The 113,662-nt window shown below is 73.4% G+C and carries 99 protein-coding genes and 1 pseudogene (1 of these 100 cut by a window edge); 74 read left to right on the top strand and 26 right to left on the bottom strand.

Features of this window, described 5'->3' with window-relative positions; genetic code table 11:
• The 20 genes from rplN to truA form a co-directional block, all read left to right on the top strand.
• Position 1, top strand: a 1-nt sliver of a protein-coding gene (rplN, locus tag ABZ861_RS12695; protein ID WP_003998823.1) for a 50S ribosomal protein L14. Its footprint begins 368 nt before the window's first position; a 1-nt sliver of its 369-nt coding sequence is all that appears in the window; its start codon lies beyond the left edge, outside the window; its stop codon straddles the left edge of the window (only 1 of its three bases is visible, at position 1).
• Positions 2-3: 2 nt separating this feature from the next.
• Positions 4-327, top strand: a complete 324-nt coding sequence (gene rplX / locus ABZ861_RS12690; protein ID WP_361628150.1) for a 50S ribosomal protein L24 — start codon at positions 4-6, stop codon at positions 325-327.
• On the top strand, positions 327-884 hold the full coding sequence (rplE, locus tag ABZ861_RS12685) for a 50S ribosomal protein L5 (protein WP_361628147.1): 558 nt from the start codon (positions 327-329) through the stop codon (positions 882-884). The genes rplX and rplE overlap by 1 nt, the downstream gene beginning before the upstream one ends.
• Before the next feature lie 5 nt (positions 885-889).
• Positions 890-1,075, top strand: a complete 186-nt coding sequence (locus ABZ861_RS12680; RefSeq protein ID WP_003948630.1) for a type Z 30S ribosomal protein S14 — start codon at positions 890-892, stop codon at positions 1,073-1,075.
• A gap of 238 nt (positions 1,076-1,313) precedes the next feature.
• Positions 1,314-1,712, top strand: a complete 399-nt coding sequence (rpsH, locus tag ABZ861_RS12675; protein ID WP_361628144.1) for a 30S ribosomal protein S8 — start codon at positions 1,314-1,316, stop codon at positions 1,710-1,712.
• A 24-nt stretch (positions 1,713-1,736) separates the two neighbouring features.
• The gene (gene rplF, locus ABZ861_RS12670) at positions 1,737-2,276 is read left to right on the top strand and encodes a 50S ribosomal protein L6 (RefSeq protein ID WP_361628141.1); all 540 of its coding nucleotides are present in this window, start codon (positions 1,737-1,739) and stop codon (positions 2,274-2,276) included.
• Positions 2,277-2,279: 3 nt separating this feature from the next.
• Positions 2,280-2,663 carry a 50S ribosomal protein L18 gene (rplR, locus tag ABZ861_RS12665; protein WP_071373345.1) on the top strand — a complete coding sequence of 128 codons (384 nt, stop codon included), beginning with the start codon at positions 2,280-2,282 and terminating at the stop codon, positions 2,661-2,663.
• Positions 2,664-2,703: 40 nt separating this feature from the next.
• Positions 2,704-3,309 (top strand): 30S ribosomal protein S5, encoded by a 606-nt coding sequence (gene rpsE, locus ABZ861_RS12660; protein ID WP_361628137.1) that lies wholly within the window; start codon positions 2,704-2,706, stop codon positions 3,307-3,309.
• 2 nt (positions 3,310-3,311) lie between these two features.
• Positions 3,312-3,494: a 50S ribosomal protein L30 gene (gene rpmD / locus ABZ861_RS12655; RefSeq protein WP_361628134.1), complete on the top strand. Its 183-nt coding sequence runs from the start codon at positions 3,312-3,314 to the stop codon at positions 3,492-3,494.
• 2 nt (positions 3,495-3,496) lie between these two features.
• Positions 3,497-3,952 carry a 50S ribosomal protein L15 gene (rplO, locus tag ABZ861_RS12650; RefSeq protein ID WP_361628131.1) on the top strand — a complete coding sequence of 152 codons (456 nt, stop codon included), beginning with the start codon at positions 3,497-3,499 and terminating at the stop codon, positions 3,950-3,952.
• Between the two features lie 186 nt (positions 3,953-4,138).
• On the top strand, positions 4,139-5,452 hold the full coding sequence (secY, locus tag ABZ861_RS12645) for a preprotein translocase subunit SecY (RefSeq protein ID WP_361628128.1): 1,314 nt from the start codon (positions 4,139-4,141) through the stop codon (positions 5,450-5,452).
• Positions 5,452-6,114, top strand: coding sequence for an adenylate kinase (locus ABZ861_RS12640; protein ID WP_361628125.1), 663 nt, complete (start codon positions 5,452-5,454; stop codon positions 6,112-6,114). Before secY ends, ABZ861_RS12640 begins: the two co-directional genes overlap by 1 nt.
• A gap of 147 nt (positions 6,115-6,261) precedes the next feature.
• Positions 6,262-7,098: a type I methionyl aminopeptidase gene (gene map / locus ABZ861_RS12635; RefSeq protein WP_361628122.1), complete on the top strand. Its 837-nt coding sequence runs from the start codon at positions 6,262-6,264 to the stop codon at positions 7,096-7,098.
• Positions 7,099-7,269: 171 nt separating this feature from the next.
• On the top strand, positions 7,270-7,491 hold the full coding sequence (gene infA / locus ABZ861_RS12630; RefSeq protein WP_004927214.1) for a translation initiation factor IF-1: 222 nt from the start codon (positions 7,270-7,272) through the stop codon (positions 7,489-7,491).
• 70 nt (positions 7,492-7,561) lie between these two features.
• Positions 7,562-7,675, top strand: coding sequence for a 50S ribosomal protein L36 (gene rpmJ / locus ABZ861_RS12625; RefSeq protein WP_003998809.1), 114 nt, complete (start codon positions 7,562-7,564; stop codon positions 7,673-7,675).
• A 197-nt stretch (positions 7,676-7,872) separates the two neighbouring features.
• The gene (gene rpsM, locus ABZ861_RS12620; protein ID WP_361628119.1) at positions 7,873-8,253 is read left to right on the top strand and encodes a 30S ribosomal protein S13; all 381 of its coding nucleotides are present in this window, start codon (positions 7,873-7,875) and stop codon (positions 8,251-8,253) included.
• A gap of 69 nt (positions 8,254-8,322) precedes the next feature.
• Positions 8,323-8,727 carry a 30S ribosomal protein S11 gene (gene rpsK / locus ABZ861_RS12615; RefSeq protein ID WP_003956432.1) on the top strand — a complete coding sequence of 135 codons (405 nt, stop codon included), beginning with the start codon at positions 8,323-8,325 and terminating at the stop codon, positions 8,725-8,727.
• A 149-nt stretch (positions 8,728-8,876) separates the two neighbouring features.
• A complete protein-coding gene (locus ABZ861_RS12610) occupies positions 8,877-9,899 on the top strand; it encodes a DNA-directed RNA polymerase subunit alpha (RefSeq protein WP_053661878.1) in 1,023 nt (340 codons plus the stop codon).
• Positions 9,900-10,092: 193 nt separating this feature from the next.
• Positions 10,093-10,611 carry a 50S ribosomal protein L17 gene (gene rplQ / locus ABZ861_RS12605; protein ID WP_361628116.1) on the top strand — a complete coding sequence of 173 codons (519 nt, stop codon included), beginning with the start codon at positions 10,093-10,095 and terminating at the stop codon, positions 10,609-10,611.
• Positions 10,612-10,685: 74 nt separating this feature from the next.
• Positions 10,686-11,540, top strand: a complete 855-nt coding sequence (gene truA, locus ABZ861_RS12600) for a tRNA pseudouridine(38-40) synthase TruA (protein ID WP_361628113.1) — start codon at positions 10,686-10,688, stop codon at positions 11,538-11,540.
• A 327-nt stretch (positions 11,541-11,867) separates the two neighbouring features.
• Here the strand turns inward: truA and ABZ861_RS12595 are convergent, their stop codons facing one another.
• Positions 11,868-12,743 carry a hypothetical protein gene (locus tag ABZ861_RS12595; RefSeq protein ID WP_361628110.1) on the bottom strand — a complete coding sequence of 292 codons (876 nt, stop codon included), beginning with the start codon at positions 12,741-12,743 and terminating at the stop codon, positions 11,868-11,870.
• A 358-nt stretch (positions 12,744-13,101) separates the two neighbouring features.
• Between ABZ861_RS12595 and rplM the strand changes: the two genes are divergently transcribed.
• The 3 genes from rplM to glmM all read left to right on the top strand — a co-directional run bounded on the left by rplM (position 13,102) and on the right by glmM (position 15,630).
• Positions 13,102-13,545 carry a 50S ribosomal protein L13 gene (gene rplM / locus ABZ861_RS12590; RefSeq protein WP_361628107.1) on the top strand — a complete coding sequence of 148 codons (444 nt, stop codon included), beginning with the start codon at positions 13,102-13,104 and terminating at the stop codon, positions 13,543-13,545.
• Positions 13,546-13,587: 42 nt separating this feature from the next.
• The gene (rpsI, locus tag ABZ861_RS12585; RefSeq protein WP_250071000.1) at positions 13,588-14,100 is read left to right on the top strand and encodes a 30S ribosomal protein S9; all 513 of its coding nucleotides are present in this window, start codon (positions 13,588-13,590) and stop codon (positions 14,098-14,100) included.
• A gap of 171 nt (positions 14,101-14,271) precedes the next feature.
• On the top strand, positions 14,272-15,630 hold the full coding sequence (glmM, locus tag ABZ861_RS12580; RefSeq protein ID WP_361628104.1) for a phosphoglucosamine mutase: 1,359 nt from the start codon (positions 14,272-14,274) through the stop codon (positions 15,628-15,630).
• Positions 15,631-15,724: 94 nt separating this feature from the next.
• Here glmM and coaA read toward each other — a convergent pair whose 3' ends face one another.
• Positions 15,725-16,714 (bottom strand): type I pantothenate kinase, encoded by a 990-nt coding sequence (gene coaA / locus ABZ861_RS12575; RefSeq protein ID WP_361628101.1) that lies wholly within the window; start codon positions 16,712-16,714, stop codon positions 15,725-15,727.
• A gap of 192 nt (positions 16,715-16,906) precedes the next feature.
• On the opposite strand from coaA, the gene glmS reads away from it, so the two are divergent.
• The 7 genes from glmS to ABZ861_RS12540 all read left to right on the top strand — a co-directional run bounded on the left by glmS (position 16,907) and on the right by ABZ861_RS12540 (position 24,899).
• Positions 16,907-18,754, top strand: coding sequence for a glutamine--fructose-6-phosphate transaminase (isomerizing) (glmS, locus tag ABZ861_RS12570; protein WP_361628098.1), 1,848 nt, complete (start codon positions 16,907-16,909; stop codon positions 18,752-18,754).
• A gap of 103 nt (positions 18,755-18,857) precedes the next feature.
• A complete protein-coding gene (locus ABZ861_RS12565) occupies positions 18,858-19,229 on the top strand; it encodes a holo-ACP synthase (RefSeq protein WP_361628095.1) in 372 nt (123 codons plus the stop codon).
• A gap of 430 nt (positions 19,230-19,659) precedes the next feature.
• Positions 19,660-21,096: an NAD(P)H-hydrate dehydratase gene (locus ABZ861_RS12560; RefSeq protein WP_361628092.1), complete on the top strand. Its 1,437-nt coding sequence runs from the start codon at positions 19,660-19,662 to the stop codon at positions 21,094-21,096.
• A 223-nt stretch (positions 21,097-21,319) separates the two neighbouring features.
• Complete coding sequence (gene alr, locus ABZ861_RS12555) at positions 21,320-22,489, top strand: alanine racemase (RefSeq protein WP_361628089.1); 1,170 nt, start codon at positions 21,320-21,322, stop codon at positions 22,487-22,489.
• A 176-nt stretch (positions 22,490-22,665) separates the two neighbouring features.
• Positions 22,666-23,895, top strand: coding sequence for an alpha/beta hydrolase (locus ABZ861_RS12550; protein ID WP_361628086.1), 1,230 nt, complete (start codon positions 22,666-22,668; stop codon positions 23,893-23,895).
• Entirely contained in the window at positions 23,861-24,391 is a 531-nt protein-coding gene (gene tsaE, locus ABZ861_RS12545; RefSeq protein WP_361628083.1) for a tRNA (adenosine(37)-N6)-threonylcarbamoyltransferase complex ATPase subunit type 1 TsaE, read from the top strand. The genes ABZ861_RS12550 and tsaE overlap by 35 nt, the downstream gene beginning before the upstream one ends.
• A 289-nt stretch (positions 24,392-24,680) precedes the next feature.
• Positions 24,681-24,899, top strand: a complete 219-nt coding sequence (locus ABZ861_RS12540) for a hypothetical protein (RefSeq protein ID WP_361628080.1) — start codon at positions 24,681-24,683, stop codon at positions 24,897-24,899.
• Positions 24,900-24,957: 58 nt separating this feature from the next.
• Here ABZ861_RS12540 and ABZ861_RS12535 read toward each other — a convergent pair whose 3' ends face one another.
• On the bottom strand, positions 24,958-25,515 hold the full coding sequence (locus tag ABZ861_RS12535; RefSeq protein WP_361628077.1) for a hypothetical protein: 558 nt from the start codon (positions 25,513-25,515) through the stop codon (positions 24,958-24,960).
• A 114-nt stretch (positions 25,516-25,629) separates the two neighbouring features.
• Between ABZ861_RS12535 and tsaB the strand changes: the two genes are divergently transcribed.
• From tsaB to ABZ861_RS12515, 4 genes are read left to right on the top strand one after another with little or no spacing between them, the layout of a single operon-like run.
• The gene (tsaB, locus tag ABZ861_RS12530) at positions 25,630-26,283 is read left to right on the top strand and encodes a tRNA (adenosine(37)-N6)-threonylcarbamoyltransferase complex dimerization subunit type 1 TsaB (protein ID WP_361628074.1); all 654 of its coding nucleotides are present in this window, start codon (positions 25,630-25,632) and stop codon (positions 26,281-26,283) included.
• A 50-nt stretch (positions 26,284-26,333) separates the two neighbouring features.
• Positions 26,334-26,927, top strand: a complete 594-nt coding sequence (gene rimI, locus ABZ861_RS12525; RefSeq protein ID WP_361628645.1) for a ribosomal protein S18-alanine N-acetyltransferase — start codon at positions 26,334-26,336, stop codon at positions 26,925-26,927.
• Positions 26,920-28,035, top strand: a complete 1,116-nt coding sequence (tsaD, locus tag ABZ861_RS12520; protein ID WP_361628071.1) for a tRNA (adenosine(37)-N6)-threonylcarbamoyltransferase complex transferase subunit TsaD — start codon at positions 26,920-26,922, stop codon at positions 28,033-28,035. The genes rimI and tsaD overlap by 8 nt, the downstream gene beginning before the upstream one ends.
• Complete coding sequence (locus ABZ861_RS12515; RefSeq protein ID WP_361628068.1) at positions 28,032-28,316, top strand: hypothetical protein; 285 nt, start codon at positions 28,032-28,034, stop codon at positions 28,314-28,316. The genes tsaD and ABZ861_RS12515 overlap by 4 nt, the downstream gene beginning before the upstream one ends.
• Before the next feature lie 317 nt (positions 28,317-28,633).
• On the opposite strand, the gene ABZ861_RS12510 is transcribed toward ABZ861_RS12515, so the two are convergent.
• Positions 28,634-29,839 (bottom strand): class I SAM-dependent methyltransferase, encoded by a 1,206-nt coding sequence (locus ABZ861_RS12510; RefSeq protein ID WP_361628065.1) that lies wholly within the window; start codon positions 29,837-29,839, stop codon positions 28,634-28,636.
• Positions 29,840-30,218: 379 nt separating this feature from the next.
• On the opposite strand from ABZ861_RS12510, the gene groES reads away from it, so the two are divergent.
• Together groES and groL are read left to right on the top strand one after the other, a co-directional pair.
• Positions 30,219-30,527, top strand: coding sequence for a co-chaperone GroES (gene groES, locus ABZ861_RS12505; RefSeq protein ID WP_361628062.1), 309 nt, complete (start codon positions 30,219-30,221; stop codon positions 30,525-30,527).
• A gap of 116 nt (positions 30,528-30,643) precedes the next feature.
• Complete coding sequence (gene groL / locus ABZ861_RS12500; protein ID WP_361628059.1) at positions 30,644-32,269, top strand: chaperonin GroEL; 1,626 nt, start codon at positions 30,644-30,646, stop codon at positions 32,267-32,269.
• A gap of 100 nt (positions 32,270-32,369) precedes the next feature.
• Here the strand turns inward: groL and ABZ861_RS12495 are convergent, their stop codons facing one another.
• Both ABZ861_RS12495 and ABZ861_RS12490 read right to left on the bottom strand, forming a co-directional pair.
• Positions 32,370-33,143: an SDR family oxidoreductase gene (locus tag ABZ861_RS12495; RefSeq protein WP_361628056.1), complete on the bottom strand. Its 774-nt coding sequence runs from the start codon at positions 33,141-33,143 to the stop codon at positions 32,370-32,372.
• Positions 33,144-33,370: 227 nt separating this feature from the next.
• Positions 33,371-34,102: an MOSC domain-containing protein gene (locus ABZ861_RS12490; RefSeq protein WP_361628053.1), complete on the bottom strand. Its 732-nt coding sequence runs from the start codon at positions 34,100-34,102 to the stop codon at positions 33,371-33,373.
• 80 nt (positions 34,103-34,182) lie between these two features.
• On the opposite strand from ABZ861_RS12490, the gene ABZ861_RS12485 reads away from it, so the two are divergent.
• Positions 34,183-35,094 (top strand): LysR family transcriptional regulator, encoded by a 912-nt coding sequence (locus tag ABZ861_RS12485; protein ID WP_361628050.1) that lies wholly within the window; start codon positions 34,183-34,185, stop codon positions 35,092-35,094.
• Between the two features lie 277 nt (positions 35,095-35,371).
• Here ABZ861_RS12485 and ABZ861_RS12480 read toward each other — a convergent pair whose 3' ends face one another.
• Positions 35,372-35,701: a WhiB family transcriptional regulator gene (locus tag ABZ861_RS12480; RefSeq protein WP_361628047.1), complete on the bottom strand. Its 330-nt coding sequence runs from the start codon at positions 35,699-35,701 to the stop codon at positions 35,372-35,374.
• Between the two features lie 381 nt (positions 35,702-36,082).
• Here ABZ861_RS12480 and ABZ861_RS12475 point away from each other — a divergent pair, with 381 nt between their 5' ends.
• The 4 genes from ABZ861_RS12475 (at position 36,083) to ABZ861_RS12460 (ending at position 40,778) form a co-directional block, all read left to right on the top strand.
• Complete coding sequence (locus ABZ861_RS12475) at positions 36,083-36,694, top strand: response regulator transcription factor (RefSeq protein WP_361628044.1); 612 nt, start codon at positions 36,083-36,085, stop codon at positions 36,692-36,694.
• 559 nt (positions 36,695-37,253) lie between these two features.
• The gene (locus tag ABZ861_RS12470; RefSeq protein WP_361628041.1) at positions 37,254-37,841 is read left to right on the top strand and encodes a sigma-70 family RNA polymerase sigma factor; all 588 of its coding nucleotides are present in this window, start codon (positions 37,254-37,256) and stop codon (positions 37,839-37,841) included.
• 188 nt (positions 37,842-38,029) lie between these two features.
• A complete protein-coding gene (guaB, locus tag ABZ861_RS12465) occupies positions 38,030-39,538 on the top strand; it encodes an IMP dehydrogenase (RefSeq protein WP_361628039.1) in 1,509 nt (502 codons plus the stop codon).
• Positions 39,539-39,653: 115 nt separating this feature from the next.
• A complete protein-coding gene (locus tag ABZ861_RS12460; protein ID WP_361628037.1) occupies positions 39,654-40,778 on the top strand; it encodes a GuaB3 family IMP dehydrogenase-related protein in 1,125 nt (374 codons plus the stop codon).
• Positions 40,779-41,070: 292 nt separating this feature from the next.
• On the opposite strand, the gene ABZ861_RS12455 is transcribed toward ABZ861_RS12460, so the two are convergent.
• Positions 41,071-42,279, bottom strand: a complete 1,209-nt coding sequence (locus ABZ861_RS12455) for a nucleotide sugar dehydrogenase (RefSeq protein WP_361628034.1) — start codon at positions 42,277-42,279, stop codon at positions 41,071-41,073.
• A gap of 466 nt (positions 42,280-42,745) precedes the next feature.
• Between ABZ861_RS12455 and ABZ861_RS12450 the strand changes: the two genes are divergently transcribed.
• The 7 genes from ABZ861_RS12450 (at position 42,746) to ABZ861_RS12420 (ending at position 60,465) form a co-directional block, all read left to right on the top strand.
• The gene (locus tag ABZ861_RS12450; RefSeq protein WP_361628031.1) at positions 42,746-44,452 is read left to right on the top strand and encodes a glycerol-3-phosphate dehydrogenase/oxidase; all 1,707 of its coding nucleotides are present in this window, start codon (positions 42,746-42,748) and stop codon (positions 44,450-44,452) included.
• A gap of 604 nt (positions 44,453-45,056) precedes the next feature.
• On the top strand, positions 45,057-47,741 hold the full coding sequence (locus ABZ861_RS12445; protein ID WP_361628028.1) for a serine/threonine-protein kinase: 2,685 nt from the start codon (positions 45,057-45,059) through the stop codon (positions 47,739-47,741).
• 125 nt (positions 47,742-47,866) lie between these two features.
• Complete coding sequence (locus ABZ861_RS12440; RefSeq protein WP_361628025.1) at positions 47,867-52,105, top strand: protein kinase; 4,239 nt, start codon at positions 47,867-47,869, stop codon at positions 52,103-52,105.
• A 167-nt stretch (positions 52,106-52,272) separates the two neighbouring features.
• Positions 52,273-54,099 carry a serine/threonine-protein kinase gene (locus tag ABZ861_RS12435; RefSeq protein ID WP_361628637.1) on the top strand — a complete coding sequence of 609 codons (1,827 nt, stop codon included), beginning with the start codon at positions 52,273-52,275 and terminating at the stop codon, positions 54,097-54,099.
• Positions 54,100-54,433: 334 nt separating this feature from the next.
• Positions 54,434-56,176, top strand: coding sequence for a serine/threonine-protein kinase (locus tag ABZ861_RS12430; protein ID WP_361628022.1), 1,743 nt, complete (start codon positions 54,434-54,436; stop codon positions 56,174-56,176).
• Between the two features lie 573 nt (positions 56,177-56,749).
• Positions 56,750-58,363, top strand: coding sequence for a succinic semialdehyde dehydrogenase (locus tag ABZ861_RS12425; protein WP_361628019.1), 1,614 nt, complete (start codon positions 56,750-56,752; stop codon positions 58,361-58,363).
• A 353-nt stretch (positions 58,364-58,716) separates the two neighbouring features.
• Entirely contained in the window at positions 58,717-60,465 is a 1,749-nt protein-coding gene (locus ABZ861_RS12420) for a GMC family oxidoreductase (RefSeq protein ID WP_361628634.1), read from the top strand.
• A gap of 417 nt (positions 60,466-60,882) precedes the next feature.
• Here the strand turns inward: ABZ861_RS12420 and ABZ861_RS12415 are convergent, their stop codons facing one another.
• Entirely contained in the window at positions 60,883-61,533 is a 651-nt protein-coding gene (locus tag ABZ861_RS12415) for a hypothetical protein (protein WP_361628016.1), read from the bottom strand.
• Between ABZ861_RS12415 and ABZ861_RS12410 the strand changes: the two genes are divergently transcribed.
• A complete protein-coding gene (locus ABZ861_RS12410) occupies positions 61,532-61,951 on the top strand; it encodes a hypothetical protein (protein WP_361628013.1) in 420 nt (139 codons plus the stop codon). The two genes, ABZ861_RS12415 and ABZ861_RS12410, sit on opposite strands and share 2 nt — an antisense overlap.
• Before the next feature lie 184 nt (positions 61,952-62,135).
• Here ABZ861_RS12410 and ABZ861_RS12405 read toward each other — a convergent pair whose 3' ends face one another.
• Positions 62,136-62,420, bottom strand: coding sequence for a chorismate mutase (locus tag ABZ861_RS12405; RefSeq protein WP_361628010.1), 285 nt, complete (start codon positions 62,418-62,420; stop codon positions 62,136-62,138).
• A 389-nt stretch (positions 62,421-62,809) separates the two neighbouring features.
• Here ABZ861_RS12405 and guaA point away from each other — a divergent pair, with 389 nt between their 5' ends.
• The gene (gene guaA, locus ABZ861_RS12400; protein ID WP_361628007.1) at positions 62,810-64,390 is read left to right on the top strand and encodes a glutamine-hydrolyzing GMP synthase; all 1,581 of its coding nucleotides are present in this window, start codon (positions 62,810-62,812) and stop codon (positions 64,388-64,390) included.
• A gap of 56 nt (positions 64,391-64,446) precedes the next feature.
• On the opposite strand, the gene ABZ861_RS12395 is transcribed toward guaA, so the two are convergent.
• Positions 64,447-64,920, bottom strand: coding sequence for a pyridoxamine 5'-phosphate oxidase family protein (locus tag ABZ861_RS12395; RefSeq protein ID WP_361628004.1), 474 nt, complete (start codon positions 64,918-64,920; stop codon positions 64,447-64,449).
• Between the two features lie 175 nt (positions 64,921-65,095).
• Between ABZ861_RS12395 and ABZ861_RS12390 the strand changes: the two genes are divergently transcribed.
• Together ABZ861_RS12390 and ABZ861_RS12385 are read left to right on the top strand one after the other, a co-directional pair.
• On the top strand, positions 65,096-65,890 hold the full coding sequence (locus tag ABZ861_RS12390; protein ID WP_361628001.1) for a class II aldolase/adducin family protein: 795 nt from the start codon (positions 65,096-65,098) through the stop codon (positions 65,888-65,890).
• Between the two features lie 153 nt (positions 65,891-66,043).
• Complete coding sequence (locus tag ABZ861_RS12385; RefSeq protein ID WP_361627998.1) at positions 66,044-66,592, top strand: DoxX family protein; 549 nt, start codon at positions 66,044-66,046, stop codon at positions 66,590-66,592.
• A gap of 329 nt (positions 66,593-66,921) precedes the next feature.
• On the opposite strand, the gene ABZ861_RS12380 is transcribed toward ABZ861_RS12385, so the two are convergent.
• Both ABZ861_RS12380 and ABZ861_RS12375 read right to left on the bottom strand, forming a co-directional pair.
• Positions 66,922-67,188, bottom strand: coding sequence for a hypothetical protein (locus tag ABZ861_RS12380; RefSeq protein WP_361627995.1), 267 nt, complete (start codon positions 67,186-67,188; stop codon positions 66,922-66,924).
• The gene (locus ABZ861_RS12375) at positions 67,175-68,776 is read right to left on the bottom strand and encodes a PspC domain-containing protein (protein WP_361627992.1); all 1,602 of its coding nucleotides are present in this window, start codon (positions 68,774-68,776) and stop codon (positions 67,175-67,177) included. Before ABZ861_RS12375 ends, ABZ861_RS12380 begins: the two co-directional genes overlap by 14 nt.
• A 375-nt stretch (positions 68,777-69,151) precedes the next feature.
• On the opposite strand from ABZ861_RS12375, the gene ABZ861_RS12370 reads away from it, so the two are divergent.
• The gene (locus ABZ861_RS12370; protein ID WP_361627989.1) at positions 69,152-69,580 is read left to right on the top strand and encodes an ankyrin repeat domain-containing protein; all 429 of its coding nucleotides are present in this window, start codon (positions 69,152-69,154) and stop codon (positions 69,578-69,580) included.
• A 24-nt stretch (positions 69,581-69,604) separates the two neighbouring features.
• Here the strand turns inward: ABZ861_RS12370 and ABZ861_RS12365 are convergent, their stop codons facing one another.
• Positions 69,605-70,804, bottom strand: coding sequence for an IS110 family transposase (locus ABZ861_RS12365; RefSeq protein ID WP_361628631.1), 1,200 nt, complete (start codon positions 70,802-70,804; stop codon positions 69,605-69,607).
• A gap of 430 nt (positions 70,805-71,234) precedes the next feature.
• Here ABZ861_RS12365 and ABZ861_RS12360 point away from each other — a divergent pair, with 430 nt between their 5' ends.
• Positions 71,235-72,524 carry a PspC domain-containing protein gene (locus ABZ861_RS12360; RefSeq protein WP_361627986.1) on the top strand — a complete coding sequence of 430 codons (1,290 nt, stop codon included), beginning with the start codon at positions 71,235-71,237 and terminating at the stop codon, positions 72,522-72,524.
• Positions 72,524-73,264, top strand: coding sequence for a response regulator transcription factor (locus tag ABZ861_RS12355; protein WP_361627983.1), 741 nt, complete (start codon positions 72,524-72,526; stop codon positions 73,262-73,264). Before ABZ861_RS12360 ends, ABZ861_RS12355 begins: the two co-directional genes overlap by 1 nt.
• A 22-nt stretch (positions 73,265-73,286) precedes the next feature.
• Here the strand turns inward: ABZ861_RS12355 and ABZ861_RS12350 are convergent, their stop codons facing one another.
• Positions 73,287-74,351 carry an NlpC/P60 family protein gene (locus ABZ861_RS12350; protein ID WP_361628628.1) on the bottom strand — a complete coding sequence of 355 codons (1,065 nt, stop codon included), beginning with the start codon at positions 74,349-74,351 and terminating at the stop codon, positions 73,287-73,289.
• A 591-nt stretch (positions 74,352-74,942) separates the two neighbouring features.
• On the opposite strand from ABZ861_RS12350, the gene ABZ861_RS12345 reads away from it, so the two are divergent.
• Positions 74,943-75,296, top strand: a complete 354-nt coding sequence (locus ABZ861_RS12345; protein ID WP_361627980.1) for a hypothetical protein — start codon at positions 74,943-74,945, stop codon at positions 75,294-75,296.
• On the opposite strand, the gene ABZ861_RS12340 is transcribed toward ABZ861_RS12345, so the two are convergent.
• Positions 75,274-76,251, bottom strand: coding sequence for a hypothetical protein (locus ABZ861_RS12340; protein ID WP_361627977.1), 978 nt, complete (start codon positions 76,249-76,251; stop codon positions 75,274-75,276). The genes ABZ861_RS12345 and ABZ861_RS12340 overlap by 23 nt on opposite strands.
• 78 nt (positions 76,252-76,329) lie before the next feature.
• Entirely contained in the window at positions 76,330-78,090 is a 1,761-nt protein-coding gene (locus ABZ861_RS12335; RefSeq protein WP_361627974.1) for a C40 family peptidase, read from the bottom strand.
• Between the two features lie 329 nt (positions 78,091-78,419).
• Between ABZ861_RS12335 and pcrA the strand changes: the two genes are divergently transcribed.
• Positions 78,420-80,924: a DNA helicase PcrA gene (gene pcrA / locus ABZ861_RS12330; RefSeq protein WP_361627971.1), complete on the top strand. Its 2,505-nt coding sequence runs from the start codon at positions 78,420-78,422 to the stop codon at positions 80,922-80,924.
• 129 nt (positions 80,925-81,053) lie between these two features.
• Here the strand turns inward: pcrA and ABZ861_RS12325 are convergent, their stop codons facing one another.
• Both ABZ861_RS12325 and ABZ861_RS12320 read right to left on the bottom strand, forming a co-directional pair.
• A complete protein-coding gene (locus ABZ861_RS12325; protein ID WP_361627968.1) occupies positions 81,054-82,616 on the bottom strand; it encodes a M23 family metallopeptidase in 1,563 nt (520 codons plus the stop codon).
• A gap of 190 nt (positions 82,617-82,806) precedes the next feature.
• Positions 82,807-83,673 carry an alpha/beta fold hydrolase gene (locus ABZ861_RS12320; protein ID WP_361627965.1) on the bottom strand — a complete coding sequence of 289 codons (867 nt, stop codon included), beginning with the start codon at positions 83,671-83,673 and terminating at the stop codon, positions 82,807-82,809.
• Between the two features lie 557 nt (positions 83,674-84,230).
• Here ABZ861_RS12320 and ABZ861_RS12315 point away from each other — a divergent pair.
• The gene (locus tag ABZ861_RS12315; protein ID WP_361627962.1) at positions 84,231-84,647 is read left to right on the top strand and encodes a cobalamin B12-binding domain-containing protein; all 417 of its coding nucleotides are present in this window, start codon (positions 84,231-84,233) and stop codon (positions 84,645-84,647) included.
• A gap of 17 nt (positions 84,648-84,664) precedes the next feature.
• Here the strand turns inward: ABZ861_RS12315 and ABZ861_RS12310 are convergent, their stop codons facing one another.
• Together ABZ861_RS12310 and ABZ861_RS12305 are read right to left on the bottom strand one after the other, a co-directional pair.
• Positions 84,665-86,293: a DUF5691 domain-containing protein gene (locus ABZ861_RS12310; RefSeq protein WP_361627959.1), complete on the bottom strand. Its 1,629-nt coding sequence runs from the start codon at positions 86,291-86,293 to the stop codon at positions 84,665-84,667.
• Positions 86,294-86,549: 256 nt separating this feature from the next.
• On the bottom strand, positions 86,550-87,911 hold the full coding sequence (locus ABZ861_RS12305; RefSeq protein ID WP_361627956.1) for an SWIM zinc finger family protein: 1,362 nt from the start codon (positions 87,909-87,911) through the stop codon (positions 86,550-86,552).
• A 354-nt stretch (positions 87,912-88,265) separates the two neighbouring features.
• Here ABZ861_RS12305 and ABZ861_RS12300 point away from each other — a divergent pair, with 354 nt between their 5' ends.
• The 6 genes from ABZ861_RS12300 to sucD all read left to right on the top strand — a co-directional run bounded on the left by ABZ861_RS12300 (position 88,266) and on the right by sucD (position 98,331).
• The gene (locus ABZ861_RS12300; RefSeq protein ID WP_361628625.1) at positions 88,266-89,336 is read left to right on the top strand and encodes an AAA family ATPase; all 1,071 of its coding nucleotides are present in this window, start codon (positions 88,266-88,268) and stop codon (positions 89,334-89,336) included.
• Between the two features lie 472 nt (positions 89,337-89,808).
• The gene (locus tag ABZ861_RS12295; protein WP_361627953.1) at positions 89,809-92,622 is read left to right on the top strand and encodes a DUF5682 family protein; all 2,814 of its coding nucleotides are present in this window, start codon (positions 89,809-89,811) and stop codon (positions 92,620-92,622) included.
• Between the two features lie 227 nt (positions 92,623-92,849).
• Positions 92,850-94,007, top strand: a complete 1,158-nt coding sequence (locus tag ABZ861_RS12290; protein ID WP_361628622.1) for a VWA domain-containing protein — start codon at positions 92,850-92,852, stop codon at positions 94,005-94,007.
• Positions 94,008-95,180: 1,173 nt separating this feature from the next.
• Positions 95,181-95,348 carry a hypothetical protein gene (locus ABZ861_RS12285; protein WP_361627950.1) on the top strand — a complete coding sequence of 56 codons (168 nt, stop codon included), beginning with the start codon at positions 95,181-95,183 and terminating at the stop codon, positions 95,346-95,348.
• A gap of 889 nt (positions 95,349-96,237) precedes the next feature.
• Positions 96,238-97,419 carry an ADP-forming succinate--CoA ligase subunit beta gene (gene sucC, locus ABZ861_RS12280; protein WP_361627947.1) on the top strand — a complete coding sequence of 394 codons (1,182 nt, stop codon included), beginning with the start codon at positions 96,238-96,240 and terminating at the stop codon, positions 97,417-97,419.
• Positions 97,420-97,446: 27 nt separating this feature from the next.
• Positions 97,447-98,331, top strand: a complete 885-nt coding sequence (sucD, locus tag ABZ861_RS12275) for a succinate--CoA ligase subunit alpha (protein ID WP_361627944.1) — start codon at positions 97,447-97,449, stop codon at positions 98,329-98,331.
• Positions 98,332-98,733: 402 nt separating this feature from the next.
• Here sucD and ABZ861_RS12270 read toward each other — a convergent pair whose 3' ends face one another.
• Complete coding sequence (locus ABZ861_RS12270) at positions 98,734-99,807, bottom strand: hypothetical protein (RefSeq protein WP_361628619.1); 1,074 nt, start codon at positions 99,805-99,807, stop codon at positions 98,734-98,736.
• A 57-nt stretch (positions 99,808-99,864) separates the two neighbouring features.
• Here ABZ861_RS12270 and ABZ861_RS12265 point away from each other — a divergent pair, with 57 nt between their 5' ends.
• Positions 99,865-101,814 (top strand): DUF6350 family protein, encoded by a 1,950-nt coding sequence (locus tag ABZ861_RS12265; protein WP_361627941.1) that lies wholly within the window; start codon positions 99,865-99,867, stop codon positions 101,812-101,814.
• A gap of 707 nt (positions 101,815-102,521) precedes the next feature.
• On the opposite strand, the gene ABZ861_RS12260 is transcribed toward ABZ861_RS12265, so the two are convergent.
• Positions 102,522-103,349, bottom strand: coding sequence for a hypothetical protein (locus ABZ861_RS12260; RefSeq protein WP_361628616.1), 828 nt, complete (start codon positions 103,347-103,349; stop codon positions 102,522-102,524).
• A gap of 947 nt (positions 103,350-104,296) precedes the next feature.
• Here ABZ861_RS12260 and purN point away from each other — a divergent pair.
• Both purN and purH read left to right on the top strand, forming a co-directional pair.
• A complete protein-coding gene (purN, locus tag ABZ861_RS12255) occupies positions 104,297-104,926 on the top strand; it encodes a phosphoribosylglycinamide formyltransferase (protein WP_361627938.1) in 630 nt (209 codons plus the stop codon).
• The gene (gene purH, locus ABZ861_RS12250) at positions 104,923-106,488 is read left to right on the top strand and encodes a bifunctional phosphoribosylaminoimidazolecarboxamide formyltransferase/IMP cyclohydrolase (RefSeq protein WP_361627935.1); all 1,566 of its coding nucleotides are present in this window, start codon (positions 104,923-104,925) and stop codon (positions 106,486-106,488) included. The genes purN and purH overlap by 4 nt, the downstream gene beginning before the upstream one ends.
• Positions 106,489-106,523: 35 nt before the next feature.
• Here the strand turns inward: purH and ABZ861_RS12245 are convergent, their stop codons facing one another.
• Both ABZ861_RS12245 and ABZ861_RS12240 read right to left on the bottom strand, forming a co-directional pair.
• The gene (locus ABZ861_RS12245; protein WP_361627932.1) at positions 106,524-106,925 is read right to left on the bottom strand and encodes an ATP-binding protein; all 402 of its coding nucleotides are present in this window, start codon (positions 106,923-106,925) and stop codon (positions 106,524-106,526) included.
• Positions 106,922-107,131 (bottom strand): hypothetical protein, encoded by a 210-nt coding sequence (locus ABZ861_RS12240; protein WP_361627929.1) that lies wholly within the window; start codon positions 107,129-107,131, stop codon positions 106,922-106,924. The genes ABZ861_RS12245 and ABZ861_RS12240 overlap by 4 nt, the downstream gene beginning before the upstream one ends.
• 118 nt (positions 107,132-107,249) lie before the next feature.
• Between ABZ861_RS12240 and ABZ861_RS12235 the strand changes: the two genes are divergently transcribed.
• From ABZ861_RS12235 to ABZ861_RS12225, 3 genes are read left to right on the top strand one after another with little or no spacing between them, the layout of a single operon-like run.
• A complete protein-coding gene (locus ABZ861_RS12235) occupies positions 107,250-108,134 on the top strand; it encodes a helix-turn-helix transcriptional regulator (protein ID WP_361627926.1) in 885 nt (294 codons plus the stop codon).
• Positions 108,082-108,285, top strand: a complete 204-nt coding sequence (locus ABZ861_RS12230) for a DUF397 domain-containing protein (RefSeq protein WP_361627923.1) — start codon at positions 108,082-108,084, stop codon at positions 108,283-108,285. The genes ABZ861_RS12235 and ABZ861_RS12230 overlap by 53 nt, the downstream gene beginning before the upstream one ends.
• Before the next feature lie 4 nt (positions 108,286-108,289).
• A complete protein-coding gene (locus tag ABZ861_RS12225) occupies positions 108,290-108,496 on the top strand; it encodes a DUF397 domain-containing protein (RefSeq protein WP_361627920.1) in 207 nt (68 codons plus the stop codon).
• A gap of 67 nt (positions 108,497-108,563) precedes the next feature.
• On the opposite strand, the gene ABZ861_RS12220 is transcribed toward ABZ861_RS12225, so the two are convergent.
• Entirely contained in the window at positions 108,564-109,169 is a 606-nt protein-coding gene (locus ABZ861_RS12220; RefSeq protein WP_361627917.1) for a hypothetical protein, read from the bottom strand.
• A gap of 261 nt (positions 109,170-109,430) precedes the next feature.
• Here ABZ861_RS12220 and ABZ861_RS12215 point away from each other — a divergent pair, with 261 nt between their 5' ends.
• The 4 genes and pseudogenes from ABZ861_RS12215 to ABZ861_RS12200 all read left to right on the top strand — a co-directional run.
• On the top strand, positions 109,431-110,285 hold the full coding sequence (locus ABZ861_RS12215; RefSeq protein WP_361627914.1) for a bifunctional methylenetetrahydrofolate dehydrogenase/methenyltetrahydrofolate cyclohydrolase: 855 nt from the start codon (positions 109,431-109,433) through the stop codon (positions 110,283-110,285).
• Positions 110,286-110,868: 583 nt separating this feature from the next.
• Positions 110,869-111,393 carry a DUF3017 domain-containing protein gene (locus ABZ861_RS12210; protein ID WP_361627912.1) on the top strand — a complete coding sequence of 175 codons (525 nt, stop codon included), beginning with the start codon at positions 110,869-110,871 and terminating at the stop codon, positions 111,391-111,393.
• Between the two features lie 546 nt (positions 111,394-111,939).
• Entirely contained in the window at positions 111,940-113,130 is a 1,191-nt protein-coding gene (locus ABZ861_RS12205; RefSeq protein WP_361627909.1) for a DUF2690 domain-containing protein, read from the top strand.
• Between the two features lie 50 nt (positions 113,131-113,180).
• Positions 113,181-113,662 (top strand): annotated as a pseudogene (locus tag ABZ861_RS12200) (hypothetical protein); the annotation flags it as partial.

Below are 113,662 nucleotides of genomic sequence, written 5' to 3'. Positions count from 1 at the left end.
AGCATGAAGATCAAGAAGGGCGACCTGGTCCAGGTCATCACCGGCAAGGACAAGGGCAAGCAGGGCAAGGTCATCGCCGCTTACCCGCGCGAGGACCGCGTCCTGGTCGAGGGTGTCAACCGGGTCAAGAAGCACACCAAGGCAGGCCCGACCGCCAGCGGTTCCCAGGCCGGCGGCATCGTGACCACCGAGGCTCCCGTCCACGTCTCCAACGTCCAGTTGGTCGTGGAGACGGACGGGCAGAAGGTCGTCACGCGTGTCGGCTACCGCTTCGACGACGAAGGCAACAAGATCCGCGTTGCCAAGCGGACGGGTGAGGACATCTGATGGCTACCACCACTGCCCCGCGTCTGAAGCAGAAGTACCGCGAGGAGATCGCCGGCAAGCTGCGTGACGAGTTCAAGTACGCGAACGTCATGCAGGTCCCGGGCCTCGTGAAGATCGTGGTCAACATGGGTGTGGGCGACGCCGCCCGCGACTCCAAGCTGATCGAGGGCGCCGTGCGCGACCTCACCACGATCACCGGCCAGAAGCCGGCCGTCACCAAGGCCCGTAAGTCCATCGCGCAGTTCAAGCTGCGCGAGGGCCAGCCGATCGGCGCCCACGTCACGCTCCGTGGCGACCGCATGTGGGAGTTCCTGGACCGCACCCTGTCGCTCGCGCTGCCGCGCATCCGCGACTTCCGCGGCCTGTCCCCCAAGCAGTTCGACGGCCGTGGCAACTACACCTTCGGTCTCACGGAGCAGGTCATGTTCCACGAGATCGACCAGGACAAGATCGACCGCGTCCGGGGTATGGACATCACCGTGGTCACCACGGCGACCAACGACGCTGAGGGCCGCGCGCTCCTTCGTCACCTCGGCTTCCCGTTCAAGGAGGCGTGAGCGAGATGGCGAAGAAGGCTCTCATCGCGAAGGCTGCTCGCAAGCCCAAGTTCGGTGTGCGTGGCTACACCCGCTGCCAGCGCTGCGGCCGCCCGCACTCCGTGTACCGCAAGTTCGGCCTGTGCCGCGTGTGCCTTCGTGAGATGGCTCACCGCGGCGAGCTGCCGGGCGTGACCAAGAGCTCCTGGTAACGACCCAGTTGGGTTGAAGCCGGACTCTCGGTAAGCAAACGGGGGCGGCCGGCGTCCTGCTTTCCATGCCGTAGGCTTGGGGGGTTGGGCGTCCGCCGCGCCCCGACGCTCGCGGGCTCTGCCCGCTCATGACTGCTTACTACGCCGTAGGTCCACCGCGCCGCACCCGCCCCGTCTCGGATCGGGGAGAGGGATGGCGCACCAGGAAACCCCGGCGAGAGAGGCCGAAGGCCAATTCATGACCATGACTGATCCGATCGCAGACATGCTCACGCGTCTGCGGAACGCGAACTCGGCGTACCACGACTCCGTGGCGATGCCGCACTCGAAGATCAAGTCTCACATCGCGGAGATCCTCCAGCAGGAGGGCTTCATCACGGGCTGGAAGGTCGAGGACGCCGAGGTCGGCAAGAGCCTCGTCCTGGAGCTGAAGTTCGGCCCCAACCGTGAGCGCTCCATCGCGGGCATCAAGCGGATCTCCAAGCCCGGTCTCCGGGTGTACGCGAAGTCCACCAACCTGCCCAAGGTGCTGGGCGGCCTCGGCGTGGCGATCATCTCCACGTCGTACGGGCTCCTCACCGACAAGCAGGCCGGCAAGAAGGGCGTAGGCGGAGAAGTCCTCGCCTACGTCTGGTAACGGAAGGGAACGGAGGAAACAGCTATGTCGCGTATTGGCAAGCTCCCCATCACGGTTCCCGCCGGCGTGGACGTCACCATCGACGGCCGTACGGTCGCGGTCAAGGGCCCCAAGGGCGAGCTGACCCACACCGTCGTGGCGCCGATCGAGATCGTCAAGGGTGAGGACGGCGTCCTGAACGTCACCCGCCCCAACGACGAGCGTCAGAACAAGGCTCTCCACGGCCTGTCCCGCACGCTGGTGGCGAACATGATCACCGGCGTGACCACGGGTTACGTGAAGAAGCTCGAGATCAGCGGTGTCGGTTACCGCGTGACCGCCAAGGGCTCGGACCTCGAGTTCGCGCTCGGTTACAGCCACCCGATCCTGATCGAGGCGCCCGAGGGCATCACCTTCAAGGTGGAGACCCCGACCCGCTTCCAGGTCGAGGGCATCGACAAGCAGAAGGTCGGCGAGGTCGCGGCCAACATCCGCAAGCTGCGCAAGCCCGACCCGTACAAGGCCAAGGGCGTCAAGTACGAGGGCGAAGTCATCCGCCGCAAGGTCGGAAAGGCGGGTAAGTAAGCCATGGCATACGGACAGAAGATCCTCAAGGGCGACGCCTACAAGCGCGCCGCGATCAAGCGCCGCCACATCCGGATTCGCAAGAACCTCTCCGGCACGGCGGAGCGTCCGCGTCTGGTCGTGACCCGCTCCAACCGCCACATCGTGGCGCAGGTGATCGACGACCTCAAGGGCCACACCCTGGCGTCGGCGTCCACCCTGGACACCTCGATCCGCGGTGGCGAGGGCGACAAGTCCGCGCAGGCCAAGCAGGTCGGCGCCCTGGTCGCCGAGCGTGCCAAGGCGGCCGGTGTCGAGGCTGTCGTGTTCGACCGTGGTGGCAACCAGTACGCCGGGCGCATCGCCGCCCTGGCGGACGCCGCCCGCGAAGCCGGCCTGAAGTTCTGAGCCGGTTCCGAGCTAGCGGAAACAGAGAGAGGTAATTCCAATGGCTGGACCCCAGCGCCGCGGTGGCGGTGCCGGTGGCGGCGAGCGGCGGGACCGGAAGGGCCGTGACGGCGGAGCAGCGTCCGCCGAGAAGACCGCGTACGTTGAGCGCGTCGTCGCGATCAACCGCGTCGCCAAGGTTGTGAAGGGTGGTCGTCGCTTCAGCTTCACCGCGCTGGTCGTGGTGGGCGACGGTGACGGCACCGTGGGTGTCGGATACGGCAAGGCCAAGGAGGTGCCGGCCGCCATCGCCAAGGGTGTGGAGGAGGCCAAGAAGCACTTCTTCAAGGTCCCCCGCATCCAGGGCACCATCCCGCACCCGATCCAGGGTGAGAAGGCGGCCGGCGTGGTGCTGCTCAAGCCCGCGTCGCCCGGTACCGGTGTGATCGCCGGCGGCCCGGTGCGCGCCGTGCTCGAGTGCGCCGGCATCCACGACGTGCTGTCGAAGTCGCTCGGCTCCGACAACGCGATCAACATCGTGCACGCGACCGTGGCGGCCCTCAAGGGCCTGCAGCGTCCCGAGGAGATCGCGGCCCGCCGCGGTCTGCCGCTCGAGGACGTCGCCCCCGCGGCCCTGCTGCGTGCGCGTGCCGGGGCGGGTGCGTGATCATGGCACAGCTCAAGATCAAGCAGGTCAAGTCCTACATCGGCAGCAAGCAGAACCACCGCGACACGCTGCGTTCCCTGGGCCTCAAGCGCCTGGGTGACGTGGTCGTCAAGGAGGACCGCCCCGAGTTCCGCGGCATGGTGCACACCGTCCGCCACCTCGTGACGGTCGAGGAGGTCGACTGATCATGGCGGAGCAGAACCCGCTGAAGATCCACAACCTCCGTCCCGCCCCGGGCGCCAAGACCGCCAAGACCCGTGTGGGTCGTGGTGAGGCGTCGAAGGGTAAGACGGCCGGTCGTGGTACCAAGGGCACGAAGGCCCGCTACCAGGTTCCGGAGCGCTTCGAGGGCGGGCAGATGCCCCTCCACATGCGCCTCCCGAAGCTGAAGGGCTTCAAGAACCCGTTCAAGACCGAGTTCCAGGTCGTGAACCTCGACAAGCTGGCCGCGCTCTACCCCGAGGGCGGCGAAGTCACCGTCGAGGACCTGGTCGCCAAGGGCGCCGTGCGCAAGAACAGCCTCGTCAAGGTCCTGGGCCAGGGCGAGCTCTCCGTGGCGCTGCAGGTGACGGTGGACGCCGTCTCCGGCTCCGCCAAGGAGAAGATCACCGCCGCCGGCGGCGCCGTCACCGAGCTGGTCTGAGTCACGTTCTCTCAGGCGCTCCGATGACGTGAACATCCCTGCCGGGGATACCTCACAATGAGGTATCCCCGGTTGGTCGTTCCAAGGGAGGCAGTGTCGCCGGTAAGGTGGCCTGCACCATTTCTTTTCGTCGAACCTCACGACCGTCACCCTTGACGCGCTGGCGCGGGGGTCGCAGGAGGCACCGTGCTCACCGGCTTCGCCCGGGCGTTCAGGACGCCCGACCTGCGCAAGAAGCTGCTCTTCACGCTCGGCATCATCGTGGCGTACCGCGTCGGTACCCACATCCCGATCCCGGGCGTCAACTACAAGGCCGTCCAGCAGTGCGTCACCGAGGCGTCCGGCAATCAGGGCCTGTTCGGCCTGGTCAACATGTTCTCCGGCGGCGCGCTGCTCCAGATCACGGTCTTCGCCCTCGGGATCATGCCGTACATCACGGCGAGCATCATTCTGCAACTGCTGACGGTGGTGATCCCGCGCCTGGAAGCCCTGAAGAAGGAGGGCCAGGCCGGCACCACCAAGATCACCCAATACACCCGGTACCTGACGGTGGCGCTGGCCATCCTCCAGGGCACCGGCCTGGTGGCCACCGCCCGCAGCGGCGCCCTGTTCTCGGGGTGCACGGTCGCCGGCGACATCGTGCCCAACCGGGCGATCTTCAGCACCATCACCATGGTCATCTGCATGACCGCGGGCACCTGCGTCGTCATGTGGCTCGGTGAGCTGATCACCGACCGCGGCATCGGCAACGGCATGTCGATCCTGATGTTCATCTCGATCGCCGCCACGTTCCCGTCCGCGCTGTGGGCCATCAAGAAGCAGGGCACCCTGGCCGGCGGCTGGATCGAGTTCGGCACGGTCATCCTGGTCGGCCTGGTCATGGTCGGCCTGGTCGTCTTCGTCGAGCAGGCCCAGCGCCGCATCCCGGTGCAGTACGCCAAGCGCATGATCGGGCGCCGTTCCTACGGCGGCACGTCCACGTACATCCCGCTCAAGGTGAACCAGGCCGGTGTGATCCCGGTCATCTTCGCGTCGTCGCTGCTCTACATCCCGGCGCTGGTGGCGCAGTTCGCCGGCGGCAACTCGGGGTGGAAGAGCTGGGTCCAGCAGAATCTGACCAAGGGAGACCACCCGCTTTACATCACTCTGTACTTCTTGCTCATCGTGTTCTTCGCGTTCTTCTACGTGGCGATCTCCTTCAACCCCGAGGAAGTCGCGGACAACATGAAGAAGTATGGTGGCTTCATCCCGGGCATCCGGGCTGGCCGGCCGACCGCTGAGTACCTGTCGTACGTGCTCAACAGGATCACCTGGCCGGGTTCGCTGTATCTGGGTCTGATCGCTCTCGTGCCGACGGTGGCGTTGGTCGGGTTCGGCGCAAGCCAGAACTTCCCCTTCGGCGGGACCAGCATCCTGATCATCGTGGGTGTCGGCCTGGAGACGGTGAAGCAGATCGAGAGCCAGCTCCAGCAGCGCAATTACGAAGGGTTCCTCCGCTGATGCGAATCGTCCTCGTCGGGCCGCCGGGCGCCGGTAAGGGAACGCAGGCCGTGCGCCTCGCCGGGAAGCTGTCGGTGCCGCACATCTCCACGGGCGACCTGTTCCGCGCGAACATCAGCCGGCAGACGGAGCTGGGGAAGCTGGCCAAGTCCTACATGGACGCCGGCAACCTCGTGCCCGACGAGGTCACCATCGCCATGGCGAAGGACCGCATGGAGCAGCCCGACGCGGTGAACGGCTTCCTGCTGGACGGCTTCCCGCGCAACGTGTCCCAGGCCGAGGCCCTGGACCGGCTGCTGCGGGACGAGGACATCACGCTGGACGCGGTGCTCGACCTGGAGGTCCCCGAGGACGAGGTCGTCAAGCGCATCGCCGGGCGGCGGATCTGCCGCAAGGACTCCAGCCACGTCTTCCACGTGACGTACAGCGCGCCGAAGACCGAGGGCGTCTGCGACGTCTGCGGCGGCGAGCTGTACCAGCGGGACGACGACCACGAGGAGACCGTCCGCAAGCGGCTGGAGGTCTACCACACGCAGACCGAGCCGATCATCGACTACTACCGGGAGCAGGGCCTGGTCGTGACGATCTCCGCGCTCGGACCGGTGGAGGAGATCACCGAGCGCGCGATGGAGGCGCTCAAGCGCGAGGACGCCACGAAGTAGCCGGTGCGGTCGTGCGCACCGCCGGCAGCCGCGGTTCCTGGGACAGGAGCCGCGGCTGCGCTGTGGGGGGCGCGCGCCGCCCCCGTATCGTTGGAATCGTCGAAGAAGCAGTCGGCCCCCTCCCGGTCCAGAAAGGCCCCCGCCCCCATGGTGCAGATCAAGACCCCCGAGCAGATCGCCGTCATGCGTGCGGCGGGGCTGGTCGTCGCCGCGATCCACGCGGCCACCCGGGAGGCGGCCGTGCCCGGCGCGAGCACCAAGGACCTGGACGAGACGGCCCGCAAGGTGCTCGCCGAGCACGGCGCCAAGCCGAACTTCCTCGGCTACGGCGGCTTCCCGGCGACGATCTGCACCTCGGTCAACGAGGTCGTCGTGCACGGCATCCCGTCGCAGGACGTGGTGCTCAAGGACGGGGACGTCATCTCCATCGACTGCGGGGCGATCGTCGACGGCTGGCACGGCGACGCCGCCTTCACCGCGTTCGTCGGCTCAGGCCACGCCCCGGAGCTGATCGAGCTGTCCCGGGTGACCGAGGAGTCGATGTGGGCGGGCATCGCGGCGATGAAGCAGGGCAACCGGCTGGTCGACGTCTCCCGCGCGATCGAGACCTACATCCGCCGCCAGCCCCGGCCCGGCGGCGGCCGCTACGGCATCGTCGAGGACTACGGCGGCCACGGCATCGGCACCGAGATGCACATGGACCCGCACCTGCTGAACTACGTCGACCGCCGCCGCGGCAAGGGCCTCAAGCTGGTGCCCGGTCTGTGCCTGGCGATCGAGCCGATGGTGTCCCTGGGCACCCCGCGCACCCGCGTCCTGGAGGACGACTGGACCGTCGTCACCACCGACGGCACCTGGTCCTCCCACTGGGAGCACTCGGTGGCGCTGACCGAGCAGGGCCCGCTGGTGTTGACGGCGCCGGACGGCGGCCGGGCGAAGCTCGCGGAGTTCGGGATCACGGCCGCGCCCGATCCGCTGGCGTAAAAATCTTCGGCGTGGGGCAGACTCTCTCGATTCGTCTTTCCGGGTGCGCTGTCGTAGACTGACTCGTCGGCTCGCGTGCACCCGCATGCCTGCATGCGCCCGTCAGGGCGACACAGGGCAGCGCGGGCTGCGCACTGAGTCGATCAAGGTAGTCGATTCGAAGGGCGAAGCGTGGCCAAGAAGCAAGGTGCCATCGAGATCGAGGGCACTGTCGTCGAGTCTCTTCCGAACGCCATGTTCAGGGTCGAGCTCCAGAACGGCCACCAGGTCCTGGCACACATCAGCGGCAAGATGCGCATGCACTACATCCGCATCCTCCCTGACGACCGGGTCGTGGTGGAGCTTTCTCCGTACGACCTGACGCGTGGCCGGATCGTCTACCGGTACAAGTAGATCTTGCCCACGTCCCGCTGCTCTCGTGCGGCGGGGCCGCCGGCAACTGACCCGGAGAACCTGACATCCCATGAAGGTCAAGCCGAGCGTCAAGAAGATCTGCGACAAGTGCAGGGTGATCCGCCGTCACGGCCGGGTCATGGTCATCTGCGAAAACCCGCGCCACAAGCAGCGCCAGGGCTGACGCAGGACCGATCCCTCTGCATTTCCCTCGCAGAGATTCGCGCGACGCGAACTGATTTCGTTCATACGCAGGGCCCGAGCGGCGTGCACGCCCGCTCGACACCCCCGGTTCGGAGGCCGGGGACCCAGTTCGTACCTGGTACGGCGGCTGGGAACCGGTCCTGCGGAAGACCTCCGAAGATCAACTGGAGCCATTGAATGGCACGCGTTTCCGGTGTTGACATCCCGCGCGAAAAGCGTGTGGAGGTCGCTCTCACCTATGTGTTCGGCATCGGCCGGACCCTGTCCCAGCAGACGCTGGCCGCCACCGGCATCGACCCGAACACCCGCGTTCGCGACCTCTCCGAGGAGCAGCTCGTCGCGATCCGCGAGTTCGTCGACGCCAACATCAAGACCGAGGGCGACCTCCGTCGCGAGATCCAGGCCGACATCCGCCGCAAGGTCGAGATCGGCTGCTACCAGGGTCTGCGGCACCGCCGCGGCCTGCCCGTCCGCGGTCAGCGCACCAGCACCAACGCGCGTACCCGCAAGGGCCCGCGTCGCGCCATCGCCGGCAAGAAGAAGCCGGGCAAGAAGTAGTCCACAGCGACACTCGCCGTCCAGCGGTCTTCGCTGTAGGACCGACCACCTCCCGTAGGAGTTTTCGACATGCCCCCCAAGGGACGTCAGGGCGCTGCCAAGAAGGTGCGCCGCAAGGAAAAGAAGAACGTCGCTCACGGCCACGCGCACATCAAGAGCACGTTCAACAACACCATCGTTTCGATCACCGACCCGTCGGGCAACGTGATCTCCTGGGCCTCCGCCGGCCACGTCGGCTTCAAGGGCTCCCGGAAGTCCACGCCGTTCGCCGCGCAGATGGCCGCCGAGTCGGCCGCCCGCCGCGCCCAGGAGCACGGCATGCGCAAGGTCGACGTGTTCGTGAAGGGTCCGGGTTCCGGTCGTGAGACCGCGATCCGCTCGCTCCAGGCCACCGGTCTCGAGGTCGGCTCCATCCAGGACGTCACCCCGACCCCGCACAACGGCTGCCGCCCGCCGAAGCGCCGCCGCGTCTGACGCGCGCCGCTTCCCGCGCCGCGGGTACGGGCGGCACGGCTCTCGCGGGCCGTGCCGCCCGTACCCTTGCAGTACCCGCATCCCGTCGGGTGCGGTCTTTGTCGGACGTCAAATAGCGGGCGTCCACGAATGAAGGATCTGATCCACAGATGCTGATCGCTCAGCGCCCCTCGTTGACCGAAGAGGTCGTCGACGAGTTCCGCTCCCGGTTCGTCATCGAGCCGCTGGAGCCGGGCTTCGGCTACACCCTCGGCAACTCCCTGCGCCGTACGCTCCTCTCCTCGATCCCGGGTGCGGCGGTCACGTCCATCCGCGTCGACGGCGTCCTGCACGAGTTCACCACCGTGCCGGGCGTCAAGGAGGACGTCACCGACCTGATCCTCAACATCAAGCAGCTCGTCGTCTCCTCGGAGCACGACGAGCCGGTCGTGATGTACCTGCGCAAGCAGGGCCCGGGTCTGGTCACCGCCGCCGACATCGCGCCCCCGGCCGGTGTCGAGGTGCACAACCCCGACCTCGTCCTCGCCACGCTCAACGGCAAGGGCAAGCTGGAGATGGAGCTGACCGTCGAGCGCGGTCGCGGCTACGTCTCCGCCGTGCAGAACAAGCAGGTGGGCCAGGAGATCGGCCGGATCCCGGTCGACTCGATCTACTCGCCGGTGCTCAAGGTCACGTACAAGGTCGAGGCCACCCGAGTCGAGCAGCGCACCGACTTCGACAAGCTGATCGTCGACGTCGAGACCAAGCAGGCCATGCGTCCGCGCGACGCCATGGCGTCGGCCGGCAAGACCCTGGTGGAGCTGTTCGGACTCGCCCGCGAGCTGAACATCGACGCCGAGGGCATCGACATGGGCCCGTCCCCCACGGACGCCGCCCTGGCCGCCGATCTCGCGCTGCCGATCGAGGAGCTGGAGCTGACCGTCCGGTCCTACAACTGCCTCAAGCGCGAGGGCATCCACTCGGTGGGCGAGCTGGTCGCGCGCTCCGAGGCCGACCTGCTCGACATCCGCAACTTCGGCGCGAAGTCGATCGACGAGGTCAAGGCGAAGCTGGCCGGCATGGGCCTGGCCCTCAAGGACAGCCCGCCCGGATTCGACCCGACCGCCGCGGCGGACGCGTTCGGCGCGGACGACGACGCGGACGCGGGCTTCGTCGAGACCGAGCAGTACTGAGCGCTCCGCCAGGAGGCCGGTTCCGCGGCTGCGGGCCGGTCGTGGCTGGTCGCGCAGTTCCCCGCGCCCCTTCCGGGGCGCTGGACCTCCGGGTCTCTCGCGAGAGAGGCCCGGATCTCCGACAGGCGACCGCCTGCTCGGATACTGACCTCGGTACCTGACACGGCCGGGGCAGACACCTAGGAGAGACACCATGCCGAAGCCCACCAAGGGCGCCCGTCTGGGCGGCAGCGCCGCGCACGAGAAGCTGCTCCTCGCGAACCTCGCGAAGTCGCTCTTCGAGCACGGCCGCATCACCACCACCGAGGCGAAGGCCCGCCGCCTGCGCCCGTACGCCGAGCGTCTGGTCACCAAGGCGAAGAAGGGCGACCTTCACAACCGCCGTCAGGTGCTCCAGGTCATCACGGACAAGAGCATCGTCCACACGCTCTTCACCGAGATCGGCCCGCGGTACGAGAACCGTCCCGGTGGCTACACCCGCATCACCAAGATCGGTAACCGCCGGGGCGACAACGCGCCCATGGCCGTCATCGAGCTGGTCGAGGCGCTGACGGTCGCCCAGCAGGCCACCGGCGAGGCCGAGGCCGCCACCAAGCGCGCGGTCAAGGAGTCGGACGAGGCCAAGGCCGAGGAGACCAAGGTCGAGGAGACCAAGGCGGAGGAGTCCAAGGACGCCGCCGAGGCCCCGGCCGAGGAGTCCAAGGACGCCTGAGCGCCCTGCTGACGCCGGACGCGGGTCCGCCCTTCGGGGCGGGCCCGCTTTCGCGTACCTGAGAGGATTCCCGTGTGAGCGACGAAGTACAGCCCGGCCGTGTCCGCGTCCGCCTCGACCTGTCCTACGACGGGACCGGCTTCCACGGCTGGGCCAAGCAGGCCGGCGGCAAGCGGACCGTGCAGGGGGAGATCGAGGACGCGCTGCGCACGGTCACGCGGTCGCAGGAGACGTACGAGCTGACCGTGGCCGGACGCACCGACGCGGGCGTGCACGCCCGCGGGCAGGCCGCCCACGTGGACCTGCCCGAGGCGGTGTGGCGCGAGCACCACGAGAAGCTTCTCAAGCGGCTCTCCGGGCGGCTGTCCCGGGACGTGCGCGTGTGGGCCCTGCGGCCCGCCCCCGACGGCTTCAACGCTCGTTTCTCGGCCGTCTGGCGCCGCTACGCCTACCGGGTCACCGACAACCCGGGCGGAGTCGACCCGTTGCTGCGCGGGCACGTGCTGTGGCACGACTGGCCGCTCGACGTGGACGCCATGAACGAGGCGGCGCGGGCGCTGCTGGGCGAGCACGACTTCGCCGCCTACTGCAAGCGGCGGGAGGGGGCGACCACGATCCGCACGCTTCAGGAGCTGAGCCTGGAGCGCGGCGCCGACGGGATCGTCACGGCGACCGTGCGCGCCGACGCCTTCTGCCACAACATGGTGCGCTCGCTCATCGGGGCGCTGCTGTTCGTGGGCGACGGGCACCGCCCGCCGGACTGGCCGGGGAAGGTGCTGGCGGCGGGCGTGCGGGACTCCGCGGTGCACGTCGTGCGGCCGCACGGGCTGACCCTGGAGGAGGTCGGCTACCCGGCCGACGAGCTGCTGGCCGCGCGCAGCCGCGAGGCGCGCAACAAGCGGTCGCTGCCCGCGGCCGGCTGCTGCTGATCAGCGCCGGGTCGGGGGGCGTTCGCCCGGGGCGGCGCAGCCCGCGCGCGGCCTGCGGCGGCGGTCGCCGCAGCCGGTCTCACAAGAGGCCCGCGGCCGGTCACGCGGCAGACCCGCGCCCGGGTGCTGCTGATCAGCGCCGGGTCGGGGGACGTTCGCCGCGGCCGGTCTCACAAGAGGCCCGCGGCCGGTCACGTGGCAGGCCCGCGGCCGGTCCCACCACGGACCCGCGGCCGGTCCCACCACAGACCCGCGGCCGGTTTCGCGGCAGGCCCGCCGCCGGTCACGCGGCAGGCCCGCCGCCGGTCGCGGGCTGGCGCCGCGGCTTCAGCGGCGGGCCGCCGCCGACGCCTGGGCCTCGCCGCGTGCGCGGATCTGCTGGAACGCGAACTCCGCGAGGTCGTCGCCGGTGCGGAACACCTCGGTGTCCTTGGTCGTCACGTCCTGGTCGCCGGGGAAGCCGCTGAGCGTGAAGTAGGCGTAGCGGCCGTAGGAGTTGGTGGTCGAGCGGCAGACGGCGCCCGCGCAGAACTCCTTGACGGCGCCGCCGGGGAGCGGCTTGACGATGCTCTTGCCGTCGGCCTGGCTCTTGGCCTTGGTCGCCTGCGCCTCGGTGGGGAAGACGGCGATCCCCACGGTGGCCGAGATGCCGGACCGGGTGTAGGTGGCGCGGATCAGGCGGGTGCAGCCGTCGGCGGTGAGGACCTTGCCGAGGGAGCCCTGCGCGGCCGTGGCGCACGAGCCGGTGTCGGCGGTCGGGCCCTTCTTGTACACGTTCCCGGTGAGGGTCACCTGCGCGCCGGGGAAGAGGGTGTCCGCGCTGAGGGGGGCGGTGTCCTTCTGCGCGCTGGATATGAACTCCCTGGGGTCCAGCGGCGGCGGCGCGCTGGTCGGCTCGAAGGAGGGGCCCCCGGCCGATCCGCTGGGCAGCGCGGCGGGCAGCCGGGAGGCAGGGGCCGAGGCGGCGCCGTCGTCGCCGCCCGCGGACATCACGGCGACGGCGACGGCGGCGCCGACGGCGACCGTGGCCAGCACGCCGCCGCCGACGAACAGCAGCCTGCGGCGCCTGGTGCGCGTCTCGGACGCCTCGGCGAGCGCGGCCCAGTCAGGCGTCCGGCCGTCGCCGCCGCCGTCCCACGGCTGCTGAGAATGCGGTTTCCAGGGATCCCACTGGGACTGGGAGCCCCCCTGCCCATAGCTCATGGGGCGCATCTTAGACGCGCTCCGGAGGCGCCCGGTCCGCCCGCGGGGGACGTATCGGCGTGGGCCCGTACAAACTCGCCGGGCCGTTCGGCGGGCGGCCGTCGTAGACTGGGCGCCGGACACGCGGGACCGGCGCGGGACCCCCGGTTTTGACCCGGGCGCAGCGCCGCGGGTATCCTGCCTGTTCGTTGTGTATTGGCTTGGCTCTTCTCACGGACCTGGCCCTTACACCGGTCCACCGGGCCGATGACCAGCGACCAGCACGCGGTTTGCGTCACCGCAGTGCGGTCAGGGCTGTCGTGATCGTCTTCGGTGACCTTGTCAGGACCATTCACTGAAGAAGCGAAGGCTACGAACCGTGCGTACGTACAGCCCCAAGCCCGGCGACATCACACGCCAGTGGCATGTCATCGACGCTCAGGACGTCGTCCTGGGTCGTCTGGCGTCCACCGCCGCCTCCCTCCTGCGGGGCAAGCACAAGCCGATCTACGCGCCGCACGTCGACACCGGTGACTTCGTCATCGTCGTCAACGCCGACAAGGTGCACCTGTCGGGCAACAAGCGGACCCAGAAGATGGCGTACCGCCACTCCGGCTACCCGGGTGGTCTGCGCTCCGTCCGCTACGACGAGCTGCTCGACAAGAACCCCGAGAAGGCCATCGAGAAGGCCGTCAAGGGCATGCTCCCCAAGAACACCCTGGGCCGTCAGATGCTCTCGAAGCTGAAGGTCTACAGGGGTGACCAGCACCCGCACGGCGCCCAGCAGCCGGCGCCGTTCGAGATCACCCAGGTCGCGCAGTAAGTCCGGCCACCCCCTAAGACTGAAGAGAATCTGAGGAGCATCGTGGCCGAGACCACTGCCGAGCAGCCGCTCGAAGAGCTTGACATCGACAGCTACACCACCGAGTCCGAGGTCCCCGTCGAGGGCGAGTACACCTCGGAGTCCATGGCCTCCCGCTTCGGCGAGCCGCAGCCGGCCGCCGGCCTGGGACGCCGCAAGAACGCCATCGCCCGCGTCCGGATCGTCCCGGGCACCGGCAAGTGGAAGATCAACGGTCGCACCCTCGAGGACTACTTCCCGAACAAGGTGCACCAGCAGGAAGTCAACGAGCCCTTCAAGGTGCTGGAGCTCGAGGGCCGTTACGACGTCATCGCCCGCATCGCCGGCGGCGGCGTCTCGGGTCAGGCCGGCGCCCTGCGTCTCGGCGTCGCCCGCGCGCTGAACGAGGCCGACGTCGACAACAACCGCGGCGCCCTGAAGAAGGCCGGCTTCCTCAAGCGCGACGACCGTGCGGTCGAGCGCAAGAAGGCCGGTCTGAAGAAGGCCCGCAAGGCCCCGCAGTACAGCAAGCGCTAACCAGCGGCTGGCTGCGGACAGACCTACCCCGAACGCCCCGGCGGCACGCCTCAGTGCCGCCGGGGCGTTCGTTTATCACAGGACTTGGGCGTATAACGGCACAAGGTGCTCAGAGGCTGGTGTGATCGGATGCCCGTCCTGTCACGAACTGACGCTTTCTCAGGAGGACAAGTGGGACGACTCTTCGGCACGGACGGCGTGCGCGGCGTCGCCAACGCGGACCTGACCGCCGAGATGGCGCTCGGCCTCTCCGTCGCCGCGGCGCACGTGCTGGCCGAGGCGGGCACCTTCGAAGGGCACCGCCCCAAGGCGGTGGTCGGGCGGGATCCGCGCGCGTCCGGGGAGTTCCTGGAGGCCGCCGTGGTCGCCGGCCTGGCGAGCGCCGGCGTGGACGTGCTGCGGGTCGGCGTACTGCCGACGCCCGCCGTCGCCCACCTGACCGGCGCGCTCGGCGCGGACCTCGGCGTGATGCTGTCGGCCAGCCACAACGCGATGCCCGACAACGGGGTCAAGTTCTTCGCCCGCGGCGGCCACAAGCTCGCCGACGAGCTGGAGGACAGCATCGAGAGGGTCTACGAGGAGCACCGCACCGGCGCTCCCTGGGCCCGTCCCACCGGCGCCGGCGTGGGCCGCGTGCGCGACTACGACGAGGGCCTGGACCAGTATGTGGCCCATCTCATCGGCGTCCTCCCGAACCGGCTCGACGGCCTGAAGATCGTCCTGGACGAGGCGCACGGCGCCGCCTCCCGGGTCTCGCCGGAGGCGTTCGTCCGCGCGGGCGCCGAGGTGGTCACCCTCGGCGCGGAACCGGACGGCCTGAACATCAACGACGGCTGCGGCTCCACGCACCTGGACGGGCTGAAGGCCGCCGTCCTCGCGCACGGCGCCCACCTGGGCATCGCGCACGACGGCGACGCCGACCGCTGCCTGGCCGTGGACCACACCGGCGCGGAGGTCGACGGCGACCAGATCCTGTCCGTGCTCGCGCTGGCGATGCGGGAGCGTTCCGCACTGCGCTCCGACACCGTCGTCGCGACCGTGATGTCGAACCTGGGCTTCAAGCTGGCCATGGAGCGCGAGGGCATCCACTTCGTGCAGACCGCCGTGGGCGACCGCTACGTCCTGGAGGAGATGAAGGACAAGGGCTACGCCCTGGGCGGAGAGCAGTCCGGCCACGTCATCGTCCTGGACCACGCCACCACCGGGGACGGCACGCTCACCGGCCTGATGCTGGCAGCCCGGGTCGCCGAGACCGGCCGCACGCTACGCGACCTGGCGTCCGTCATGGAGCGCCTGCCGCAGGTCCTGATCAACGTGCCGGACGTGGACAGGGGCCGGGTCGGCACCTCCGCGGACCTGGCCGTCGCGGTCGCCGAGGCGGAGCGCCAGCTCGGCGAGACCGGCCGGGTGCTGCTGCGCCCGTCGGGCACCGAGCCGCTGGTGCGGGTGATGGTCGAGGCCGCCGACATCGAGCAGGCCCGCTCGGTGGCGGAGCGGCTCGCCGACGCGGTGAAGTCGGCCCTGGGCTGACCGGCCCGCGGTCTTCACGTCGAACTCCCGTCCGCTCAGGCGACGGGAGTTCGACGTGTACGGGGTTCGACGGCCCCTCGTGTCAGCGCTTGCGTCAGAGCTTGCGCAGGCTGAGGCGCTGCACCTTGTGGTCGGGTCCCTTGCGCACCACGAGCGTCGCCCGGCCCCGGGTGGGCGCGATGTTCTCCTCCAGGTTCGGCTTGTTGACGGTCCGCCACATCGTGCGGGCGTAGTCCAGCGCCTCGCCCTCCGACACCTGGGTGTACTTGCGGAAGTAGGAGGACGGGTCCTGGAAGGCGGTCGCGCGCAGCTTGCGGAACCGGTTCAGGTACCACTGCTCGATGTCCTCCGAGCGCGCGTCCACGTAGACGCTGAAGTCGAAGTAGTCGGCGAGCCCGACCCGGGTGCGGCCGTCCGTGCCGGGCAGCGCGGGCTGGAGCACGTTCAGGCCCTCGACGATGAGGATGTCCGGGCGGCGCACGGTGAGCTTCTGGCCCGGCACGATGTCGTAGATCAGGTGCGAGTACACGGGGGCGGAGACCTCGCCCTTGCCGGCCTTGACGTCGGCGACGAACCGGGTCAGCGCCCGGCGGTCGTAGGACTCGGGGAAGCCCTTGCGCGACATCAGCCCCCGCGCCTGGAGCTCCCCGGTGGGCAGCAGGAAGCCGTCGGTCGTCACCAGCTCCACCCGCGGGTGCTCGGGCCAGCGCGACAACAGGGCCTGGAGCAGCCGGGCGACGGTGGACTTGCCGACGGCGACCGAGCCCGCCACGCCGATCACGAAGGGCGTGCCGGACTGGGAGCCCTGCTCGCCGAGGAAGGTGTTGAGCGCGCCGCGCAGCCCGTCGGTGGCGCCGACGTAGAGGTTGAGCAGCCGGGACAGCGGCAGGTAGATGTCCCGCACCTCGTCGAGGTCGATGACGTCGCCGAGGCCGCGCAGCCGCTCGACCTCCTCGGCGGTCAGCGGAAGCGGCGTCTTGTCGCGCAGCGCGCTCCACTCGGGACGGGTGAGGTCGACGTAGGGAGTCGCCTCCGGCCGGGACCGGTGGGCGCTCCGGGGCGTCGAGGGGACCGGAGAGATCACAGTCCATTGTGAACGGAGTTCGAACGGCGCGGAGCGTGGGGTGTGTCACGCCCCTTCGCCGGGCCTCTCCGCCCCGGCGAAAAGGGGTCTTCCCGCGCCGGTGGGAAGGGGCCTTCCCACGCCGGTGGGAATTTCCGATTCCGGGCACGTGGCCGCCGGGCCGGGCGACCCGCGGCCCGTAGGCTGCGGCCCATGTGCGGAATCGTGGGATACGTGGGGGCGCAGTCGGCGCTCGAGGTCGTGATGGCCGGGCTGAAGCGGCTGGAGTACCGGGGGTACGACTCGGCCGGCGTCGCCGTGCTCGCCGACGGCGGCCTCGCGGCGGCGAAGAAGGCCGGCAAGCTGGTCAACCTGGAGAAGGAACTGGTCGAGCATCCGCTGCCGACCGGATCGACGGGCATCGGCCACACCCGCTGGGCCACGCACGGCGGCCCGACCGACGCCAACGCGCACCCGCACCTGGACAACGCGGGCCGGGTCGCCGTCGTCCACAACGGCATCATCGAGAACTTCGCCGCGCTGCGGGCGGAGTTGACCGAGCGGGACCACGCACTCGCGTCGGAGACCGACACCGAGGTCGTCGCGCACCTGCTCGCCGAGGAGTTCTCCTCCTGCGCCGACCTCGCCGAGGCCATGCGGCTGGTCTGCCGCCGCCTGGAGGGCGCCTTCACGCTGGTCGCGGTGCACGCCGACGCCCCCGACACCGTCGTGGGCGCCCGCCGCAACTCCCCCCTGGTGGTGGGGGTGGGGGAGGGCGAGGCGTTCCTCGCCTCCGACGTCGCCGCCTTCATCGCACACACCCGCTCCGCGATCGAGCTGGGCCAGGACCAGGTGGTGGAGCTGCGCCGCGACGGCGTCACCGTCACCGGCTTCGACGGGCGCCCCGCCGAGGTCCGCTCCTACACCGTCGACTGGGACGCGGCGGCGGCGGAGAAGGGCGGCTACGACTACTTCATGCTCAAGGAGATCGCCGAGCAGCCCAAGGCGGTCGCCGACACCCTGCTGGGCCGCATCGACCGCAGCGGCAGCCTCACGCTGGACGAGGTCCGCATCTCCGCCCCGGAACTGCGCGAGATGGACAAGGTCGTCATCGTCGCCTGCGGCACCGCCTTCCACGCGGGCATGATCGCCAAGTACGCCATCGAGCACTGGACGCGCATCCCCTGCGAGGTCGAACTCGCCAGCGAGTTCCGCTACCGGGACCCGATCCTGGACGCGCAGACGCTGGTCATCGCCATCTCCCAGTCGGGCGAGACGATGGACACCCTGATGGCGCTGCGCCACGCCCGCGAGCAGGGCGCCAAGGTGCTGGCCATCTGCAACACCAACGGCTCCACGATCCCGCGCGAGTCGGACGCGGTGCTCTACACGCACGCCGGGCCGGAGGTGGCGGTCGCCTCCACCAAGGCGTTCCTGACCCAGCTCGTGGCGTGCTACCTGGTGGCGCTGTACCTCGGCCAGGCGCGGGGCACCAAGTGGGGCGACGAGGTACGGGCGGTGATCCGCGACCTGTCCCAGATCGCCGGCTCGGTGGACCGCGTCCTGGAGACCATGGAGCCGGTGCGGGAGCTGGCGCGCTCGCTGGCCGACAAGGACACGGTGCTCTTCCTCGGGCGGCACGTCGGCTACCCGGTGGCGCTGGAGGGCGCGCTCAAGCTCAAGGAGCTGGCCTACATGCACGCCGAGGGCTTCGCGGCCGGCGAGCTGAAGCACGGCCCGATCGCGCTGATCGACCAGGATCTGCCGGTGGTCGTGGTGGCGCCGTCCCCGCGCGGCCGGTCCCTCCTGCACGACAAGATCGTGTCCAACATCCAGGAGATCCGCGCCCGGGGCGCCCGCACGATCGTGATCGCCGAGGAGGGCGACGAGGCGGTGGTCCCGTACGCCGACCACCTGATCCGCATCCCGGCGACCCCGACCCTGCTCCAGCCGCTGGTCGCCACGGTCCCGTTGCAGGTCTTCGCCTGCGAACTGGCGACCGCCCGCGGCAACGAGGTGGACCAGCCGCGCAACCTGGCGAAGTCCGTGACGGTGGAGTAGCCGTCCCGGCGCGTCCCTCACGGTTCCCCCGCGCCGTCGCCGCGGACCCGCGGGCGCGGTGACCGGCGGTGAGAGGCGATCGACGGCCCGTAGGGTGCTCGGCATGAGCATCATCGGGGTCGGAATCGACGTGGCCGAGATCGACCGGTTCGCGGCGTCGCTGGAGCGGACGCCCGGACTGGCCCGGCGGCTGTTCGTGGCGGACGAGTTGCTGCTGCCCGGCGGAGCCCGCCGGGGCATGGCCTCGCTGGCCGCCCGGTTCGCCGCGAAAGAGGCGCTGGCCAAGGCCCTCGGCGCCCCGTCCGGGCTGCTGTGGACCGACGCCGAGGTGTACGTCGAGGACAGCGGCCGCCCCCGGCTGCGGGTGAAGGGCTCGGTCGCCGCCCGCGCGGCGGAACTCGGCGTGCGCGCCTGGCACCTGTCGCTGAGCCATGACGCGGGGGTGGCGTCGGCGGTGGTGATCGCGGAGGGGTGACGGCGGGTCGGGCGCGGGTCCGCTGCCGCTGGGGCGGGTGACGACTCGTCGCCGCGGGCGGTGACGGGCTGTCTTCGTGTGCGGTGACGGCTCGTCCCGCGGGTGGTGACGGGCTGTCTTCGTGTGCGGTGACGGCTCGTCCCGCGGGTGGTGACGGGCTGTCTTCATGTGCGGTGACGGCTCGTCCCGCGTGGGGTGACGGGCCGTCTTCGTGTGCGGTGACGGCTCGTCCCCGTGTGGGGTGACGGGCCGTTCGCCGTCTGCTCCGGTGAGGTCGCGTCAGGCCGACACGTCGTCCCCCGGCCGTGTCCGCAGCCGCCGGGCGACCGCCCGCGGTGGGGACGGCTCGGCGGCGCCGCCCGTGCGCCGGGTCCGCCGCGTGCCGGGTTCCCCGTGCGGGGGCGGCCGGATGCGGGGCAGACTCGACGTCATGCGTACCGCGTACAGCGTCGAGACCGTCAGGACAGCCGAGCGCGCGCTCATGGCGCGGCTCCCCGAGGGCGCCCTCATGCAGCGCGCCGCCGCCGGACTAGCCGCCGCCTGTGCGGAACTGCTCGGCGGGGTCTACGGCCGCCGGGCGGTCCTCCTCGTGGGCAGCGGCGACAACGGCGGCGACGCCCTCTACGCCGGGGCCCGCCTGGCCCGCCGCGGGGCCGGGGTCACCGCGGTCCTGCTGGCCGAGGACCGCACGCACCCGGGCGGCCTCGCCGCGCTGCGCCGCGCGGGCGGCGCCATCGTCCGCCCGGACGCCGCCGGGGCCGCGATCGACCGCGCCGACCTGGTGCTCGACGGAATCGTCGGCATCGGCGGCAAGGGCGGACTGCGCCCCGACGCGGCGCCGCTGGCCGAGCGCGCGGCGCGTTCGGGCGCCGCCGTCGTCGCCGTGGACCTGCCCAGCGGGGTCGACGCGGAGAGCGGCGAGGCGCCGGGGGCGGCCGTCCGCGCCGACCTGACCGTCACGTTCGGCGCGTACAAGCCGGGACTGCTGATCGACCCGGGCCGCGCGTGCGCGGGCGTGGTCCGTCTCGTCGACATCGGCCTGGGCCCGGAGCTGCCTCCCGAACCGGCGGTGGAAGCGCTCCAGAACGCCGACACGGCCGCGCTGCTGCCCCGTCCGGCCGCGGAGAGCGACAAGTACGGCCGCGGGGTCGTCGGCGTCGCCGCGGGCTCGGCGCGCTATCCCGGCGCGGCCGTCCTCGCGGTGTCGGGCGCGCTGCGCGGCGGGGCGGGCGCCGTGCGGTACGTCGGGCCGTCCGGCCAGGCGGTGATCGCCCGCTTCCCGGAGACCCTCGTGTCCGACCGGGGACCGCACAAGGCGGGCCGGGTGCAGGCGTGGGTGGTGGGCCCCGGGGCCGGGGACGACGCGGCGACGGTGGCGGAGGTGCTGGGGGAGGACGTGCCCGTGCTGCTCGACGCCGACGGCCTGCGCCTGGCCGACCGCGACGCGGTACGCGCCCGCCGCGCGCCCACGCTGATGACCCCGCACGCGGGCGAGGCCGCCGCCCTGCTGGGCGTGGCGCGGGAGCAGGTCGAGGCGGCCCGCCTGGCCTCGGTGCGCGAACTGGCCGCCCGTTACGGGGCGACCGTCCTCCTCAAAGGCTCGACCACCCTGGTCGCCGACCCGGGCGGCGGCCCCGTACGGGTCAATCCCACCGGCACGCCCTGGCTGGCCACGGCCGGCAGCGGCGACGTCCTGTCCGGCCTCGCGGGCTCCCTGCTCGCCTCCGGCCTGTCCGCCCGCGACGCCGGCAGCGTCGGCGCCTACCTGCACGGCCTGGCCGGCCGCTTCGCCGCCGGGGGCGCGCCCATCGCCGCCGACGACATCGCGGAGGAACTGCCGCGGGCCTGGCGGGCGGTCCAGGACTGACACCTGCGGTCCCACGGCCGGCGCCGGGGCCTCTCAGGGCCTCGGCGTCAGTGCTTCTCAGGGTCTCGGCGCCGGCCCGCGAGGTCAGGACCCGACCCCGGCTCGTGGCCGAGGTCAGGGTCCTGGCGGCGGCTCGTGGCCGAGGTCGGGACCGCCCTCCGCGCCCGTCCCGTGAGCCCGTTGCCGCAGGCGCGCCGATCTCCTCTGCGACACTGGGGGCGCGATGAACGAGACCTCACACCTGCGGACGGCGCCGCTGCGCGCCCGCGCCGAGATCGATCTGGCCGCTCTGCGGGCCAATGTGCGGGCCCTGCGGGACCGGGCGCCGGGCGCTGCCCTGATGGCCGTGGTCAAGTCCGACGCGTACGGCCACGGCGCCGTCCCGTGCGCGCGCGCCGCCGTCGCCGCCGGGGCGACCTGGCTGGGCACGGCCACGCCCGAAGAGGCCCTGGCGCTGCGCGCGGCCGGGCTGGGCCCCGACCGGGCACGGGTCATGTGCTGGCTGTGGACGCCCGGCGGCCCCTGGCGGGAGGCCGTCGAGGCCGACGTGGACGTGTCGGTGAGCGGACTGTGGGCCATGGCGGAGGTCCGCGAGGCGGCGCGGGCCGCCGGACGGCCCGCGCGGGTGCAGCTCAAGGCCGACACCGGCCTCGGGCGGGGCGGCTGCCAGCCCGCCGACTGGCCCGCACTCGTCGCCGAGGCGCTGCGCGCCGAGGCCGAGGGACTGGTCCAGGTCACCGGACTGTGGTCCCACTTCGCCTGCGCCGACGAGCCGGGGCATCCCTCCATCGCCGCCCAACTGGACCGCTTCCGCGAGATGACGGCCTACGCCGAGCGGCAGGGCGTCCGCCCCGAGGTGCGGCACATCGCCAACTCGCCCGCCATGCTGACCCTTCCCGAGAGCCACTTCGACCTCGTGCGCACCGGGATCGCGCTCTACGGCATCTCGCCCAGCCCCGAGGTGGGCGTCCCGGCCGACTTCGGGCTGCGCCCGGTGATGACCCTGTCCGCCTCGCTGGCCCTGGTGAAGCACGTGCCCGGCGGTCACGGCGTCAGCTACGGGCACCACTACACCACCCCGGGCGAGACCACCCTCGGCCTGGTGCCGGTCGGCTACGCGGACGGCATCCCGCGGCACGCCTCCGGCGCCGGGCCGGTGCTGGTGGGAGGCAAGTGGCGTACGGTCGCGGGCCGGGTGGCGATGGACCAGTTCGTGGTCGACCTGGGCGGCGACGAGCCCGAGGCGGGTTCCCGGGCGGTTCTCTTCGGTCCCGGCGACGAGGGCGAGCCCACCGCCGAGGACTGGGCGCAGGCCGCGGGCACCATCGCCTACGAGATCGTCACCCGGATCGGAACGCGCGTCCCGCGCGTCCATGTGAACGAGGAACCGTAGACCGCACACCGACGAGGACCGCACGGGAACCGGGGCCACCGTCCGTGCCGTGCGCGGCCGAACATCAGTGCCGCGCACACTGTCCCGAACGCCGGCGCGGCGCACAGCGGCCCGGCGGAGCACGACGAGCACGACGAGCACGGAGTTAACCGGTACGGCACACAGAGGAGCGGTACGTGAGTGAGAGCAGTCCGCCGGCCGTCGCCTCCGCGGTGGAGGCGCTGGGCGGCTGGCGCAAGGCGACCGGCGTCGCGGGCGCGGCGATAGGCGTGGTGGCCGCGGGCGCCGCCGCCACCCTCGCCGTCGAGCGCATGACCGTCGGCCGCGGCATGCGCAGGAAGGCCAGGCTCGCCCTGGACTCGGCCGGACCCTACGGAACCCTGCGCGGCACGCCCGGGAGGGCCTATGCCGACGACGGCACCGAGCTGTACTACGAGGTCGAGGACGTCGCGCCGGACCGCGGGGGCCAGCTCGGCCCGCGCCGTCGCCGCCTCTTCGGCCGCAAGGCCCTCGCGCCCGTCACCGTCGTCTTCAGTCACGGCTACTGCCTCAGCCAGGACTCCTGGCACTTCCAGCGCGCGGCGCTGCGCGGCGTGGTCCGCACGGTGCACTGGGACCAGCGCAGCCACGGGCGCTCCGCGCGGGGCGCCGAACAGCTCGACGGCGGGACGCTGACCATCGACCAGTTGGGCCGCGACCTGAAGGCCGTCATCGACGCCGCCGCGCCCGAGGGGCCGATCGTGCTGGTCGGTCACTCCATGGGCGGCATGACGGTGATGGCACTGGCCGCCCAGTTCCCCGAGCTGATCCGCGAGCGCGTCGTCGCCACCGCCTTCGTGGGCACCTCCTCGGGACGGCTCGGCGAGGTCGACTTCGGGCTGCCGGTGGCAGGCGTCAACGCGGTGCGCCGGGTGCTCCCCGGGGTGCTGAAGGCGCTCGGACAGCGCGCCGAGCTGGTGGAGCGGGGCCGACGGGTCACCGCCGACCTGTTCACCGGCGTCATCAAGCGCTACTCCTTCGCCGGGCGGGACATCGATCCGGCTGTCGCCCGGTTCGCCGAGCGCATGATCGAGAGCACGCCGATCGACGTGGTCGCCGAGTTCTACCCGGCCTTCTCCGACCACGACAAGACCGCGGCGCTCCCCCTCTTCGCCGGCATGCCGGTGCTGGTGCTGGCCGGCCTCCAGGACCTGGTCACGCCGAGCGCGCACAGCGAGGCCATCGCCGACCTGCTGCCCGACGCGGAGCTGGTGCTGGTCCCGGACGCCGGGCACCTGGTGATGCTGGAGCACCCGGAGGTCGTCACCGACCGGCTCGCCGACCTGCTCACCCGCGCGGGCGCGGTCCCCGCAGGCACTACCGTGGGCGGCTATGGAAGCACCAGCAGCACCGCACAGCCCGGCTGACCCCGCGTCCGTGGGGATCACCGTCGACTCTCCCGAGGAGATGCGCGCGCTGGGCCGCCGCCTGGCCGCACTGCTGCGCGCGGGCGACCTCGTGATGCTCAGCGGGGAGCTGGGCGCGGGCAAGACCACGCTGACCCGCGGGCTGGGCGAGGGCCTGGACGTGCGCGGCGCCGTCACCTCCCCGACCTTCGTCATCGCCCGCGTGCACCCCTCCCTCGGCGACGGCCCGCCGCTCGTCCACGTCGACGCGTACCGCCTGTCCGGCGGCCTGGACGAGATGGAGGATCTGGACCTCGACGTCTCGCTGCCGGACTCGGTGGTCGTGGTCGAGTGGGGCGAGGGCAAGGTCGAGGAGCTGACCGACGACCGGCTCCAGGTGCTGATCCACCGCTCCCTGGGAGACGCCGCCGACACCGCCGACGAGGTGCGGCAGGTCACGGTGACCGGGATCGGGCGCCGGTGGGCGGACGTGGACCTGGGCGTGCTGACGGCGTGAGGGCGTGACGTCCCGTAAGGGCGAGACGGCGTGGCGGTCTGACCGCTGACGGCGTGACGTCGTTGCGATCTGACGGCTGACGGCTGACGGCTGACGGCTGACGGCTGACGGCTGACGGCGGGACGGCCTCGACGGCCGGGCTCAGGCGGGCAGACGGCAGGGCGGGGAACGCCGACGGCCCTCACCGCACCGGCATCTCCTTGCGCGGCGAGCGCCGAGCGTGGTCACATGGGGTCCAGGCCGAGGTTAGGTCTGCCTAACTTCGTTCGTTCGCCCCCAGGAGGTGTCTGTGGTCGCCGCGTCCGCCCCGTCCGCCGCCCAGAACCGACCCCGGCCGTCCGCGGCCGCCGAGGTGTGCATGAGCGATCTGCTGGCCGCCTGCGCCGCGGCGGAGGCGGTCTCCCGGCCGCCGCGCGCCCCGGCGCTCGCGGATCCCCGCCCGGCGCCGGGCCCGGCGCCCCGTGGCGCGAACGAGCGGCGCCGCGCCGCCCTGCCGGAACAGCCCTAGAGCAAGAGCAACAGCCCTAGAGCAACAGCCCTACAGCACTAGCCCTACAGCAAGAGACCTATCGGATGACGACGACCGTCTGCCCGATCGTCGCGAACATCCACATCGTCTCGCCGTCCGCCCGCGTCTCGCGGATGCCGCCGGTCTTCACGCCGCCGCCGGTCTCCGGCTCGGCGGAGGCCGCCGCCGCGCTGAAGCCGACGACGACGCCGTCCACGCTGGTGAAGCGCACCACGTGCTCGACGGGCACGCCGTCGGTCCCGGTGACCGCCTTCGAGCGCGAGGCGACCGCGTACGCGCCCGGGGCGGGGTCGACGTTGCCGGGGTTCACCGTGAAAGTGCTTTCGACCCGGTCGCCCGCGCCGACCAGCCACACCCGGTCGTCGTCCAGCGAGTACACGACCCGTTCGCCCGTCCCCGAGCCGCCGGGCAGCGCGGACGGGCGCCGCCGGTCCCGGGGCGCCTTGGCGGCGCCCGGCGCGGGCGTCGCCGACGCGCCGGGCCGGCCGGCCAGTCCTCGCGGCACGGTCGCCTGGGCCCGGTAGCCGAGGAAGCCGACCGCGGCGACGGCGGCCGCGGTGAGCCCGGCCACCGTGCCTGAGCTGTTCCATGCCACGGGCGTCCGCCTCCGGATCGGTCGCTGCCAGCCCCCGGTTCGCGACGGTAGCAGCCGGAGGCCGTCCTGCCTGGGCGGCAGTGCCCGGGGCCCCCGTGGCCGTAGGCTGTTCGCGTGCTCTTGCTCGCTCTGGATACCGCCACCCCCGCCGTCACCGTCGCCCTGCACGACGGCACGGCCGTCATCGCCTCGTCCAGCCAGGTGGACGCGCGCCGGCACGGGGAGCTGCTGCTGCCGGCCGTCGACCGGGTCCTCGCCGAGGCGGGGCGGGGGCTGGACGCCGTCACGGGCATCGTCGTCGGCGTCGGCCCCGGCCCGTACACCGGACTGCGCGTCGGTCTGATGACCGCCGACGCCTTCGGCCTCGCGCTCGGCGTCCCCGTGCACGGCGTGTGCACGCTCGACGGGCTCGCCTACGCCGCGGACGTCCCCGGCCCGTTCGTCGTGGCCACCGACGCCCGCCGCAAGGAGGTCTACTGGGCGCGCTACGCCGACTCCCGCACCCGCCTGACCGAGCCGGCCGTCGACCGGCCCGACGCCGTCGCCGGGCAGGTCGCGGGCCTGCCCGCGGTCGGCGCGGGCGCGCTGCTCTATCCCGGCGCCTTCCCCCAGGCGCACGAGCCCGAGCACGTGTCGGCCGCCGCCCTCGCCTGCCTGGCCGTCGAGAGGCTGGCCGCGGGCGAGGAACTGCCCGCGCCGCGGCCGCTGTACCTGCGCCGGCCGGACGCCCAGGTGCCCAAGAACTACAAGGTGGTCACGCCCCAGTGACCGGCACGACGACGACCGGCCCCACGGCCCCCGGCGCGGAGGGCCCCGCCATGCGCGAGATGCGCTGGTGGGACATCGACGCGGTGCTGGCCCTGGAGAAGGCCCTGTTCCCCGAGGACGCCTGGTCGCGGGGCATGTTCTGGTCCGAGCTGGCGCACTCCCGCGGCCCCGAGGCCACCCGGCGCTACGTGGTCGCGGAAGCCCCCGGCGAGGGCGGCGCCCGGATCGTCGGGTACGCCGGACTGGTCGCCTCCGGCGAGCAGGGGGACGTGCAGACCATCGCGGTGGCGCGCGAGCGCTGGGGCACCGGCCTCGGCGCCCGGCTGCTGACCGAGCTGCTGCGGGCCGCGACCGCCTTCGAGTGCTCCGAGGTGATGCTCGAATGCCGCGTGGACAACGTGCGCGCGCAGAAGCTCTACGAGCGCTTCGGCTTCGAGCCCATCGGCTTCCGGCGCGGCTACTACCAGCCGGGCAACGTGGACGCGCTGGTGATGCGGCTGGCCGACCCGGCCGCCCCGGTCAGCATGGCCGGCACGGCCCCCGAGCCTAGTCCGGCGGACCCGCCGGACTCCTCGCTCCCACCGGACCCCTCGCACCGAGCAGACCCCGCCAACGGCGTACAAGGACCTGAGACCCATGGCTGACACCCGGGACGAACCGCTCGTCCTCGGCATCGAGACCTCCTGCGACGAGACCGGCGTCGGAATCGTCCGCGGCGCCACCCTGCTGGCCGACGCGGTCGCCTCCAGCGTCGACGAGCACGCCCGCTTCGGCGGCGTCGTGCCGGAGGTGGCGTCCAGAGCCCACCTGGAGGCGATGGTCCCCACCATCGACCGCGCCCTGCGCGAGGCCGGGGTGAGCGCGAAGGACCTGGACGGCGTCGCGGTCACCGCGGGCCCCGGCCTGGCCGGGGCGCTGCTGGTCGGCGTCTCGGCGGCGAAGGCGTACGCCTACGCCCTCGGCAAGCCGCTGTACGGCGTCAACCACCTCGCCTCGCACATCTGCGTGGACCAGTTGGAGCACGGCCCGCTGCCGGAGCCGACGATGGCGCTGCTGGTCAGCGGCGGCCACTCCTCGCTGCTGCTGTCCACGGACATCACCTCGGACGTGCGACCGCTGGGCGCGACCATCGACGACGCGGCCGGCGAGGCGTTCGACAAGATCGCCCGCGTCCTCGACCTGGGCTTCCCCGGCGGGCCGGTCATCGACCGCTACGCCCGCGAGGGCGACCCGGCTGCCATCGCCTTCCCGCGCGGCCTGACCGGCCCGCGCGACCCGGCGTACGACTTCTCCTTCTCCGGACTGAAGACGGCCGTGGCCCGCTGGATCGAGGCCAAGCGCGCGGCCGGCGAGGACGTCCCGGTGCGGGACGTGGCGGCCTCCTTCCAGGAGGCGGTGGTGGACGTGCTGACCCGCAAGGCCGTGCGCGCCTGCAAGGACGAGGGCGTGGACCACCTGATGATCGGCGGCGGCGTGGCGGCCAACTCCCGGCTGCGCGCGCTGGCCAAGGAGCGCTGCGAGAAGGCCGGCGTCCGGCTGCGCGTCCCGCGCCCCAAGCTGTGCACGGACAACGGCGCGATGGTCGCCGCCCTGGGCGCCGAGATGGTCGCCCGTAACCGCGCGGCCTCCGACTGGGACCTGTCCGCCGACTCCTCCCTGCCGGTCACCGACCCGCACGTGCCCGGCGAGAGCGGGCGCGCGCACACCCACGACCACGTGCACGAGACCGGCACGGGGAACCTGTACTCGTGACGGTGGCCCTCATGTGGGAGGCGCGGGCGGTCGCGGGCCGGGGCGCGGAACTCCTGGCCTGGGCCCGGCGCCAGGAGCTGCCCGGCGAGCCGCTGCGCCGCGAGACCCTGCGCGCCCCGCAGGACCGGGTCCTGGTCATCACCTGGTGGGACGCGCCCTACGACGCCGAACTGCCCGAACTGCCCGAGCCCGGGGCCGGGATGGTCACCCGGGCGGTGCACCGCTGGCGTTTCGAGTCGGTGGACGGGGGACCGGACGGCCGATTGGCGTCCGGTCCCTGAGATCCGCTATGATCATCACACGCAAGCGGCCGAAACACCGTCCGCGAGCAGTGCGTTGGTGGTCCAAGGAAAGACGTCCCGCTTCCTGCGGGGAGATGCAGGTGCAAGGCCTGCCCGGCGCTCCATCACCCCGCCCCGGTTCGTCCGGGGCGGGGTTTTTCGTGCGCCCTCCTCCGCGTCTCGGCGGACTTCGCCGGGGCGCGGGGTGCGGGGCGCGGGCGCGGGGCGTGCGGCGCGGGGGCGGGCTGCGGAGACCGCCGGGCTGGGGGGCGTGCGCGGCCCGGCGGGCGCTCATCCCCTCGGTGCCGGGCGGGCGGTCATCCGGTCGGGGCCGGGTGGCCGAGCAGCATCGTGGGGGCCCCGGCGACCCGGGTGAGGAACACCGTGACCGCGTTCCGGCCGTGCGGCTTCGGCAGCACCTTGCGGCGCAGCTCCTCCGGTTCGACCGCCGAGCCGCGCTTCTTCACGGTCAGGACGCCGACCTCGCGCTCGCGCAGCAGGGCCTTGAGCCGCTTGACGTGGAACGGGAGCCGGTCGGTGATCTCGTAGGCGGTGGCGTACGGGGTGGGGCGCAGCGTGTCGGCGGTGACGTAGGCGATCGTCTCGTCCAGCAGGCCGCCGTCGAGTTCCTCGGCCGCCTCGGCGACCAGGTGCGCGCGGATCACGGCGCCGTCGGGCTCGTACAGGTACCGTCCGAGCGGCCGGACCGGCGGGTCGGGCAGGCCGCGTCCGCGCAGGGTGCGCGGGCCGGGCAGCAGGGTCGCCCGCACCAGGCCCGGCTCGGTGCCGAACCACAGCACCGCCTCCTTCACGTCCCCGCCGTCGGAGATCCACTCGGCCTCGGCCTCCGGCGGGACGGCCTCGTGCGGGACGCCGGGGGCGATCTTCAGGGCGGCGTGCGGCGCCGTGCGGGCGGTGGCGACGGCCCAGGACAGCGGCGGCGAGTACGCCTCGGGGTCGAAGATCCGGCCGCCTCCCGCCCGGCCGCCCCGCCGCGCCGGGTCGACGAACACGGCGTCATACGGCGAGACGTCCACCTCGGTGACGTCCGCCTCCCGTACCTCGATCAGGTCGGCGAGGCCCAGCGCCTCGGCGTTCGCCCGCGCCGCGGCGGCGGTCACCGGATCGCGGTCGACGGCGAGGACGCGGATCCCGGCGCGGGCGAGGGCGAGGGCGTCGCCGCCGATGCCGCAGCACAGGTCGGCGAGGGAGGTCACGCCCCGCTCCCGCATCCGCGCCGCCCGGTAGGCGGCCACGTCCGCCCGCGTGGACTGCTCCACGCCGTCAGGGGTGAAGAACATCCGCCGCGCGTCCTCGGCCGCGAACTTCGCCGCGGCCCGCTGCCGCAGCCGGGCCTGGCCGAGGGCCGCGGACACCAGGTCGGCGGGGTGCTCGCGGCGCAGACGGGTGGCGACGGCGAGTTCGTCGGCGGGGTCGGTGTCGCGCACCTGGTCCAGGAGGGCGCGGCCCTCGGCGGTGAGCAGGGCGGTGAAGGCGTCGAGCGGGGCGAGTGGGTCGTTCACCGGCTCATTGTCGGCCAGTCGGCGGACGGCGCGGCGCCGGCCGCGGCGCCGCCGTCGTCGCGCTCGCCCGCGTCCTGGGTCTCAGCGTGCGGAACGGCGCGCTGAGGTCCGGCCTCTGACGCGCCGTAGGGGCGCTCGGGGGGCTTCCGCGGTCCCCGGAAAGGGGCGGCCCGTTCGGCCGACGCGGGGCGACGCGCCGCGGGCAATTGGCACTCCGCTTGACCGAGTGCTAACGACGGTCATAGTCTCGGCTCTGGCACTCCCCGCAGGAGAGTGCCAACACAGCGACGGGCAGGTCCGGCACCCGCGACGACGGATCGACCTGGTCGCCACCTCAGACAGTTAACCCCGTGAGATCTCCGAAGGGGGAGGTCGGATCGTGACGACCGCCAGCACCAAGGTTGCCATCAAGCCGCTCGAGGACCGCATCGTCGTCCAGCCGCTGGACGCCGAACAGACCACGGCCTCTGGCCTGGTCATCCCGGACACCGCCAAGGAGAAGCCCCAGGAGGGCGTCGTCCTGGCCGTGGGCCCGGGTCGCTTCGAGGACGGCAACCGTCTTCCGCTCGACGTCCAGGTCGGCGACGTCGTGCTCTACAGCAAGTACGGCGGCACCGAGGTGAAGTACAACAACGAGGAGTACCTCGTTCTCTCGGCTCGCGACGTCCTCGCGATCATCGAGAAGTAATTCACCCTCAGCGAACCCGCTGAGCTGCGCCCCTGGCCCCCCGCGACAGTTAAGAAGCCGGGCGCCCGGGGCGCAGTGCCTTTTCCACCCAGATTTCCGAGAGGGCTCCCGCTGCCATGGCGAAGATCCTGAAGTTCGACGAGGACGCCCGTCGCGCCCTCGAGCGCGGCGTCAACAAGCTTGCCGACACGGTCAAGGTGACGATCGGCCCCAAGGGCCGCAACGTCGTCATCGACAAGAAGTTCGGCGCCCCGACCATCACCAACGACGGTGTGACCATCGCCCGCGAGGTCGAGGTCGAGGACCCGTACGAGAACCTCGGCGCCCAGCTCGTGAAGGAGGTGGCGACCAAGACCAACGACATCGCGGGCGACGGCACCACCACCGCCACCGTGCTCGCTCAGGCGCTGGTGCGCGAGGGCCTGAAGAACGTCGCGGCGGGCGCCTCCCCGGCGGCCCTGAAGAAGGGCATCGACGCGGCCGTCGCCGCCGTCTCGGAGGAGCTGCTCTCCACGGCCCGCCCGATCGACGAGAAGTCCGACATCGCCGCCGTCGCCGCGCTGTCCGCCCAGGACCAGCAGGTCGGCGAGCTGATCGCCGAGGCCATGGACAAGGTCGGCAAGGACGGCGTCATCACCGTCGAGGAGTCCAACGCCTTCGGCCTGGAGCTGGACTTCACCGAGGGCATGGCCTTCGACAAGGGTTACCTGTCGCCGTACTTCGTCACGGACCAGGAGCGTATGGAGGCCGTCCTCGACGACCCGTACATCCTGATCACCCAGGGCAAGATCTCCTCGATCACGGACCTGCTCCCGCTGCTCGAGAAGATCATCCAGGCGAACGCCTCCAAGCCGCTGCTGATCATCGCCGAGGACGTCGACGGCGAGGCCCTGTCGACGCTGGTCGTCAACAAGATCCGCGGCACGTTCAACGCCGTCGCGGTCAAGGCCCCCGGCTTCGGCGACCGCCGCAAGGCGATGCTCCAGGACATGGCCGTCCTCACCGGCGCCACCGTCATCTCCGAGGAGGTCGGCCTCAAGCTCGACCAGGCCGGTCTGGACGTCCTGGGCTCCGCCCGCCGCGTCACCGTCACCAAGGACGACACCACGATCGTCGACGGCGCCGGCAACAAGGCGGACGTCGAGGGCCGCATCGGCCAGATCAAGGCCGAGATCGAGAGCACCGACTCCGACTGGGACCGCGAGAAGCTCCAGGAGCGCCTCGCGAAGCTGGCCGGCGGCGTCTGCGTGATCAAGGTCGGCGCCGCCACCGAGGTGGAGCTGAAGGAGAAGAAGCACCGTCTGGGGGACGCCATCTCCGCGACCCGCGCCGCGGTCGAGGAGGGCATCGTCTCCGGCGGCGGCTCCGCGCTGGTGCACGCCGTGAAGGTGCTTCAGGACAACCTCGGCAAGACCGGCGACGAGGCCACCGGTGTCTCCGTCGTCCGCCGCGCCGCCGTCGAGCCGCTGCGCTGGATCGCCGAGAACGCCGGCCTGGAGGGCTACGTCATCACCTCCAAGGTCGCCGAGCTGGACAAGGGCCAGGGCTTCAACGCCGCCACCGGCGAGTACGGCGACCTGGTGAAGGCCGGCGTCATCGACCCGGTCAAGGTCACCCGCTCCGCCCTGGAGAACGCCGCCTCCATCGCCTCCCTCCTCCTGACGACCGAGACCCTGGTCGTCGAGAAGAAGGAAGAGGAAGAGTCGGCCGCCGGGGGCCACGGCCACGGCCACTCCCACTGAGGCAGGCCGCCCGACCCGAGCACGACCGCCGACGCCCGGCGCCCCGGAGAAGGGGCGCCGGGCGTCGGCGTCTCCGGGCCGCTGAGGGGCCCGCCGCGTCCTACTGCGGGCCGTACTTACGGCCCGTCTTCGACGTGACCCCGCCCAGCAGCGCCCGCGGCGCCACCTTCACCAGACCCATCAGCGCCTTGTAACGGGGGTCCGGGATCGACAGCGTCCGGCCGCGGGACAGGTCCGCCAGGGCCGACGCGACCAGCTTGTCCGCGTCCAGCCACAACCAGTTCGGGATGTTGTCCGTGCCCATGCCGGCCCGCTCGTGGAACTCGGTGCGCACGAAGCCGGGGCACAGCGCCATCACCCGGACGCCGGTGCCCGCCAGGTCGCGCGCCACGCCCTGGCTGAACTGGACGACCCACGCCTTCGACGCCCCGTAGGTGCCGCGCGGCACGAAGGCCGCCACCGACGCCACGTTCACCACGCCGCCGCGGCCGCGCTCGCGCATCGCCTCGGTCGCCGCCGACGTCAGCCGCAGCACCGCCTCGACGTGCACCTTGAGCATCTTCAGCTCGTCGGCCATCGGCACGTCGAGGTAGCGGCCCTTGTTGCCGAAGCCCGCGTTGTTGATCAGCAGGTCGACGGGGTGGCGGCGGTCGGCCAGCCGGGCGGCGACCGCCTCGACGCCCTCCTCCGTCGCCAGGTCGGCCGTCAGCACCTCGGCCTCGATGCCGTGCCGGTCGTGCAGTTCGGTCGCCTGCTCCGTCAGCCGCTTGGTGTCGCGTGCCACCAGGACGAGGTTGTGCCCGTCCGCCGCCAGCCGCCGCGCGAACGCGGCGCCGATGCCCGCGGTCGATCCCGTAATCAGAGCCGTTGTCATGACGGAAGGTTAGGCCCGTACCGCCCGCTCCCGCTCCCCGCCCGGGTGTCCGCACAGGCTCCGCCGAGGTGCGGAGATTCACGGGGCCGTCGGCGGTCCGTCGGACCGTCCGGGCGGTGGGTCCGCCGGGGAGGGCGTCAGGGGGGTCCGCCCGCGGGGGCTTCAGCGTATGGGGTCCGCCGGGGGTCGGCTCGCGCGCCGAGCCCCGGCGCCTGCCTCTGGCCCGGCTAGTGCGCGCCGTCCGGCGCCGGCGCGCCGTCCGGCCCGGCGGTCGCGTAGCCGTCCGCGTACGTCTGCGCGTACGCGCGGGCCGACGCCAGCGACTCCGGGTGCAGGGCGGCGCCCGCGGCGAGCAGGCGCGGCAGCAGCGAGCGGTCGGTCGTACTGGCGCGGAACTGCAGGGCCACGGTCACGTCGTGGTCCGGGCGGTGCACGACCTCGATCGGGTCGCCCGGACGGATCTCGCCCGGCTCGATCACCCGCAGGTAGGCGCCCGGCGCTCCCTTGAGGGTGAACCGCTTCACCCATCCCCGCTCGCCGAGACGGCCCTGGAAGGTGCGGCAGGGGATCCGCCCGCAGGTCACCTCCAGCAGCACCGACGGGCCGCCCGGCGAACCGATCCGCCAGCGCTCGCCGATCCGGGCGCCGGACACGTCCAGACCGGCCGTCGTGATGTTCTCGCCGAACACGCCGTTCGGCAGCGCCCTGCCCAGCTCCCGCTCCCAGGCGTCGAGGTCTTCGCGCGCCATCGCGTACACCGCCTGGTCGTCGCCGCCGTGGTGCCGCGTGTCGCACACCGCGTCACCGGCGAGCCCGCTCCCGCCGACGCCCTTCGGCCCCGGCGCCGCGACCCGCACCGGCCCGTCCACCGGCCGCTTGTCGATGCCGGTCACGCCCTCCCGCTGATCGGTGTACGGCACTGCCCGCGGGCGGCCCAGGTTGACCGACAGAAGCTTCATACGCGCACGGTACGGCAGACGTCACCAAAGGCGCGACAGCGTTTTCGACGATCAGTCCAAGGGAAGCTTATGATCAGAGGATGATCGAGGCTCGTCATCTGCGCGTGCTGCGCGCCGTCGCCGCCGGCAAGTCGTTCTCCGCGGCGGCCCGGGAGCTGGGCTGCACGCAGCCCGCGGTCAGCCAGCAGATGAAGGCCCTGGAGACCTCCGTCGGCACCCCGCTGGTGGTGCGCGCGGGCCGGGAGATGCGGATGACCGAGGCCGGCGAGGCGCTCGTGCGGCACGCCGGCGGCATCCTCGCCGGGCTCACCGCCGCCGAGGAGGAGGTCGCCGCCCTCGCCGGGCTGCGCGCCGGGCGGGTGCGGCTGGTCTCCTTCCCGAGCGGCAGCTCCGCCCTCGTCCCGGCCGCGCTCGCCGCCCTGCGCGCCGCCCACCCCGGCACCCGGGTCTCCCTGGAGGAGGCCGAGCCGCCCCGGTCCGTCGCCCTGCTGCGCGAGGGCGACTGCGACATCGCGCTCGCCTTCCGCTACGAGGGCGCCGCGGCGCGGGACCCCGCGGCCGCCGAGGAGTGGGCCGACCTGGTGGTGCGGCCGCTGCTGACCGACCGGCTGGTGGCCTTGGTGCCCGAGCGGCACCGGCTGGCCGGAGCGGGCGCCGTCGGCATCGCGGACCTCGCGCGCGAGCCGTGGATCGCGGGCTGCCCGCGCTGCCGCGGCCAGTTGGTCCAGGTCTGCGCGGGGGCGGGCTTCACGCCCCGCATCGACTTCGCCACCGACGACTATCCGGCGGTGGTCGGCCTGGTGGGCGCGGGACTCGGGGTCGCCGTCCTGCCCCAGCTCGCCGTCGAGTCGGTACGCCCCCGGGGTGTGCGCACGGTGGAGCTGGAACCCGTGGTGCGGCGGGAGATCGTCGCCCTCACCCTGCCCGACCTGGCCCAGGTCCCCACGGTGGCGGCCACCCTGGACGAACTGGTGCGCGCCGGGACACGGTGAGCGCCGCGAGCCGAGGTCCGGGCAGAAGTGAGTGGCACGGGCAGAAGTGAGTGGCACGGGCAGAAGTGAGTGGCACGGGCAGAAGTGAGTGGCACGGGCCGAGGTGAGTGGCATAGGCCGAGGTGAGCGCCGCAGGCCGATGCCGCGCGGCGGGCTCTCGGAAGCCGGGGCGAGCGCGCCGGGCCGGGAACGACGGAAGGGCACGCCCCCGCGTGCCCTGGTGAACCGTGCGCGCCTGCGCGCCTGTTGGTCGGTTGATGTGTGAAGAAACGTTCCTTCAGTTGTTGGAGGCGTTGTCCCCGCTCGGCGACGATGCCGTCACCAGCCGGTTGCGAGCCCGTCCCATGAGCTCCTCGCGCTCGTCCTCGGTCAGGCCGCCCCACACTCCGTACGGTTCGCGGACCGCCAAAGCGTGTGCCGCGCACTCCGCGCGGACCGGGCACCTCATGCAGACCTCCTTGGCCGAGTTCTCTCGAGCGCTCCGAGCCGCCCCGCGCTCGCCTTCCGGATGGAAGAAGAGCGAGCTGTCCACCCCGCGGCAGGCAGCCAGGAGCTGCCAGTCCCACAGGTCCGCATTCGGTCCGGGAAGGCGGGAGAAATCTGCCATTGCGTGACCCCTTGTAGCCGTTCGTGGCGGATACGGTGCCGACGACCGTACATCTCCAATCTAAGGAGATGAAAATATGACTCATTGCGAATCTAGCCCCAGACACCTAGAAACGGGAAGAAAAGGGGCTAAACGGGGCATAGGTTGTGGTGAAAAGTCGAAGGTCTGACGTCGAGGCCGTCGCTGTGTCCGCTCCCTCACGTAGAGTGCCGAAAACGGCGTATGGCCCCGTAACTCTTTCGAGTGACCGTCGTTGAGAGTGCGGAGGCGGTTGAAAACACAAGTGCTCGGACGGGTGTCCGACACGGTCGACCGCACAGGTGACGACTTCGTACCAGCCTGGAGGCTCAAGGTGACGCGCATCGACTGCGGAGGGCGGCCATGACATCCGTCCTCGTCTGCGACGACTCCCCGCTTGCCCGAGAGGCGCTCCGTCGCGCGGTCGCGACCGTGCCCGGCGTCGAGCGAGTGACGACGGCGGCCAACGGCGAGGAAGTCCTCCGCCGCTGGGGCGCCGACCGCTCGGACCTCATTCTGATGGACGTGCGCATGCCCGGCCTGGGCGGCGTCGAGACGGTCCGGCGGCTGCTCTCCGCCGACCCCGGTGCGCGCATCATCATGCTCACCGTCGCGGAGGACCTGGACGGCGTGGCCCTCGCCGTCGCCGCCGGCGCCCGCGGGTACCTGCACAAGGACGCCTCGCGAGCGGAGCTGCGCGCCACCGTGACGCAGGCCCTCGCCGACCCCACGTGGCGGCTCGCCCCGCGCCGGCTGCGCTCCGCCGAGATGGGCGCCGTGCCCACGCTCACCGCGCGCGAGATCCAGGTCCTGGAGGGCATGAGCCACGGCCGCTCCAACGCGGAGATCGGCCGCGAGCTGTTCCTCTCGGAGGACACGGTCAAGACGCACGCCCGCCGGCTGTTCAAGAAGCTGGGCGCCTCGGACCGGGCGCACGCGGTGGCCCTCGGCTTCCGCTGGGGCCTGGTCCGCTGAGAAGAGGCGTCCTGGGGCCCTCCCGCCGAACCCCGTCGTCCGCCCGCGGGCGGACGCCGCGGTGTCGGGGGCGTGCGCCGGTCGGCCGCCCGGAGGTCTCGGGCCGGCGCCGGGACGCGCACCTCGCATGGGGCGACTCGGCGGCCCAGAACCCGGCGCGGCGAGAACATGTGCGGGGTGTCTGGGGCGCGTGGCCGGATCCGTGCGGTTCATAGGGGCTCGCACGCGCCCTCCGACGGCCGCTGCGGATACGTATCTGCTCGCGCGGGGAAAGAGCGGGAAGGGTCGTGTCGCGGACCGGCGCGGCGCCGGTCCGGCGTCCCGCGCGCGGTCGCCTACCGCATGCGGGGGGCCTCGGGCAACGCGGCCCGCCGGGCGACCGCTGCTCGTTTCGCGGCGGATGCCGCATCCTTGAGGTGTGGAGTTCCTCGGGGACGAGTCGGTCGAGCGGAAGGGGAGGGCGCAGGGGATGGGTTCCGGCGCACCCACTCATAACGCTTCGGTGCACAACCGCCAAGGCGCCGCCGCCGAGCGGACGGCGCCGAGGCACCATGGACCGATGCGCGAGGACGAGGCGGCAGTTGCCCAGGGGGCGATCGGCGCCCTCGTCCACCGCGCCGTCGACGGCGACGCCCAGGCCACGCACGACCTGCTGGCCCGCGTGCACCCGCTGGCGCTGCGCTACTGCCGTACGCGGCTGTCCCGGCTCCCGGGCGACGCGCGCCACTTCGTCGAGGACCTGGCGCAGGAGGTCTGCGTCGCCGTCCTGCTCGCCCTGCCGCGCTACCGGGACACCGGGCGCCCCTTCGAGGCGTTCGTGTTCGCCATCGCCTCGCACAAGGTGGCCGACCTCCAGCGCGCGGCGATGCGGGGCCCCGGCTCGACGGCCGTGCCGTCCGACGAGATGCCCGAGCGCCCGGACGACTCCCTGGGCCCCGAGGAGCGGGCCCTGCTCAGCAGCGACGCCGAGTGGGCGAAGAAGCTGCTGGCGAACCTCCCGGAGAACCAGCGCGAGCTGCTGCTGCTGCGCATCGCGGTGGGCTTGACCGCGGAGGAGACGGGACAGATGTTGGGAATGTCACCGGGAGCGGTCCGTGTGGCCCAGCACCGGGCCCTGAGCAGGCTGCGGGCCCTCGCCGAGCAGTGAGGGAACCGGTCGCGGCGACCGGCGGCGGCGCGGTCGTCGCGGCGCGGGTGAGCGGAACGCGCCCTGTTGTCCGTACGAACATACGAAATTCCGGGCGGTCGTCCGTCGTGGGCTTCGTGGAATGGGACGCCTGCGCTTCCCGTTAGCATGGACATCCGCACCGATCAAGGCCATATGGGGAAGGTGTCATGACTGCCAACGTCGACGGAGTGCCCGAGAAATTCGCGACACTCGGGCTGACCTACGACGACGTGCTGCTCCTGCCGGGCTCGTCGGACATGGCGCCCGACGAGATCGACACCGCCTCGTACGTCTCCCGGAACGTCCGGGTCAACATCCCGCTGCTGTCCGCGGCCATGGACAAGGTGACCGAGTCGCGCATGGCCATCGCGATGGCCCGGCAGGGCGGCGTCGGCGTGCTGCACCGCAACCTGTCCATCGAGGACCAGGCCAACCAGGTCGACCTGGTCAAGCGCTCCGAGTCCGGCATGGTGGCCAACCCGATCACCATCCACCCCGAGGCCACGCTCGCCGAGGCCGACGCGCTGTGCGCCCGGTTCCGCATCAGCGGCGTGCCCGTGACGGACCCGGCCGGCAAGCTGCTCGGCATCGTCACCAACCGCGACATGGCCTTCGAGCCCGACCGCTCGCGCCGGGTCAGCGAGGTCATGACGCCGATGCCGCTGGTCACCGGCAGGGTGGGCGTCTCCGGCGTGGACGCCATGGAGCTGCTGCGCCGCCACAAGATCGAGAAGCTGCCGCTGGTCGACGACGCGGGCGTCCTCAAGGGCCTGATCACCGTCAAGGACTTCGTCAAGGCCGAGCAGTACCCGAACGCGGCCAAGGACGCCAAGGGCCGGCTGCTGGTCGGCGCGGCCGTGGGCGTGGCCGGCGACGCCTTCGAGCGCGCCCAGGCCCTGATCGAGGCGGGCGTCGACTTCATCGTCGTCGACACCGCGCACGGCCACTCCCGGCTGGTCGGCGACATGATCGCCAAGATCAAGTCGAACTCCTCCGGCGTCGACGTGATCGGCGGCAACGTCGCGACCCGGGACGGCGCCCAGGCGCTGGTGGACGCGGGCGCCGACGGCGTCAAGGTGGGCGTCGGACCCGGCTCCATCTGCACCACCCGCGTGGTCGCCGGCATCGGCGTCCCGCAGGTCACCGCCATCTACGAGGCCGCGCTCGCCGCGCAGGCGGCCGGCGTCCCGGTCATCGGCGACGGCGGCCTCCAGTACTCCGGCGACATCGCCAAGGCCCTGGTCGCGGGCGCCGACACGGTGATGCTCGGCTCGCTGCTGGCCGGCTGCGAGGAGTCCCCGGGCGAGCTGCTGTTCATCAACGGCAAGCAGTTCAAGTCGTACCGCGGCATGGGCTCGCTGGGCGCCATGCAGTCCCGCGGCGACCGCCGGTCGTTCTCCAAGGACCGCTACTTCCAGGAGGGCGTCGCCTCCGACGAGCAGCTCATCCCGGAGGGCATCGAGGGCCAGGTGCCCTACCGCGGCCCGCTGTCCTCGGTCGTCCACCAGCTCGTCGGCGGCCTGCGCCAGTCGATGTTCTACGTCGGCGGCCGGACGGTGCCGGAGCTCCAGGCGAACGGCAAGTTCGTGCGGATCACCTCGGCGGGTCTGAAGGAGTCGCACCCGCACGACATCCAGATGACGGTCGAGGCGCCCAACTACAGCGGCAAGAAGTGATCCACGCGCGCGTGGAGCATGACTGACGGCGGCCCCGGAGCGATCCGGGGCCGCCTCGTCGTAGGCGTCGGCGATACTGGGAGACGCTGCAACGCATCAGGGAAAGGCCACAGACGTGACGGAGATCGAGATCGGGCGCGGCAAGCGCGGCCGCAGGGCGTACGCCTTCGACGACATCGCGGTCGTCCCCAGCCGCCGTACCCGGGACCCGAAGGAGGTCTCGATCGCCTGGCAGATCGACGCCTACCGCTTCGAGCTGCCGTTCCTGGCCGCGCCGATGGACTCGGTCGTCTCCCCGGCCACCGCGATCCGCATCGGCGAGCTGGGCGGCCTGGGCGTGCTCAACCTCGAGGGCCTGTGGACGCGGCACGAGGACCCGCAGCCGCTGCTGGACGAGATCGCCGGGCTGCCCGCCGAGCAGTCCACCCGCCGCCTCCAGGAGATCTACGCGGCGCCCGTCAAGGAGGAGCTGATCGGCGCGCGCATCAAGGAGGTGCGCGACTCCGGCGTGGTCACCGCCGCCGCGCTCTCCCCGCAGCGCACCGCCCAGTTCTCCAAGGCCGTGGTGGACGCGGGCGTGGACATCTTCGTCATCCGCGGCACCACGGTCTCGGCCGAACACGTGTCGGCCTCGCACGAGCCGCTGAACCTGAAGCAGTTCATCTACGAGCTGGACGTCCCGGTGATCGTCGGCGGCTGCGCCACCTACACCGCCGCCCTGCACCTGATGCGCACCGGCGCGGCCGGCGTCCTGGTCGGCTTCGGCGGCGGCGCCGCGCACACCACGCGCAACGTGCTGGGCATCCAGGTCCCGATGGCCACCGCGGTCGCCGACGTGGCTGCCGCCCGCCGCGACTACATGGACGAGTCCGGCGGCCGGTATGTGCACGTGATCGCGGACGGCGGCGTCGGCTGGTCCGGCGACCTGCCCAAGGCCATCGCCTGCGGCGCCGACGCGGTGATGATGGGCTCCCCGCTGGCGCGGGCCACGGACGCGCCCGGCAAGGGCCACCACTGGGGCATGGAGGCCGTGAACGAGGAGCTGCCGCGCGGCCAGAAGGTCGACCTAGGCACCGTCGGCACCATCGAGGAGGTCCTCACCGGCCCCTCGCACACCCCCGACGGCTCCATGAACTTCTTCGGCGCCCTGCGCCGCGCCATGGCCACGACCGGCTACAGCGAGCTGAAGGAGTTCCAGCGGGTCGAGGTGACGGTGGCGGACGCGCAGCACAAGCGGTAGCCCGCGCGCATCAGCCGCCGAGGGGGCCGGACACACCGCGCGGGCGGGTGTGTGTCCGGGCCCCTCGGCGTCAGGGTGACGAATCGGCGCGGCGGGGCCGGGCGGAGGTCCGTGCGGCGGGGCTGTGCGGCGGGGGCCGGGTGGGGGAGCCGGGCGGTGGGGGGCGCGTGCTGCGGATTCGTACGGTGGAGCCGGGTGGGTCGCGCTTGCCGTGGATCGGCGTGGTGGAGTCGGGTGGGGAGCGCGTGCCGCGGATCGGCGCGGTGGAGCCGGGTGGGGGGCGCGTCACCGCTCACAGCCGGTGCGCCGCCCCCAGTGGGGCCGCGCCCCGCGTGTCCAGCAGGACCTGGGCTTTGACCGACAGCCCCTGAAGGTCGTAGGTGCGGTGGTGCTGGAGCAGGATCGTCAGATCGGCGTTCGCCACCGCCTCGTAGAGCCCCTCCGCGCGGGGCACCGGCTGGTCCAGGACGCTCCAGGCGGGCACGTAGGGGTCGTGGTAGCTGACGGAGGCGCCCAGGCCCGTCAGCCGGGCGGCGATCTCCTCGGCGGGCGTGCTCTCCAGGTCGGCGAGGTCGGGTTTGTAGGTGACGCCGAGCAGGAGCACCCGGGCGCCCCGCGCCGACTTGCCGTGCTCGTTCAGCAGCGCGGCGGCGCGCTGGACGACGTAGCGGGGCATGCGGCTGTTGACCTGCTGGGCGAGTTCCACCATGCGCAGGCCGCCGCGCCCGGGACCGGTCAGATCCTGGGGGAGGCCGTGGCCGCCGACGCCGGGTCCGGGGCGGAAGGCGTGGAAGCCGTACGGCTTGGTCTCCGCGCAGCGCACGACGTCCCACAGGTCGATGCCCAGGTCGTGGCAGAGCACGGCCATCTCGTTGACCAGGGCGATGTTGACGTGGCGGTAGTTGGTCTCCAGGAGCTGGACCGTCTCCGCCTCCCGCAGGCCCCGGGCGCGCACCACCTTGTCGGTGAGCCGGCCGTAGAAGGCGGCGGCCGACTCGGTGCAGGCCGGGGTCAGGCCGCCGATCACCTTCGGGGTGTTGGCCGGGGTGACGTCGCGGTTGCCGGGGTCGACGCGGCTGGGCGAGTAGGCGAGGTGGAAGTCGCGGCCCGCGCGCAGTCCCGAGCCCTCCTCCAGGAGCGGCAGCAGCAGCTCCTGCGTGGTCCCGGGGAACACGGGCGATTCGAGGATCACGGTGGTGTGCGGGCGCAGCCGCCCGGCCAGGGCGCGGGCGGCGGTCTCCACCTGGCCGAGGTCGAACCCGCCGTCCGCGCCCCGCGGAGTGGGCGCGCAGATCACCGCGGTGCGCACCCGGCCCAGTTCGGCCGGGTTGGTGGCCGGCCGGAAGCCCCCCGAGAGCATCCGGCGCAGTTCCGCGGGGCTGAGGGAGCCGGACTCGTCGCCGGTGCGGTATCCCACGGTCGGGATGCCGGCGGCGACGGCGGCCTGGGCCAGGGGCAGGCCGAGCGGGCCGAGTCCGATGACGGCGAGGTCTGCGGGCATGGGGTGGGCCGTCCTTCCCAGTAACCGAGGTGGGGCGGACCCGCACGTCCGGTGGGCAGGACGAGCGAGCGCAATGTCAGACTAGGAGTAAATATGACCGTTATGCGGGATTGACCAGCGTGTTTCTCGACGAACCGGCCGGAGTTATCCACAGGTCGCGGATGACTGGTGGCTGAAGCCGGGCGGTCCGGTCAGAATCTGATCAGGCCCGGACGTCGCGAGAGGCGGGGGCCGCGGCGGATCGCGGTGGATCGCTGCCCGGCGGCGGGCGGCGGGCGGCGGCGCGCGGCCGGAGGCCGCGGGAGAGAGGCGGGCGGCAGGAGGCCGCGGAAGAGGAGCGGGCGGCAAGAGGGCGCGGGAGAGAAGAGGGGAAGGCGGAGGCGGGCGGGGAACACGGGAGAGACGGCACGGCACGGCACGGGGCGCACGGCGGGTGCGGCGGGCGCGACGGAGAGCGGGAGGCGCAGTGAGGACAGCGACACTGGGGCCGGCGCAGCGCGCCGAGTCCCTGGCGGAAATGGCCGAGCGGGAGCTGGACATCCTGGTCGTGGGCGGCGGTGTGGTCGGCGCCGGCACGGCGCTGGACGCCGCCACGCGCGGCCTGAACACCGGGATAGTCGAGGCCCGCGACTGGGCGTCGGGCACGTCGAGCCGGTCCAGCAAGCTCATCCACGGCGGACTGCGGTATCTGGAGATGCTCGACTTCGCGCTCGTCCGCGAGGCGCTGAAGGAGCGCGGCCTGCTGCTGGAGCGCCTGGCCCCCCACCTGGTCAAGCCGGTGCCGTTCCTCTACCCGCTCCAGCACAAGGGCTGGGAGCGGTGGTACGCCGGATCGGGCGTAGCCCTCTACGACGGCATGTCGATGGCGCGCGGCCACGGCCGCGGACTGCCCCTGCACCGCCACCTGACCCGCCGTCAGGCGCTGCGCGTCGCCCCCTGTCTGAAGAAGGACGCGCTGGTCGGCGCACTTCAGTACTACGACGCCCAGATGGACGACGCCCGCTTCGTGGTCGCTCTGGTGCGCACAGCGGTGCTCTACGGCGCGAAGGCCGCCAACCGCACCCGGGTCACCGGCTTCCTGCGCGAGGGCGAACGGGTCGTCGGCGCCCGGGTGCGGGACGTCGAGAGCGGCGAGGAGTACGTGATCCGCGCCAAGCAGGTCGTCAACGCCACCGGCGTGTGGACCGACGACACCCAGGCGATGGTGGGGGAGCGGGGACGGTTCCACGTCCGCGCCTCCAAGGGCATCCACCTGGTCGTGCCCAAGGACCGCGTCAACTCCTCCACGGGGCTGATCCTGCGCACCGAGAAGTCCGTGCTGTTCGTCATACCGTGGGGCCGGCACTGGATCGTCGGCACCACCGACACCGGCTGGGACCTGGACAAGGCGCACCCGGCCGCCTCCAGCGCCGACATCGACTACGTCCTCAACCACGTGAACTCGGTGCTGGCCGTGCCGCTCACCCGTGACGACGTGGAGGGCGTGTACGCGGGGCTCAGGCCCCTGCTGGCCGGCGAGTCCGAGGCCACCAGCAAGCTCTCCCGCGAGCACACGGTGGCGCACCCGGCGCCCGGCCTGGTCGTGGTCGCGGGCGGCAAGTACACGACGTACCGGGTGATGGCCAAGGACGCCGTCGACGAGGCGGTGCGCGGGCTGGACATGCGCGTCGCCGACTGCGTCACCGAGGAGGTCCCGCTGTACGGCGCCGAGGGCTACCCGGCGCTGTGGAACGCGCGGGCGCGCATCGCCGCCGATCACGGGCTCCACGTGGTGCGCGTGGAGCACCTGCTGAACCGGTACGGCTCGGCCGCGCTGGAGGTGCTGGACCTCATCGCCGCCGACCCGTCGCTGGGCGCGCCGCTCAGGGCGGCCGACGACTACCTGCGCGCCGAGGTCGTCTACGCCGCCGCGGCCGAGGGCGCCCGGCACCTCGACGACGTGCTCACCCGGCGCACCCGGATATCCATCGAGACCTTCGACCGGGGCACGCGCAGCGCCCGCGAGGCGGCCGAGCTGATGGCGCCGGTGGTCGGCTGGGACGAGGACCAGATCGAACGCGAGGTCGAGCACTACGACAAGCGGGTGGAGGCCGAGCGGGAGTCCCAGCGCCAGCCCGACGACCTCACGGCCGACGCGGCGCGGCTGGGCGCGCCGGACATCGTGCCGCTGTAGGGGCGGGTTGGCGCCGCTGTCTCGGCGCGGCGGGCGGGTACGAGCCTGGCGCCGCTGAGAGGGTTGTCCGCGGAGGTTCCGGTGCCGCTGAGGGAGCGTCTGCGGTGGCGTCCGGTGCCGCTGAGGGAGCGTCTGCGGAGGTGCGCAATGCCCGCCGGGGGCGCGATTGGGGGAGGCGTCAGGTGTCGCCGAGGGGCGTCTGCGGAGGCGTCCGGCGCCCGCCGGGGGCCCGTCTGCGGAGGCGCGGTGCCGCCGAGGGGCCTCTGCGGGGTCGTCAGGTGACGTCTGTGCGTCGCTGGGAGACGTCTGTCGGGTCGTCGGGCGGCGTCTGCGGGTCGCGGGGAGACGTCTCCGGCGGGTCCTGGCGGTCGGCCCGCCGTGTGGTGGAAGTGCCGCGCACCGGGCGGCCGGGCCGATTATGGTCGGAAGTGTCCGGAGCGTCGGCGCCCGCGGCTGCCCCTTTGTCACGGGCCGTCATGCCCACGCGGCGAGCACGCCTTCCAGTCTTCCGCCCCAGGCGTCACACCAGGCACCCTGGGCGCTGAGCACTTGTCGGGTGAGGGACAATGGAGGCTCTGTCAGGGCGGGTTGCATGAGGGGACGCATGTCGGAGCCGGAGCGGACGGGAGCATCCCGTCAGGACACTCGTCGGGACAACAGCGGGCGTCTTCTGGCGGGGCGGTACCGGTTGGGGGACGTCCTCGGCCGAGGCGGCATGGGCACCGTGTGGCGGGCCGAGGACGAGACGCTGGGCCGGACGGTCGCGGTCAAGGAGCTGAGGTTCCCGTCGAACATCGACGAGGACGAGAAACGGCGCCTGATCACGCGGACGCTGCGCGAGGCCAAGGCGATCGCACGGATCCGCAACCCCAGCGCGGTGACCGTGTTCGACGTGGTCGACGAGGACGACCGGCCGTGGATCGTGATGGAGCTGGTCGAGGGCAGGTCCCTCGCCGAGGTGATCCGCGACGACGGCCTGCTGAAGCCCCGGCGGGCCGCCGAGGTCGGTCTCGCGGTGCTCGACGTGCTGCGCTCCGCGCACCGCCAGGGCATCCTGCACCGCGACGTGAAGCCGTCCAACGTGCTCATCGCCGAAGACGGCCGGGTCGTGCTCACCGACTTCGGCATCGCCCAGGTCGAGGGCGACCCGTCCATCACCTCCACCGGCATGCTCGTCGGCGCCCCCTCCTACATCTCCCCGGAGCGTGCCCGCGGGCACAAGCCGGGGCCCGCGGCCGACCTGTGGTCCCTCGGCGGCCTGCTGTACGCGGCGGTCGAGGGCGCCCCGCCCTACGACAAGGGCTCCGCGATCGCCACGCTGACCGCGGTCATGACCGAGCCGCTGGAGGAGCCCCAGCACGCCGGGCCGCTGCGCGACGTCATCCACGGTCTGCTCGACAAGGACCCCGACCGGCGTCTGGACGACGCCGCCGCTCGGGCGATGCTCAAGGCGGTCGTGCAGGCTCCCGAGCCGAAGGCGGCCGAGCCGGCGCCGCCGCTGGACGCCACACGGGCCGTGCCGCTGCCCGCGCAGCCCGACCGGCGTTTCGGCCGGAAGGCGTCGGCGGCCTCCCGGGCGGCGGAAGCGGCTTCCGGTGCGGACTCCGCTTCGCCCGCCGCCGGTTCCGGAGGCAAGCGGGGCGAGGATGCGGCCGAGCGGCTGCGCGGCGCGTTGCGGTCGGTGCGCAAGGCCGCGGCCGCGGGAGCGGCCACGGCGGCGTCCCGGACCAAGTCCGGCACGGAGAAGGCCGGGACCGCCGAGGGCGGCGCGGTTCCCCCGCCCGGCGCGAAGGGCGGGACCGGCACGGACGGCGATGCGGCCGCCCGCACCGGGACGGCGGGCGGCGACGCGTCCGGCAAGGCGGCCGGGTCCGCGACGGGCGCCGCGCCCGGAACGAGTGGTGCGTCCGCTAAGGAGGCTGCGCTTGCGGTGGGAGCGGCCTCCGCCGAGGGCGCCGCGTCCGCGAAGAGTTCCGGATCCGGGAAGGGCACTGGGTCCGCGACGGGCGCCGGGTCCGCGATGGGCGATGCGTCCGCCGAGGGCGCCGGGTCCGGGACGGCCGGTGCGTCCGCGAAGGAGGCTGCGCCTGCGGTGGGAGCGGCCTCCGCCGAGGGTGCCGCGTCCGCGAAGAGCGCCGGATCCGGGAAGGGCACCGGGTCCGCGACGGGCACCGGGTCCGCGACGGGCGATGCGTCCGGGGAGGGCGCCGGGTCCGAGACGGGCGGCGCGTCCGCGGAGGAAGCCGCGCCCGCCGCGGGAGTGGCCTCCGTCGAGGGCACCGCGTCCGGGAAGGGCGCCGGGTCCGCGACGGGCGCCGCGTCCGGGAAGAGTGCCGGGGCCGCGACGGGCGGTGCGTCCAAGACGGGTGAGGCGTCCGACGAAGGCGCCGCGTCCGCGACGGAAGCGGCGTCCGCCGAGGGGGCGGCGCAGGGGACGTCCGGTGGGGCGGGATCGTCTTCCGGGCGGTCTGGTTCCGGATGGCCCGTCATGCCGCGGCCGGACCTGGACCTGCCGCCGCGGCCGGCGCCTCGGGCGCCCCTGACCGACGTGATGCCGCGCCGTACCCTGGCGATCATCGCGGTGGTCGTGGTGCTCGCCGTGATCGGCGTCGTCCTGGCCCTCACTCTCGGCGACGACAAGAAGTCCCCGAGCAGCGCGGGCCGTTCGACGCCCGGTGCGTCCGCGGGCGGTTCGGCCGGGCACAGCGCAGGCGTCCCCGGCACGGCCGCCACGAAGACCGGCGCCGCCACGGCCACGGCCGGTTCGAGCCCCACGGGCCGTGCGCCCTCGGCCAGTTCCCCGGCCGGTGGAGCGGGGCCTTCCCGTTCCGCTTCCGCTTCTGGAGCGTCCGGCGGCGCGGCGCCCGCGAAGTCGACGTACAAGAGCGCCCAGGGGTTCGCCATCGGGCTGCCCGCGGGCTGGAAGTACACGAGCACCGACTCCGCCGGGGCCCGGTTCACCGGTCCCGACGGGCAGAAGCTGCTGGTCGCCTGGACCTCGTCGCCCAAGGACGACCCGGTGGCCGACTGGAGGAGCCAGGAGCGCTACATGGTGCGCTCGCACTACCAGCGCATCCGCATAGAGAAGGTGGCCTACCGCGGCTGGAACGCGGCCGACTGGGAGTTCACCTACGTCAGCGGCGGGACCGAATACCGCACGGTGGACCGCGGGTTCGTCGCCGACCACTACGGCTACGCCCTGATGTACACGGCGAAGGCGCAGGACTGGGACGGCGACCTGCGCAAGGACACCTGGCGGACGCTGTCGGAGTCGTTCCAACCCAAGTGAGATGCGCGATCTGCTCATTGCGGGTCGCCTCCGGCACGTATCGTGAGTGATTGCGGACCGTGAGCATCGGGAACGGGACGCTTGGCGAACGAATGTGACCCACCGTGTGACCGGGGGAGGCGGACGTGGACGACTACGCGGGACGGGTTCTCGCCGACCGCTACCGCCTGCCCCTGCCTCCGTCCGACGAGTACGAACTCACCGAGACGCGGGCCTTCGACACCTACAGCGGGCAGGAGGTCCTGCTGCGGCAGGTGCCGCTGCCCGAGGTCGTCGAGGCGGAGGTGCTCGACGCGGACGGGCTGCCCGAGGGCTTCACCGCGCGCGACGGCAGCGTCCGGGGCCCCTCGGGGCGTACGGGGCGCGCGTCCGGGTCCGGCCGTTCGGCCCGCGGGGCGACCCGGCGTCCCGCCGACCCGGCCGTGCGGCGTGCGGTGGAGGCCGCGCAGGCCGCGGCGAGCATTCCCGACCACCCGCGCCTCGACCAGGTCTTCGACGTGTTCGCGGAGGGCGGTTCGCTGTGGATCGCCAGCGAACTGGTCGCCGCCCGGCCGCTCGCCGCGTTGCTGGCCGAGCAGCCGCTGACGCCGTACCGGGCGGCCGAGGTCGCCTCCGACATCCTCATGGCGCTGCGGGTGCTGCACGGCCACGGCTGGGTGCACCGCAACATCACCGCCCGGACGGTCCTCGTCTGCGACGACGGGCGGGTGATGCTGAGCGGCCTCGCGGTCGGCGCGGCGGAGGAGGCGCTGTGCGGGTACGACCCCGTGCCCGCCCCGGACGGCGACGGAACCGGGAGCGCCCACGCGGGCCCGTCGTACACGGACCGAGTCTCCGCCACCGGCCGCCCCGACGACACACCCCGCGACGCCCCCGACTCGGGCGCCGCGGACGGCCCGCGCGGCGGCCACGATCCGTACGGCGCCCCCGGCCCGAGCGGCGGCCCGGGACCGTACGGCGGAGCTGGCCCGAGTGGCGGGCAGAGATCGTACGGCCAAGCCGAGGCGGATGGCGGACGCCGCCCGAACGTCGGGCCGGGCCCCTTCGGCGGCGCCAACCCGAGCCGCGTATCCCGCTCGAGCGGCGGTCACGATCCGTACGGCGGGGCTGGCCCGAGCGGTGGGAGCGGCCCGTACGGCCGAACTGAGGCGGACGCCGGACGCCACCCAGACGCCGGGCCGAGACCGTACAGCGCCGCCGATCCGAGCGGCGGTCACGATCCGTACGGCGGCACCGCCCCGAGCGCTGGGGACGGCCCGTACGGCCGAGCTGGGGCGGGACCGTACGGCGGAGCTGGCCCGAGCGGCGGGCAGAGATCGTACGGCCGGGCCGAGGCGGATGCCGGACGCCGCCCGGACGCCGGGGCGGGATCCTTCGGCGGCGCCGACCCGAGCGGCGGATCCCGCTTGAGTGGGGGGCGCGACCCGTACGGCCAAGCCGAGGCGGACGGCGGACGTCGCCCGGACGCGGACCCCGGTCCGTACGGCGGCGGCGACCCGAGCGGTGGGCACGGTCCGTACGGCGGGGCTGGCTCGAGCGGTGGGGACGGTCCATACGGCGGGGCTAGCTCGAGCGGTGGGGACGTCCCGTACGGCCGAGTTGAAGCGGACGGCGGACGTCGGCCCCGTGGCGGCGCTGGTGCGCAGGGTGATCCGGGCGCTTCCCGGGGGACGGTAATCCCCCAAGGGACTGGCGCCCCCCGGAGCGCGGCCGGGCCCGGAAGCCCGGACGGCTTCGGCGGCGCCGGACTGGGCGGGCCGCAACATGGGCCCGGTTCCCCGGCCGCCGATCCCGAGGCGGCGCGGCGGGCCGCGATCGAGGCGCGGGCGGCCGGTGCGCTGCCGCTGCCCGGCGGCGACGCCGCGAGCGGTCCGGCCGCACCCGGCGCCCCGGAACAGCCCGCGCCGCGCAGCGGCGAAGACGTGCGGGCGGCGCGTGCCGGGGCCATCGCCGCCTATCGTGCGGGTGCGCGGGCGGCGGCTCGTGTGCAGGAGGCGCAGCAGGGCGCGCGTGCCGCGCTGCCCGGCGCCCGGCCGCCCGCGGAGGGCGAGACGCGTACCTCGCCGCCGGGTCAGATCGCCGACCCCTACGGCGTGCGGGCGCCCTCCTGGAACGCCGCGACCCCGCTTCCCGGCCCGGGTGCCGCACCCGCGGAGCTTCCCGGACCGGGCCCCGCCTCCCCAGCCCTCCCCGCCCCGGGCAGCGGCTCCGCTCCAGCCGGGCTCCCCGGCTCTGGCGGCGGCACCGACCCCGCAGGTCTCCCTGGCCCCGGCAGTGGCACCGCCCCCGCAGATTTCTCTGGCCCCGGCAGCGGCGCCCGCCCCGCAGGTTTCCCCGGCTCGGCCAGTGGCGCCGCCCCCGCAGGTCTCCCTGGCCCCGGCAGCGCTGCCCGCCCCGCAGGTTTCCCCGATTCGGCCAGTGGCGCCGCCCCTGCACGTCTCCCAGGCCCCGGCAGCGGTGCCGCCTCCGCAGATTTCCCTGGCCCCAGCAGCGGCCCCGGCCCCGCAGGGCTTCCCGCCCCGGGCAGCGGACCTGCCTCCGCGGGTTTCCCCGGCCCGGCCAGCGGCCCCGCCCCCGCAGGGTCTTCCGCCCCCGGTGCGACCCTTGGAAGCACGCGCGGCGGTGCCCCCGGCCCGGAGGGCGCGGGACCCGGGCGGGCAGCCCTGCCGCCGGGTGGCGCACCAGGCGGCTGGGCCGAGCGCGGCCTGCCGCCCGGGAACTCCGCGCAGAGCGGCGACCGCGGCCTGCCCGCCCCCGCACCCGCCGCCAACCCGGCGCATCGTCCCCCGCGCGACCCCGGACACGGTCTCCCGGGCGACCCCGGTCACGGCCTCCCGCGCGATCCCGGCTACGGCCTCCCGCGCGACCTCGGCCAGGGCCTCCCGCGCGATCCCGGTCACGGGCTTCCGCGCGACCCCGGCCACGGCCTCCCACAAGACCCCGGTCACGGCCTCACGCACGTGCACGCGTCCGGCGTGCCCCTGCCTCGGGATTCCGCGCCCCGTGTCCCGGGGCAAGGGACCTACGCCGGGGGCGGACCGGCCGTGCCGGTCGGCGCGGGGCCGCCGCCCTCCCGCTGGGGCGACCTGGTCGCCGGTACCCCCGCGCCCCGGGGCCCGGCGACGGCGCTGGCCGCCGAGCGGGCGCGGCAGGCGCGGATGACCGTGGTCGGCCCGGTGACCGAGCGCTGGGCGCCGGAGCAGGCCGGGCCCGTGCACGAGAACTGGCAGTTGGCCGCTCCCATCGGGCCCGCCACGGATCTGTGGGCGCTGGGCGCGCTGCTCTTCCGGGCCGTGCAGGGGCACGCCCCGTACCCGGAGGAGTCGACGGCCGACCTGGTGCAACTGGTGTGCGCCGAGCCGCCCGCCTTCGCCGAGGAGTGCGGTCCGCTCCGTCCGGTCGTGGAGTCACTGCTGCGTCAGGACCCCACCGAACGCCTGGGCTTCGAGGAAGCGGGCGGCTGGCTGCGCTCGCTGGTGCGGTCCGCGCCGGAGCCGGACGCGGGCGCCCACGTCGTGGCGGCCCCGCCCGCCGATCCGAGCCGGCTGCCCATCGTGCGCCGCCGGGGCGAGCTGGTGCGCAGGCGGCGCGCCGGGCTGCCCGCCCCGCACGGGCGGCACAAGCGCGCCCGCGAGGAAGCCCCTTCGCCGCGTAACCTCGGGCGCACCCTGGTCCTGCTGATCCTGCTCCTGCTGGCCGCGGGGGTCGCCTACGCGGTGCTGTTCCTGCCCAAGAGCGGGCAGGGCGGCGCGACGAGCGGCGACCGCACCGGCGCCGCCGGCCAAGCGAGCCCGGCCCCGACCGGCCAGGGCGCCGGCGAGGCGAGCGGGACGCCCGGTTCCGGGCGGACCTCGCCGGACGCCGGCGGCAGCCCCGGCCGGTCGGCCGGACCGTCCGGGACCGCCCAGCCCGGCGCCGGGTCCGGCCTGCGCAAGGACCCCGCCGGGTTCCAGATCGCCGTGCCCCAGGGCTGGAGCCGCACACCGCAGAACGACCGGGGCGAAGTGGTCTACGCACACGGCGACTTCGAGCTGATCGTGGTGCCCGGCCGGGACAGCGCCGCACGGTTCGGCAGCGACCCGATGTCGTACCAGCGGGAGAGGGAAAGCGAGTTGCAGCCCTACCGCGACTCGAGCTGGGCGACCTCCTCCGGTCTGCGGACCATCCAGGTGGGCGGAAAGTCCTTGGCGGAGGGCCAGTTCACGTGGACCGACGCGAGCGGACGCGAACTGTACGTGCGCAACGTCGCCCTCCTCCTCGACGGCCGCTACCACGTGATCCAGGTGCGCGGCCCCGACACGCAGCGGGACGAGGTGAGCAAGCTGTACCAACGGGCTTCGGACTCCTACCAGTTCACTGGATAACCCGTGGACGGAGGGCCAAAGCGCGGAAGAAACAGGTCGGTTCAAGCCGGAGTACGGAAGCGACAACCGTCACAGTGCGGATTCCTTGGCACCCCGCTGGTTCCCTGCCGGGGAGCCGATCCTTACGCTGACCCTGTCAAGAACATTGCGGGGAAAACGTGAATCAGATGCAGGGCCAGCTCCTCGCGGGCCGCTACCGGCTCGTCGACACCATCGGCAGCGGCGGCATGGGCCGGGTGTGGCACGCGCACGACGAGGTGCTGCACCGCGCCGTCGCCATCAAGGAGTTGACCGCCGCGCTCTACGTCTCCGAGAGCGACCAGGTGGTCCTGCTCGCCCGCACCAGGGCCGAGGCCCGCGCCGCCGCACGGATCAACCACTCCGCGGTCGTCACCGTCCACGACGTGCTGGAGCACGACGGCCGCCCCTGGATCGTCATGGAACTCGTCGAGGGCCAGTCGCTGGCGGACGCGGTCAAGGAACAGGGCCGGATCGAGCCCGCGGAAGCCGCCCGGATCGGCCTGTGGGTGCTGCGCGCCCTGCGCGCCGCGCACACCGCCGGGGTGCTGCACCGGGACGTCAAGCCGGGCAACGTCCTGCTCGGCCGGGACGGGCGGGTCCTGATCACCGACTTCGGCATCGCCCAGATCGAGGGCGACTCCACCATCACCCGCACCGGAGAGGTCGTCGGCTCCGTCGACTTCCTCGCCCCCGAGCGGGTCCGCGGGCACGATCCGGGGCCGTCCTCCGACCTGTGGGCCCTCGGCGCCACGCTCTACACGGCGGTGGAGGGCAGGTCTCCGTTCCGCCGCACCTCGCCCTTGGCCACCATGCAGGCGGTCGTCGACGAGGAACCCGGGCCGCCCCGGCACGCGGGCCCGCTCGCGCCCGTCATCAGCGCCCTGCTGCGCAAGGATCCGGCCGCGCGCCCGGACGTGCCGGCCGCCGAGCAGATGCTCGCGGAGGCCGCCGAAGGGCGGCGGCCGAGCGACGCGCAGGCGTACGTGCCGACGCAGCAGGTCGGCCACCCCGGCCCCTCGGAGCCGCCCACCGGCGGCCCGTACCCGGGCCCGCCCACCGGGCCCACCGGCGCGGACCGCGGCCCGCACACCGGCGAGCACACCGGAGCCGGCCCGTACGCGGGCGGCCCGCGCAGCCCGCACGGGACCGCGGCGACCGGCGCCTCGGCCGCCGCCTTCGCCTCCGGCGCGCCCACGACCGGCGCCCAGACCCCGTACCCGTCGACGACGTCTGGCGGCGGCCACGTGTCCGGTCGGACGGTCGGCGGCGGCCACGGGTCCGGTCCCACGGCCGTGGGCGGCGCCGCGCCGCAACGGCGCCGCCGCGTGCGCACCGTCGCCCTGGTGGCCGTTCTCGCCGCGCTCATCGGCGGCGGCACCGCGGTGCTGCTGGAGAAGTGGGGCTCCGGCCGCCCGTCCGACGCGGGTCAGTCCGCGTCGGACACCTCGCCCGCGCCGACTCCGTCGCCGTCGCCGTCCGGGCAGAGCGGCGCGGACGCCGACCTTCCGGCGGGCTGGGTGCGGGTGCACGACCCCAACGGCTTCAGCATCGCCGTGCCCAGCCGGAGTTGGCGGCGGATGGGGGCCGATCCGGCGCTCCACCAGGTCGACTACACGCCCGACGGCGGCAAGCATTTCCTGCGGATCGCCGTCGACGACTCCCCGGAGTTCCCCACCCCGCACGACCACCAGCTCGACCTGGAACAGCAGTTGCACCGGCTGACCGACTACCAGCGAGTGACGCTCCAGGCCAACACCTTCCGCGACCGCCCCGGCTCCCTGTGGGAGTACGCCTGGACCGCGCTGGCCAAGGACACCTCCTTCCCAGGGCCGCGGCACGCCGTTGAGGAGACGTACTTCTCGCGCGGCGACGTCGAGTACGCGCTGTACATGTCCGCGCCCGCCGCGGACTGGCCGATCGCCCACAAGCAGTTCACGACGGTGCTCCAGAGCTGGCGGCCGGACTCCGGCTGACGGATCCGCGTTTCGCCTGCTCGTCACGCCGTGGGCGGTGATCGCCCGGAACACCGTGGGCGACGCTGTCCGGAACGCGGCGGGCGGGGCCGTCCGGAACTCGACAGGCGGCGGCCGTCCGGGACGTGGCGGGCGGCACCCGGGCCCGGCAGCGGCGGGCGGCACCCGGGCCCTGGGAGCGACTGGCGGCCGTCCGGGTCCCGGGAGCGGCGGGCGGCGCCCGTGCCCCGGGAGCGGCGCCCGTGCCCCGGTGGGGGCGTGCGGCGGCCGCCGGCGGGTCGTTGGCCGGTCGGCGCCCCGGGGCACGGCCCGCCGATGGGGCATGATGGGCCGCATGGGGACCGAGGGGGACGACTCCCGTGTGATAGCGGGCCGTTACCGCCTGGAGGCGCGGATCGGGCGCGGCGGCATGGGCATCGTGTGGCGGGCCGCCGACCAGTTGCTCGGCCGCCAGGTCGCGGTCAAGGAACTCCCGTCGGACGAGGCGCTGTCCGCCGAGGAGGCCCGCCAGCAGCGGGACCGCGCGCTGCGCGAGGCACGCGCGGTCGCCCAGTTGAGGCATCCGCACGTCATCGTCGTGCACGACGTCGTGGAGGATCAACGCCCTTTTATCGTCATGGAGTTGATCGAGGGCGGTTCGCTCGCCGACCGGATCGCCGCCCGCGGCCCGGTGGACGCGGCGGAGGCCGCCCGGATCTGCCTCGCCCTGCTCGGCGCGCTGCGCACGGCCCACGCCGCGGGAGTGCTGCACCGGGACATCAAGCCGGCCAACGTCCTGGTGGAGTCCGGCACCGGCCGGGTCGTGCTCACCGACTTCGGCGTGGCCCGCGTCTCGGGCGCCACCACGCTCACCGAGACCGGCGCGTTCGTCGGCTCGCCGGAGTACACCGCGCCGGAACGGATGTCCGGTTCCGTCGCGGGCCCGGAGTCCGACCTGTGGTCGCTGGGCGCGCTGCTGTGCACGGCGCTGAGCGGCGCGTCGCCGTTCCGCCGCGACTCGCTGGGCGGCATCCTGCACGCCGTCGTCGTCGACGAGATCCGGCCGCCCGCCGAAGCCGGACCCCTCCTTCCCGTCGTGCGCGGCCTGCTGGAGCGAGATACCGGCCGCCGGCTGACGGCGGCCGAGGCGGAGGGCATGCTGCGCGCCTTCCTGGAGACGGGGCGCACGCCGCCGCCCCCGCCCTCCCGCTACACGCCGACGCAGCGCAACGCCCTGTTCCCGGCGCCCCCGCCGCCCTCCCCGCCTCCGGCGCCGTCGCGGGGCGCCGCGGCGCCGTCGCCGCGGCCCGGCGGCCCGCGCCCGGAAAGCACCGCGGTTCCCGGCGTGGGCGGCGGGCAGGAGACGCCCGCCGCGCCGCCGTCCCGGTTCTCGCCGCGGGGCATGCTGGTCGCGGCGCTGCTCGTGGCGGCGATGGCCGGGGCGGGCGTGTCGGCGGCGGCCCTGCTGGTGAAGGGGGACGGCGACGGCGGCCGGGCCCCGTCGAGCACCGCCTCGCGCGCACCCGGCGGCGGCTCGGGGCCGACCCCGCCTAAGTCGCCGTCCGGCGGATCCAGCTCGTCCGGCGGGTCCAGCCCGGCCGGTCCGTCAGCCCCGTCCGGCTCGGCCGGTCCGGCGGCCACCGGCGGGCCGTCCGCCGCTCCCTCGGGCTACCGCCTGGCGCGGGACGCGGCCGGGTTCTCGGTCGCCGTACCGGACGGCTTCACCCGCTCCCCGCAGGGCCAGCGGATCTTCTACCTGTCGCCCGGCGAGACCTTCCGGCTCGGCGTCAAGATCGCCGACCCGGAGTCCGGCGGCCCCCTCGCGGTGATGCGCCGGGCGGACGCCTCGGGCTCGGACTCCAACCCCGGCTACCACGACGGCCGGGTCACCGCCATGACCTACCGAGGACACCCGGCCGCCCTCTGGGAGTTCAGTTGGAACGGCTACAGCGCGGCGGAGGGCCCGCGGCACACCTACGACCTGTGCTGGGAGCAGAACGGGCGGATGTACGACGTGTGGGTGTCGGCACCGGTCGGCAAGGTGCGCGAGGCCAAGGAGCACTTCGACGTCGCGGTCGACACGTTCGACCCCGCGTGAGCGCGGGTGCTCCGGTCGTCGCCGGCCGACGTCCGGATGCCCCCGCCGGTCGGGTCGTCACCGGCCGACGCACGAACGCCCCCGCCGGTCGGGTCGTCACCGGCCGCCTCCGGGCGCCGCTGCCGGTCCGGTCCGGCCTCCGGGCGCCGCTGACCCTCCGCCCGCCTGACGCCGGACCGTACGCCGCGAGGCCGCCGTGGCGCCGTGCGCGGCGAAGACGCCGTAGCCGTACGCTGCGAGGCCGCCCGTATGCCGTGCGCGGCGAGGTGCCCGTACGCCGTACGGCGCGAGGCCGCCCATATGCCGTGCGCGGCGAAGCCGCCCGGAGTCGTACGGCCGCGAGCCCGCACCGTACCCCTGCGCCGTACGGGCCTGGCGCCGCCGACCGGCTCTGACGGCGCCGCGAGCCGACCGGCGCCGCCCGCGCCGAGAATGGCCGAATCGCCGACGGATCCGGGAAAGGAACCCTGATCAGGCCGTGAGCCGCCAGTGCCCGCCGGCGGTGTGCGCACCCGGTGAAACCGCGTTACCGACGGGTACACAAACCGCGGGACACGTCTTACGCTGCGGTTCATGACGGACGCGCAGGCCCTCGCACTGACCGGCACCAACCCCGCGGCCCCCGCCCCCGCGGGCGCCCGCACCGCCGCCGACGTGGTGACCCCGGAGCTGGTCGCCCAGCTCGCCAAGGGCGTCGTCGGATCCGGCCGGACCGCCAACCACACGCCGTTCACCGGCGAGAAGCTCGCGGACCTGCCCGAGTCCACCCCCGGGGACGTGGCCCTCGCCTTCGAGCGGGCGCGCGCCGCGCAGGCCGTCTGGGCGCGCACGCCGGTGCGGCGGCGGGCCGCCGTGCTGCTCCGCTTCCACGACCTGGTCCTCGACCGGCAGGCGGAGGTTCTGGACCTGATCCAACTGGAGACCGGCAAGGCCCGCCTGCACGCGCACGAGGAGGTGCAGGCCGTCGCCATCACCGCCCGTCACTACGGCCGCCGCGCCGCCGCCTACCTCGGGCCCAAGCGGCACACCGGCGCGATCCCCGCCCTGACGAAGGTCACCGAGCTGCGTCATCCGCGTGGGGTCGTCGGCCAGATCGCCCCCTGGAACTACCCGCTGGAGCTGTCCGTCGGCGACGCGCTGCCCGCCTTCGTCGCGGGCAACGCCGTGGTGATGAAGCCCGACACCGAGACCTGCCTGACCGCGCTGTGGGCGCGCGACCTGCTCATCGAGGCCGGGCTGCCCGCCGAGGTCTTCCAGGTCGTTCTCGGCGACGGACCCGTGGTCGGCCCGGCGGTCGTCCAGCACGCCGACTACGTCTCCTTCACCGGCTCCACCCGCACCGGACGCGAGGTCGCCCAGGGCGCCGCCGCCCGCCTGGTCGGCGTCTCCCTCGAACTCGGCGGCAAGAACGCCATGCTGGTCCTGGAGGACGCCGACCTCGACAAGGCGGCGGCGGGAGCGGTCCGCGCCTGCTTCTCCTCCGCCGGCCAGCTCTGCATCTCCATCGAGCGGCTGTACGTCCACGAGGCGGTCGCGGACGCGTTCCTGGAGCGCTTCGCCGCCCGGACGAGGGGCATGCGCCTGGGGACCTCGCTGGCCTACGGCGCCGACATGGGCTCGCTGGTCGGCGAGCAGCAGCTCGCGACCGTCGTCCGGCACGTGGAGGAGGCCGTCGCCAAGGGCGCGACCGTGCTGGCCGGAGGCGTCGCCCGACCGGACGTCGGCCCGTACTTCTTCGAGCCCACCATCCTCGACGGCGTCGAGTCCCCGATGTCCGTGTGCACGGAGGAGACCTTCGGCCCGGTCGTCTCCGTCTACCGCTTCGCCAGCGACGAGGAGGCCGTCGAGCGCGCCAACGCCACGCCGTACGGGCTGAACTCGTCGGTGTGGACCAAGAACGGCCGCCGCGGCCGGGAGATCGCCGCCCGGCTGCGTACCGGCACCGTCAACGTCAACGAGGGGTACGCGCCCGCCTACGGAAGCGTGCGGTCCCCGATGGGCGGCATGAAGGACTCCGGACTGGGCCGCCGGCACGGCTCGGAGGGCATCCTCAAGTACACCGAGGCGCAGACCGTCGCCCACCAGCGGCTGCTGCCCATGGCGCCGTCGCTCGGCATGGACGACGCGCGGTACGCGGCGTTCATGAGCCGCAGCCTGAAGCTGATGAAGACGCTCGGTCTCCGTTAGGGGCCCGCATTCCGTCAGGGCCTCGCACCGGACCGGCGGGCGCCGGCATCCAAGAGGCCCCGACCCGGACAGGCCCCAGCCCCAGACAAGCCCAGCCCCCGGCGGGCCCCAGCCCCGACCGGCCTCAGACTCCGAAAGGCCCCAGATCCCGGCCGCAGCGCGGCGGTTCTCGACGAGGAGAGCACGTGTCACAGGAGCAGCCCGCCCAGACCCAGGACGACGACGGCGACGACCGCTACCAAGGCGGCGACGGCGCCGACCGCCACGACGGTGACGACGGCGGCGCCCGCCAGGACCGCCCCGACGGCGACGACGACGGTTACGAGGGTTACGACGGTTACGACTATGACGTCATAGTCGTCGGCTCGGGATTCGGCGGCGCCGTCTCCGCGCTCCGCCTGACCGAGAAGGGCTACCGCGTCGGCGTCCTGGAGGCGGGCCGCCGCTTCACCCGCACGAGCCTGCCGAAGAACTCCTGGGACCTGAAGAACTACCTGTGGGCGCCCAGGCTCGGCATGTACGGCATCCAGCGCATCCACCTGCTGGGCAACGTCATGGTGCTGGCGGGCGCCGGAGTCGGCGGCGGCTCCCTCAACTACGCCAACACCCTCTACGTCCCGCCGAAGGCGTTCTTCGAGGACCCCCAGTGGCGGGCGATCACCGACTGGCAGGAGGAGCTGGCCCCCTATTACGACCAGGCCAAGCGCATGCTCGGCGTCCGGCTCAACCCGACGATGACCCCCTCCGACGTGCACCTGAAGGCCGCCGCGCAGCGCATGGGCGTCGAGGACACCTTCCACATGGCGCCGGTCGGCGTCTTCTTCGGGGACGGCGAGGACGGCGACGGCGCCGCGAAGGCCGACCCGGGCCGGCCGGTCGCCGACCCCTACTTCGGCGGGGCGGGGCCCGAGCGCCGGGCCTGCCTCGAGTGCGGCGAGTGCATGACGGGCTGCCGGCACGGCGCCAAGAACACGCTGAACGAGAACTACCTCCACCTCGCCGAGAAGGCCGGCGCGGTGATCCACCCGATGACGACCGCCGTGTCGGTCACGGACGACTCCCGGGGCGGCTACGCCGTCGCCACGCTCCCCACGGACGACCGGAGGAAGGGCGCGGGCCGCATCCTCACCGCCCGGCGGGTGGTCCTCGCGGCCGGCGCCTACGGCACCCAGACCCTGCTGCACCGCATGAAGGCGGGCCGCCAGCTCCCCCGTCTCTCCGCCCGCCTCGGCGAGCTGACCCGCACCAACTCCGAGGCGCTGGTGGGCGCCCAGACCGACGACCGGCGCTACCGCAGGGCGACCGGCCACGCGAGGGCGGACTTCACCCGCGGCGTGGCCATCACCTCGTCCATCCACCCCGACGCCGACACCCACATCGAGCCGGTCCGCTACGGCAGGGGCTCCAACTCGATGGGCAGTCTGTCGATCCTCCAGGTCCCCTTCGCCGAAGGCGGCTCCCGCGTCGCCGCCTGGCTGGCGAACGCCGCACGCCACCCACTGCTCGTGCTGAAGTCGCTCTCGAACCGCAAGTGGTCGGAGCGCACCATCATCGGCCTGGTCATGCAGTCCCTGGACAACTCCCTGACGACGTATCTGAAGCCGGACGGAGTCGGCAAGGGCCTGCTCACCGCCCGCCAGGGCCACGGCTCGCCCAACCCCCAGCAGATCCGCGCCGCCACCGAGGGCGCCTCCGCGCTCGCCGCCGAGATCAACGGCTTCGCCGGCTCCAACGTGGGCGAACTGATGGGCACTCCGCTCACCGCGCATTTCCTGGGCGGCTGCCCCATCGGCGACTCGCCCGAGACGGGCGTCATCGACCCGTATCACCGGCTCTACGGCCACTCGGGCATCTCCGTGGTGGACGGCGCGGCGGTCTCCGCGAACCTCGGCGTCAACCCGTCCCTGACCATCACCGCGCAGGCCGAGCGGGCGATGTCGTTCTGGCCCAACAAGGGCGACGCCGACCCGCGTCCGGCGCAGGGCACGGCGTACGAGCGGCTGAAGCCGGTGGAGCCCCGCACCCCGTCCGTCCCGGCCGACGCGTTCGGCGCGCTCAGGCTTCCGTTCCTGGGGATGCCGGCGCTGCCGCCGAAGAAGTAGTAGCCAAGTAGCCGCCGGGGCGCTCCGCAGGGCGGGGGCGGTCCCGGCGGGCGTCCCGAGTAGGCGCTGCGGGCGGGCGTCCCGAGTGGGCGCCGCGGACGGGGGCCGTGGGCGGCCGGTGCGGGTGGGCGCCCCGAGTGGGCGCTGCGGGCGGCCCCCGGGAGCGGGCGCTGGGAGCGGCCCCCGGGAGCGGGCGCTGGGAGCGGCCCCCGGGAGCGGGCGCTGGGAGCGGCCCCCGGGAGCGGGCGCTGGGAGCGGCCCCCGGGAGTGGGCGCTGCGGGCCGGGGCCGTGGGCGGGCGCCGCGGGCGGAGGCGCGACGAGAGAAGGACCTGCACCCCCCTCCTGGTGCAGGTCCTTCTCTCCGTCAGCGGGTTGCCGCGCTCCGACGCGCGCGACCCTGCGGTCCTCCGGACGAGTTACGCCCCCGGGTGCGCCTTGCGGCGCCGCACGGCGAACATCGCACCGGCGCCGACGACGACCGCGACGCCGCCGACGAGGCCGACGGTCGGCAGCGCGGAGCCGGCGCCGGTCTCGGCGAGCCGGCCGGTGGACGGCAGCTCCTTGACGCCGCCCTGCGGCCGCTTGCCGCCGGTGGGCGGCTTGCCGTTGCCCGGCTTGGCGTCGCCGGGGTGCTCGTTGCCGCTGCCCGGCCTGAGCACGGTGAACTCGTAATCGGTGAAGGCGCTGTGGACGCAGTTCCTGGTCTGGTCGAGGTACGCGCCCAGGCCCAGGGTGTAGCCGGCGCCCGTCGGCGCCTTCGCGGTGATGTCCAGGCGCAACTGGATGTCGACCTTCTCCTTCGGGCCCAGCTCCGTCTCACCGAAGAAGACGCCGTTGCCGAAGAGATCGGCCACCGACTCCCAGGTCTTCGTGCCGGGGTCGAAGTACTCCAGCTCGGCGTAGGTGCTCAGCCAGTCCTTCTCGTCGTCGCTCATCGCGTCGTTGTCGACCAGCGCGAGCCACTCCACCTGACCGAGGGACTGGTCGCCGTGGTTGGCGGCGGTGAGCTTGAACGGGTGCCAGCCGCTGCCCGCGACGATCTTGCCGGGCAGCCCGGAGACCGCCATGGTGAGCTGGGAGTCGGAGTCGACCTCGCTGTCCGCGCAGGGCGACGGCGGGGCGGTGGGCTCCGCGGACTGCGACGCGTGCGGCGCGGAACTGCTCGGCGCCGGGGACGACGCGGAGGCGGACGCGCTCGGGGAGGCCGACGCGCTCGCACTCGCGGACGCGCTGGCGGAGGCGCCGGCCGAGGCGGACGCGCTGGCCGAGGCCGACGCGCTCGGCGGCACGGAGTCGCCGGCGCCGGTGCTCGCGGAGGAGCTGACGGCGGGGCTCGACTCCACGGACGCGAACGCGGCCGGCGCCGAGAGCAGGGCCAGCGGGGCTATCGCGGCCGTCGCGGCGGCGGCCGCCATAGCGCGGCGAAGCTTCATGAAGACCTCGGAGGTCGGGCGTGCCGCGCGATGGACGCGGCACGAGCGGTAAGGGAGGCCGCCGCCTGAAGGCGCGGTCATGACCTTGGATTGCGCAGGTGTGACCCCGCGCACCCGGGGATGGTTGCGCTGTCCTTCACCGGATCTTCATATGGTGTGCGTCACACGTCGCGTGACTCAGACGGCCGCCGTCCTCTGGGCGACCGGGCTGTCGTCCTGTACGGGTCGGGGGCGGCTCAGACCCGGCCCCGGCACAGTTCCAGCAGCAGCATCGCCACGGCCGTGCCCGGCTTGCCGAGCGCGTCCCGGTAGCGGCCGAGGATCTCCATCTCGCGGGAGAGGCTGACGCGGCGGCCGCCGGAGGCGATCCGGGCCTCCTGGACGACGGCCGAGACGGCCATCCGCTCCTGCACCAGTCCGATGATCCGGTCGTCGAGCGCGTCGATGCGCTCCCGCGCCTCCGCGATCACCGACGCGGCCTGGTCGGTGCGGGCGCCGGTCTTCTCCGTAGCAGCGGTCATGTCGGGGGCTCCTCGCCGTGAGTGCGGCGCCCCCGGATCGGCAAGGACCGGAAGAACGCAGGCGCCCCGGGCCTTGTCGGCCCGGGGCGCCTGGAAAGTCGCTTGACGTCAGCTCAAGCAGCACGACCATGGCAGCCGGCGGGCCGGTCGCCATAGGAAAAGACGAAGAACGTCGCGTGCGTGAACATGCTTCCAGTATGCCCCTCGGGCGGGAACGGTCCAACACGGGCGCCCCGGACGGGACGGGGAGGGCGCCTCTTGGGCCCGCACCCGGACGAGGCGCGGGCCCGCCCCCTCCGCCCCCTCCCCGAACGGCACTGGGACGCCCCGCACGGCAGCCCCGGTAGAATCGGTGGCACAGCCCCCGCCCGACCGCCGGAAGGCACCCCGTGTCATCAGCGACCCCCGCTGCCGCCGCCCCCGACACCGTTCTGGTCGTCGACTTCGGCGCGCAGTACGCCCAGCTCATCGCCCGTCGCGTCCGTGAGGCCCGGGTCTACAGCGAGATCGTGCCCAGCACCATGCCGGTGGCTGAGATGCTCGCCAAGAACCCGGCGGCCATCGTCCTCTCCGGCGGCCCCTCGTCGGTCTACGCGGAGGGCGCCCCCCGCCTCGACCGCGCGATCTTCGAGGCGGGCGTCCCGGTCTTCGGCATGTGCTACGGCTTCCAGCTCATGGCGCAGACCCTGGGCGGCACGGTGGACAACACCGGAGCGCGCGAGTACGGCCGCACCGGCCTTACCGTCTCCCGCGCCTCCTCCACCCTCTTCGAGGGCACCCCCGTCGAGCAGGCCGTGTGGATGTCGCACGGCGACGCCTGCTCCGCCGCACCCGAGGGCTTCACCGTCACGGCCTCCACGGACGTCGTCCCGGTCGCCGCGTTCGAGAACGACGACCTGAAGCTCTACGGCGTCCAGTACCACCCCGAGGTGATGCACTCCACCTACGGGCAGCAGGTGCTGGAGCACTTCCTGTACCGCGGCGCCGGCCTGGAGCCGAACTGGACCACCGGCAACGTCATCGACGAGCAGGTGGCCGCCATCCGCGAGCAGGTCGGCGACAAGCGGGCGATCTGCGGCCTGTCCGGCGGCGTGGACTCCGCCGTCGCCGCCGCCCTCGTCCAGAAGGCCATCGGCGCCCAGCTCACCTGCGTCTACGTCGACCACGGCCTGATGCGCCAGGGCGAGACCGAGCAGGTCGAGAAGGACTTCGTCGCCGCGACGGGCGTGCAGCTCAAGGTCGTCGACGCCGAGGAGCGCTTCCTCACCGCGCTCAAGGGGGTCTCGGACCCCGAGGAGAAGCGGAAGATCATCGGCCGCGAGTTCATCCGGGTCTTCGAGCAGGCCCAGGCGGAGATCATCGCGGACGCGGGCCCGGCGGTGGAGTTCCTGGTCCAGGGCACGCTCTACCCGGACGTCGTCGAGTCCGGCGGCGGCGCCGGCGCCGCCAACATCAAGTCGCACCACAACGTGGGCGGCCTGCCCGAGGACCTCGAGTTCCAGCTCATCGAGCCGCTGCGCAAGCTGTTCAAGGACGAGGTCCGCATGGTCGGCCAGGAACTGGGCCTGCCCGAGGAGATCGTCCAGCGCCAGCCGTTCCCCGGCCCCGGCCTCGGCATCCGGATCGTCGGCGAGGTGACCAAGGAGCGCCTCGATCTGCTCCGCGAGGCGGACGCCATCGCCCGCGAGGAGCTGACCGCGGCCGGCCTGGACCGGGACATCTGGCAGTGCCCGGTCGTCCTCCTCGCCGACGTCCGCAGCGTCGGCGTGCAGGGCGACGGCCGCACCTACGGTCACCCGATCGTGCTGCGCCCCGTCTCCAGCGAGGACGCGATGACCGCCGACTGGTCGCGCCTGCCGTACGACGTGCTCGGCAAGATCTCCACCCGCATCACCAACGAGGTGCGGGACGTCAACCGCGTCGTCCTCGACGTGACCAGCAAGCCGCCGGGCACCATCGAGTGGGAGTGACCCCACGTCGCTCCCGGCTCCCGTGAGGGCGCCGGGAGCGGGGCGTCCCGGCACGGTCAGGTGCGCCGCATCGTGCGCACCTGCCCTCCGGGACGCCACACCTGGGTGACCAGGTACGCGTCGTCCTCGACGAACGTCCGCACGACCTCCGCCAGCTCTCCGCGGAAGAGGTGGAAGGGCCCCGGCGGATCCGCCCGGTCCGCGTACGCCGCCCTCACCGCCGGGTCCGTCACCTCCACGGCACGGCCGCCGATCCGCACGTCGCCGCCGCCCATCCCGGCGCCCGGCCCGGGATTCGCCTGGAGGGCGAAACGCGGATCCCGGCGCAGATCGAGCGCCTTGAGCGAATCCGGCATCATCCCCAGCCACAGCTCGCCGAGCGCGAACCGCGCCTCCAGCCCGCTGGAGCGGGGCGAGCCGTCCTTGCGCAGGGTGGCCGGCACATGGTGCCGAAAGGCGCCGAAGCGCTGCTCCACGGTCTCGGCCAGTTCCGGTTCCACGGCGGCGAAGGCCGCCCAGTTCGTCGCCATGCCGACGAGTGTGGCGACGGAACCCGACGTCTTCCGTCGGGCGGGAGACGGATTCCGGGACGGATTTCCGCGCCCCGCCGGGCCCGCTTGCGGGATCTTCACGTCCCAGCGCTGTCCTGATCGCCCGACCGGCGGTAGCTTCCGGCGCGTACGCCGTTCCCGCGCCGGAGGATCCATGCACGACCCCGCTCCGCCCCCGCCCCTGCCCATCGACGCACTGCGGTTCGCCATGCCGCCGATGCACGAGTCGGTCGAGGACGAACGCCGGCACCGCAAGGAACGCCTCGCGGGCGCACTGCGGATCTTCGGCCGGCACGGCTTCGAGGACGGCGTCTCGGGACACATCACCGCCCGCGACCCCGAGTTCAGCGACTGCTTCTGGGTCAACCCCTTCGGCGTGCCCTTCCGCCACGTCACCGTGAGCGACCTGGTGCTCGCCAACCAGGAAGGTCAGGTCGTCGAGGGCGCCTACCACGTCAACCAGGCCGCGTTCACCGTGCACGCCCAGGTGCACGCGGCCCGCCCGGACGTCGTCGCCGTCGCCCACTGCCATTCCGTGCACGGCCGGGCCTTGGCCGCCCTGGGCGACCTCCTGCACCCGATCACCCAGGAAAGCTGCGCCTTCTACGAGGACCACGCCCTCTACGACAGCTACACCGGCGTGGTGGTCGACGCCGGGGAGGGCCGCCGGATCGCCGCCGCACTGGGCTCCCGCAAGGCGCTGGTGCTGCGCAACCACGGGCTGCTGACGGTCGGCGACTCGGTGGACGCCGCCGCCTGGTGGTTCCTGTCCATGGAACGCTCCGCCCAGGTGCAACTGACCGCCAAGGCGGCCGGCCGGCCGGTGCTGATCGACCCCAAGGCGGCGGTGGCCACCCGGGAGCAGCTCGGCACCGATCTCGTAGCCTGGATCAACTACCAGCCCCAGTGGCAGGAGATCACCCACGCCCATCCGGACCTCCTGACGTGACGGAACGCGACACCGGAACAGGCACCCGGCCGTATCCCCGAAACCATCCGTAAGTCGGAGATAAAGACGAAGCACGGTTGAGCCACCCCTTTCTTACGTACGTATGGTCTGTTGAGGCGCGAACAGTCTTGCGGCGAGAGGTGGCTGACAGCGATGACCCACGGCCTGCGCACGGACACACAGGCCCCATATGCGGACCGGCGCGGTGACTGGCGGGACACCGCCGCCCGCTACTGCCTCCTTCCGCTGCGTGTCTTTCTGGGCGTGACCTTCCTCTACGCCGGACTGGACAAGCTCACCGACAGCGCCTTCATGAAAGCCTCCGGCTCCGGGTCGATCGGCGACACGATGCGCTCGGTCCGCGACTCCTCCGCGATCCCGGCCCTCGTCGACCTCGCCCTGAAAAACCCCGTCGGCTTCGGCTACGCCATGGCCCTCGGCGAACTCGCCGTCGGCCTGGGCGTCCTGGTCGGCCTGCTGGGCCGACTGGCCGCACTGGGCGGTGCGCTGATCTCCCTCAGCCTGTGGCTCACCGTCAGTTGGTCCGTGACTCCTTATTACTTCGGCAACGACCTCGCCTATCTGATGGCCTGGCTGCCCCTCGCCCTGGCCGGCACCCCGATGTTCTCCCTGGACGCTGCTCTACGCGCCCGGCGAGAGCAGGCGACAGGCGAACCCCGAGCAGCGGGGGACTACCGGTAGCGAAGACGCTGAGGGACCGCCGGCAGCGACCGCGCCGGGGGACAGCCGACAGGCACTGTCGACCCCGTGCCCGGGGACAGCCGACAGGCACTGCCGACCCCGTGCCGGGGATGAGCGAGCTGGCGCTGTGACCGGAAGGTGCACCGGCTCACGACGCCCGGCACGGGGCCTCGCCGCGTTGTCGCCCAGCCCGAGTACGTCCGCCCAGTAAGCGGGCAGTGCTCCGCCGTGCGACGCACCGCACCGGACGCCGCGAGCTGCCCGGCACATCCTTTCCGGCCACGGCGCTAGTGGGCTGACGGCTGAGGGGCGTGCGTCCCGACGACGGTTCAGCCCGTCTGCTGGGCGCGCTCGGCATGCTCGGCGCGGGACTCACCGCGACTGCCGTGACTGCCGCGACCGCTGCGGCGGCGTCGGACGAGCCGGTCGACGACGGCCACCGCGCCTGCCAGACACAGACCGCCGACGACCAGGGGGACGAGCGCGAACCACGGGGTCCGCCACAGGCCGATCGCGTTCCCCGCGGAGACCGCGGCGGCCGCCATCAGGGAGACGCCGCTCACCAGCCGGCCCGGCTGGAACTCATGACGCGGCACGGCTCACCTCCGCTTGTCCCGCGGCCACTCGAAGGTCGAGGTCGATCGTCCCGGCGCCCTTCCCGCCGGACGGTGGGGGCAGGGTCACCTCCCGGTGCCTGCTCGGCGCCACGTCCACGTCTCGCGAGCCGTCCCCCGGCAACTGGATGTCGCCGACCCCCACGTCGATGGCCGCCCGCACGGTCACGCCGTCGGGGACGATCACCCGCAACTGTCCCAGCCCCACCTGGGCTTTCGTCGTCACCGTCTGATCCTTGCCGAGGCGTATTCGGGACAGGTCGAGCGTGCCCGCCCCGGTCCCGAGGTCGTACTGCCGCTGCACATCCGCCGCCGCGGTGGGCTGCCACCTCTGCTTCGACCAGTGCGCGTCGACGTTCTGCGGCAGCACGGACGAGGCGGCGAGCAGTCCCGCCGTGATCAGCGCCAGCAGGATCGAGCCCGCTCCTGTGCGCCCGACGAAGGCGCTGACCGCTATTCCGAGGCCGAGGACGCCGAGCGCGCAGGCGAGACCGACTTGGAGGCTGTCGCCAGGCGTATGGCCATGCCGGGTCAGGTGGGCGCCCAGGGCGCCGGCGAGCACGGCGAGAAGGAAGAAGCGGCCACCGATCCGGCGCGGGCCACGCGGCCGGCTCGGCACTATGCGCGGCGGACGGATGTCTGACTTCACGGTGCCGCGCCTGCTGATGTTGACCGCCGCTGCGATGTCCCGGAACTCCGCTGCGGTCCTGGGTCCCCACAGATAGCCGGTGCCCCCGACGTGGGTGCCGTCCTTGACGATCGGATCGCGCCACCAGGACGCGAGGGAAGCGGGAACCGGCGGCGCCTGGGCCTCCGGCGGGGCGTCGGCGACTGCCTGCGCGGCCAGCGGGTCGGGGTCGGAGGCGGCCCGGTGCCGCGACCAGTACCCGGCGCCCGCGAGCAGCAGAGAGAGCACTGCCGCGAAGGCGAGCACACTGCCGTTTCTCAGGATCGACAGAAACACTCCGCAGCCGACCAGCGCGAACACCACGGCGGCGAGCGCCTGGCCGTCCACGCGGCCGGTGAGGAGCTTGCGCACCTCGTTGTCGTCTTCGTCGTCGAAGGGCACGAAGAGCCAGGCGAAACCGTAGAAGATGAGCCCTATACCGCCGGTCGCGGCGAGCACGGCCAGGGTGATCCGGAAGATCACCGGATCCATGTCGCACTGCCGTCCCAGGCCCGCGCAGACCCCGGCGAGCAGTTTGTGCCGCCGGTCCCTCCGCAACCCGGGCGGATTGGCGCCGGCCTCCGGATCCTCGGCGGTGGGAAAGCCCGTCGCGTCGTCCGCCGTGGCGTTCCGTGCCCCGGCGGTTCCTGCCGACGCGGTGTCGCTCTCTTCCGGTCGGTCGTTCCGGCTTGGGCGCGCTTTCTCGGCAGCGTCCGGTCGGTCCGTCTCGTCCGCTTCGCCTTGTCCGCTGGTTTTAGGCGCGTCCGCGCCCGCGTGCTCGTGCGCGCGAGGGTTCTCACCCGCACCCATGCCGGGCGCGGCGGCCTGCGGCCCAGACCCCGGGAAGGGGCGGGGGCCGGGGCCTGGGTCCGGACCCGTGGCGGCGTGCTGGTGATGTGTCATGCGTCCATGGTGACGGGCCCGCCGCCGCGGCGGCAGTCGGGACGTCCCTGGCCGAACCCTGATTCGCCCCTGAGCTGCGTCCGGGGATGTGTTCGACTCGGACGCGGCGACCTTCCGACCTGGTCGCAACCGACCCCTCTGCCCGCCCTCCGGCCAGCCGCTCCGGCGCCCCCCACCTCCCCGGCCCCTCGGCCTCCTCAACCGGAGAAGGAAGAAGGGAGAGGAAGACGGCAGGCCATCCCGGACCGTCAGGACGTCCCGGACCGTCTAGGGCGCGGCCGCCCCGGACCGCGGGACCGCCGGGGGTGCGGCCGCCCCCGGACTGCGAGACCGCCGGGGGGGGTGCCCCTATCTACTTCGTCAAGCTCGGAGAGGATGGGCGCCATGGTGGATGTGGGTCAGGGGCTGGACTGGATGGGTCGCTCGGCGGTGCATTACTGCGCCGTGCAGGGAGACGTTGCCGGCCTGCGGGAGGCGCTGGCGGGCGGGGCGGATCCGGACCTGGCAGACAAGGCAGGCATGACGCCGCTGCATTTCGCCGCGCAGTCCCAGAGCGCGCTCGCGGCTGAGTTGCTGCTGGCGGCGGGCGCGACGGTGGATGCGCGTGCTCGTAACGGCAACACGGCTCTCTTCGACGCGGTGTTCAGGTATCGGGGTGATCCGGCAACGCTCCAGGTGCTGCTGGCGGCGGGAGCCGATCCCGAGCGGCAGAACGTGAAGGGCGTAAGTCCGCGTGCTCTGGCCGACCTGATCGGCAACTACGACGTGGCGGTTCACGTTCCTGGTGCAGGCGAGGAGCGGTAGCCGCCAGTCCGTCTTCTTGCCTGCTCATGACGCTGCTGATGGTTGGGGTTCGTAGAAGGTTCCGTCGCGGAGCATCGCGAAGAGGACGTCGGCCCGGCGTCGGGCGAGGCAGAGCAGGGCCTGGGTGTGGTGCTTGCCCTGGGCGATCTTCTTGTCGTAGTAGGTCCGGGATGCCGGGTCGCCCAGGGCTGCGAACGCGGAGAGGAGGAAGGCCCGTTTGAGCTGCTTGTTTCCTCTCCGGGAGGGTTGTTCGCCGCGGATCGAGGAGCCTGAGCTCCGGGTCGCGGGTGCGAGTCCGGCGTAGGCGGCGAGGTGGCCGGCGGTCGGGAAGGTGCTGCCGTCGCCGACCTCGATCAGGATCCTGGCTCCGGTCTTGACGCCGACTCCCGGCATCGACGTCAGGACCTTCGAAAGAGGGTGGTCCTCCGGTAGTTCCTCGATCCGACCGGCCAACAGTTTCCGCTGGTCGAGCACGGACGTGAGCGATCCGGCCAGGCTCGGGACGATCAGCGCGGCCGCCTCCGTGCCCGGGACTGTCACGGTCTGCTCGTCCAGGGCGTCGAAGATCTCTTCGACCAGTCGCTCGGCCATCCGCGGGGCCTTCGGCCGCAGCAGCGTGACCAGCCGCCGACGGCCCGCCTTACGTGTCTGCGCCGGGGAGCCGAACCGTTCCAGCAGGGTGAGGACGGCTGGGTGCAGCAGCCGCGGCCCCAGCACCCGTTCCAGCGACGGATGGATCTGGGTAAGCAGGCCGTGGAGCCGGTTCGCGACGCGGGTGGCCTCGCCGGCCAGGTCGTCGTCGACGCCGACGATCATCTCCAGCTCGGCGTTCGTCTCGTCCTCGCCGTCGACTGCCCGAAGCGTGTGCGGCATCGCGCGGGCGGCGTCGGCGATGATGAACGCGTCCTTCGCGTCGGTCTCGGCATCGCCGGGGTAGAGATCGGCGATCCGTCGCATCGTCAGGCCCGGCAGGTAGGCGACCGGGCAGCCCATGTCGCGGGCGACCGCCAGCGGCAGGGCCCCGATCGAGGCGGGCTGGTCGACCACGACCAGCACCGTTCCGTGCTTGGCCTGGAGTTTCGCGAACAGTTCGCGGAGCTTGGGTTCGGTGCTGGGCAGGCGCTCGTCGAACGCTTTCTTGCCGGCCGGGGTGACGGCGGTGGCGTGGTGTTCGCCCTTGCCGACGTCCAGGCCGAGGAAGACGTCGATGTCGCCGGTGTCGATCGCGTGCCAGCCCCTCCATCACGCTTTCGTCCGGCCTTGCCTGGGCGCCGAGCTGCCACATCCACGTTACGGAGAGCTCTTCCGACCTTGGGCGAAGCCGGTGCTCAAGCCCCTCATCAGCGGTCCGTCGATGCCTCCGGGCCCGGTGACACCACCCCCCGGATCATCAACAACAGGAGGGGGAAGCCATGCCGGACCCGAAGGCCGGTAGCCCCATTGCGGAGCCACGAAGAAGGTAACGGGGGGGGGCGCCCCGACCGCCGTCGGATCCCGGCCGGACGAGGGCAGTCGGATCCCGGCCGCACAGCCGCCGAACTCCGGTCCTCACGGCCCCCGCAGCCCGCTGCCCCGGCGTCGCTGTGAAGATCAGGGGAGTCTCGGGGGCGGACCCTGATGCCCCGGTCCCGGCGGTCGTGTGACCATCATTGGCATGCCGGAAGCCGCAGCGCAGCCCCTCGAGGATCCGCGGCCGCCGCGCAAGCTCTACCGCAGCAGCGACGGACGCTGGCTGGGCGGAGTGGCGCGGGGGCTCGCCGGGCATCTCGGGCTGCCCGTGGTCTGGGTGCGGCTCGTCTTCGCCGGGCTGTTCATGGCCGACGGTCTGGGCGCGCTGCTGTACGCGGCCTTCTGGTTCTTCGTGCCGCTCGGCGTCGGCGGCGTCGGCGGTCAGAAACCGCCCTCCCTCGTCACGACGGAGACCTCACCGGACGGCCGCCGCAGACTCGTCGCCCGTAGACCGGACAGGGGCCAGATCGTCGCCCTGCTCCTCATGGTCGCCGTGGCGATGGTCTTCGTGGGCAGCGTCAACCTGGGCGGCGCCGCCAAGGCGTACCTCGTGCCCGCCGTCCTGGTCGCCGCGGGCGTCGCTCTGGTCTGGCGGCAGGCGGACAACGCGCGCCGGGCCCGTTGGGTCGAGGTCGGCAGCCGTCGCCGTACGCTCACGCTGCTGCGCGCCGGTGCGGGCGTCCTGCTGGTCACCGCCGGCGTCTCCGCCATCTTCGTCCTCCAGGGCTCGGCCGCCCACCTCGGCTCGGTGCTCCAGGCGGCTCTCGCCGTCCTGGTGGGGATAACCCTGCTCGCCGGCCCGTACCTGGTGCGCATCACCCAGGACCTCTCCGAGGAACGCCTGATGCGCATCCGCGCCCAGGAGCGCGCCGAGGTCGCCGCCCACGTCCACGACTCGGTGCTGCACACGCTGACGCTGATCCAGCGCAACGCGGAGAACGCGGGAGAGGTCCGCCGCCTCGCCCGCGCCCAGGAGCGCGACTTGCGCGCCTGGCTGTACAGGCCGGAGGGCAACGGAAAGGACGAGACCGACGAACCGGCCACCCTTGCCGAGGCGGTGAAACGCAACGCCGCGGAGGTCGAGGACAAGCACGGAGTCCCGATAGAGGTGGTCGTGGTCGGGGACTGCCCGCTCGACGAACGCGTCGGCGCCCAGATGCAAGCCGCGCGGGAAGCCATGGTGAACGCCGCCAAGTACGGTGGCGAGGGCGGCGCAGTGCAGGTGTACGCCGAAGTGGAGGGCAGGTCGGTCTTCGTGTCCGTCCGGGACCGCGGGCCGGGTTTCGACGTGGACGCGATACCCGCCGACCGGATGGGCGTCAGGGAATCGATCATCGGCCGCATGGAGCGCCACGGGGGGACGGCCCGGCTGCGGCGCGTGCCAGACGGCGGCACGGAGGTCGAGCTGGAGATGGAGAGGGCGGAGAACACGTGATGAGCGACCCGACCGAGGCGAACGGTACGGCAGGAGCGGGAGGTGGGGCGGCCGGAAGCGGCGGCGGCGACGCGGGCGGCCGGCGCGTGCGCGTGGTCCTCGTCGACGACCACCGAATGTTCCGCACCGGAGTCCAGGCCGAGATCGGCCGCACCGAGGAGACCGGCGTGGAGGTCGTGGGCGAGGCCGCGGACGTCGACCAGGCGGTCACCGTCATCACCGCGACCCGCCCCGAGGTGGTCCTCCTCGACGTCCACCTCCCCGGCGGCGGCGGAGTCGAAGTGCTGCGGCGCTGCTCGGCGTTGACGGCCGACGCCGAGCAGCCGGTGCGGTTCCTCGCGCTGTCCGTCTCGGACGCGGCGGAGGACGTGATCGGAGTCATCCGCGGCGGGGCGCGCGGCTACGTGACGAAGACGATCACGGGGTCCGACCTCGTCGACTCGGTCTTCCGGGTCCAGGAGGGCGACGCCGTCTTCTCCCCGCGGCTGGCCGGGTTCGTGCTCGACGCCTTCGCCTCCACCGACGCGCCGCCGGTCGACGAGGACCTGGACCGTCTCACCCAGCGCGAGCGCGAGGTCCTGCGCCTCATCGCCCGCGGCTACGCGTACAAGGAGATCGCCAAGCAGCTCTACATCTCAGTGAAGACGGTCGAGTCGCACGTCTCGGCGGTCCTGCGCAAGCTCCAGCTCTCCAACCGCCATGAGCTGACCCGCTGGGCGACGGCGCGCCGCCTGGTGTGACCGCGGTCGTGCCGGACCGTCCTCACGCCACGCGCGCGGCCCCGGCGAAGGGCATCTCGTCGATCGGCGCCAGCCGGACCGGCGCCGACGGGTTCGGCGCGTGGATCATCAGTCCACTGCCCACGTACAGGCCGACGTGGCTGATCCCGGAGTAGAAGAAGACCAGGTCGCCTGGACGCAGTGCGGAGCGGGAGACTCGACGGCCCGCGTCGATCTGGGCGTAGGTGGTGCGGGGGAGGGAGATTCCGGCGGCACGGTAGGCCGCCTGGACCAGGCCCGAGCAATCGAAGGCGGTGGGGCCGGTCGCGCCCCATACGTAGGGGCTGCCAAGCTTGCTGTAGGCGTACGCGACGGCCGCCGCCGCCCGGGAGCCGGGGGCCGCGACCGGTCCCGGCGCGCTCAGCGCCTGCCGTGCCACGGCGGCCGAGCGGGAAGCGCGCGGGGAGGCCGAGGAGCCCTGTCCGACTGTGGCGCGCTGCTGCGGGGAGAGCTGGGACAGCAGCCGCCGGGCCTCGTCGAGCTTGCCGGTGATCGTCTTCTTCTGCCGGCGCAGTTCGGCCTGTCGGGATCTCAGGGAGGCCAGCTCGTGGCGTGCGGCGTCGCGTACCTGCTCGACGTGTCGCACGTCGCGGCGTACCTCGGCGACGGCTGCCGTCTGCCGGACGCCGACGCGCTCCACGAGTTCGACGCCCTCCAGATACCGTCGGGGGTCGTCGGACAGCATCAGCCGCACCGAAGGGTCGAGCCCGCCGTCGCGGTACTGGGCCGCGGCGACCGCGCCGAGGGCGTCGCGCGCGGTGTTGAGGCGGGACTGCCCGCGAGCCGCCTCGTCGCCCAGGATCTTGAGCCGTTTCACGGCCGCGTCCGCCTTCTCCTTCGCCCCGTCGTATGTCTCGGTGGCGGCCTCCGCCGCGTGGTACAGCCGGTCCACCTTGGCCCTGACCTGCTGCGACGTCGGCTGGGGCGCTGCCTGCCCGACGCCCTCGAATGCGGAGGCGGCCGCCGCGCCGGTGAGGGCGAGGACAGCGGCGGCATGCGCCGTGCCTCCGCTGAGCGAGCGCTGTCGGGGTCTGCGGTGCGCTGCCACGTGGGCCGTCACGTCCCTTCGTTCGGCGGCGGAGCCGGTGGTGCGGGGCGTCCGTCGACGGTCCGCACACGAGGGAGCGGCCGCCGACGGACTTCCTGGCGATGGTGTGCGGCTGCCGCCCGGGTCCCGGGCGACGAACGGAAGCCGTTCACCTGGGGGAGGACGGTAGGGCGCAGGGTGCCTGCCGGGTGACTTCTTGTTCGGAGCTGGCGTGAAGGGATCGGCTGGCGATCGTCTGCGACCGCGTTCCGGATGCGGATGGGGCGACTTCACCGTGAGTGATGACCGATGCGCGGGAGTGTCGGGCGGACGGCCGGGCCGGGCTGCTATGGAGTGGATATATGCATTTCGGAGAAGTCGGCGGAGGCGGCCGGGAGACGGGACTCGGGAGATGGGAGAGCGTGGGCGTCCGTCGCGGTGCAGGCGATCTCCTGACCGGTGTGGTGGGCCCTGTGACGTGCGCGGCGGCGTCCGAATGGGCCGGGGCGGCGGCGTGCACCCGGGCGAGGCGGTGGCGCAGGGGCGGGATCGGCGCCGGCCCGGGCGGGGCGGTGCCCGCGGCGGCCGGGCCGCTGATTAGGCTCCGGCCCCATGGACGTACTCATCCATCTCTTCGTCGGCCTGCACATCATCGGGATCGCCGCGCTGCTCGGCGGTTTCCTCACCCAGATGAAGGCGATGGGCCAGGGCGCGGCCCGGTTCGTGCCGGCCATGCTCCATGGGGCGTCGACCATGCTGGTGACCGGCGTCGTCCTGGTCGGCCTCAACGAGGCGCAGGGCGCCCACGTCAACACCGTCAAGATCGGCGTGAAGCTGGCGCTGCTGATCGTGATCCTGGGCCTGGTCTACGTCAAGCGCGACGACGAGAGGGTGGACAAGAACATGTTCGGCCTGGTGGGCCTGCTGACCACCGCGAACATCTTCATCGCGCTGCTGTGGACCTGAGTTCCGCCCGCGCGTCCACGACCGCGCCCGCGGCGACGGCAAGCCACACCGCCGCGGCCGCCCACAGCAGCACCACGCCGAGCGTGTGGAGGCCGGGGGCGCGCAGCGGCGAGGCGGCGGACAGCGCGGCCGCGGCCGTCATGCCCATGGGGAACACGGTCGCCCAGCGGCTCACGTCGTAGCGAAGCCGGGGCCGCGCCAGCTCCGCGACGAGCAGGACGGCGTACCAGCCCAGGGCGAGGACGGGCAGCGCCCAGGTCACGGTGTGCAGGACGCCGCTGTCGTCCGTGTTCCACAGGTACGGTCCGTGCTCGGCGGCGGCGATGAGCTTCGCGCCGGCCAGGGCCGCGATCGCCAGGGCGCCGCCCGCCACCCAGTGATCGCCGCGTCCCTGGAGCACCTCCCGCAGCTCGAAGCGGGGCAGTGCGGCGAAGAGGTAGAGCGCCAGGCCGAGCCAGAACAGGACCAGCGCCGTATGCACGAGCCAGGCCGCCGACTCCGCCGCGGCGACGGACGCGGCGAGCACGGCCAGCGCCTCCACGGCCACGCAGCTCAGGAACACCGACCCCGGCATCGGCGCCCGCGGGGTCCGCAGCACCCGGACCAGCAGCCACGGGCACAGCACCGCGGCCAGCGCCAGCAGCGCCGCGGCGAGGACCTGCCACCCCAGCGCCGAGAAACGCACTCCCAGAACGGCCGTCGCGGCGACCGCGGTGAGGCCGCCCGGCGTCCCGGCCTCCTGCGCCCACCGCGCCCTTTCGCGCACCAGCCGAACGGCGAAGTCGGCGGCCAGCGCCAGCCAGGCCAGACAGGCCAGCGCCAGCGCGGCGAGCGACAACGCCTCCCAGCCCGTCAGACCCAGCCCGACCGACAGGATCGCGGTCGCCAGGACGAAGGCCCCGGCCGTCGGCGGACGCTGCGCCAGCCAGGCGCGAAAGAGTGAGGTGGCGGGCATGATCCTGATGCTAAGAGCTGCCCGCCCCACATCAGCGGGGCACGCGCGCGGGCGCACCCGAAAGGCGGCCGGGCGGTCTCAGGCCGGGCGCACCACGGCCCGGACGGCCGACCTGCCCTGAGAGAAGATCGACTCCTCGCGGACGCAGGCGCCGGGCCTCGGGGCGTGGATCATCGTGCCGTCACCGGCGTAGACGCCGACGTGCCCCGTCTCGCCCTGGCTGTCCCACGCCTCCGGCGCCGGGTGGAAGAACACGAGGTCGCCAGGGAGCGCCGCGGAGAGCGGGACCGATTTGCCCGCCCCCGCCTGTTCGTCCAGGGCGCGCGGTAGCGCGACCCCCGCGGCCTTCCAGGCGGCCTGGGCGAGTCCGGAGCAGTCGTAGGAACCGGGTCCGGCGGCGCCCCAGACGTAGGGCTTGCCGAGCTGCGCGCGGGCGAAGGCGAGGGCCTTCCCGGCCTCGGCGAGGGGTTCGGCGCCTGCGGGCCGGGGCGCCGATTGCGGCGCTACGGTCGCTGGTGCGGCTGGTGCGGCTGGTGCGGCTGGTGCGGCTGGTGCGGCTGGTGCGGCTGGTGCGGCTGGTGCGGCCGGTGCGGCCGGTGTCGCGGGTTCCGGCACGTCCGTGATCGGCGCCCGCGTGATCGTCGTCGCCTTCGTCGCCGCGACCGTGTTTTCCGGGCCGTTCCACGCCTCCGGGATCGTCACGGGGGACGGCCCGGAAATCGGGGAGGACATCGGGACCGGGGACGGTGCCGAAATCGGGGACGTCGCCCTGATCTCCGCCGCCGCGGCGGAAGCCGTCAGTTCCGGTTCCGGCGCCGGCAGCGGCTCTGGCGCCCACATCACCTCGGGCGACCGCATCGCCTCGGGCACCGGCACCGGCACCGGCACCGTCATCGCTTCGGCCGACGGCACCGGCGCCGTCATCGCCTCCGGCGTCCACCGACCCGGATGCCCTGCGGCTCGTTCCGCCAGCAGGGCGCGCGACACGGCGAGCTGGCGCTGGACGGCGGCCTTGGCCGCCCGAATGCCCTGGCGTCCGCCGCCCGCACTGATGCCTTGGCGTCCGCCCTCCGCCCTGATGCCCTGGCCTCCGCCCTCCGCCGACGCCCCGAACTGCCCGCCGTCCAGCTCACCTGGGGCACTGCCCCACGGCCCTCCCAGCGCCGCCGCCGTCGGTTCAGCGGTCGGCGCGGGCGGCGGTGCGGGCACGGGCGGCGGTGCGGGCACCGACCCGGACGGCGCCTGCGCCAGCCTCCCCGACGCGGGCGCCGGCAGGGCTCGCGGAACTCGCCGCCGCCGACCGGTAGCCGGCCGCCGTGCTTCGGCGGCCTCGGCCAGGTCCCCCCGGCGCGCGGTCAGCCGGCTCATGAGCTGCGCCTGCTCGAAGTAGTCCTGCGGGATATCCGGGAAAAGTCCGGCGGCGTTCGGCGTACCGGCGGCGGAGGGCTGCGTCCCGGTCAGCGCGCCGAGCACGCCGCGGGCCCTGCCGAGCACGTCGGTCCCCCTGGCCATGTCGTCGAGGAGAGCGGCGACCCGTCCCCGCTGCCTGGGCGCCTCGCCGTCCCCTTCCCGCGCCTCCCGCGCCTCCCGCGCCTCCCGCGCCTCCCGTGCTTCTCGCGCCGCCTCCCGGTCGGTCTCCCCGGCCGCGTACCGACGCGCGCCGTGGCCCCCGAGCGCGGAGTCGGCCCGCCGGTACAGCTCGTCGATCTTCCTCTCGACCTCTTCGGGGGTGGGCCTCGCGGCGTCCCAGGCGGAGAGATCGGCGGCACCGGTCTGGGGGACCGGGGGCGTGTCCGTTGCGCGGGTCACCGGGAGGCGGGTGGTGCTGTGCGGCGCCAAGGGGGAACGGTTCCTTCCGTCGTCCGCCTGCCGGGAGGGCGGTGGGGTCCCGGGCCGCGGCAGCTCCGGGGAGGGTCCGGGCGGGGAGGTTCGCTGGGCGGCGAGGCCGGACTCGGCGCGGGCAGCGCGGCCCGTCGGTGTGCGCCGGCAGCCGAGCGGCCCGTCGGAACCGTAACCAATTCGTGTGCCTTGTGTGAAGGTCGAGGCGTCATATGTCCGATACGTTTTCGTGACCTTGGCCTCGTCCGGCCTGGTGACCTGGTGATCTTCCGGCTGATTCTTTCGGGTGGCCGCGGGCTGTCGGTGCAGCGCCCTAGACTCGGAGAGCGATGAGCAGCCTCTTTGACGACAACTTCCTGGCGGACCTCCAGGCCCCGCGGGGCCACGAGGAGGAGCGCCCGCCGCCGCCCGAGGACGAGCACACTCCGGAGCCCGTTCCGGAGGATCTGTTCGGCGGCAAGTTCGACCTGCCCCCGGACCGCGACGCCTACTACCGCGACGGCGCCCACCGCCCCGCCGTGGACACGGCCGCGCTCTTGGAGGGGTTGAACGACAACCAGCGCGCCGCCGTCGTGCACGCCGGCTCCCCGCTGCTCATCGTCGCCGGCGCCGGCTCGGGCAAGACCCGCGTGCTCACGCACCGGATCGCGTACCTGCTGGCCGAGCGGAGCGTCCACCCGGGGCAGATCCTGGCGATCACCTTCACCAACAAGGCCGCCGGCGAGATGAAGGAGCGCGTCGAACAGCTCGTCGGCCCGCGGGCGGCCGCCATGTGGGTGATGACCTTCCACAGCGCGTGCGTGCGCATCCTGCGCCGGGAGAGCAAGAGACTCGGCTTCACGTCGTCCTTCTCCATCTACGACGCCGCCGACTCCAAGCGCCTGATGGCCCTGGTCTGCCGTGACCTGGACCTCGACCCCAAGCGCTACCCGCCCAAGGCCTTCAGCGCCAAGATCAGCAACCTCAAGAACGAGCTGATCGACGAGGAGGACTTCGCCGCCCAGGCCGCCGGCGCCTCCCAGACGGAGTCCGGGGGCGGCTTCGAGAAGACCCTCGCCCAGGCGTACGCCCTCTACCAGTCGCGCCTGCGCGAGGCCAACGCCCTCGACTTCGACGACCTGATCATGACGACGGTCAACCTGCTGCGCGCCTTCCCCGACGTCGCCGAGCACTACCGCCGCCGTTTCCGGCACGTCCTGGTCGACGAGTACCAGGACACCAACCACGCCCAGTACGCCCTGGTGCGGGAGCTCGTCGGCACCGCCGAGCACTCCGTGGACGTGCCGCCCGGCCCGGACGACACGGCGCCCGCCGAGCTGTGCGTGGTCGGCGACGCCGACCAGTCGATCTACGCCTTCCGCGGCGCGACGATCCGCAACATCCTCCAGTTCGAGGAGGACTACGGGGACGCGACGACGATCCTGCTGGAGCAGAACTACCGCTCCACGCAGACGATCCTGTCCGCCGCCAACGCGGTCATCGAGCGCAACGAGTCGCGCCGCCCGAAGAACCTGTGGACCAACGCGGGCTCGGGCGCCCGCATCACCGGCTACGTCGCCGACACCGAGCACGACGAGGCGCAGTTCGTCGCCGACGAGATAGACCGCCTCACGGACGCGGGCGACGCCAAGGCCGGCGACGTCGCGGTCTTCTACCGGACCAACGCGCAGTCCCGTGTCTTCGAGGAGATCTTCATCCGCGTCGGCCTGCCCTACAAGGTCGTCGGCGGAGTCCGCTTCTACGAGCGCAAGGAGGTCCGGGACGTCCTGGCCTACCTGCGCGTGCTGGCCAACCCGGAGGACTCCGTCCCGCTGCGCCGCATCCTGAACGTGCCCAAGCGCGGCATCGGCGACCGGGCCGAGGCGATGGTCGACGCCCTCGCCCAGCGGGAGAAGATCAGCTTCCCGCAGGCGCTGCGCCGCGTCGACGAGGCGTACGGCATGGCCGCGCGGTCGACGAACGCCGTCAAGCGGTTCAACACCCTGATGGAGGAGCTGCGCACGATCGTGGAGTTGGGCGCCGGCCCGGCCACGGTCCTGGAGGCGGTGCTCGAACGCACCGGCTACCTGGCCGAGTTGCAGTCCTCCACCGATCCCCAGGACGAGACGCGCATCGAGAACCTCCAGGAACTCGCCGCGGTCGCGCTGGAATTCGAGCAGGAGCGGGGGGAGGGCGAGTCGGTCGCCCTGTCCGAGTTCCTGGAGCGGGTCGCCCTGGTCGCCGACTCCGACCAGATCCCCGACGAGGAGGACGGCGACGGCGTCATCACCCTGATGACCCTGCACACCGCCAAGGGGCTGGAGTTCCCGGTGGTCTTCCTCACCGGCATGGAGGACGGCGTCTTCCCGCACATGCGCGCCCTCGGCCAGACCAAGGAGTTGGAGGAGGAGCGGCGCCTGGCTTACGTCGGCATCACGCGCGCGCGGGAGCGCCTGTATCTGACCCGCTCGGCGATGCGCAGCGCGTGGGGCCAGCCGTCGTACAATCCGCCCTCCCGTTTCCTGGAGGAGATCCCGTCGGCGCACGTGGACTGGAAGCGCAAGGGCGGCGCCGCGCCCCTGTCCTCCGGGCCGGTCGGCGGGGTGGCCGCCTCGCTGTCGTCGTCCCGCTCCCGTTCGTCGGCGTCCGGCGCCGCGGGGTTCGCCACCCGCCGGACGTCGGAGAAGCCGGTGGTGTCGCTCACCGCCGGCGACCGGGTCACGCACGACCAGTTCGGTCTGGGCACGGTGGTCGCGGTCAAGGGCACCGGCGGCAACGCCGAGGCGACGATCGACTTCGGCGACGCCAAGCCCAAGCGGCTGCTGCTGCGCTACGCGCCAGTGGAGAAGTTGTAGCCATGCGCGGCGCCCGCTTGGGCGCCCGCTGATTCCTCGCCCCGCCCGGGGCCGTACGTCTGGAGTCCGTGTGGACCCCGCTCAGCGGGGTCCGTGCGGACTCCGCTCAACGGGCGAGGGCTTCGCGGCTCACGTCGGATCGAGGCCGTGACTGCGCAGCCACGGCAGCGGGTCGACGGGCGGTCCGCCCGCCGGCCTGACCTCGAAGTGCAGATGCGGGCCGGTGGAGTTGCCCGAGTTGCCGGAGTAAGCGATCGGCTCGCCGGCCTTGACGACCGTGCCGGTGGACGCCTGATACCGGGAGAGGTGGCAGTACCAGGTCTGCGTGCCGTCCTTGGCGGTGAGGATCAGCATGTTGCCGTAGGCGCTGTTCCACTGGGTGCGGACCGTGCCGTCGGTCGCGGCCACGACCTGCGTCCCGAACGAGACGGGGAAGTCGATGCCGGTGTGCACGGACATCCAGTTCACTCCGGCCTGGCCGAAGTAGGCGCTCAGGCCCCTCTGCGTGACCGGGAGGACGAACTTCGGGCGCAGTCTCTCCTTGCGCGCCGCGTTCTGCGCCGCCTTCTTCTTCTCGGCCTGCTGCTGCGCCCGGAGGTCGATGCGCTCCTGGGTACGGCTGGCCCGGTCGGCGAAGTCGTCCGCTCCGGCGGACAGGCGCTGCAACTGGGTGTCCAACGTGTGGTTGGCGGCGGCCGACTGCACGGGGTGCACGTCGGACGCGGCCGCCGCGCTCTGCGTGGTCTCGCCGGTGAGACCGCCGACGGACGCGGCGGCGATTCCGGCGACCCCCATCACGCACGCCGAGGGCACGGCCACGGTCAGCAGCGCCGAGCGCTTGGCGGGGCTGCGCCGCCGGGAGCGCCCCGCGCCGCGGGAACCGGCGGTCGGCGCCGGGGCCGGTACCTGCTCCTCCTGCTCCTCCAAGAGCGCGGGAGCAGCGGGCAGTTCACCCGTCGCCAGCATGTCCCCGTCCCCGTCCCCGTCCCCGTCTGCGGCGGACGGCTCGGAGGGCACGGGGTGCTCGTGGGGCTCTAGGTGCTCTGGGTGTGCGGCGGGGGCGGCGAAGTCCTCGCCGACGGCGACCGAGACGGTGTGGTCGGCGGGGGCGCCGTCGCTGTTCCACTGGGTGGCGTCGTAAACGCCGGTGTCATGGGGCTGCGCGTTCCAGTCCCACTGCGCGGTGTGGTCGGCCGCGAACCCGGCCCCGTCGGCCGGAAGCCAGGCGGTCGTGTCCCACTGGCCGCTGGCCTCGGCGGGCGCCGACTGCTGCGGCACGGTCGCCAGGTACTGGTACCCGGCGGCCCACCCCGTCGTGTCCCAGGCACCGGTGTCGTAGCCGGCGACGTCCTGGGCGGCGGCGCTGTGGGCTGGGGCGCCGTGGGCGGGAGTGTAGGCGTGCTCGGCCGGGTATGCGTCGTAGTGCGCGGTGTGGTGACCGCCGCCGGTGGGCCACAGGGCGGCGTCGTAGGCGCCGACAGCCGGTGCGGGGTGGGCGGAGAAGTCGCCGAAGAGCGGGTCGGCCGCGAAGTCCGCCGGGGGGTGCGCGCCTCCGAGGAGACCGGAGGCCGTGTAGTCGCCGTACGGGGCGTGGTCGCCGTACGCGACCTGCTGTCTGCCGTAGGGCGCCTCGGCGTCATCGGAGGCCGGAGCCAGGGGAGTCGCGGTCCCCGACGGGTGAGGGTCGTTCACCGACTTCTCTTTCGCCTCGACGACAGGGGCTGCCAGAGCAGTGCGGCGACTGTACCCGGCGGTCTGCGGGCGCGACAATCTTCCGCAGGTTTCCCGGGGGCGGGAAACGGGCAATCAGCCGTGATTCGGGGGACTCGGGCACACCCTTGGTGTTGTGTTCGAGAAGATGTTCGACGTCGAGGGAGCCGTGTCAGGCGACGGTGACCTGTCCGGAGCGCCGGACGGAGGGATCTCCCGGCCGTACGGTGTCCAGGGCCTGGCGTATCTTGCTCGCGACCGTGGGGTGCAGCGGCAGCGCGAGGTGGCCGATGCCGCTCACCTGGATGTTCTCCCCCCGAAGGTCGGGGTGCTCGACGCAGGCCGACTCCAGCGGATCCATCAGGTGGTCGAGGTCGCTCCAGAAGCTCACGAAATACGTGCGGCAGCCGGGAGCCGGACCTGACAGCTCCTCGATCAGCTCCGAGCCGGGCCGCATCTGACGCACGATCGGATGGGCGTTGGCCAGCGGCGCGACACGGGTGCCGCCGTGCGGGGTGCCGAGAGTGACCAGCGTGCGCACGCGCAGGTCGCCGCCGAGCCGCTGCACGTAGTAGCGGGCGATCAGGCCGCCGAGGCTGTGTCCGACGACGTCGACGCGGTCGCTGCCGGTGCGCTCGCAGATCTCCTCTATGTGCCGGCCCAAGAGATCGGCCGCGGTCCGGATGTCACAGGTCAGCGGCGAGTAGTTGAGGGACTCCACCCGGTGGCGGCCGTGCTGGGCGAGGCTGCGGCGCAGCAGGACGAAGACCGAGCGGTTGTCGATGAATCCGTGCAGCAGCACCACCGGCGGCTTCGCCTCCGCGGGGAGTTGCGCCGCGTCCTCCGGGGCGGGGTCCGGGCAGGAGGCGTTGCGGCGCTCCTGGATGATCCCGGAGGGGTAGAGGAGGACGTGACCCGCGAGGATCGCGAGTTCCAGGGCGGTCGCCTTCAGCAGCGCCAGCGACAGTCCGGCGATCCTGACCGGGAGCAGATGCTGGGCGAGCGGAAGAATGGGGTCTGCGACCCTGGTGACCTTCATGGCCGACCTCCTGTCGGCACGCGGGAGGACGGCACTGTCCCCCGTGTGCCCTTGTGGGCCGTCGCGGCGAAGGCGGCCGACGGGGCAAGAGCGGGGCACGCGGGGCGGAAGGCCCGGCGCCCGGCGTACGGGACGCCGAGGGGGCGGCGAGGTCCCCTGTCGGTGTGGCGACGAGGGCCCCCGCTGTCGTGCCGTATCTGCCCTGTGTGTCCTTCATGCCCGCGCCGGTGCTCCGCACCACCACGGCGCGTGGCGCGCGGTGCGCCGGTGCGACGACCTCGTAGCGGCTCCCGTGACGCTTCTCCCCGCCGTGCTCCCCCCGCCGCGGTGAACTGCGGCGCGTCGACCGCGGCGACGGGGAACAATGCGGAGTACTCGGTTCCCACCGGCTCGACGAGTCGGAAGGAGTGTCCCACCGTGTGATTTCCCCCTCTGTCAGCACCGTGAAACTGCCGATTGCGGGATGGTGCAGATAACGTTCGTTCACTTCCCCGGACAACGTCGTGCGGGGCGTCCGTCCCCCGGGGAACGGATCCAGTCGGTTCATGGAGGCAGTGATGGGTGTGGCAGCCGGTCCGATTCGCGTGGTGGTGGCCAAGCCGGGGCTCGACGGCCATGACCGGGGCGCGAAGGTGATCGCGCGGGCGCTGCGCGACGCCGGCATGGAGGTCATCTACACCGGGCTCCACCAGACTCCGGAGCAGATCGTCGCCACGGCGATCCAGGAGGACGCCGACGCGATCGGACTGTCCATCCTGTCCGGGGCGCACAACACGCTGTTCGCCGCCGTGATCGGCCTTCTGACGGAGCGCGACGCGCAGGACATCGTCGTCTTCGGCGGCGGGATCATCCCCGAGGCGGACATCGCGCCGCTCAAGGAGAAGGGCGTCGCGGAGATCTTCACGCCCGGCGCGACCACCCAGGCGATCGTGGACTGGGTCAAGGCCAACGTCCGCCAGCCCACCCAGGCGTAGCGGCCGCGGCAGGCGGCTCAGCCGTCCCGGCCGCCCAGTTCCGCGGCCATGGCGGCGCGCAGCCGCAACGTCGTCACCAGGCGCTGGAACGCCTCCGCCCAGTACCCGCCGGCCCCGGGCGACGCGTCCTCCGCCTCGTCCGGCGCGGCCAGCAGCGCGTCGAGCCGGTGCGCCTCCGCGGGCTCCAGGCACCGCTCGGCCAGTCCCATCACTCCGCTGAAACTCCATGGGTAACTCCCTGCGTCCCGCGCGATGTCGAGCGCGTCGACCACCGCCCGTCCGAGCGGCGCGGCCCACGGCACCGCGCACGCTCCGAGCAGTTGAAACGCTTCGGACAGTCCGTGCGCCGCGATGAAGCCGGCCACCCAGTCGGACCGTTCGGCGTCGCCCAGCGTGCCGAGCAGCTTGGCGCGCTCGGCCAGGGACACCGCTCCCGGGCCCCCGGCGCCGGGCGCCGCGGGCGCCCCCAGCAGCGCACGCGCCCACTGCGCGTCCTTCTGCCGCACCGCCGCCCGGCACCACGCGCCGTGCAACTCGGCCCGCCAGTCGTCCGCCACCGGAAGGGCCGTGATCTGCTGCGGTGTGCGGCCGCCCAGCCGCGCCGGCCAGGCGCCGAGCGGCGCCGCTTCGAGGAGCTGACCCAGCCACCACGACCGCTCGCCCCGGCCGGCCGGGGCGTTGGCCACCACGCCGTCGCGCTCCATTCCCGCGTCGCACTCGTGGGGCGCCTCGACGACGAGCACCGGCGCCGGGCGGGTGCGGTCGACGGAGAGACAGGCCCCGGCCCGGTCCGCCATCCGGGCGGCGAGCGCGGAATGCGGCAGCGCGGAGAGCAGCTCCGCCGCCGTCGCCCGCACGGTGCGGCTGCGGTCGGCCAGGGCCTGTTCGAGGAACGGCTCGTCGTCCGGGCCGAGGCCGGCGCGCAGCGAGTCGAGGAACATCAGCCGGTCCTCGGCCCGCTCGGACGCCCAGGTGGAGGCGAGCAGCTCGCGCGCTGCTCGGGGTCGCCGCCCGCGCAGCGCCGCCAGGAGGGCGACCCGCTCGGCGAACAGGCCCTCCTCCCAGAGCTGCCGCATCCGGTCCGGATCCTCGGAGCCGGGCAGCGCGGCGCCGCCGCCCGGGGTCGCCCGCAGGACGAACCGCCAGTCGGGATGGAATCGCGCCAGCCACAGCGCGCGCGGACCGGCGAAGGCCAGCGCGGCCGTGCGCAGGTCCGTGCGGCTCCTGGCCGCGTCCAGCAGCGCGGGCAGCGTCTCGGCGTGCGCGGCGTAGCCGTGCGCGTTCGCCGCGGCCAGCCACTGCGGCAGCAGCTCCACCAGATCGGGGGCGGGCCCCCGGCGTCCGCCGCTGGCCGTGCCAGACCGGTCGGCGAGCAGCATCGCCAGTCTGCGGGCCGCCGCGTCGGGAAGGGGCGGGCGCGGGTCCGCGGCCGCGGGCTCCGGGCGCTCGGCCGCCGGTGCGGGGAGCAGCCCCGCCCGCCGGTGCACGGTCTGTACGGCCGCCGCGTCGAGCAGCGCCGCGGGCGCCTGCCGCCCTGAGACGGCGCCTTGGGGTCTGCGGCGGTCCGTGCCGAGCAGAGCGCTGGTGACCGACTCCTCCCAGGCGCCCGGCGCGGGCGCCTCCACCGGGGCGGAGGTCCTCATCATGAGCTTCCTTTCCCTAGCCGGATCGCCTGAGGGGAGTCGGAGGTCACGGTCTCCGAGTTTCCCCCGGGGCGGAAGAGAATCGTGGATCGGGTGAGAAAGAACGCTGGACGAACAGTGGTCGCGGCCTGCGTGCGCCTTATGGGTGAGGCTTCCCGCAGGGTCCAAGGCGCCCCGCACTGGTCGGGCGGACATCACCCCAATGCCCCACACATCAGGGGCCCGACCATGCGACGTGTCACGGACGGCAGGCATTCGCTCAACACAGCGTCACCATTCTCTCCTCGTCGCGCGTCCACACGGTCAGCGGGGTGAAGCCGCGGTGACCGCACTCGCCGAACACCGTGACCGGCGCACCGCCCGATAGCGCCACCAGCCGCCAGAGCCCCGGACGGCTGCGGGCCGTCGGAGTGAGCGGCAGCGCGGCGTCGGCACCTGCGTCCGCCAATTGCCAGGAGTCGCCGTCCGGAACCGGCACGACGTCCCGCAGCGTCGCCGGGACCGACTCCAGCCACGGGTCGTCGCGCAGCGCCTCGCCGTAGCGGGCGGCGGCCTGCGCCGTCGTCACCCCGTGCGGGCGTATGCGCGTAGGCGCCGGAGGAGCGAGCTGCGCGCCCAGGGCCACGCGCGGCTGTCCTCCGCCCGGGAACGCGGCGACCTCCGCGTCCACGGCCCGTCCGACCGGCAGCGCCAGCTCCGGGGCGCGGCCGCCCGCGCCGTAGGACAGCAGCAGCGCCGTGCGCCCGGATTCGGCGCCGTGCAGCCAGATCCTGCGCGTGGTCAGCTTCGCGTCGGCGGTGTCGTACTGGGCGAGGACCAGCCAGCGGTCCCGCACCGCGGGGCCGTCCGCGGCGGCGGGCAGCCCGACGCGGGAGCGGACCGTCGCCGCCAGCTCCGGCGGCAGCCGGTCGCGGCGCAGCCAGCCCTGGACCAGGAGGTGCAGCAGAGCGCACTCCTCCAGCAGCCGCACCGGCCAGCCCGGTCCGGACGACGCGATGGTCCCCAGTTCCCGCACCCGCGCCGCCAGGCCGGGCGCCTGTGCGTCGACCATGCGGGCCGCCGTCTCCTCCCACAGTCCGTACCCCGACTGCTCGGCCGCGGCCAGACCGCCGCGCAGCAGGTCGGCCAGCCGCTGCTCCAGCTCCGTCGCGCCCGCGGTGATCCGCTCGGCCCGGCGCTCCGCCCGGCGGCGCGCCGCCTCCGGGTCGGCGGCCCCGGCGCCCGGCGCCGGACCGCCCGCCTGCCGGTCCGCCTCGCCGGCGCTCCGCCGTCGTCTGCCCGCTATCCACTGTCCGGCCCAGTCCGGCGGACTGCCGGGCGGCACGGCGCCCTCTCCGGCCGCCCACAGCAGCAGAAGTCCGAGCGCGTGCTTGCACGGGAACTTACGGCTCGGGCAACTGCACTTGTACGCGGGCCCGGTCGCCTCCGCGAGGTCGACGACCGTCTGGTACGGCCTGCTCCCGCTGCCCTCGCACTGCCCCCACACCGTCCCCTCGTCACCACTGCCCGCCTCGGACCACGGTCCCGCCGTGCCGAGCTTGCTTCCCGCTTTGCGTGACGCGACGTCAGGCGCCAGTGCCAGCACCTGGTCCGCGGTCCAGCGCACCCCCTGCTGAGTCATGCCATCGAAGGTAGATCCCCCCACTGACAATCGGCCCCGAGACGGCGTTTGCGCAGGTCAGAGCGATTGTCAGTGCCGTGGTGCACGGTAGACGCCAGATCCGAACCGGCCGAGCTGGAGGGGGCCTCAGCAATGTCTGTGTCCGTAGAACCGAACTCTGCCGAACCGAGCCGCGACCGCTCCGCACCCGGGAACCCGGCGCCCGGACAATCCGTGGGCGACGACTCCGCGCCCGGACGTCTCGCGCCCGGGAACGAGCGGTCGGCGGGCGGCGCGGGAAGCGCCGGTACGACGGACGGCGCGGCTGCGACCGGAGGCGCCGGCGAGGCGGGTGGCGCGGACGGCGCTCAGGCGATGCGGCCGCACGCCGAGGACGCCTTCGCCGCCGAACTGGCCGCGCTCGCCGCACAGGACGACCGGCCGCGCCCCGTCCGCTGGAAGCTGTCGCCGTGGGCCGTGGCGACCTACCTGCTCGGCGGCACGCTGCCGGACGGCACGGTGATCACCCCCAAGTACGTCGGCCCGCGCCGCATCGTCGAGGTCGCCGTCACCACGCTCGCCACGGATCGCGCCCTGCTCCTGCTCGGCGTGCCCGGCACGGCGAAGACCTGGGTCTCCGAGCACCTGGCCGCGGCGGTCAGCGGCGACTCCACCCTGCTGGTGCAGGGCACAGCGGGCACTCCGGAGGAGGCCATCCGCTACGGATGGAACTACGCCCGGTTGCTGGCACACGGCCCGAGTCGCGACGCCCTCGTGCCGAGCCCCGTCATGCGGGCCATGGCGCGGGGGATGACAGCCCGGGTCGAGGAGCTGACCCGCATCCCGGCCGACGTGCAGGACACGCTGATCACGATCCTCTCGGAGAAGACCCTGCCGATCCCGGAGCTGGGCGACGAGGTGCAGGCGGTCCGCGGCTTCAACCTGATCGCCACGGCCAACGACCGCGACCGCGGGGTCAACGACCTGTCCAGCGCTCTGCGCCGGCGCTTCAACACGGTGGTGCTGCCGCTGCCCGAGACGCCGGAGGCCGAGGTCGACATCGTCTCCCGCCGCGTCGACCAGATAGGCCGCTCCCTCGATCTGCCGGCCGTGCCGGACGGCGTCGACGAGATTCGCCGCGTCGTGACCGTCTTCCGCGAGCTGCGCGACGGCGTCACCGCGGACGGCCGGACCAAGCTGAAGTCGCCCAGCGGCACGCTGTCGACGGCGGAGGCCATCTCGGTCGTCACCAACGGCCTCGCCCTCGCCGCCCACTTCGGCGACGGTGTGCTGCGAGCCGGTGACGTCGCCGCGGGCATCCTCGGCGCGGTGGTCCGCGATCCCACGGCCGACCGCGTCATCTGGCAGGAGTACCTGGAGACGGTGGTCCGCGAGCGCGACGGCTGGAAGGACTTCTACCGAGCCTGCCGAGAGGTGAGCGCGTGAGAGGGGGACGGCGCCGCATGCGGCCGCCGCGACCCCGGCCCCGGACCGGCGTGAGGGCGAACCGAGTTGGACGGGACGGCTAGGCGGACAGCGCGGATGACGCGTGACGGCGCGGACGGCACGCGGAGGAGGGGGCTGGCCTCACGGGCACGGCCCGCAGGAGGCGGCTGGGGCGGACGAGGCCGACAGGCGGACGGGTGCGGCTGGCGGGACGGGCGAGGCAGGAAGGTTCACCGGCGCGGCTGGCGCGGCTGGCGAGACGGATGAGGCGGACAAGGGCACTGACGCGGCTGCCGTGGCGGACGAGGCGAAAAGAGGGCAGGTGCGGCTGGCCGGGACGGACAAAGCCGGGAAGAGGGCAGGCGCGGCTGCCGGGACCGGCGGAGCTGGGTTGGCGAGGAACAGGGCCGTCCGGGCTGCCGACAGGCGGGGCTGGCGGGGCAGGGCGGACGACGACCGAGAGGGGGACGTTGTGACAGGAGTCGAAGGGGCGCGGAGCCGTTCAGCCGGTGCGCAGCCGTTGTTGCTGGGCGTGCGGCACCACGGGCCCGGGTCCGCGCGGGCGGTGCGGGCCGCGCTGGAGGCGGCGCGGCCGAGGGCGGTGCTGATCGAGGGGCCGCCGGAGGCCGACGCGCTGATCCCGCTCGCCGCCGAGGAGGGCATGCGGCCTCCGGTCGCCCTCCTCGCCCACGCCGTGGACGAGCCGGGGTGCTCCGCTTTCTGGCCGCTGGCCGAGTTCTCCCCGGAGTGGGTCGCCGTCCGCTGGGCTCTGGAGCACGACGTTCCGGCCCGCTTCATCGACCTTCCGGCCGCGCACACACTGGCGTTGACGAGGGATGACGGTGCCGACCCGCTCCTGAAGGACCCGGACGGCCTGCGCGGTGACGGTGCTTCGGACAGCCACGGAGGCCGGGAGGATCAGGACAGCCGGGAGCATCAAGACAGCGCGGACCGAGCGGAACGCCGGGACCGTGCCGGAGGCCAGGCGTACGAAGGCGGCCGGGCTCGCGAGGGCGGCCAGGCGTACGAGGGCGGCCGGGGCCGCGAAAGCGACCGGGACGGGGACTGGGACCAGGACCGGGACCGGGACCGGGACCGGGTGGACGGCCCGGATCAGACGGGCGGCCCGGACCGTGAAGGCGGCCTGGACCGCGAAGGGACCCTGGACCGCGCGGGCTCCCGGGACCGTGAGCGGGGCAGGGGTCATGACGGCCGCCGAGGTCCGGATTACGGCGAGGGCTCTGGGGAGGAGCGGCCCGCGGAGATCTCGGCCGCGAGCCGCCGGCAGGAGGGGGACGTGCGTGTCGACCCTCTCGCCGTGCTCGCCGACGTCGCCGGGTACGACGACCCCGAGCGCTGGTGGGAGGACGTGATCGAGCACCGGGGCGCGGGGGAGGGCGACGCGTTCGCCCCGTTCCTCGCGCTGGAGGAGGCCATGGGCGCGCTGCGGGAGGCGTACGGCGACGTGGGGCGCGACCGGGACCTCGTGCGCGAGGCCCACATGCGGCTCCATGTGCGCTCTGCCCTGCGGGAGTTCGGCGGCGACGTGGCCGTGGTGTGCGGGGCGTGGCATGTGCCCGCGCTTCGGCGGAAGACGGCCGTCGCCGCCGACCGCGCGCTGCTGAAGGGGCTCCCCAGGGTCAGGACCGACATGACGTGGGTGCCGTGGACGCACCGCCGGCTGTCCCGGTTCAGCGGCTACGGCGCGGGCATCGACTCCCCGGGCTGGTACGCCCACCTGTTCGCGGCGCCGGACCGGCCTGTCGAGCGGTGGCTGACCAAGGTGGCGGGACTGCTGCGTGCGGAGGACCGGATGGTGTCCTCCGCCCACGTCATCGAGGCGGTGCGGCTGGCGGGGACGCTCGCCGCGATGCGCGGGCGCCCGCTGGCCGGGCTGAGCGAGACGACGGACGCCGTGCGGGCGGTGATGTGCGACGGCTCGGACGTACCCCTCGCGCTGGTGCACGACCGGCTCGTGGTCGGGGACGTCCTGGGGGAGGTCCCGGACGCGGCGCCCGCGGTCCCCTTGCAACGCGACCTCACCCGTCTCCAGCGGCGGCTGCGCCTGAAACCCGAGGCGTCGGAGCGGGAACTGGAGCTGGATCTGCGCAAGGAGACCGACGCCGGGCGGAGCAGACTGCTGCACCGGCTGCGGCTGCTGGGCGTCGGCTGGGGAGAGGCGGCGGCCTCGCGGGGCAGCACGGGCACCTTCCGCGAGACCTGGCGGCTGCGCTGGGAGCCGGAGTTGGCGGTGCGGGTCGCCGAAGCCGGTGTGTGGGGGACCACCGTGCTCGCCGCAGCGACCGCCAAGGCCGAGACAGACGCCGCCGGCGCACAGGCGCTCGCCGACGTGACCGCCCTGGCGGAGCACTGCCTGCTCGCCGGACTCCCCGACGCGCTGCCCGTGGTGATGCGGGTGCTGGCCGACCGGGCGGCGCTCGACGCCGACGTCGGGCACCTGGCCCAGGCGCTGCCGGCCCTGGTCCGCTCCCTGCGCTACGGCGACGTGCGGGGCACGGACACCGGCGCCCTGGCCGGCGTCGCCGCGGGGCTGGCCGAGCGGGTCTTCGTCGGTCTCCCGCCCGCCTGCTCCGCTCTCGACGCGGACGCCGCCGAGCAGATGAGGGGCCACGTCGACGCGGTGCACGCGGCCGTCGGTCTGCTAGGCGACACCCTCACGGCCGGCCACGGCGACCTGCGGGCCCGCTGGCACACGGTGCTGGGGAAGCTGTCGGGACGGGACGCCGTGCCGGGCGTCCTGTGCGGACGCGCGGTGCGCCTCTTGCTCGACGACGGCGCGATGGAGCAAGAGCGGGCGGCCCGGCTCATGGGGCTCGCGCTCTCCCCGGGCACGGCGCCGCCCGACGCGGCGGCCTGGATCGAGGGCTTCGTCGGCGGCGGGGGCGGGATGCTGCTCGTGCACGACGAGCGGCTGCTCGGCCTGGTCGACGCCTGGCTGACCGCGGTGCCTCCAGAGGCGTTCACCGACGTGCTGCCGCTGCTGCGCCGCACTTTCTCGGCGTACGAGTCCGGCGTGCGCAGAGCACTGGGCGAGCTGGTCCGGCGCGGACCGGCGCGCGGCGACGCGACCACCGGCGCCGCAGCGTCCGCCGTTCCCGGTTTCGCCGCGCACATCGACCTCGAACGGGCGGACGCCGTGATGCCGGTGCTGCGGACCTTGCTGGGGTGGGGCGAGGAGACGACGGCGGACGGCGGATCATCCCCGGGGCGACTGCCCGTGGACAGCGGTGGAGTCGCGACCACGACCGCGGCGGGACGCGGATGATGCGGACGACAACCCGAGGCGGCTGACGCGGCCGGACTGCTTGGGGCGGCTGACGGGGCCGGATTGCCGCGGGGGGTGGCTGATGCGGCCGAACGAGCTGGGGCGGAAGACGCGCGACGCAGGCGAACCGTGCAGGCGCACCGCCCGAGGTGGCTCAGGCGGCCGAGGCGCACGACGCAGTTCACGGACAGACGGATACGGAGAGGGAGGAGCACGAGGTGGACGCAGTGGACCCGGCGCAGGAGCGGCTGCGCCGCTGGCGGCTCGTGCTCGGCGGCGACGCGGCCGACGGCACCGGACAGGCGCTGTACGGGAAGGACGCGGCGATGGACGGTGCGCTGGCCGCGCTCTACGGGAAGGGGGACAGACCGCGCACGGATCGCGGGGGACGGGACCGTTCGGCGGGGCTGGGGGCGTCCGCGCCCTCGGTGGCGCGCTGGCTGGGCGACATACGGAGGTACTTCCCCTCCTCCGTGGTCCAGGTCATGCAGCGGGACGCCATCGACCGGCTCGGGCTGTCCGCGCTGCTGCTGGAGCCGGAGATGCTGGAGGCGGTCGAGGCGGACGTGCATCTCGTCGGCACGCTGCTCTCGCTCACCAAGGCGATGCCGGAGACGACGAAGGAGACGGCACGCGCCGTCGTGCGCAAGGTCGTCGAGGATCTGGAGCGGCGGCTCGCCACCCGTACCCGGGCCACGCTCACCGGCGCGCTCGACCGCAGCGCGCGCGTCAGCAGACCGCGTCACCGCGACATCGACTGGAACCGCACGATCGGGGCCAATCTCAAGCACTACCTGCCCGAGTACCGGACGGTCGTGCCGGAGCGGCTCATCGGGTACGGACGCGCGTCGCAGTCCGTGAAGAAGGAGGTGATCCTCTGTATCGACCAGTCCGGTTCGATGGCGGCGTCCGTGGTGTACGCGTCGGTGTTCGGCGCCGTGCTGGCGTCGATGCGGTCGATCAGCACGCGGCTGGTCGTGTTCGACACGGCGGTCGTCGACCTCACCGACCAGCTCGACGATCCGGTCGACGTGCTCTTCGGCACCCAGCTCGGCGGCGGCACCGACATCAACCGGGCGCTGGCGTACTGCCAGGCGCGGATCACCCGGCCCGCGGAGACGGTGGTCGTGCTGATCAGCGATCTGTACGAGGGCGGCATACGGGAGGGGATGCTCAAGCGGGTCGCGGCGATGAAGGCGTCAGGGGTGCAGTTCGTGACGCTGCTCGCGCTCTCCGACGAGGGGGCGCCCGCCTACGACCGGGAGCACGCGGCCGCGCTGGCGGCGCTCGGCGCACCGGCGTTCGCCTGCACACCCGATCTCTTCCCGGAGGTGATGGCGGCGGCGATCGAGAAGCGCCCGTTGCCGATACCGGAGACGGCCTGACGAACCGGGCGGGCACGGGGCGCCCTCCCTGGCTTGACCGGCTGCGCGACGACGTGCTGCCGACGGAATCGCCGCGGCACAGAGGACACGGCTGCCCAACGGTGGTGTTCAGCTTGTGTGTTCGTCGGAATTTCGTGCGAGGATCGATGTCTCGTTCGGCGGTGCGTCGCCCCGCTCGGGAAGGAACCGTCCTCTGTGCCCTCGTCAGCAGCCCGTCCCGCCGCCGTCCTGCGTGTGATGCGCTCGGCGGCAGGACGGTGTGTACTGCGACTGGGCCTGCTGGCGGGGACGCTGTTCCTGCTCGGGTTCCTCTCCGGGCAGCAGGCGCACGCGGCGGAACGGCAGCCCGTGGCGCCGGGCGGCGCTTCGGCATGGAGCGAGTCGGCGGCGGCCACGAGCGGGAGGGCGACCGACCACCCCGTGGTCCGGCCGGTGACGGCCCCCCGCGCTCGGCCGGTGACCGATTCCGGCGTCCGGCCGGTGACCACCCCTGGCGTCCGGCCGGCAACCGATCTCATCGTTCGGCCGGTGATTGCCCCTAGCGTCCGGCCGCTTACCGGCATCGGTTTTCATGCGGCCGTCGAGTCCGCCGCGCGGCCGGTGGGCGGCGTACATGGCGTGCGGCCGGGGGTTGCCTCCGCCGTTCCTGCCGTGGTCAACGAGGCTGGCGAGTCGATCGGTGGCCTTGAGGACGTCGCGGCGGACGGCCTGAGCGGCGTCGTCGCGAAGGTGACGTCGGCGGTGTCGCTGCCCGGTCCGTCGGGGCAGTCCGCGCCGTCCTTCCCGCCGGTGCTCGGACGGGGCGACCCGCCTTCCGGTTCCGCCCAACCGTCGCACTCCGCTCGCCGCCCTTCGCCTTCTTCCGGTTCGACCGCCCTGCCGGGCGTCTCCGGACGGCCGGAGGGGCTGCCGGCCGCGATGAAGGCGCCCAGGGCGTCGTCGCGGCCGCTGCCTGGCCGGACGGACGCAGTGTCAGCGGGTGCGAAGGCGACTGACGGGGCGTTCCGTTCGGTGGAAGCTCTTGCGGGGGCATGCGCCGTCGAGGCACGACCGTGCGGCGTAGGCATCGCACTTCGCGGCGCCGGGGACGTCCCTCGCGCTCCGCGCGGCGGGCGCTCGGTCCGACCGCTCGGTCCCGTCCGGCAGGCGCCCACCGGTGACCCGGGCGGGACCGTGGGCAGCCAGTCCGCGTCGGATGCGGCCGCCTCACCCCACCGGGATCTGCACGCCGTCGCCTCGGCCGCCCGGACGTCGTCGCCGCTGGTGCGTGGCGCCGCCGTAGGCGCCGACCCGGCAGGGGCGCGGGACGCGGGCCGGGACGTGCCGTTCTTCCCCGGCTAGCCAGGGGCCGCCCCACCTCGGCCGAGGAACCACCCCGCCTCGGTCGACGAAGGGCGCTCCGCCGTGGTCGACGAAGCCCGCCGCGCCTCGGCCAACGGGACACGTGGCCCCGGCCGACGGAACCCGCTCCGACCCGACTCGGCCGGGACGGCTGGCGCGGCTGTACGCGGGGCCTCTTCGCAAGCGCGGCGGGCGCTTCCACCGACTCCGCGTGGTTCGGCGGGCGGGGACGGCCGAAAGCCGTCGGTCCGTCCCGCACCCGTTCAGAACCCCGTGGAAGGGCACGCTGGTCCCCATTGGGGTGGGGACCGTACGCCCTGGGCCCTTCGGGGCTGCTCCAGGGGCCTCACCGAGCCGACCCCAGCTCGGTGAGGCCCTACGCCTCCGTCCCGCCGCGCCGCCGCCCGCGCGCCTGCTGTGTCGACGCCCGTCACCCACCGCGCGGCACCCCCGCCGACCCATACGGCACCGCCCGGTGCCCGCGGCACGCCGCGTGATGCCCGCGCGCCCACCGCGTAGCGCCCCCCGCGGCACCCACGCCGACGCCCGCGCACCCGCCGCGCACCCGCCGCGCGGCACCCATGCGGCGCCCCCGCGGCGCCCCACGCGGCACCCGCGCGGGGCGCCCCGCCGCGCCCCGCGCGGCGCTCGCGCGCTCACGCCGCGGCACCCCGTGCCGCGGCGTGCGGCATCGTGTGACAGGTATCACCGCTCGCGGGTGACCTCCGATTTAGGGCCCTTCGGCAAGCGGCGATAACCTGCGAGATGGACATGCCGCGCCTCGGACACCGTGTGCGCCCCCCTTGTGACACAGCGGACGTCACGTTGCCCTGCGCGGCACGCCCACGCATCCAACGAACCGCAAGATCACTGATAGGGACGGAAGCGCGTGGACCTGTTCGAGTACCAGGCGAGGGACCTCTTCGCCAAGCACGGTGTACCGGTGCTGGCCGGTGAAGTCATCGACACGCCTGAGGCGGCGCGCGAGATCACCGAGCGGCTGGGCGGCAAGTCGGTCGTCAAGGCGCAGGTGAAGGTCGGTGGTCGCGGCAAGGCCGGCGGCGTCAAGCTCGCCGCCACTCCGGACGAGGCCGTCGCGCGTTCGACGGACATCCTCGGCATGGACATCAAGGGCCACACGGTCCACAAGGTCATGATCGCCGAGACCGCTCCGGAGATCGTCGAGGAGTACTACGTCTCCTTCCTCCTCGACCGCGCCAACCGCACCTTCCTCTCCATCGCCTCCGTCGAGGGCGGCATGGAGATCGAGGAGGTCGCGGCCACCCGCCCCGACGCCGTCGCGCAGACCCCGATCGACGCCATCGACGGCGTGACCCCGGAGAAGGCCCGCGAGATCGTCGCGGCCGCGAAGTTCCCGGCCGAGGTCGCCGACCAGGTGGCCGACGTCCTGGTCACGCTGTGGGACACCTTCATCAAGGAGGACGCCCTCCTGGTCGAGGTCAACCCGCTGGCCAAGGTCGCCTCCGGTCAGGTCATCGCCCTGGACGGCAAGGTCTCCCTGGACGACAACGCGGAGTTCCGCCACCCGGACTTCGCGGAGCTGCACGACAAGGCGGCCGCCAACCCGCTCGAGGCGGCGGCCAAGGAGAAGAACCTCAACTACGTCAAGCTCGACGGCGAGGTCGGCATCATCGGCAACGGCGCGGGTCTGGTCATGTCGACCCTCGACGTCGTCGCCTACGCCGGTGAGAAGCACGGCGGCGTCAAGCCCGCCAACTTCCTGGACATCGGCGGCGGCGCCTCCGCCCAGGTCATGGCCAACGGCCTGGAGATCATCCTGGGCGACCCGGACGTCCGCTCCGTGTTCGTCAACGTCTTCGGCGGCATCACCGCCTGCGACGAGGTCGCCAACGGCATCGTCCAGGCGCTGAAGCTCCTGGAAGACCGCGGCGAGGAAGTCACCAAGCCGCTCGTCGTCCGCCTCGACGGCAACAACGCCGAGCTGGGCCGCAAGATCCTCACCGACGCCGCCCACCCGCTGGTACAGCGCGTCGACACCATGGACGGCGCGGCCGACAAGGCCGCTGAGCTGGCCCACGCCGCCAAGTAAGCACTCAGGACGAGGACACAACACACCATGGCTATCTGGCTCAACAAGGACAGCAAGGTCATCGTCCAGGGCATGACGGGCGCCACCGGCATGAAGCACACCAAGCTCATGCTGGCCGACGGCACCAACGTCGTGGGCGGCGTGAACCCGCGCAAGGCGGGTCAGACCGTGGACTTCGACGGGACCGAGGTACCCGTCTTCGGCACCGTCAAGGACGCCATCGAGAAGACCGGCGCCGACGTCTCCGTCATCTTCGTGCCGGAGAAGTTCACCAAGGACGCGGTGATCGAGGCCATCGACGCCGAGATCGAGCTGGCCGTCGTGATCACCGAGGGCATCGCCGTGCACGACTCGGCCGCCTTCTGGGCCTACGTCGGCAAGAAGGGCGGCAAGACCCGCATCATCGGCCCGAACTGCCCCGGCATCATCACCCCGGGCCAGTCGAACGTCGGCATCATCCCGGGCGACATCACCAAGCCGGGCCGCATCGGCCTGGTCTCGAAGTCGGGCACGCTGACCTACCAGATGATGTACGAGCTGCGGGACATCGGCTTCTCCACGGCCGTCGGCATCGGCGGCGACCCGATCATCGGCACCACGCACATCGACGCCCTCGCCGCGTTCCAGGCCGACCCCGAGACCGACCTGATCGTGATGATCGGCGAGATCGGCGGCGACGCCGAGGAGCGGGCCGCGGCCTTCATCAAGGAGAACGTGACCAAGCCGGTCGTCGGCTACGTCGCGGGCTTCACCGCGCCCGAGGGCAAGACCATGGGCCACGCCGGCGCCATCGTCTCCGGTTCCTCCGGTACCGCGCAGGCCAAGAAGGAGGCCCTGGAGGCCGCGGGCGTCAAGGTCGGCAAGACCCCGACCGAGACGGCCAAGCTCGCCCGCGAGATCCTCGCCGGCTGAGGCACGCCACGCGCCACGACGGGCCCGCCCCCTTCCTGCCGGGAAGGGGGCGGGCCCGTTTGCGTCGGAGGGGGGCGCGTTCGTTCGCGTGCGGTGGAGGCGGCCCCGTGTGCGTGTTCGGAAGGTGCGGCCCCGTGGGTGCCCGGAGGGGCGGCCCCGTTCGCACGCGGAAGGTGCCGTCCCTTGTGCGTCCGGAGGGGCGCGCCCCCGTTCGCATGCGGAAAAGGCGGCCCCGCGTGCGTCCGAAAGAGGCGGCCCCGTCTGCATCCGGAAGAAGCGGCCCCATGTGCGTCCGGAAGAGGCGCCCCCGTTCGCGTACGGACGAAGCGGCGCTGTTCGCGTCCGGAAGAAGCGGCTCCGTGTACGTACGGACGAGGCGCCGCCGTTCGCGTCGGCGTGCGGCTATTCGGCCTCCGGGGACAGCCGTTCCGGACCGGCGGCCGTCATCCGGCGCAGCTCGGCGCGCAGCTTCTGCTCCTGCTGCGAGAGCGGGCCGAGCAGGCCGGTCGCGGGCGGGCCGCCGATCGCGTGACCGGGGGAGACCGGCGCCAGGTAGTGCGTGGGGGCCGTGTGCAGCGTGAGCGCCGTGGCGGCGATGATCGCGGCCGTGAACGCGACGGTGGAACGGGTCCAGAAGCGGGTGCTGCGTTCCCCGGCGGTCCGCAGGGCGGTCGCCGTGGCGGTCGCTCCGGAGAGGGCCCGGAGGTCCGCCCCCGCGGCCTCCGCCGTCCCCTCCGCCGCCGCGGCGGCCGTCATCCTCGCCCGCGCCTCCGCCGCGGCGGCGAACTGCCCCGCCGAGCCCAGCCGGACCAGCCGCCGGTGCAGTTCCGCCGGATCCCGCAGGTCCGGCAGGCGCACGGCGACGGCCTCGCGGGCGTGCATCAGGCGGTTCGCCGCCGCCGGGGTGCTCGCCTCCGTCTCCGCCGCGGTCTCCGGCAGGTCGAGGCCGACGCCGTCGTAGAGCACCAGCGTGCGGAGGTAGGACGGCGGGAGCGCGAGCAGCGCCTCCTGGAGCGCGCGGAGGGCGGGGTCCGTAGGCCGGTCGAGGGGGCGGCGCGGACGGAACCGGCGCCAGGGGGACAGCGCGCACTCGTACGTCGCCGCCCGCACCCAGCCCGCCGGGTCGCGGTCGTGGGCGACTTCCGGCCAGCGCAGCCAGGCCAGCCGGAACGCCTGCTCCACGGCCTCGTGCGCCCGTTCCTGACGGCCCGTGAGCAGGTACGCCTGCCGTACGAGGGCGGGGGCGCAGAAGGCGTGCAGGGCGTCGAAGCACTGAGCGGGCGTCAGGGGCTCGCGGTCGTGCGCGGGGGTTTCGGCCGCGACGCCGACGCCGTGCGCGGTCACCCGGCGGGGCTGAGTGCGCGTCAGGGCGGCTGTGGCGCCGACCCGTCCGCCCGCCGCCGGTGCGGGCAGCGGGTTCGCATGACGATCCGTCACAGTGCGTCCCTCCGTGTGGTTAGGCACATAAACGTATATTGAGCGACACTTCGGCGGTTCGCCTCTTGCGCCGGGAACGGGTGTGACGTTGAGAGCATGGCGGACGTGATCCAGACGACCCGACAACGCCCGCCGCTGCCGCAGCTCCGCACCCGTGTGAGGGACCGCTCGCCCGGTCTCGGCGCCGGCTGCCTCGGCGGGATGGTCGCGGCGGGACTCGGGCTCGGCTCGTTCGCCGTGCTCGTCGTCGTGCTGTGGATCAGCTCGCCGTACCCCGACAGCGGGCCGAGCGGCGCGCTGCACGTCGCCGCCGCCCTCTGGCTGCTCTCGCACGGCGCTGAACTCGTCCGGACCGACACGCTCTCCGGCGTCCCGGCGCCGGTCGGCGTGATCCCGCTGGCGCTGCTCGCGGCGCCCGCGGCGCTGATCCACCGGGCGGCGCGCGACGCCACCGACGCAGGCGACGCCGGCCCGCTCGCCCCGGCCCGCCTGTCCTGGGCCGGCATCGTCCTCGGCTACCTGACGGTCGCCGGCGGCGCCGCTGCCTACGCGGCGGACGGCGTGCTGCGCCCGTCCTGGCTGTGGACGGCCCTGTGGCTGCCGACGACGACGGCGACGGCGGCGGCCAGCGGGGTGTGGGCGGCGTACGGCTGTCCGCGCGGCCCGCTGGAGAAGCTGACGGGTCCGCTGCCGTCCGGCGTGCGGCGCCTGCTCCTGGCCCCTGGGCCGCGGGCGCGCCTCGGCGCGTCGTCGCGGGCGGCGGCCGCGGGGGCGGCGGTGTTCGCCGGGGGCGGCGCGTTGGTGCTCGGCGCGTCCCTGGTCGCGCACTCCGCGTCGGTCCAGGAGGCGTTCCCGCGGCTGACGGAGGGCTGGTCGGGGCGGTTCGCGGTCCTGCTGCTGTGCCTGGCGCTGTTGCCGAACGCGGTGGTGTGGGCGGCGGCCTACGCCCTCGGGCCGGGCTTCGTGCTCGGCGCCGGGCACGTCGTGGGCCCGCTGTCCTCGGCGCCGTCGCCGCAGCTCCCGGACCTGCCGCTGCTGGCCGCGGTGCCCGACGCGGGCCCCGGCGGCGCGCTGCACTGGGCGGCCGCCGCGGTGCCTGCGGCGGCCGGTCTGACGATCGGCTGGTTCGTCGGGACGGCGGCGGTACGGGAGGTCCGGGACGCCGGTGGGGCCGGAGGCGGAGCGGGCGGCAGAACAGGCGCCGGGCCGGGAGCCGGGCCGAAGCGGGCGTGGTCGTGGCGGCGGACCTCCGCCGGGGCGGGCCTGGGCTGCCTGCTGTGCGCGCTGGTGCTCGGGGCGGTCGCGCAGGGGGCGGGAGGCCCGCTCGGCAACGACGCGCTCAGCCGGTTCGGACCGGTGGGCTGGCAGGTCACGGCGGCCGCGCTGCTGGGGACGGCGACCACCGCCGTGCCGACCGCGCTGCTCGTCCGGGCCTGGCGCTACTGGGGGCGCCGCGCGCTATCGGCGGAGGCGATCCGGCAGGTCGTCGCGAAGTTCCGCGCGGGTCGCGCGCAGGCGGCGGAGCTGCCCGCCCCCGGCGTACGCCCCGCTGAGCGGTACGACTCCGCGCTGGAGTCCTACGACATGCTTCCCCTCGAAGCGCTCCCGCTGGACCCGCGGACACCCGGGTCCGCCCCGCCCGGCCCCGACGCGCCCGGCCCCGACGAGGACGCCGCCCAGCGGGCCACGGCCGGAGTCCCGGCGGCGCCCGAACAGCACCCGTACGCCGCCGCTGCGGACGAAGCCGAGAACGCCGAGGGCGCCTCGGATTACGGAGACCGCACCTTCGGTGCCTCACCCGACGCTGAGCGGTCACCCGGAGACAGGCGATCACGTAGCGACGCCGAGCCGCCCCCCGGCGACGGCGAGCGGCCTCGCGGGGACGCAGAGCGGTCACCTAGAACGGAGCGCGCACCCGAGGGCGACCGCCCCCCGAGCCCCCGCCCCGAGCCCGCGCAGCCAGCAACCGCCCCGCCCCGCCCCACACGACCACCGGCCGCCGAGCCGCCGCAACCGCCGCCTACGGGGGTGCCCCCGGCGCTGTGAGCACGTGGCGAGCGTGTCGCTCGGGGCCTTCTGGGCCCGCCCGGCCGCCGGCGGCCATCCTCGTGCGGCCGGGCGCGGGGGGCCCCGAGGCCCGGCCGCTCCCGGCCACCCTCGTGCAGCCGCGAGCGGCTGAGGTCGCGCAGCCCGCCGACGACCAAGGGACCCCGGGTCCCGTGAGCGCGTGGTGAGCGTGCTGCTTGGGCATCTGCTCTCACTTGGGCTCCCGGCCATCCCTGTGCGGCCGCGAGCGGCCGGGGTCGCGTGGCCCGCTGAGGGTCGAGAGGGCCCGGGTCCTGTGAACGCGTGGTGAGCGTGCTGCTCGGGCGTCTGGTCCCGCCTGGGCGCCCGGCCACCCTCGTGCGGCCGCGAGCGGCCGGGGTCCCGTGGCCCGCTTATGGCCGAGGGGGCCCGGGTCCCGTGAACGCGTGGTGAGCGTGCCGCTCGGGCATCTGCTCCCGCCTGGGCGCCCGGCCATTCCCGCGCGGCCGCGCGCGGCCGAGGCTTCGCGGCTGGCCGGCTGCCGAGGTTCCGTCCGGCTCTCTCAGCGTGTGCGAGTGAGCCACGGGTGCGATGAGCGCCACTGAGCCGCGCGCGTGCAGCCGTCGAGCGCCGAGGTCCCGTACCCGAAGCGGCCCCCGCGCCCCGGCGTGCGCACCCGACGCGTTCCGCCCCACCCCCCGGCCGGGCGCTCAACGCGCCCGTGCCTCTCAGCCGCCGTCCACGCCCAGGATGCCCCGGAGGTGCTGGGGCAGGTGGCTGTCGCAGGAGTGCTTGGCCTGGTTGGTGAGTGCGTCGTTCACGCACGTGTAGTAGTCGCGGTAGACGAGTTGCGCGGCGAAGCCCGAGGCGACCAGGGCGAGGGCGAGGCACGCGGTGACCAGGCCGCTGATCGCCGCCGTCGACTGCGGGCGGCCCTCCGGGGCCGGACCCGGACGCGCGGCGCCCTCGGGCTCGCGCGGCTTCGCGCGCAGCGCGCTGACGCCCCAGTACAGGGCCGGCGCGCCGAGCAGCAGGGCCACGTACGGCCAGCCGAACAGGGCGAAGAAGAAGGCCCACATACCGCTCAGCAGCGCGTAGCGCGCGCGGCGCTGGGCCGGGTCCGTCGGGTCCCAGCGCAGGCCCGGACCCCGGCCGCCGCCCGGTTGCTCCGCGCCGGGCTCGGGGCGCCGGGGCCGCTCGCCGAAGCCGCCGGAGGCGCGGCCGGGCTGGCGGTCGCTCCACTGGCTGCCCCAGGGCGGGCGTCCGCCGCCCTCGCCCGCGTCCTGCCCGTCCCCGGCGCCCTGCCCGTCGCCGGAGGAGTCCTGACCGGACGGGCGCCGCGGCTGCCAGGGCCGGTCGGGCGTGCCCTCGGCGGGCGGGGCGAAGGGGTTGCCGTCCGACGGCCGCTCCTCCCGCCCGGAGCCCGCGCCCCGGACGCCCTTGCCGTCGCCGCTTGTGTCCTGGCGGCCTGTGCCCTGCACGCCCCCGCCGTCGCCGCCCGTGCCCCGGACGCCCGTGCCCTGGCCCCCCGAGCCGTCGCCGCCCGTGCCTTGCACGCCCGTGCCCTGGGCACCCGTGCCGTCGCCGCCCGTGCCCCGGACGCCCGTGCCCTGGCCCCCCGAGCCGTCGCCGCCCGTGCCCTGGGCACCCGTGCCGTCGCCGTCCGTGCCCCGGACGCCCCTGCCGTCGCTGCCTGTTCCCTGGACGCCCGAGCCGTCGCCACCTGTGCCCTGGTCGCCCGTGCCCTCGCCGCCCGGCCCGCCCGTCCCCTCGCCGCCTGCGCCCCCGGCGCCCCTGCCCTCGCCGTCCGTGCCCCGGACGCCCGTCCCCTCGCCGCCCCTTCCCCGGCCCCCGGTTCCGTCGCCGCCCGACGGCGCGTTCGGCGGGGAGGCGGGGCGCTCCCGCAGCAGCACGGCGCCGCGCTTCCCTCCCCGCGCCGCATGCGGAGGAAGGGTGAGGAGTCGCGGGCTGCGGTCCGGCATCAAGTGAGCGTCTTCCCTCGGTGAGTCACGACTGATCTGAACGGTCCGTCTCCGGTTCAACGCGCGGTGCGCGCCGTGCGTTCCCCGCCTGACCTGCGGACGGCCTCCCGGCAGAGGGCCCCCAGCGGGCCCGCGGGCGAACGCAAAGCACGCGGCGCGGCTCGTGCGCGTCCCCCTGCGAGCACCGTCCGGGCCCCCTGTGAGCGCCGTCCGAGCCCGGTGCGAGCGCCGTCCGGGCCCGGTGCGAGCGCCGTCCGGGCCTGGTGCGAGCGCCGTCCGGGCCTGGTGCGAGCGCCGTCCGGGCCCCGTGCAAGCGCCGTCCGGGCCCGGCGCGGGCCCGGTGCGAGTCCGTGCGGGTCCTTCCAGACGCTACCTTCCGGCCGCGCACCCGTCCCCCGGGGGCCGCTCGCCGTGCCGGTATCGTTGCCAGCGGTCGGCCGCTTCGTAGGCTTCCCCGTATGCGGGGGCCCGAAGCATTCGTACGACCGTACAAAACAGCTTCCCCGAGAAAGGGCCCCGCCGTGGCCGCTGAGCCCGTGGCCAAGCGCCTCGTCGTGCTGGTCTCCGGATCCGGCACCAACCTCCAGGCGCTGCTCGACGCCATCGCAGAAGCCGGCGCCGACGCCTACGGCGCCCGGATCGTCGCCGTAGGCGCCGACCGCGACGGCGTCGAGGGGCTGGCGCGCGCCGAGCGCGCCGGGATCCCGACGTTCGTGCGGAAGGTCGGGGACTACGGCACGCGCGCGGAGTGGGACACGGCGCTCGCCGAGGCCGTCGCCGCCCACGAGCCGGACCTCGTCGTCTCCGCCGGGTTCATGAAGATCGTGGGCAAGGAGTTCCTCGCACGGTTCGGCGGCCGGTTCGTCAACACGCACCCCGCTCTGCTGCCCAGCTTCCCCGGTGCCCACGGCGTGCGGGACGCCCTGGCGTACGGCGCCAAGGTCACCGGCTGCACCGTCCACTTCGTCGACGACGGCGTCGACACCGGGCCGGTCATCGCCCAGAGCGCGGTGGAGATCCGGGACGAGGACGACGAGAGCGCGCTGCACGAGCGCATCAAGGAAGTCGAGCGAAGGCTGCTCGTCGAGGTCGTGGGGCGGCTCGCCCGCAACGGCCATCGCATCGAGGGACGGAAGGTAGTTATCCAGTGACCGCCGAGAGCAACCAGCGGCCCATCCGGCGCGCGCTCGTCAGCGTCTACGACAAGACCGGGCTGGAGGAGCTGGCCCGCGGCCTGCACGAGGCCGGGGTCGAACTCGTCTCCACCGGCTCCACCGCCGCGCGGATCGCCGCGGCCGGCGTGCCCGTCACCGCGGTCGAGGAGCTGACCGGCTTCCCCGAGTGCCTGGACGGCCGGGTCAAGACCCTGCACCCGAAGGTCCACGCGGGCATCCTCGCGGACCTGCGCCTGGAGGACCACCGGCGTCAGCTCGACGAGCTGGGCGTGGCGCCGTTCGACCTCGTCGTGGTCAACCTGTACCCGTTCCGCGAAACCGTCGCCTCCGGCGCGTCGCCCGACGAGTGCGTCGAGCAGATCGACATCGGCGGCCCGTCCATGGTCCGCGCCGCCGCCAAGAACCACCCCTCGGTCGCGGTCGTCACCAGCCCGGACCGGTACGCGGACGTCCTCGCCGCGGTCTCCTCCGGCGGCTTCGACCTGGACGCCCGCAAGCGGCTGGCGGCGGAGGCGTTCCAGCACACGGCCGCCTACGACATGGCGGTGGCGGGATGGTTCGCCTCCTCCTACGCCCCCGTGGACGACTCGGGGTTCCCCGAGTTCCTCGGCGCCGCCTGGGAGCGCGCGCACACCCTGCGCTACGGCGAGAACCCGCACCAGCCCGCCGCGCTGTACGTCGAGCCCGGCGGCGCGGGCCTCGCGCAGGCCGAGCAGCTCCACGGCAAGGAGATGTCGTACAACAACTACACGGACACGGACGCCGCCCGCCGTGCCGCGTACGACCACGACGAGCCGTGCGTGGCGATCATCAAGCACGCCAACCCGTGCGGCATCGCGGTCGGCGCGGACGTCGCCGAGGCGCACCGCAAGGCGCACGCCTGCGACCCGCTGTCCGCGTTCGGCGGGGTGATCGCCGTGAACCGGCCGGTCAGCAAGGAGATGGCCGAGCAGGTCGCCGAGATCTTCACCGAGGTCATCGTGGCGCCCGACTACGAGGACGGCGCCCTGGAAGCCCTCGCCAAGAAGAAGAACGTCCGGGTGCTGCGGGCGGCCGGCGCCCCGGCGGCCCCGGTCGAGGTGAAGGCGATCGACGGCGGCGCGCTGCTCCAGGCCGCCGACCGGCTCCAGGACGACGGCGACGACCCGGCCGACTGGACCCTGGCCAGCGGCGAGGCCCTGTCCGCCGACGAGCTGGCCGAGCTGGCGTTCGCCTGGCGGGCCTGCCGGGCGGTGAAGTCCAACGCGATCCTGCTCGCCAAGGACGGCGCCTCGGTCGGCGTCGGCATGGGCCAGGTCAACCGCGTCGACTCCTGCAAGCTGGCCGTCGAGCGGGCCGGCGAGGAGCGGGCCCGGGGCGCCTTCGCGGCCTCGGACGCGTTCTTCCCGTTCCCCGACGGCCCGCAGATCCTCATCGACGCCGGCGTCCGGGCGATCGTCCAGCCGGGCGGCTCGATCCGCGACGAGCAGGTCGTGGAGGCCGCGCGGAAGGCGGGCGTGACGATGTACTTCACCGGCACGCGGCACTTCTTCCACTGACCGCTCGCCCCCGCCGCGCCCGTCCGCCCGCGCGGTCACTCGACCGCCGGGCGGGGGCCGGTGAGGGGCACCTCGCACCACACGGTCTTGCCGCGCGCGTCCCGCGTCACGCCCCAGCGCAGCGCGACGGACCCGATGAGGAGCAGTCCGCGACCGGACTCCTCCTCTGCGTCCGCACGGCGCGCCGCGAGCCGCGAGTCCGGCTCGCGGTCGCTCACCGCGACCCGGACCCGGTCGTCGCCTGTGCCGTCTACGCGCACGGACACGGGCGTGCCCTCGCCGACGTGCCGGATCACGTTGGCCAGCAACTCGCTGACGCAGAGCTGCACGTCGGGACACGGCACGCCGAGATGCGCGCGCACGGCCCGCCGCACCTCCGGCACGGCCTTGGGCAGCGCGGCCAACTCCATTTCCAGCGGCGTCCGTACCGTCGTCACTGCGCCGCCCCCTTCCGCAGCGCCGCGGCCAAGGCCCGCGCCGTGTCCAGGTTGCAGTTGCCCAGCGCGACGAGGGGCGGGGCGTACGAGCCCACGGCCGAGGGCAGTTCGAGCCCCAGCGAGGGAAGCGTGATGCCGTGCGCGGTGAGCGCGGCGCGGAGTGCCTCCACGTGGGCCTCAGCGTCCTGGAGGTGTGATTGCGGCACGGGCGTACGCCTTTCTGTGTGCGATGCGTGACGAAGCACTCACACCGTGGCGCGGAGCGGCGTACCGTGGAAGCGGTTTGGGTTGCGCACGGTAACTGGTAAACGGCGGTGATGAGTTGTGCCCGCACGCAAGGACCCCGACGCGTCGACGAGCGTCCCCTGCTTCTACGGCGCGGAACTCCGCTTCAAGCGGGAGGCGGCGGGCCTGACGCTGGAGCAGTTGGCCGAGGGCAGCTTCCGGGGGATCTCGTTCCTGAGCCAGATCGAGCGAGGGGAGCGGCGGATGCCCCTGGATCTCGCCCGCCACGCGGACGAGCGGCTGGGGACGGACGGGTTTTTCCAGCGGCGGTGTGAAGACGCGGCGCGGGCGCGGCAAGCGGGTATCGCCGAGTATTTTGCGGACGCTGCTGACATGGAGCAGCACGCGCGGACGATCGAGGACTGGGCCCCCATGCTGGTCCCAGGGCTCCTACAGACCAAGGCGTACGCGATGGCGCTCACACAGGCGGCGATGCCGCGAGCCACGTCTGACGAGATCGAGGTGACGGTCGAGGCGCGACTCGATCGGGCCAGGCTGTTCAGCGCTGAGGAGTCTCCGAAGCTCTGGGCAATCGTCGACGAGTCAGTGATCCGGCGTCGGGTCCTGCCTTCCGCGGACATGGCCGAGTTGCTGGAGCACATCGTCGAAACGATCAGAAGTACGCGCTCCATTTTGCAGATCGTCCCAGAAGCCGCGCCTGCGCATCCGTTCATGATGGGCACGACGCGGATCATGACGTTCGTCGACGCGCCTCCAGTGGTTTACATGGAAGGCCTGCACAGTGGCCAGCTCATCGACTATCCGGCGCTCGTTCTGCGGTACCGCGAGTCGTACGATCTGCTGAGGGCCGCCGCGCTGGCACCGGAGGCGTCCCTGGCCATGATCGAGGCAGCGGCGGAGGACAACCGGCATGAAGCCCATGAGCAACGTCAACCCCAGTTCCGTGCGGTGGCGCAAGAGTAGTTACAGCAACGGAACGGGCGGTGAATGCGTCGAGGTTGCTTCCGGATTGGACTCTGTTGTCCCCGTCCGCGACTCCAAGTCACCCCTAGGTTCTCTTCTTCTCTTCCCCGCCCGTGCCTGGGCGCCCTTCGTTGACGCACTGAAGGAGTAGCGAGATGCCGAACAGCCCCGAGCACGAAATGCGTTCCTTCATCTGGCACAAGAGCAGCTACAGCAACGCCACCGGAGGCGACTGCGTCGAAGTCGCCCGCGACTTTCACTCGGTGGTCCCCGTTCGCGACTCCAAGTCGCCCCGGGGGCCCGTCCTCCTCTTCCCCGCTCGCGCCTGGGCGCCCTTCCTCGCCGGGGTCAAGGACCAGTAGCCGTACGACAGTGGCCTCCGGCCCTCCGGGGAGGAGGGGCCGGAGGCCACTGTCGTGACGTGAGTCCTCAGTACCGCGGGCGGTTGAACCAGGTGGAGGCGGCGCTGTTCACCATGGAGGCGAGGATGATGCCGGCTATGGCGAGCGAGAGCAGGCCGCCGAACGTGGCGCCGCCGCCGGAGCCCCGCACGGTGTTGACCAGACCGCCGAGGATCATCAGCGACGCGTAGACGATCGTGGTGATCCGGATGCCGCTGCCGCCGTTCTTGAACTTCACGCCCAGGAAGATCGACAGCGCGCCCAGCGCGAGCAGCAGCGCCACGACGAGGAAGCCGACGCCCGCGAGCGCGCCGGTGCTGTCGCCCGAGCCGACGCCGTTGGAGACGTCCTGCGCCGCGCCGATGGCCACGCCGGCGATGAGGCCGAACAGGAGCTGGAGACCGGCCAGGATGAACAGCAGAACGCGCGCCGTCTTCATCAGGCCCGGCATCTCCATCGGGACGCCGTAGCCGGGCTGCTGGAACGGCGGGGCGGCGGGATAGCCGTAACCGGGCTGGCCCTGCGGGGCGGACGGGTAGCCGTAGCCGGGCTGGCCCTGCGGAGGGGGCGGCGGATAGCCGGGCTGCTGCCCCTGCGGCGGACCGTAGGGGTTGTTCGGGTCGCCGAAGCTCATGGCGGTGTTTCCTCCGTTGTCCAATTGCGGGGACGCGGGACACCGCACGGAGGAGAGTTCCACAGAAGTGCGGCCCGTCCCCCCGATGAGCTGCCCGCGGCACTGTGCCCTCATGGTTCTTGACCGAATGCTTACTTGTCCAGTGGGATCGCGCATCTGTTGTCCAGGTGCAACATCGCTGATCATGCGGCGGCCGGGGCGCCGCGGGCGTCCGGCGACCCGGATTGGAACCGGGGCCGGGTCATCCGCGAGGATGGGTGTATGACCGCCCAGATTCTCGACGGCAAGGCCACCGCAGCCGCGATCAAGTCCGATCTGACCGCCCGCGTCGCGGCGCTGAGGGAGAAGGGCGTCACGCCCGGCCTCGGCACGATCCTGGTCGGTGACGACCCCGGCAGCCGGAAGTACGTCGCCGGCAAGCACCGCGACTGCGCCGAGGTCGGCATCGCCTCCATCCAGCGGGAGCTGCCCGCTTCAGCCACCCAGGAGGAGATCGAGGCGGTCGTCCGCGAGCTGAACGACGACCCGGAGTGCACCGGTTACATCGTCCAACTGCCGCTGCCCCGGGGCATCGACGAGAACCGCGTCCTCGAACTGATGGATCCGCACAAGGACGCCGACGGCCTGCACCCGACGAACCTCGGCCGTCTCGTCCTCAACGAGCCGGCCCCGCTGCCCTGCACCCCCAACGGCGTGCTGACGCTGCTGCGCCGCCACGGCGTGGAGATCAAGGGCGCAGAGGTCGTGGTCGTCGGCCGCGGCGTGACCATCGGCCGCTCGATGCCGCTGCTGCTCACCCGGCGCAGCGAGAACGCCACGGTCACCCAGTGCCACACCGGCACCCGCGACCTGTCCGCGCATCTGAAGCGGGCCGACATCATCGTCGCCGCGGCCGGGTCCCCGCACCTGATCCGCGCCGAGGACGTCAAGCCCGGCGCGGCCGTCCTCGACGTCGGCGTCTCGCGCAACGCCGAGGGCAGGATCGTGGGCGACGTCCACCCGGACGTCGCGCAGGTGGCGGGCTGGATCTCCCCGAACCCGGGCGGCGTCGGCCCGATGACCCGGGCGGAGCTGCTGGTCAACGTGGTCGAGGCGGCGGAGCGCAGTGTCGGCTGAGGCGGACGGAGCGCGCGAGCCGGCGGCGCGGGCGCCGGGCGGCGACGCGCCGCGGCGACCGGAGACGGACGACGCTTCGGCGCGCCGGGCGCGGGAGGCTGGGGTGCGGGACGCGGGGGCGTCGGCTGAGGGTGTGCCGGACGCGGGGGCGCTGGCTGAGGGTGCGCCGCAAGCCGGGGTGCCGCAAGCCGGGGTGCCGCAAGCCGGGGTGCCGCAAGGAGGGGCGCGGGAAGCTGGGGCCTCGGTTGAGCGGGCGCCGGACGCTGGGGCGCTGTCCAAGGGGGCGCCACGAACCGGGGTGCGAGAAGCTGGGGCGCCGGACGCCGGGGCGGTGGCTGAGGGCGTGCCGGAAACCGGGGCGCTTGCTCGGGAAGCGCCGAAAGCCGGGGCACGAGAGGTCGGGGCGCCGGACGCCGGGGCGGTGGCTGAGGGGACGGCGGAAACCGGGGCGCTGGCCCAGGAGGCGCCGAAGGCCGGGGCGCGAGGGGCCGGGGCGCCGGACGCCGGGGCGGTGGCTGAGGGGACGCCGGGAACCCCCGCGCCCACGGACGGAGCGCCCCAGGGCGGAGCCGCGGAGGCAGGCGTGTCGCCGGACAGGAACGGAGCGCCCCGCGACCGAGCGCCGCAGGGCGACGCGCCGCAGGACGACGCGCCGGAGGGCGAGATCGAGGTGCGCGATCCGGTCAGCGCGCCGGACGCCGACGGCCGCCCGCGCCGGGCCACGCGCCGCTTCCCGCTGTTCACGAGGGACACGGCACGTCCCGAAGGCGGCGGCCGAGCCGCGTCCAGCGACGCCCCCGCCCCCGCCCGCCAGTGGCCGCTGCTCGCCGTACTGGGCACGGTCGGACTCGGCCTGCTGGTGACCGCGCTCGACGCGTTCCGGGTGGGGCTGCTGCTGATCGGCGTCGCCCTGCTGGGCGGCGCCGCGTTGCGCTGGCTGCTGCCCCGGGTCGGCATGCTGGCCGTCCGCTCCCGCTTCACGGACATCGTCACCTACGGGATCCTCGGCACGGTCATCGTCCTGCTCGCGCTGATGGCCCAGCCCAAGCCGTGGCTGGAGATCCCGTTCCTGGACGACGCGCTGCACTTCACCGTCCGCAATAGCTGACGTCGTTCCTACGCCCGCGCCGATACCGTGACGTCGGCCCGCCCTCTCCCCCGATCAAGGGCGGGCCGCCGCCGGGACCCACCTTCCTGCACGGAGAACCGCCGGTTCAACGGCTTTCCGCGCGCTGTAGCGCGGAGGTGACCGTTCCGCCACGCAGTCAGCGCACTGCCGTCCGGCGCGAGGACGCACCGGTGTCAACCAGGGGACGTATGCGAGGAGATGAGTCCCCGCGCCGACTCAGACGGGCGGATCTCCGGCGTCCTGCGCGGAGATGGCCTGATCCTGGTGTTGTCGTCGCCGCGGGGCGCCGCCCTCGGCGGGACCGAAGGGCAGGCGGCTGGGACGTCGTCGTCCGGCGCCCGGCTAGCGTGGACGTTCGGCGTGGACGTCGTGCGGCGCGTGGCGCGTGTGCTTCCGCCAGCCGGGAAACGGCCGCAGGGAGGGGTCGACTCCCGCGCCGGCGAGATGCGGCGGGAGACGGCCGCGGTACCGCCCGCGGCAGCCGGGGAAGAGACCGGGGGACGGTCGGAGAAGGGGGAAGCGGCGATGCCTCGTTGGAAGGCCCTGCCCGATGAACTCGACCCGCAGATCAGGGAGTTCGTCGAACGGCTGCGGAGCCTCGTCGAGCGCGGCGGGCTGAGCGCCGCCGCGCTCGCCGACCGTACGGGCTACAGCCGCGCCTCGTGGGATCGCTACCTCGACGGACGGCTCCTGGCGCCCAGGGGCGCGGCCGTCGCCCTCGCCGAGGTCACCGGGGCCCCTCCGGGGCACCTCACCGTCCTGTGGGAGCTGGCCGAGCGGGCCTGGCGCCGAGCGGAACCGCGCTACGACCGGAGGAGCGAGGACGCACTCGCCGCCGGGTCCCGCACCGCGCTGGGCGAGTCCGGCGCTTCCGCGCGGCCCGACCACGCCAGGACGACCGCACCCGCCGACCCCGCCGCCCCGCCGCCCGAAGGCGCCACGCGACCACTCCGCCCGGCCCCGGCCCCGCCGCCCCAAGGCACCGTGCGATCACTCCGCCCGGCCCCGGCCCCGCCGCCCCAAGGCGCCACGCAAGCGCCTCGTCCGGCCGCCGTGCAACCGTCCCGCCCGGCCCCCGCGAAGCCGCCCCGCTCGGCCACCGCGCAACAGCCTGGCTCGGTCACCGTCCCGCCGCCTGAAAGCGCCGCGCAACCGCCCGAGACTGCGGCGTCCGCGCCCGCGCCCGTGCCTCGCCCGGTCACCGGCGCTGGGGCGGCGCGCCGCCGGGCGGTCATGTTCTTCGCGGGTCTTGTCGCGGCGCTGCTGCTGATCGGGGCCGTCTTCCTGCTCACCGGGGGCGACACGGGCGGCGGGGGCGGCACGGCACGGGGGCCGGCGGCGTCGCCGTCCCCGACCGCCGCCACCGGCGCCTCACTGCCGCCCGGCGTCGAGTGCGTGGGCGGCGGCTGCACCGGCAAGGACGCCGAAGCCACCGGATGCAGCGGCGAGTTGGCGAGCACGGCTCGCAGCGTCATCGTCGGCGGGACGCTCGTCGAGGTCCGCTACAGCAAGACCTGCGGCGCCGCCTGGGGCCGTATCACCAGGGCCGCGCCAGGCGACCGGGTGCGGCTGACGGCCGGCGCCCGCGTGGAGACCGACACGGTGGGGCGGGCGGGCGACAACCTCGCGTACACGCCGATGGTGGCCGTGCCGGACGCTCGACGGGCGCGGGCGTGCGTGACCCTGGCGTCCGGGCGAACGGGGTGCACGCCGTAGAGGTGCCGCGCCTGGAACGGACGGCTACGGCGGCTGGGCAGACGGCAGCGGTGCTGGTGCGGATCGCTACGGCGGTCGCGCGGACGGCAGGGGTGTTGGTGCGGATCGCTGCGGCGGTCGCGCGGACGGCAGGGGTGTTGGTGCGGATCGCTGCGGCGGTCGGGCGGACGGCAGGGGTGTTGGTGCGGATCGCTACGGCGGTCGGGCGGACGGCAGCGGTGTTCGTGCGGACGGCTACGGCTACGGCTGCCGTGCCGCAGAGGGTCGCAGCGGTCGTGCCGACGCCGTCAGCCGCACCGCGGACGGTCACGGCGGTCGCGAAGACGGCAACGGCCGTCACGCCGAAGGCACCTGCGACACCACACACGGCAACGGCGGCCGCGCCCACGGCAACCGCGGCACCGCACATGACAACGGCGGTCGTCCGTCCGGGGCGTCTCATCAGGGCCGCTACCCTCCAGGTTCAGCGGGACGTCGCCGAAGGCGCGGCCCTCCAGGCGGACGTAGGCCCACTTGCGGTCGTCGAGCCAGG

Source organism: Streptomyces sp. NPDC046985, from assembly GCF_040644415.1.
Classification (GTDB): Bacteria; Actinomycetota; Actinomycetes; order Streptomycetales; family Streptomycetaceae; genus Streptomyces.
The sequence above is the reverse complement of the archived record's forward strand: the minus strand, read 5'-3'. Positions and strand labels throughout refer to the sequence as shown.

Excerpts from the sequence above, each read along its gene's own strand:
- ABZ861_RS12410 (WP_361628013.1), top strand. The coding sequence starts at position 61,532 with ATGGTGAGCTGGGAGTCGGAGTCGACCTCGCTGTCCGCGCAGGGCGAC.
- ABZ861_RS12680 (WP_003948630.1), top strand. The coding sequence starts at position 890 with ATGGCGAAGAAGGCTCTCATCGCGAAGGCTGCTCGCAAGCCCAAGTTC.
- ABZ861_RS12640 (WP_361628125.1), top strand. The coding sequence starts at position 5,452 with ATGCGAATCGTCCTCGTCGGGCCGCCGGGCGCCGGTAAGGGAACGCAG.
- ABZ861_RS12560 (WP_361628092.1), top strand. The coding sequence starts at position 19,660 with ATGCGTACCGCGTACAGCGTCGAGACCGTCAGGACAGCCGAGCGCGCG.
- groL (WP_361628059.1), top strand. The coding sequence starts at position 30,644 with ATGGCGAAGATCCTGAAGTTCGACGAGGACGCCCGTCGCGCCCTCGAG.
- rpsK (WP_003956432.1), top strand. The coding sequence starts at position 8,323 with ATGCCCCCCAAGGGACGTCAGGGCGCTGCCAAGAAGGTGCGCCGCAAG.
- tsaD (WP_361628071.1), top strand. The coding sequence starts at position 26,920 with ATGGCTGACACCCGGGACGAACCGCTCGTCCTCGGCATCGAGACCTCC.
- rpmD (WP_361628134.1), top strand. The coding sequence starts at position 3,312 with ATGGCACAGCTCAAGATCAAGCAGGTCAAGTCCTACATCGGCAGCAAG.
- glmS (WP_361628098.1), top strand. The coding sequence starts at position 16,907 with ATGTGCGGAATCGTGGGATACGTGGGGGCGCAGTCGGCGCTCGAGGTC.
- ABZ861_RS12230 (WP_361627923.1), top strand. The coding sequence starts at position 108,082 with ATGAAGCCCATGAGCAACGTCAACCCCAGTTCCGTGCGGTGGCGCAAG.
- ABZ861_RS12345 (WP_361627980.1), top strand. The coding sequence starts at position 74,943 with ATGGACGTACTCATCCATCTCTTCGTCGGCCTGCACATCATCGGGATC.
- rpsH (WP_361628144.1), top strand. The coding sequence starts at position 1,314 with ATGACCATGACTGATCCGATCGCAGACATGCTCACGCGTCTGCGGAAC.
- rplX (WP_361628150.1), top strand. The coding sequence starts at position 4 with ATGAAGATCAAGAAGGGCGACCTGGTCCAGGTCATCACCGGCAAGGAC.
- ABZ861_RS12495 (WP_361628056.1), bottom strand. The coding sequence starts at position 33,143 with ATGACAACGGCTCTGATTACGGGATCGACCGCGGGCATCGGCGCCGCG.
- ABZ861_RS12310 (WP_361627959.1), bottom strand. The coding sequence starts at position 86,293 with ATGATGAGGACCTCCGCCCCGGTGGAGGCGCCCGCGCCGGGCGCCTGG.
- ABZ861_RS12610 (WP_053661878.1), top strand. The coding sequence starts at position 8,877 with ATGCTGATCGCTCAGCGCCCCTCGTTGACCGAAGAGGTCGTCGACGAG.
- ABZ861_RS12370 (WP_361627989.1), top strand. The coding sequence starts at position 69,152 with ATGGGCGCCATGGTGGATGTGGGTCAGGGGCTGGACTGGATGGGTCGC.
- rplE (WP_361628147.1), top strand. The coding sequence starts at position 327 with ATGGCTACCACCACTGCCCCGCGTCTGAAGCAGAAGTACCGCGAGGAG.
- ABZ861_RS12395 (WP_361628004.1), bottom strand. The coding sequence starts at position 64,920 with ATGGCGACGAACTGGGCGGCCTTCGCCGCCGTGGAACCGGAACTGGCC.
- ABZ861_RS12405 (WP_361628010.1), bottom strand. The coding sequence starts at position 62,420 with ATGACCGCTGCTACGGAGAAGACCGGCGCCCGCACCGACCAGGCCGCG.
- ABZ861_RS12430 (WP_361628022.1), top strand. The coding sequence starts at position 54,434 with ATGGGGACCGAGGGGGACGACTCCCGTGTGATAGCGGGCCGTTACCGC.
- ABZ861_RS12360 (WP_361627986.1), top strand. The coding sequence starts at position 71,235 with ATGCCGGAAGCCGCAGCGCAGCCCCTCGAGGATCCGCGGCCGCCGCGC.
- rplR (WP_071373345.1), top strand. The coding sequence starts at position 2,280 with ATGGCATACGGACAGAAGATCCTCAAGGGCGACGCCTACAAGCGCGCC.
- ABZ861_RS12300 (WP_361628625.1), top strand. The coding sequence starts at position 88,266 with ATGCGGCCGCACGCCGAGGACGCCTTCGCCGCCGAACTGGCCGCGCTC.
- rplO (WP_361628131.1), top strand. The coding sequence starts at position 3,497 with ATGGCGGAGCAGAACCCGCTGAAGATCCACAACCTCCGTCCCGCCCCG.
- ABZ861_RS12435 (WP_361628637.1), top strand. The coding sequence starts at position 52,273 with ATGCAGGGCCAGCTCCTCGCGGGCCGCTACCGGCTCGTCGACACCATC.
- guaB (WP_361628039.1), top strand. The coding sequence starts at position 38,030 with ATGACTGCCAACGTCGACGGAGTGCCCGAGAAATTCGCGACACTCGGG.
- ABZ861_RS12595 (WP_361628110.1), bottom strand. The coding sequence starts at position 12,743 with ATGAGCTATGGGCAGGGGGGCTCCCAGTCCCAGTGGGATCCCTGGAAA.
- ABZ861_RS12490 (WP_361628053.1), bottom strand. The coding sequence starts at position 34,102 with ATGAAGCTTCTGTCGGTCAACCTGGGCCGCCCGCGGGCAGTGCCGTAC.
- rpmJ (WP_003998809.1), top strand. The coding sequence starts at position 7,562 with ATGAAGGTCAAGCCGAGCGTCAAGAAGATCTGCGACAAGTGCAGGGTG.
- ABZ861_RS12305 (WP_361627956.1), bottom strand. The coding sequence starts at position 87,911 with ATGACTCAGCAGGGGGTGCGCTGGACCGCGGACCAGGTGCTGGCACTG.
- ABZ861_RS12375 (WP_361627992.1), bottom strand. The coding sequence starts at position 68,776 with ATGACACATCACCAGCACGCCGCCACGGGTCCGGACCCAGGCCCCGGC.
- rpsE (WP_361628137.1), top strand. The coding sequence starts at position 2,704 with ATGGCTGGACCCCAGCGCCGCGGTGGCGGTGCCGGTGGCGGCGAGCGG.
- ABZ861_RS12485 (WP_361628050.1), top strand. The coding sequence starts at position 34,183 with ATGATCGAGGCTCGTCATCTGCGCGTGCTGCGCGCCGTCGCCGCCGGC.
- ABZ861_RS12470 (WP_361628041.1), top strand. The coding sequence starts at position 37,254 with ATGCGCGAGGACGAGGCGGCAGTTGCCCAGGGGGCGATCGGCGCCCTC.
- ABZ861_RS12320 (WP_361627965.1), bottom strand. The coding sequence starts at position 83,673 with ATGAAGGTCACCAGGGTCGCAGACCCCATTCTTCCGCTCGCCCAGCAT.
- rimI (WP_361628645.1), top strand. The coding sequence starts at position 26,334 with ATGCGCGAGATGCGCTGGTGGGACATCGACGCGGTGCTGGCCCTGGAG.
- ABZ861_RS12445 (WP_361628028.1), top strand. The coding sequence starts at position 45,057 with ATGTCGGAGCCGGAGCGGACGGGAGCATCCCGTCAGGACACTCGTCGG.
- ABZ861_RS12265 (WP_361627941.1), top strand. The coding sequence starts at position 99,865 with ATGGCGGACGTGATCCAGACGACCCGACAACGCCCGCCGCTGCCGCAG.
- ABZ861_RS12225 (WP_361627920.1), top strand. The coding sequence starts at position 108,290 with ATGCCGAACAGCCCCGAGCACGAAATGCGTTCCTTCATCTGGCACAAG.
- ABZ861_RS12425 (WP_361628019.1), top strand. The coding sequence starts at position 56,750 with ATGACGGACGCGCAGGCCCTCGCACTGACCGGCACCAACCCCGCGGCC.
- ABZ861_RS12315 (WP_361627962.1), top strand. The coding sequence starts at position 84,231 with ATGGGTGTGGCAGCCGGTCCGATTCGCGTGGTGGTGGCCAAGCCGGGG.
- pcrA (WP_361627971.1), top strand. The coding sequence starts at position 78,420 with ATGAGCAGCCTCTTTGACGACAACTTCCTGGCGGACCTCCAGGCCCCG.
- ABZ861_RS12355 (WP_361627983.1), top strand. The coding sequence starts at position 72,524 with ATGAGCGACCCGACCGAGGCGAACGGTACGGCAGGAGCGGGAGGTGGG.
- map (WP_361628122.1), top strand. The coding sequence starts at position 6,262 with ATGGTGCAGATCAAGACCCCCGAGCAGATCGCCGTCATGCGTGCGGCG.
- ABZ861_RS12205 (WP_361627909.1), top strand. The coding sequence starts at position 111,940 with ATGCCTCGTTGGAAGGCCCTGCCCGATGAACTCGACCCGCAGATCAGG.
- ABZ861_RS12390 (WP_361628001.1), top strand. The coding sequence starts at position 65,096 with ATGCACGACCCCGCTCCGCCCCCGCCCCTGCCCATCGACGCACTGCGG.
- rpsM (WP_361628119.1), top strand. The coding sequence starts at position 7,873 with ATGGCACGCGTTTCCGGTGTTGACATCCCGCGCGAAAAGCGTGTGGAG.
- rplQ (WP_361628116.1), top strand. The coding sequence starts at position 10,093 with ATGCCGAAGCCCACCAAGGGCGCCCGTCTGGGCGGCAGCGCCGCGCAC.
- sucD (WP_361627944.1), top strand. The coding sequence starts at position 97,447 with ATGGCTATCTGGCTCAACAAGGACAGCAAGGTCATCGTCCAGGGCATG.
- tsaE (WP_361628083.1), top strand. The coding sequence starts at position 23,861 with ATGGAAGCACCAGCAGCACCGCACAGCCCGGCTGACCCCGCGTCCGTG.
- ABZ861_RS12220 (WP_361627917.1), bottom strand. The coding sequence starts at position 109,169 with ATGAGCTTCGGCGACCCGAACAACCCCTACGGTCCGCCGCAGGGGCAG.
- ABZ861_RS12215 (WP_361627914.1), top strand. The coding sequence starts at position 109,431 with ATGACCGCCCAGATTCTCGACGGCAAGGCCACCGCAGCCGCGATCAAG.
- ABZ861_RS12565 (WP_361628095.1), top strand. The coding sequence starts at position 18,858 with ATGAGCATCATCGGGGTCGGAATCGACGTGGCCGAGATCGACCGGTTC.
- alr (WP_361628089.1), top strand. The coding sequence starts at position 21,320 with ATGAACGAGACCTCACACCTGCGGACGGCGCCGCTGCGCGCCCGCGCC.
- ABZ861_RS12475 (WP_361628044.1), top strand. The coding sequence starts at position 36,083 with ATGACATCCGTCCTCGTCTGCGACGACTCCCCGCTTGCCCGAGAGGCG.
- ABZ861_RS12340 (WP_361627977.1), bottom strand. The coding sequence starts at position 76,251 with ATGCCCGCCACCTCACTCTTTCGCGCCTGGCTGGCGCAGCGTCCGCCG.
- ABZ861_RS12385 (WP_361627998.1), top strand. The coding sequence starts at position 66,044 with ATGACCCACGGCCTGCGCACGGACACACAGGCCCCATATGCGGACCGG.
- rplF (WP_361628141.1), top strand. The coding sequence starts at position 1,737 with ATGTCGCGTATTGGCAAGCTCCCCATCACGGTTCCCGCCGGCGTGGAC.
- ABZ861_RS12455 (WP_361628034.1), bottom strand. The coding sequence starts at position 42,279 with ATGCCCGCAGACCTCGCCGTCATCGGACTCGGCCCGCTCGGCCTGCCC.
- ABZ861_RS12415 (WP_361628016.1), bottom strand. The coding sequence starts at position 61,533 with ATGGCGGTCTCCGGGCTGCCCGGCAAGATCGTCGCGGGCAGCGGCTGG.
- ABZ861_RS12480 (WP_361628047.1), bottom strand. The coding sequence starts at position 35,701 with ATGGCAGATTTCTCCCGCCTTCCCGGACCGAATGCGGACCTGTGGGAC.